This is a genomic window from Paenibacillus sp. UMB7766-LJ446, assembly GCF_030226665.1.
Lineage (GTDB): Bacteria > Bacillota > Bacilli > Paenibacillales > Paenibacillaceae > Paenibacillus > Paenibacillus vandeheii.
Genome location: NZ_JASOYM010000001.1, coordinates 173,015 through 288,357 on the forward strand (window position 1 = coordinate 173,015; position 115,343 = coordinate 288,357).

110 protein-coding genes, 2 tRNA genes and 3 pseudogenes (1 of these 115 cut by a window edge) are annotated in these 115,343 nt (G+C 45.3%); 41 read left to right on the forward strand and 74 right to left on the reverse strand.

Features of this window, described 5'->3' with window-relative positions; genetic code table 11:
- Positions 1-1,346, forward strand: partial view of an MATE family efflux transporter gene (locus tag QP794_RS00685; RefSeq protein ID WP_285075178.1) — the 3' portion only. The gene continues 16 nt to the left of window position 1, outside the view; the window shows 1,346 of its 1,362 coding nt (coding positions 17-1,362); its start codon lies off the left edge, out of view; the stop codon is at positions 1,344-1,346.
- A gap of 59 nt (positions 1,347-1,405) precedes the next feature.
- Here QP794_RS00685 and pfkA read toward each other — a convergent pair whose 3' ends face one another.
- Both pfkA and QP794_RS00695 read right to left on the reverse strand, forming a co-directional pair.
- Positions 1,406-2,377, reverse strand: a complete 972-nt coding sequence (gene pfkA / locus QP794_RS00690) for a 6-phosphofructokinase (RefSeq protein WP_169478620.1) — start codon at positions 2,375-2,377, stop codon at positions 1,406-1,408.
- Positions 2,378-2,431: 54 nt separating this feature from the next.
- Positions 2,432-3,511 carry a tetraprenyl-beta-curcumene synthase family protein gene (locus tag QP794_RS00695; RefSeq protein WP_285074502.1) on the reverse strand — a complete coding sequence of 360 codons (1,080 nt, stop codon included), beginning with the start codon at positions 3,509-3,511 and terminating at the stop codon, positions 2,432-2,434.
- 303 nt (positions 3,512-3,814) lie between these two features.
- Between QP794_RS00695 and QP794_RS00700 the strand changes: the two genes are divergently transcribed.
- The 6 genes from QP794_RS00700 (at position 3,815) to QP794_RS00725 (ending at position 10,265) form a co-directional block, all read left to right on the forward strand.
- The gene (locus tag QP794_RS00700) at positions 3,815-4,093 is read left to right on the forward strand and encodes a hypothetical protein (protein WP_024629231.1); all 279 of its coding nucleotides are present in this window, start codon (positions 3,815-3,817) and stop codon (positions 4,091-4,093) included.
- Positions 4,094-4,173: 80 nt separating this feature from the next.
- The gene (locus tag QP794_RS00705; protein ID WP_285074503.1) at positions 4,174-4,788 is read left to right on the forward strand and encodes a class F sortase; all 615 of its coding nucleotides are present in this window, start codon (positions 4,174-4,176) and stop codon (positions 4,786-4,788) included.
- Between the two features lie 19 nt (positions 4,789-4,807).
- A complete protein-coding gene (locus QP794_RS00710) occupies positions 4,808-5,914 on the forward strand; it encodes an amidase domain-containing protein (protein ID WP_285074504.1) in 1,107 nt (368 codons plus the stop codon).
- Between the two features lie 84 nt (positions 5,915-5,998).
- A complete protein-coding gene (locus tag QP794_RS00715) occupies positions 5,999-7,483 on the forward strand; it encodes an oligosaccharide flippase family protein (protein WP_285074505.1) in 1,485 nt (494 codons plus the stop codon).
- 234 nt (positions 7,484-7,717) lie between these two features.
- Positions 7,718-9,058, forward strand: a complete 1,341-nt coding sequence (locus QP794_RS00720; RefSeq protein ID WP_024629227.1) for a hypothetical protein — start codon at positions 7,718-7,720, stop codon at positions 9,056-9,058.
- A 37-nt stretch (positions 9,059-9,095) separates the two neighbouring features.
- The gene (locus tag QP794_RS00725) at positions 9,096-10,265 is read left to right on the forward strand and encodes an MFS transporter (RefSeq protein ID WP_285074506.1); all 1,170 of its coding nucleotides are present in this window, start codon (positions 9,096-9,098) and stop codon (positions 10,263-10,265) included.
- Positions 10,266-10,400: 135 nt separating this feature from the next.
- Here the strand turns inward: QP794_RS00725 and QP794_RS00730 are convergent, their stop codons facing one another.
- A complete protein-coding gene (locus QP794_RS00730; protein ID WP_017689394.1) occupies positions 10,401-10,598 on the reverse strand; it encodes a cold shock domain-containing protein in 198 nt (65 codons plus the stop codon).
- A gap of 163 nt (positions 10,599-10,761) precedes the next feature.
- Here QP794_RS00730 and QP794_RS00735 point away from each other — a divergent pair, with 163 nt between their 5' ends.
- The 5 genes from QP794_RS00735 to QP794_RS00755 all read left to right on the forward strand — a co-directional run bounded on the left by QP794_RS00735 (position 10,762) and on the right by QP794_RS00755 (position 14,864).
- Positions 10,762-10,995, forward strand: a complete 234-nt coding sequence (locus tag QP794_RS00735) for a hypothetical protein (protein ID WP_024629225.1) — start codon at positions 10,762-10,764, stop codon at positions 10,993-10,995.
- 3 nt (positions 10,996-10,998) lie between these two features.
- Positions 10,999-11,184, forward strand: a complete 186-nt coding sequence (locus QP794_RS00740) for a hypothetical protein (RefSeq protein ID WP_024629224.1) — start codon at positions 10,999-11,001, stop codon at positions 11,182-11,184.
- Between the two features lie 200 nt (positions 11,185-11,384).
- Complete coding sequence (gene pepF / locus QP794_RS00745; RefSeq protein ID WP_285075179.1) at positions 11,385-13,175, forward strand: oligoendopeptidase F; 1,791 nt, start codon at positions 11,385-11,387, stop codon at positions 13,173-13,175.
- Positions 13,176-13,311: 136 nt separating this feature from the next.
- Positions 13,312-13,701 carry a LapA family protein gene (locus tag QP794_RS00750; RefSeq protein ID WP_024629222.1) on the forward strand — a complete coding sequence of 130 codons (390 nt, stop codon included), beginning with the start codon at positions 13,312-13,314 and terminating at the stop codon, positions 13,699-13,701.
- A gap of 122 nt (positions 13,702-13,823) precedes the next feature.
- On the forward strand, positions 13,824-14,864 hold the full coding sequence (locus tag QP794_RS00755) for a M42 family metallopeptidase (protein WP_285074507.1): 1,041 nt from the start codon (positions 13,824-13,826) through the stop codon (positions 14,862-14,864).
- A gap of 174 nt (positions 14,865-15,038) precedes the next feature.
- Here QP794_RS00755 and QP794_RS00760 read toward each other — a convergent pair whose 3' ends face one another.
- The 4 genes from QP794_RS00760 to QP794_RS00775 form a co-directional block, all read right to left on the reverse strand.
- A complete protein-coding gene (locus QP794_RS00760) occupies positions 15,039-15,977 on the reverse strand; it encodes a hypothetical protein (RefSeq protein WP_285074508.1) in 939 nt (312 codons plus the stop codon).
- Positions 15,978-16,153: 176 nt separating this feature from the next.
- Positions 16,154-18,088: an ABC-F family ATP-binding cassette domain-containing protein gene (locus QP794_RS00765; RefSeq protein WP_285074509.1), complete on the reverse strand. Its 1,935-nt coding sequence runs from the start codon at positions 18,086-18,088 to the stop codon at positions 16,154-16,156.
- A 64-nt stretch (positions 18,089-18,152) separates the two neighbouring features.
- Positions 18,153-18,731 (reverse strand): TetR/AcrR family transcriptional regulator, encoded by a 579-nt coding sequence (locus QP794_RS00770; protein WP_285074510.1) that lies wholly within the window; start codon positions 18,729-18,731, stop codon positions 18,153-18,155.
- Positions 18,732-18,744: 13 nt separating this feature from the next.
- The gene (locus tag QP794_RS00775) at positions 18,745-19,554 is read right to left on the reverse strand and encodes a DUF92 domain-containing protein (protein ID WP_285074511.1); all 810 of its coding nucleotides are present in this window, start codon (positions 19,552-19,554) and stop codon (positions 18,745-18,747) included.
- A gap of 394 nt (positions 19,555-19,948) precedes the next feature.
- On the opposite strand from QP794_RS00775, the gene QP794_RS00780 reads away from it, so the two are divergent.
- On the forward strand, positions 19,949-20,356 hold the full coding sequence (locus tag QP794_RS00780; RefSeq protein WP_285074512.1) for a hypothetical protein: 408 nt from the start codon (positions 19,949-19,951) through the stop codon (positions 20,354-20,356).
- A 117-nt stretch (positions 20,357-20,473) separates the two neighbouring features.
- Here the strand turns inward: QP794_RS00780 and QP794_RS00785 are convergent, their stop codons facing one another.
- The 6 genes from QP794_RS00785 to hemE form a co-directional block, all read right to left on the reverse strand.
- Positions 20,474-21,109 (reverse strand): fumarylacetoacetate hydrolase family protein, encoded by a 636-nt coding sequence (locus QP794_RS00785; protein WP_285074513.1) that lies wholly within the window; start codon positions 21,107-21,109, stop codon positions 20,474-20,476.
- A 59-nt stretch (positions 21,110-21,168) separates the two neighbouring features.
- Positions 21,169-21,921 carry a glycerophosphodiester phosphodiesterase gene (locus QP794_RS00790; protein ID WP_079345646.1) on the reverse strand — a complete coding sequence of 251 codons (753 nt, stop codon included), beginning with the start codon at positions 21,919-21,921 and terminating at the stop codon, positions 21,169-21,171.
- Between the two features lie 25 nt (positions 21,922-21,946).
- Positions 21,947-23,356 (reverse strand): CapA family protein, encoded by a 1,410-nt coding sequence (locus QP794_RS00795; RefSeq protein ID WP_285074514.1) that lies wholly within the window; start codon positions 23,354-23,356, stop codon positions 21,947-21,949.
- A 185-nt stretch (positions 23,357-23,541) separates the two neighbouring features.
- On the reverse strand, positions 23,542-24,966 hold the full coding sequence (gene hemY, locus QP794_RS00800; protein WP_094937451.1) for a protoporphyrinogen oxidase: 1,425 nt from the start codon (positions 24,964-24,966) through the stop codon (positions 23,542-23,544).
- Complete coding sequence (hemH, locus tag QP794_RS00805; protein WP_285074515.1) at positions 24,966-25,916, reverse strand: ferrochelatase; 951 nt, start codon at positions 25,914-25,916, stop codon at positions 24,966-24,968. The genes hemY and hemH overlap by 1 nt, the downstream gene beginning before the upstream one ends.
- Entirely contained in the window at positions 25,909-26,973 is a 1,065-nt protein-coding gene (gene hemE / locus QP794_RS00810; RefSeq protein ID WP_285074516.1) for a uroporphyrinogen decarboxylase, read from the reverse strand. The genes hemH and hemE overlap by 8 nt, the downstream gene beginning before the upstream one ends.
- Before the next feature lie 204 nt (positions 26,974-27,177).
- On the opposite strand from hemE, the gene QP794_RS00815 reads away from it, so the two are divergent.
- Entirely contained in the window at positions 27,178-28,389 is a 1,212-nt protein-coding gene (locus QP794_RS00815; RefSeq protein ID WP_079345656.1) for an MFS transporter, read from the forward strand.
- A gap of 111 nt (positions 28,390-28,500) precedes the next feature.
- On the opposite strand, the gene QP794_RS00820 is transcribed toward QP794_RS00815, so the two are convergent.
- Entirely contained in the window at positions 28,501-29,706 is a 1,206-nt protein-coding gene (locus QP794_RS00820; RefSeq protein ID WP_285074517.1) for a cytochrome P450, read from the reverse strand.
- A 508-nt stretch (positions 29,707-30,214) separates the two neighbouring features.
- Here QP794_RS00820 and QP794_RS00825 point away from each other — a divergent pair.
- On the forward strand, positions 30,215-31,426 hold the full coding sequence (locus tag QP794_RS00825; protein ID WP_285074518.1) for an asparaginase: 1,212 nt from the start codon (positions 30,215-30,217) through the stop codon (positions 31,424-31,426).
- Between the two features lie 146 nt (positions 31,427-31,572).
- Here the strand turns inward: QP794_RS00825 and QP794_RS00830 are convergent, their stop codons facing one another.
- The gene (locus QP794_RS00830; protein WP_285074519.1) at positions 31,573-32,205 is read right to left on the reverse strand and encodes an O-methyltransferase; all 633 of its coding nucleotides are present in this window, start codon (positions 32,203-32,205) and stop codon (positions 31,573-31,575) included.
- Between the two features lie 241 nt (positions 32,206-32,446).
- Between QP794_RS00830 and QP794_RS00835 the strand changes: the two genes are divergently transcribed.
- The 4 genes from QP794_RS00835 (at position 32,447) to QP794_RS00850 (ending at position 37,225) form a co-directional block, all read left to right on the forward strand.
- Entirely contained in the window at positions 32,447-33,598 is a 1,152-nt protein-coding gene (locus QP794_RS00835; protein WP_285075180.1) for a THUMP domain-containing class I SAM-dependent RNA methyltransferase, read from the forward strand.
- 220 nt (positions 33,599-33,818) lie between these two features.
- The gene (locus QP794_RS00840; RefSeq protein ID WP_285074520.1) at positions 33,819-35,819 is read left to right on the forward strand and encodes an LTA synthase family protein; all 2,001 of its coding nucleotides are present in this window, start codon (positions 33,819-33,821) and stop codon (positions 35,817-35,819) included.
- A gap of 88 nt (positions 35,820-35,907) precedes the next feature.
- Positions 35,908-36,333 carry a cytidine deaminase gene (locus tag QP794_RS00845; protein ID WP_285074521.1) on the forward strand — a complete coding sequence of 142 codons (426 nt, stop codon included), beginning with the start codon at positions 35,908-35,910 and terminating at the stop codon, positions 36,331-36,333.
- A 157-nt stretch (positions 36,334-36,490) separates the two neighbouring features.
- Positions 36,491-37,225 carry a DsbA family oxidoreductase gene (locus tag QP794_RS00850; RefSeq protein ID WP_285075181.1) on the forward strand — a complete coding sequence of 245 codons (735 nt, stop codon included), beginning with the start codon at positions 36,491-36,493 and terminating at the stop codon, positions 37,223-37,225.
- Positions 37,226-37,470: 245 nt separating this feature from the next.
- Here the strand turns inward: QP794_RS00850 and QP794_RS00855 are convergent, their stop codons facing one another.
- Both QP794_RS00855 and QP794_RS00860 read right to left on the reverse strand, forming a co-directional pair.
- Positions 37,471-38,301 carry an aldo/keto reductase gene (locus tag QP794_RS00855; RefSeq protein WP_285074522.1) on the reverse strand — a complete coding sequence of 277 codons (831 nt, stop codon included), beginning with the start codon at positions 38,299-38,301 and terminating at the stop codon, positions 37,471-37,473.
- A 163-nt stretch (positions 38,302-38,464) separates the two neighbouring features.
- The gene (locus QP794_RS00860; protein WP_024629200.1) at positions 38,465-38,746 is read right to left on the reverse strand and encodes a hypothetical protein; all 282 of its coding nucleotides are present in this window, start codon (positions 38,744-38,746) and stop codon (positions 38,465-38,467) included.
- A 198-nt stretch (positions 38,747-38,944) separates the two neighbouring features.
- Between QP794_RS00860 and QP794_RS00865 the strand changes: the two genes are divergently transcribed.
- Positions 38,945-39,343: a hypothetical protein gene (locus tag QP794_RS00865; RefSeq protein WP_285074523.1), complete on the forward strand. Its 399-nt coding sequence runs from the start codon at positions 38,945-38,947 to the stop codon at positions 39,341-39,343.
- 97 nt (positions 39,344-39,440) lie between these two features.
- Here the strand turns inward: QP794_RS00865 and QP794_RS00870 are convergent, their stop codons facing one another.
- The 10 genes and pseudogenes from QP794_RS00870 to QP794_RS00915 all read right to left on the reverse strand — a co-directional run.
- Positions 39,441-39,662, reverse strand: coding sequence for a YuzB family protein (locus tag QP794_RS00870; protein WP_024629198.1), 222 nt, complete (start codon positions 39,660-39,662; stop codon positions 39,441-39,443).
- Between the two features lie 21 nt (positions 39,663-39,683).
- Positions 39,684-39,986, reverse strand: coding sequence for a heme biosynthesis protein HemY (locus QP794_RS00875; protein ID WP_053783595.1), 303 nt, complete (start codon positions 39,984-39,986; stop codon positions 39,684-39,686).
- A gap of 142 nt (positions 39,987-40,128) precedes the next feature.
- Positions 40,129-40,386, reverse strand: coding sequence for a hypothetical protein (locus QP794_RS00880; RefSeq protein WP_285074524.1), 258 nt, complete (start codon positions 40,384-40,386; stop codon positions 40,129-40,131).
- 233 nt (positions 40,387-40,619) lie between these two features.
- Positions 40,620-41,834, reverse strand: a complete 1,215-nt coding sequence (locus tag QP794_RS00885) for a M14 family metallopeptidase (RefSeq protein ID WP_483311861.1) — start codon at positions 41,832-41,834, stop codon at positions 40,620-40,622.
- Positions 41,835-42,076: 242 nt separating this feature from the next.
- Positions 42,077-42,886, reverse strand: coding sequence for a glutamate racemase (racE, locus tag QP794_RS00890; RefSeq protein WP_024629194.1), 810 nt, complete (start codon positions 42,884-42,886; stop codon positions 42,077-42,079).
- 225 nt (positions 42,887-43,111) lie between these two features.
- Positions 43,112-43,507 (reverse strand): YtxH domain-containing protein, encoded by a 396-nt coding sequence (locus QP794_RS00895; RefSeq protein WP_024629193.1) that lies wholly within the window; start codon positions 43,505-43,507, stop codon positions 43,112-43,114.
- A gap of 185 nt (positions 43,508-43,692) precedes the next feature.
- The gene (locus tag QP794_RS00900; protein WP_285074525.1) at positions 43,693-44,598 is read right to left on the reverse strand and encodes a DUF4261 domain-containing protein; all 906 of its coding nucleotides are present in this window, start codon (positions 44,596-44,598) and stop codon (positions 43,693-43,695) included.
- Positions 44,599-44,609: 11 nt separating this feature from the next.
- Positions 44,610-45,071 carry a DUF86 domain-containing protein gene (locus tag QP794_RS00905; protein ID WP_285075183.1) on the reverse strand — a complete coding sequence of 154 codons (462 nt, stop codon included), beginning with the start codon at positions 45,069-45,071 and terminating at the stop codon, positions 44,610-44,612.
- Between the two features lie 173 nt (positions 45,072-45,244).
- The gene (locus tag QP794_RS00910; protein WP_285074526.1) at positions 45,245-45,532 is read right to left on the reverse strand and encodes a Dabb family protein; all 288 of its coding nucleotides are present in this window, start codon (positions 45,530-45,532) and stop codon (positions 45,245-45,247) included.
- Between the two features lie 282 nt (positions 45,533-45,814).
- Positions 45,815-46,210 (reverse strand): annotated as a pseudogene (locus QP794_RS00915) (phage holin family protein); the annotation flags it as partial.
- A 439-nt stretch (positions 46,211-46,649) separates the two neighbouring features.
- Between QP794_RS00915 and QP794_RS00920 the strand changes: the two are divergent.
- Complete coding sequence (locus tag QP794_RS00920; protein ID WP_024629188.1) at positions 46,650-47,246, forward strand: helix-turn-helix domain-containing protein; 597 nt, start codon at positions 46,650-46,652, stop codon at positions 47,244-47,246.
- Positions 47,247-47,912: 666 nt separating this feature from the next.
- On the opposite strand, the pseudogene QP794_RS00925 reads toward QP794_RS00920, so the two are convergent.
- A pseudogene (locus QP794_RS00925) lies at positions 47,913-49,066 on the reverse strand (sn-glycerol-1-phosphate dehydrogenase).
- A 158-nt stretch (positions 49,067-49,224) separates the two neighbouring features.
- Here QP794_RS00925 and QP794_RS00935 point away from each other — a divergent pair.
- Positions 49,225-49,404, forward strand: coding sequence for a hypothetical protein (locus tag QP794_RS00935; protein WP_094937442.1), 180 nt, complete (start codon positions 49,225-49,227; stop codon positions 49,402-49,404).
- A gap of 49 nt (positions 49,405-49,453) precedes the next feature.
- On the opposite strand, the gene QP794_RS00940 is transcribed toward QP794_RS00935, so the two are convergent.
- Positions 49,454-49,537: transfer RNA gene (locus QP794_RS00940), tRNA-Leu, on the reverse strand.
- Positions 49,538-49,750: 213 nt separating this feature from the next.
- Between QP794_RS00940 and QP794_RS00945 the strand changes: the two genes are divergently transcribed.
- From QP794_RS00945 to QP794_RS00955, 3 genes are all read left to right on the forward strand, one after another.
- On the forward strand, positions 49,751-50,743 hold the full coding sequence (locus QP794_RS00945; protein ID WP_285074529.1) for a Gfo/Idh/MocA family protein: 993 nt from the start codon (positions 49,751-49,753) through the stop codon (positions 50,741-50,743).
- Between the two features lie 58 nt (positions 50,744-50,801).
- A complete protein-coding gene (locus QP794_RS00950; protein ID WP_285074530.1) occupies positions 50,802-51,197 on the forward strand; it encodes a DoxX family protein in 396 nt (131 codons plus the stop codon).
- A gap of 196 nt (positions 51,198-51,393) precedes the next feature.
- Complete coding sequence (locus QP794_RS00955) at positions 51,394-51,753, forward strand: winged helix-turn-helix transcriptional regulator (RefSeq protein WP_285074531.1); 360 nt, start codon at positions 51,394-51,396, stop codon at positions 51,751-51,753.
- Between the two features lie 76 nt (positions 51,754-51,829).
- Here QP794_RS00955 and QP794_RS00960 read toward each other — a convergent pair whose 3' ends face one another.
- The 5 genes from QP794_RS00960 to QP794_RS00980 form a co-directional block, all read right to left on the reverse strand.
- Positions 51,830-53,446, reverse strand: coding sequence for a sensor domain-containing diguanylate cyclase (locus QP794_RS00960; RefSeq protein WP_285074532.1), 1,617 nt, complete (start codon positions 53,444-53,446; stop codon positions 51,830-51,832).
- A 202-nt stretch (positions 53,447-53,648) separates the two neighbouring features.
- On the reverse strand, positions 53,649-54,386 hold the full coding sequence (locus tag QP794_RS00965) for a spermidine synthase (protein ID WP_285074533.1): 738 nt from the start codon (positions 54,384-54,386) through the stop codon (positions 53,649-53,651).
- Positions 54,387-54,533: 147 nt separating this feature from the next.
- Positions 54,534-55,436: a LysR family transcriptional regulator gene (locus QP794_RS00970; RefSeq protein WP_024629180.1), complete on the reverse strand. Its 903-nt coding sequence runs from the start codon at positions 55,434-55,436 to the stop codon at positions 54,534-54,536.
- 145 nt (positions 55,437-55,581) lie between these two features.
- On the reverse strand, positions 55,582-56,319 hold the full coding sequence (locus QP794_RS00975) for an SDR family oxidoreductase (protein ID WP_285074534.1): 738 nt from the start codon (positions 56,317-56,319) through the stop codon (positions 55,582-55,584).
- 28 nt (positions 56,320-56,347) lie between these two features.
- Positions 56,348-56,623 carry an Atu4866 domain-containing protein gene (locus QP794_RS00980; RefSeq protein ID WP_285074535.1) on the reverse strand — a complete coding sequence of 92 codons (276 nt, stop codon included), beginning with the start codon at positions 56,621-56,623 and terminating at the stop codon, positions 56,348-56,350.
- Between the two features lie 165 nt (positions 56,624-56,788).
- Between QP794_RS00980 and QP794_RS00985 the strand changes: the two genes are divergently transcribed.
- Together QP794_RS00985 and QP794_RS00990 are read left to right on the forward strand one after the other, a co-directional pair.
- Positions 56,789-57,721 (forward strand): AraC family transcriptional regulator, encoded by a 933-nt coding sequence (locus QP794_RS00985; protein ID WP_285074536.1) that lies wholly within the window; start codon positions 56,789-56,791, stop codon positions 57,719-57,721.
- 248 nt (positions 57,722-57,969) lie between these two features.
- The gene (locus QP794_RS00990) at positions 57,970-59,130 is read left to right on the forward strand and encodes an oxalate decarboxylase family bicupin (RefSeq protein ID WP_285074537.1); all 1,161 of its coding nucleotides are present in this window, start codon (positions 57,970-57,972) and stop codon (positions 59,128-59,130) included.
- A gap of 151 nt (positions 59,131-59,281) precedes the next feature.
- Here the strand turns inward: QP794_RS00990 and QP794_RS00995 are convergent, their stop codons facing one another.
- The 5 genes from QP794_RS00995 to QP794_RS01015 form a co-directional block, all read right to left on the reverse strand.
- On the reverse strand, positions 59,282-60,067 hold the full coding sequence (locus tag QP794_RS00995; RefSeq protein WP_285074538.1) for a class I SAM-dependent methyltransferase: 786 nt from the start codon (positions 60,065-60,067) through the stop codon (positions 59,282-59,284).
- Between the two features lie 190 nt (positions 60,068-60,257).
- Complete coding sequence (locus QP794_RS01000; RefSeq protein ID WP_285074539.1) at positions 60,258-62,252, reverse strand: PTS fructose transporter subunit IIABC; 1,995 nt, start codon at positions 62,250-62,252, stop codon at positions 60,258-60,260.
- A gap of 137 nt (positions 62,253-62,389) precedes the next feature.
- Positions 62,390-63,301 (reverse strand): 1-phosphofructokinase, encoded by a 912-nt coding sequence (pfkB, locus tag QP794_RS01005; RefSeq protein WP_285074540.1) that lies wholly within the window; start codon positions 63,299-63,301, stop codon positions 62,390-62,392.
- Positions 63,302-63,303: 2 nt separating this feature from the next.
- Positions 63,304-64,050, reverse strand: a complete 747-nt coding sequence (locus tag QP794_RS01010; protein ID WP_024629170.1) for a DeoR/GlpR family DNA-binding transcription regulator — start codon at positions 64,048-64,050, stop codon at positions 63,304-63,306.
- Positions 64,051-64,120: 70 nt separating this feature from the next.
- Positions 64,121-64,261, reverse strand: coding sequence for a hypothetical protein (locus tag QP794_RS01015; RefSeq protein WP_285074541.1), 141 nt, complete (start codon positions 64,259-64,261; stop codon positions 64,121-64,123).
- 59 nt (positions 64,262-64,320) lie between these two features.
- Here QP794_RS01015 and QP794_RS01020 point away from each other — a divergent pair, with 59 nt between their 5' ends.
- Positions 64,321-65,004 carry a G1 family glutamic endopeptidase gene (locus QP794_RS01020; protein ID WP_079345714.1) on the forward strand — a complete coding sequence of 228 codons (684 nt, stop codon included), beginning with the start codon at positions 64,321-64,323 and terminating at the stop codon, positions 65,002-65,004.
- 116 nt (positions 65,005-65,120) lie between these two features.
- Here the strand turns inward: QP794_RS01020 and QP794_RS01025 are convergent, their stop codons facing one another.
- The 3 genes from QP794_RS01025 to QP794_RS01035 form a co-directional block, all read right to left on the reverse strand.
- Positions 65,121-65,597: a hypothetical protein gene (locus QP794_RS01025; RefSeq protein ID WP_285074542.1), complete on the reverse strand. Its 477-nt coding sequence runs from the start codon at positions 65,595-65,597 to the stop codon at positions 65,121-65,123.
- A 140-nt stretch (positions 65,598-65,737) separates the two neighbouring features.
- Positions 65,738-67,165 carry an FAD/NAD(P)-binding protein gene (locus tag QP794_RS01030; RefSeq protein ID WP_285075184.1) on the reverse strand — a complete coding sequence of 476 codons (1,428 nt, stop codon included), beginning with the start codon at positions 67,163-67,165 and terminating at the stop codon, positions 65,738-65,740.
- A 521-nt stretch (positions 67,166-67,686) separates the two neighbouring features.
- Positions 67,687-68,640 carry an SDR family NAD(P)-dependent oxidoreductase gene (locus QP794_RS01035; protein ID WP_285074543.1) on the reverse strand — a complete coding sequence of 318 codons (954 nt, stop codon included), beginning with the start codon at positions 68,638-68,640 and terminating at the stop codon, positions 67,687-67,689.
- A 411-nt stretch (positions 68,641-69,051) separates the two neighbouring features.
- Between QP794_RS01035 and QP794_RS01040 the strand changes: the two genes are divergently transcribed.
- The 3 genes and pseudogenes from QP794_RS01040 to QP794_RS01050 all read left to right on the forward strand — a co-directional run.
- The gene (locus QP794_RS01040; RefSeq protein ID WP_079345722.1) at positions 69,052-69,471 is read left to right on the forward strand and encodes a MarR family winged helix-turn-helix transcriptional regulator; all 420 of its coding nucleotides are present in this window, start codon (positions 69,052-69,054) and stop codon (positions 69,469-69,471) included.
- A 27-nt stretch (positions 69,472-69,498) separates the two neighbouring features.
- A complete protein-coding gene (locus QP794_RS01045; protein WP_285074544.1) occupies positions 69,499-70,149 on the forward strand; it encodes a nitroreductase family protein in 651 nt (216 codons plus the stop codon).
- 86 nt (positions 70,150-70,235) lie between these two features.
- Positions 70,236-70,523: pseudogene (locus QP794_RS01050) on the forward strand (putative quinol monooxygenase); the annotation flags it as partial.
- Between the two features lie 308 nt (positions 70,524-70,831).
- On the opposite strand, the gene QP794_RS01055 reads toward QP794_RS01050, so the two are convergent.
- The 5 genes from QP794_RS01055 to QP794_RS01075 all read right to left on the reverse strand — a co-directional run bounded on the left by QP794_RS01055 (position 70,832) and on the right by QP794_RS01075 (position 79,681).
- The gene (locus QP794_RS01055; protein ID WP_285075185.1) at positions 70,832-71,641 is read right to left on the reverse strand and encodes an alpha/beta hydrolase; all 810 of its coding nucleotides are present in this window, start codon (positions 71,639-71,641) and stop codon (positions 70,832-70,834) included.
- A gap of 740 nt (positions 71,642-72,381) precedes the next feature.
- Positions 72,382-77,136, reverse strand: coding sequence for a DEAD/DEAH box helicase (locus QP794_RS01060; RefSeq protein ID WP_285074545.1), 4,755 nt, complete (start codon positions 77,134-77,136; stop codon positions 72,382-72,384).
- 123 nt (positions 77,137-77,259) lie between these two features.
- A complete protein-coding gene (locus QP794_RS01065) occupies positions 77,260-77,898 on the reverse strand; it encodes a GmrSD restriction endonuclease domain-containing protein (RefSeq protein ID WP_285074546.1) in 639 nt (212 codons plus the stop codon).
- Between the two features lie 9 nt (positions 77,899-77,907).
- On the reverse strand, positions 77,908-78,177 hold the full coding sequence (locus QP794_RS01070) for a hypothetical protein (protein ID WP_285074547.1): 270 nt from the start codon (positions 78,175-78,177) through the stop codon (positions 77,908-77,910).
- A 463-nt stretch (positions 78,178-78,640) separates the two neighbouring features.
- Entirely contained in the window at positions 78,641-79,681 is a 1,041-nt protein-coding gene (locus QP794_RS01075) for a hypothetical protein (RefSeq protein WP_285074548.1), read from the reverse strand.
- 223 nt (positions 79,682-79,904) lie between these two features.
- On the opposite strand from QP794_RS01075, the gene QP794_RS01080 reads away from it, so the two are divergent.
- The 3 genes from QP794_RS01080 to QP794_RS01090 all read left to right on the forward strand — a co-directional run bounded on the left by QP794_RS01080 (position 79,905) and on the right by QP794_RS01090 (position 82,119).
- Positions 79,905-80,159, forward strand: a complete 255-nt coding sequence (locus tag QP794_RS01080) for an MPN domain-containing protein (RefSeq protein WP_285075226.1) — start codon at positions 79,905-79,907, stop codon at positions 80,157-80,159.
- On the forward strand, positions 80,087-80,380 hold the full coding sequence (locus QP794_RS01085; RefSeq protein ID WP_285074549.1) for a JAB domain-containing protein: 294 nt from the start codon (positions 80,087-80,089) through the stop codon (positions 80,378-80,380). The genes QP794_RS01080 and QP794_RS01085 overlap by 73 nt, the downstream gene beginning before the upstream one ends.
- 491 nt (positions 80,381-80,871) lie before the next feature.
- Positions 80,872-82,119, forward strand: a complete 1,248-nt coding sequence (locus QP794_RS01090) for a site-specific integrase (RefSeq protein WP_285074550.1) — start codon at positions 80,872-80,874, stop codon at positions 82,117-82,119.
- A gap of 220 nt (positions 82,120-82,339) precedes the next feature.
- On the opposite strand, the gene QP794_RS01095 is transcribed toward QP794_RS01090, so the two are convergent.
- A complete protein-coding gene (locus QP794_RS01095; protein WP_285074551.1) occupies positions 82,340-83,386 on the reverse strand; it encodes a hypothetical protein in 1,047 nt (348 codons plus the stop codon).
- Between the two features lie 188 nt (positions 83,387-83,574).
- A complete protein-coding gene (locus tag QP794_RS01100) occupies positions 83,575-84,057 on the reverse strand; it encodes a transcriptional regulator (protein ID WP_285074552.1) in 483 nt (160 codons plus the stop codon).
- A gap of 157 nt (positions 84,058-84,214) precedes the next feature.
- On the opposite strand from QP794_RS01100, the gene QP794_RS01105 reads away from it, so the two are divergent.
- From QP794_RS01105 to QP794_RS01120, 4 genes are all read left to right on the forward strand, one after another.
- Complete coding sequence (locus tag QP794_RS01105; protein WP_285074553.1) at positions 84,215-84,424, forward strand: helix-turn-helix domain-containing protein; 210 nt, start codon at positions 84,215-84,217, stop codon at positions 84,422-84,424.
- A gap of 178 nt (positions 84,425-84,602) precedes the next feature.
- On the forward strand, positions 84,603-84,956 hold the full coding sequence (locus QP794_RS01110; RefSeq protein ID WP_285074554.1) for a hypothetical protein: 354 nt from the start codon (positions 84,603-84,605) through the stop codon (positions 84,954-84,956).
- Positions 84,957-84,988: 32 nt separating this feature from the next.
- Positions 84,989-86,179, forward strand: a complete 1,191-nt coding sequence (locus QP794_RS01115) for a tyrosine-type recombinase/integrase (RefSeq protein ID WP_285074555.1) — start codon at positions 84,989-84,991, stop codon at positions 86,177-86,179.
- A 48-nt stretch (positions 86,180-86,227) separates the two neighbouring features.
- Positions 86,228-86,866 (forward strand): hypothetical protein, encoded by a 639-nt coding sequence (locus QP794_RS01120; RefSeq protein WP_285074556.1) that lies wholly within the window; start codon positions 86,228-86,230, stop codon positions 86,864-86,866.
- 258 nt (positions 86,867-87,124) lie between these two features.
- Here the strand turns inward: QP794_RS01120 and QP794_RS01125 are convergent.
- A tRNA-Ala gene (locus tag QP794_RS01125) sits at positions 87,125-87,197 on the reverse strand.
- A 184-nt stretch (positions 87,198-87,381) separates the two neighbouring features.
- A complete protein-coding gene (gene nrdR / locus QP794_RS01130) occupies positions 87,382-87,849 on the reverse strand; it encodes a transcriptional regulator NrdR (RefSeq protein WP_024629154.1) in 468 nt (155 codons plus the stop codon).
- Positions 87,850-87,962: 113 nt separating this feature from the next.
- Here nrdR and QP794_RS01135 point away from each other — a divergent pair, with 113 nt between their 5' ends.
- Entirely contained in the window at positions 87,963-88,184 is a 222-nt protein-coding gene (locus QP794_RS01135) for an alpha/beta-type small acid-soluble spore protein (RefSeq protein WP_017689472.1), read from the forward strand.
- A 105-nt stretch (positions 88,185-88,289) separates the two neighbouring features.
- On the opposite strand, the gene QP794_RS01140 is transcribed toward QP794_RS01135, so the two are convergent.
- From QP794_RS01140 to QP794_RS01190, 11 genes are all read right to left on the reverse strand, one after another.
- The gene (locus QP794_RS01140) at positions 88,290-88,853 is read right to left on the reverse strand and encodes a lytic transglycosylase domain-containing protein (RefSeq protein WP_079345899.1); all 564 of its coding nucleotides are present in this window, start codon (positions 88,851-88,853) and stop codon (positions 88,290-88,292) included.
- The gene (gene coaE, locus QP794_RS01145) at positions 88,850-89,446 is read right to left on the reverse strand and encodes a dephospho-CoA kinase (RefSeq protein ID WP_285074557.1); all 597 of its coding nucleotides are present in this window, start codon (positions 89,444-89,446) and stop codon (positions 88,850-88,852) included. The genes QP794_RS01140 and coaE overlap by 4 nt, the downstream gene beginning before the upstream one ends.
- A 9-nt stretch (positions 89,447-89,455) precedes the next feature.
- Positions 89,456-90,223, reverse strand: a complete 768-nt coding sequence (locus tag QP794_RS01150) for a manganese efflux pump (protein ID WP_285075186.1) — start codon at positions 90,221-90,223, stop codon at positions 89,456-89,458.
- 154 nt (positions 90,224-90,377) lie between these two features.
- Positions 90,378-91,208 (reverse strand): DNA-formamidopyrimidine glycosylase, encoded by an 831-nt coding sequence (mutM, locus tag QP794_RS01155; protein ID WP_094936664.1) that lies wholly within the window; start codon positions 91,206-91,208, stop codon positions 90,378-90,380.
- Between the two features lie 116 nt (positions 91,209-91,324).
- On the reverse strand, positions 91,325-93,979 hold the full coding sequence (gene polA, locus QP794_RS01160) for a DNA polymerase I (RefSeq protein WP_285074558.1): 2,655 nt from the start codon (positions 93,977-93,979) through the stop codon (positions 91,325-91,327).
- A 216-nt stretch (positions 93,980-94,195) separates the two neighbouring features.
- Entirely contained in the window at positions 94,196-94,855 is a 660-nt protein-coding gene (gene phoU / locus QP794_RS01165; protein WP_079345909.1) for a phosphate signaling complex protein PhoU, read from the reverse strand.
- Between the two features lie 63 nt (positions 94,856-94,918).
- Positions 94,919-95,674: a phosphate ABC transporter ATP-binding protein PstB gene (gene pstB / locus QP794_RS01170; RefSeq protein WP_285074559.1), complete on the reverse strand. Its 756-nt coding sequence runs from the start codon at positions 95,672-95,674 to the stop codon at positions 94,919-94,921.
- Positions 95,675-95,904: 230 nt separating this feature from the next.
- Entirely contained in the window at positions 95,905-97,086 is a 1,182-nt protein-coding gene (locus tag QP794_RS01175; protein WP_285074560.1) for a methyl-accepting chemotaxis protein, read from the reverse strand.
- A 152-nt stretch (positions 97,087-97,238) separates the two neighbouring features.
- The gene (locus tag QP794_RS01180) at positions 97,239-97,967 is read right to left on the reverse strand and encodes a response regulator transcription factor (RefSeq protein WP_024629145.1); all 729 of its coding nucleotides are present in this window, start codon (positions 97,965-97,967) and stop codon (positions 97,239-97,241) included.
- A gap of 117 nt (positions 97,968-98,084) precedes the next feature.
- Positions 98,085-99,914, reverse strand: coding sequence for a two-component system histidine kinase PnpS (gene pnpS / locus QP794_RS01185; protein WP_285074561.1), 1,830 nt, complete (start codon positions 99,912-99,914; stop codon positions 98,085-98,087).
- Between the two features lie 399 nt (positions 99,915-100,313).
- Entirely contained in the window at positions 100,314-101,183 is an 870-nt protein-coding gene (locus QP794_RS01190) for an SDR family oxidoreductase (RefSeq protein WP_285074562.1), read from the reverse strand.
- A 436-nt stretch (positions 101,184-101,619) separates the two neighbouring features.
- Here QP794_RS01190 and QP794_RS01195 point away from each other — a divergent pair, with 436 nt between their 5' ends.
- A complete protein-coding gene (locus tag QP794_RS01195) occupies positions 101,620-103,179 on the forward strand; it encodes a histidine kinase N-terminal 7TM domain-containing diguanylate cyclase (RefSeq protein ID WP_285074563.1) in 1,560 nt (519 codons plus the stop codon).
- A 237-nt stretch (positions 103,180-103,416) separates the two neighbouring features.
- Here QP794_RS01195 and QP794_RS01200 read toward each other — a convergent pair whose 3' ends face one another.
- The 4 genes from QP794_RS01200 to citZ form a co-directional block, all read right to left on the reverse strand.
- Entirely contained in the window at positions 103,417-103,842 is a 426-nt protein-coding gene (locus QP794_RS01200) for a hypothetical protein (RefSeq protein WP_024629141.1), read from the reverse strand.
- Positions 103,843-103,981: 139 nt separating this feature from the next.
- The gene (gene mdh / locus QP794_RS01205) at positions 103,982-104,923 is read right to left on the reverse strand and encodes a malate dehydrogenase (RefSeq protein WP_024629140.1); all 942 of its coding nucleotides are present in this window, start codon (positions 104,921-104,923) and stop codon (positions 103,982-103,984) included.
- 15 nt (positions 104,924-104,938) lie between these two features.
- Positions 104,939-106,231, reverse strand: coding sequence for an NADP-dependent isocitrate dehydrogenase (icd, locus tag QP794_RS01210; RefSeq protein WP_024629139.1), 1,293 nt, complete (start codon positions 106,229-106,231; stop codon positions 104,939-104,941).
- A gap of 152 nt (positions 106,232-106,383) precedes the next feature.
- The gene (gene citZ / locus QP794_RS01215) at positions 106,384-107,496 is read right to left on the reverse strand and encodes a citrate synthase (protein WP_079345921.1); all 1,113 of its coding nucleotides are present in this window, start codon (positions 107,494-107,496) and stop codon (positions 106,384-106,386) included.
- 478 nt (positions 107,497-107,974) lie between these two features.
- Here citZ and ytvI point away from each other — a divergent pair, with 478 nt between their 5' ends.
- Entirely contained in the window at positions 107,975-109,093 is a 1,119-nt protein-coding gene (gene ytvI, locus QP794_RS01220; RefSeq protein ID WP_285074564.1) for a sporulation integral membrane protein YtvI, read from the forward strand.
- Between the two features lie 121 nt (positions 109,094-109,214).
- Here ytvI and QP794_RS01225 read toward each other — a convergent pair whose 3' ends face one another.
- The 8 genes from QP794_RS01225 to QP794_RS01260 form a co-directional block, all read right to left on the reverse strand.
- Entirely contained in the window at positions 109,215-109,616 is a 402-nt protein-coding gene (locus tag QP794_RS01225; protein WP_024629136.1) for an FxsA family protein, read from the reverse strand.
- 7 nt (positions 109,617-109,623) lie between these two features.
- A complete protein-coding gene (locus tag QP794_RS01230; RefSeq protein ID WP_285074565.1) occupies positions 109,624-110,130 on the reverse strand; it encodes an acyl-CoA thioesterase in 507 nt (168 codons plus the stop codon).
- A gap of 127 nt (positions 110,131-110,257) precedes the next feature.
- On the reverse strand, positions 110,258-111,685 hold the full coding sequence (pyk, locus tag QP794_RS01235) for a pyruvate kinase (RefSeq protein WP_024629134.1): 1,428 nt from the start codon (positions 111,683-111,685) through the stop codon (positions 110,258-110,260).
- A 106-nt stretch (positions 111,686-111,791) separates the two neighbouring features.
- Positions 111,792-112,823: an acetyl-CoA carboxylase carboxyltransferase subunit alpha gene (locus QP794_RS01240; RefSeq protein WP_285074566.1), complete on the reverse strand. Its 1,032-nt coding sequence runs from the start codon at positions 112,821-112,823 to the stop codon at positions 111,792-111,794.
- Positions 112,824-113,717, reverse strand: coding sequence for an acetyl-CoA carboxylase, carboxyltransferase subunit beta (accD, locus tag QP794_RS01245; RefSeq protein ID WP_024629132.1), 894 nt, complete (start codon positions 113,715-113,717; stop codon positions 112,824-112,826).
- Positions 113,718-113,719: 2 nt separating this feature from the next.
- Positions 113,720-113,842: a hypothetical protein gene (locus QP794_RS01250; RefSeq protein ID WP_285074567.1), complete on the reverse strand. Its 123-nt coding sequence runs from the start codon at positions 113,840-113,842 to the stop codon at positions 113,720-113,722.
- A gap of 281 nt (positions 113,843-114,123) precedes the next feature.
- Positions 114,124-114,312, reverse strand: a complete 189-nt coding sequence (locus QP794_RS01255; protein ID WP_017689496.1) for a hypothetical protein — start codon at positions 114,310-114,312, stop codon at positions 114,124-114,126.
- Positions 114,313-114,612: 300 nt separating this feature from the next.
- Positions 114,613-115,104, reverse strand: coding sequence for a phosphatidylglycerophosphatase A family protein (locus QP794_RS01260; RefSeq protein WP_024629130.1), 492 nt, complete (start codon positions 115,102-115,104; stop codon positions 114,613-114,615).
- Positions 115,105-115,343 lie beyond the last annotated feature (239 nt).

A 115,343-nucleotide genomic window follows, 5' to 3' on the forward strand; every position in this document is an offset into this window, starting at 1 on the left:
TTTCTCAGAAAGTTAAGCAATTCCTGATTATATTTTTGCCCATCTTCACTACACAAATCGCCCTCTCTGCCATGTCGTTCTTCGATACCAATATGTCAGGCAAGTTCTCCCCTGCAGATCTCGCGGGTGTGGCTATTGGTACAAGTCTGTGGCTGCCGGTACAAACTGGACTGAGTGGTATACTGATCGGGATCACACCTGTCGTCTCCCACCTGCTTGGTTCAAAGCGCAATGACAAGATTGGTCATAGCGTCGTTCAAGGCTTGTATCTCGGCGTGGCGGTCGGATCCGTCGTCCTTGCTGCAGGTGTATTGCTGCTTAAACCTATCCTGAATGGAATGCCTTTGGAGCCTCGGGTTGGCCAGGTCGCTTTCTATTTCCTGTGTGCTTTGGCTTTTGGAGTCATCCCCCTGTTCGGCTACACGGTGTTGCGCAGCTTTATGGATGCACTCGGCCAGACGCGTATTACCATGATGATTACGCTGGTCTCATTGCCTGTAAACATCCTCCTCAACTATTTACTTATCTTCGGGCGCTGGGGCTTTCCCCAACTGGGAGGTGTCGGAGCAGGTGTGGCTACAGCAAGTACATATTGGCTCATCTTCCTTATCAGTCTATTTTTTGTACATCGGATAGAGCCATTTGCCCAATACGGCATCTTTCGGCAGATGCCCAAAGTCTCACTAGCCAAATGGAAAGAGCTGCTTAAGATTGGTGTTCCAATCGGATTTGCTACTTTTTTTGAAACCTCGATCTTTGCTGCAGTCACATTACTGATGAGCCGATTCGATACCATCACAATTGCTGCCCATCAGGCAGCCCTGAATTTCGCTTCTACGCTGTATATGCTGCCTGTGAGTATATGTATGGCTCTTACGATTCTTGTGGGCTACGAGGCGGGTGCAGGGCGTGTGAGAGATGCGAAGCAATACAGTCTGCTTGGCATCGGAGGTGCCATTGCACTATCTCTCCTCACCGCTGTAGTGCTGATTGTATTCGGGGTACAGATTGCAGGCGTGTACTCTAATGATCGCGAGGTCATTGCATTGACACAGCATTTCCTGATCTACGCCATCTTCTTTCAGATCTCTGATGCCATTGCCACCCCAACGCAGGGAGCGCTTCGGGGCTACAAGGACGTGAATCCTGCATTGATCATAACGTTTGTCGCGTATTGGATCATCGGTCTGCCTGTCGGTTACATCACGGCTACGTATACTTCCCTCGGCGCCTTTGGATACTGGGTTGGACTCATTGCCGGCCTCGCGGTTGGGGCAACGGCGCTTCTCTGGAGATTGTTCCTTGTGCAGAAGAAAGCCTCGGTACATATGGCGGAAAATAAATAAAAAAACAAAGAGCACAGCCCTCGGCAAGAAGGGACAGTGCTCTTTTGGTTATGGTTTGATTATTGGGACAAACGCTGTGCCAGCTCGTACGTTTCCATATCGAAGTCTTTTTTCGTATTAACCACTTTATCGATATCGGTCAGGGTCAGTTCTCCCTTGATAATACCGCATCCTTTGTCTGTTTCACCCGCAATCAGACTGCGTACGGCGAAATCTCCCAGACGACTGGCAAGGTTACGGTCAAACGGAGTTGGCGTACCACCACGCTGAATGTGACCCAATACGGTTACACGCGGCTCATATGTTGGACAGCGCTCCATCAGTTCTTTTGCTACATCCTCACCCTTGCCTACGCCTTCAGCAACGATAATGATACTGTGACGTTTACCATGTGCGAAGTTGGCTTTCATGCGGTCTGCCACTTCATCCATGTCAAACGGAACTTCAGGCACCAGAATCGTTTCTGCGCCCGATGCAAGGCCTGCATGCAATGCGATATCGCCACAGTGACGGCCCATAACTTCAACGATGGAAGAACGTTCATGTGAAGACATCGTATCGCGCAGTTTGTTAACTGCATCTACCACTACGCTAACTGCTGTATCGAATCCGATCGTGTGATCGGTGAAAGAAACGTCATTATCAATTGTTCCGGGAAGACCCATGGTGTTGATGCCCAGCTTGCTCAGTTTGTTGGCGCCATTGTATGAACCGTCTCCACCAATAACAACCAAGCCGTCAATGCCGCGTGCACGCAGAATGTCTGCGCCTTTTTGCTGACCTTCAGCGGTATAGAATTCCTTGCAGCGCGCCGATTGCAGAACCGTTCCCCCACGCTGGATGATATCCCCTACACTCCGCAAGTCCATCGGGAAAATATCGTTATTCAAAAGACCCTGGTAGCCACGTTGAACCCCGTACACTTCGAGACCGTGAAACAGTCCGCTGCGAACAACCGCACGAACAGCCGCGTTCATCCCCTGCGAATCACCACCGCTCGTTAAAACTGCGATTTTCTTTACTGCTGTCATGATGTTTCTTCCTCCTCTAGTTTCACTTCAGGCTCCCACCACAATACGCCTGACTTACATATGCTTACGAATCCAGCGGCTAAAGATAAAGAAAAACACTCTTGTCATCGGACTATTCTTCATCAAACGTTTGGAAACGACGCGAACTTCCTGTTGTTCGCTGACTTTGGGATCAGACAGGTAAATGGCAAGCAGTCCTTCGATAATCATCCGGTGGAACGAACTTCCCGGAATCTTCTCCACATCACTGCGGGCCATCTCCACAATAAAAGCAATTCGGTCCAGCATTGTCTCCACATTCTCATAATAATTGCAGAAGTTGAGATCTCCCCCGATACGATCTTCATCCTGATCGATTAAATAATCGAGCATAATATGCAATGCGCATACATGAGGAAAATAGGCAGTGTGGATCGAAGCCGCCTGCTCTTCTGTCAGCTGATCGTCACTCGCAGCCAGAAACAGCATGAACACGCCCAGCGTAGAGCCAGTAGCAGCGGCAAATTCGTTCCATCGGAACTGAGGTGTGCGGTGGCGATGCTCTGACCACCATTCCAGCAATGCCGTTTCTCTCAGTTCCGGCTTGATGTGCTTATATACCTGCAGGTCCGTGTATAGGCCTGCCAGATCCTGAATTTGAGGCTTGGCGGATGCATAGCCTGGCAGCTGACGGGTCAGCTCCTGACATGAGGTCACTAGATTCCTTAGGTAGCCACCGTCATCCTGCTCCTCGCGGAGCGCATAATAATTGACAGGTGTTGCTTCGGGATCTACCGCATCAAGCATAGATTGATGGAGAAGCCGAAAGTCATTCGGGTCCATCGATGTACTGCGATCACACAGATTGTCCAAATAATCACTAATAGTCTGATATGAAACGATCAGTGGAATCAGAATGTGCCTGTTTGGCAGATCAGGTAAAGCATATACGGTCCCGCCTTCACAGTGGAACTGCTTGTCCCTGAGACTGGCCAGTGCCTGATTGCGCAATTCCTCATTCGGAATCTTTTCTGCCTTGGCACGCCACCCATCCAATTCCTTCCGCGTTTCCGGAATGGTGTATTTGTACACCCCTCTCATCAATGCCAACGGTCCACGCGGATATTGATGACGATTTCGATTTGATTGGCTCAAAATAAATGTGCCTCCACTTGGTTGAATACGTATTAGAGCGATTTTTAACCAATCCTATTATAATATGATCCCCCTAATTGTACAAATGATCTCCCGCATAATCACGGCAAAAAATCACATCTACGAACGACTTGTTGCAAAATACCCCTTCCATTCACATTTACACGTCATTCTATTTTACCAAATCAACCTTAAACCTGGATGACTTCCATAATCCCTGTAAATAAATACAATCAATAATCATGTAAGACCTGGGGATATTAAATTCTGCAATGCAAATTACCCACTGGGAGGAATTCAAGTATGAATAAAGCAACCATTGTTTCTCTGTCTGCTTGCCTAATGCTGGCTGTATCCGGTGCTTCTGCATCTGCATCCGCTGCAACTGAACCGATGCACAAAATGGAGAAATCCATGCACAAAGCAGAGCACAAAGCGGAGCACAAAATGCACATGAAATCGCATAAAGGCAAAGAACACAAACTGCATCAAAAATCAGTCAACAAAGAGCATAAAATCCATGCAAAAAGCGTTACACCAAAAGCCCTTCCTAAAACAGGATATGGCGGCGTAAGCGAGTAAAAAGGGATAAGAGAAAAGGGAAAAGAAAACGATTTTTCTTTTCTCTTATTCTTTAATTTATTTATAAGGATGAGAAACGTATGAAATACAACACTTCATTCGCCGCTATTGTCATTTTCTTAATCATTGCATGCCTTATCTTATCTCCGGCAAATAACATGAAGGAACAGACCGCTTTCCAAACATCCGCTCCTAAAGATCAGACGAGTACTGATCCCGAGATAAAGACAAGGATTCCGCAATCCATAGTCATGAGTAAACCTGTTCGTTTGTGCATTCCATCGGTGCATTTGAGTACTTCAATCACTCCTATTCACTTGTCAGAGAATGGACAACTGCAAGTACCCAAGTCCAGTGAGATCGCTGGATTATATGTAGATGGAGTTTTGCCTGGAGAAAACGGAAATGCAATTGTTGCCGGTCATGTAGACAACTATACAGGTCCAGCCATATTTTACCCGCTTAAACATCTGAAACCGGGTACTTTTGTTTTTTTATTTGACCAGAACAACCACTATCTTAAATATGAGGTTTTGGAGGTCCAATCCTATTACACGCAGGAAGCACCTTTGGATAAAATATTCGGCGACACCGCTGAAAAACAGTTGAATCTGATCACATGTACAGGAACGTACGATCGCAAAAAAAAGGAGCACAATAAGCGCCTTGTCGTGTATACCCGATTGGTTGAATAACATTCAAGAGGAGATAACCATGCATAAGTGGATAACCGTACTCCTAATTAGCTGTTTGTTTATAACTGTGCCACACTTGAGGCCTGCCGAGGCTTCTTCCACTACATCACAACTTGAGATTGAGATTAGTCAAAATCTTGAATCTCTCTTTGCCCAAAGATCGAAGTACTTAGCCGGACAAACTAATAATATGGTTCGCTATTATGATATACAATCTCCCTTGAGCCGTCACGCTTACACGATGGAAATCAATCGTAAAACCTATCTTCATGCATGGAGCGAACATCGTAACATGAAGATTACCGATTGCCAGTCCAAAATCCATATCTCCAAAATTCGTGTCAGAGATAACACAGCGACGATTTCTTTGGGCCATTCGCAGCAAATCACATATGCCTATAAAGACCAATTATCTTCAACCCATTCGTTTGGACTGGGAACCTGGCATGCTGTCACACTGAAAAAAATAAATGATCAATGGATCGTCTCGAAGGAATGGTACCTCGATCCGCTGGAGGAGAACCCTCGACTAATTGCAGCAGGAATGCCTTCTTCACCCCCTCATCGTCCTGAACTAAAGGACGGCAAGAACTACAAACGAAAACAAGCGGTGGACTATGCAAATAAATACGCGGGGATCGCATGGAGAACAAACGACAAGGTCAAGTATAATTCCAAATATAAAAATTACAATAATTTAGGGGGCGACTGTACCAATTTTGCTTCCCAAGCTCTTGGAGATCAGAAAGAAGGCGGCGGGTTACCGATGATGGGAGCATGGAGATACCATTTTCCCAAGGGTGGTACCAAAACCTGGGTACAAACGGATGCATTCAAAGATTTCATTCTTTACTCCGGGTATGGGAAAAAAATCGCAACTGGATCCTTTTCGAAGCTGGTCGAAAAAACGGAGGCTCACCCGTACGGTTTGATAGGCGAGCTAGCAGCTGGCGATCTGATCGCTCATGTAATGAATCATGATGTAGACCATTTTTCTGTTGTTACCGGATTCGATCAGCGCGGCTATCCCCTCGTCAATTCCCACACCGCCGATCGATTTCAGGCACCGTTTGACTTGGGCTGGGATAACAAAACGTCGTATATCCTCATTCATATTCGAGACTGATCGCTTCATAACACACATACTTGCCTCCTTTTGCTCATATTAATGGTGGACAAGAAGTGTTTTGTGTTGGATGGAGTGAAATAGATGAACATGCCTCCCGGTCTCAAGCAGACGGGTATCCGTATCGGTGCTGTCTCTCTAGTCAAAGTAATGGGTCTCACTGGACGTATCATCCTTACCCGCATGGCGGGTCCTGAAGGTATAGGATTATTCCAAATCGCTTATTCCTATTTTGGTTTCATTCTTATGCTGATAACAGGGGGGCTTCCTACCTCCTTGGGAATGTACACAGCCAAGCAGCCTGCACTTGGCTGGTTCTGGTTCAAGCGATTATCCACCTTGCTGTCAATGATTGGCGCAACTTTCTGTTTACTTACACTCGCCTACGCTTCAACCATTTCCACATGGTTGGGTAATCCTGTTCTGGAGCCGTTTATACGCTCTTTGTCCATTGCGATATTCGTCGTACCTCTTTTAAGCCTGTTGCGGGGGTACTTACAAGGTCTTGAATATTACAGCGCCATTGCCGTATCGGAGGTAATAGAGCAAGCTGTTCGTATCGGGCTGATGCTGGGTATGACTTGGCTGTGGCTTCCTCAGGGTGTAATGTATGCGGTCGGGAGAAGTTTGATCGGAACAGCAATGGGCGGAATTGCCGCTTTTGTGATGCTGCTTCTTTTTTTGCGATATACCGGTCAAAAGAATGAAATACCTCCTTATGTTTCCACAGGGAGATCAGACGGCTTTTGGTTTATTAAGAGCTCCTTGGTCATTTCCGTCACACGGCTACTTATTCCCTTCTCCGATATGCTAGATGCGGTCATTATCCCCTTAAGACTGCAAATCGCAGGCTACACCTCCGCACAAGCAACTGCAATGTACGGTCTGCTTATGGGTATGGCCATGCTGGTTGTATATATGCCAACGATTGTAACCGCGGCCATATCACATACCCTGACCATGAAGCTCGCTCTCTCCTGGCAGGAGCTTCGTTATGATTATTTTGCAAAGAAAAGCAGGCAAACGATGGAGATCGTCTGGATTTGGGGGATCACCTCCAGCTCTTTTTTGTGGATTTTCAACCGCGAGCTGGCACAGCTCTTATTCCATTCCGGACAAACTGCTGAGCTGATTCGTTGGTTAAGCATCATTCCCCTGCTGGTTGGACTTCGTGAGGTATCCACCAGTATATTGTGGGCACAGGATAACAAAAAAATCAGTCTGATCGCAACGGCTATCGGTATTACTGCAGCTACCCTCTCCCACTACTTCCTGATCCCTCTAAATGGAGTTCATCTTAAAGGTGGAGTGGCGGGTGTCATAATTATGGAATTTATCATCATGTCTGGAAATCTGATCGGATTAAGAAATTTGTTGAAAGGCATTCGCATCAGCAGTCTGACTGTACATTTCATGGTCGTGATAGTAATTTCAGCGTTAGTGGCTTGGTTGAGGGAGTGGACCACCCTGCCTGTATACTGGGGAGATTACGCGATTCTTCCAAGCATTTTTCTATTTTTCCTGCTAAACGGAAGCTATCTGTTGATCCACTATCGCCTGAGAAGCTGAAACCGTCCCTTTTGGCAAACACATACATAAACCCAGACCGAATGTCTCGTTCTAAAAGCAAACAACTGAATCCCATCTATTTACATCACATCCCTACAAGACTATAATGTCTTTAATCTTTTAAAGTATCGGAATATTATTGACCCGCTGGCATTCCATAGCTGGCGGGCATCTCTTTTCTGTAAGCCTTATCTAAATACTAGGCATATTTCATCCATCAAAGGAGTCGTTGACATGATGTCAAATGAACCACTTTCGTGGAGACGGTTATTTGCATTTTTTGTGCCGCTGGGCATATCCGCGTCTCTCGTTACCATTTCTCACGTGATCATTAACAGCACACTCGCACGTTCCGCTCATCCCGAGACGGTCATTGCCAGCTACGCCATCGCCGGTAGCCTGCTGACCCTCACCGAGCGCCCCTCAACCCTGCTGCGTCAGACCTGTTCGGCGCTGGTAAGGGATCGCCTTTCCTTTCAGGCCCTCACGTTTGTGACCAAAATATTTCTCGCTTGTGTACTTCTGATCGGATTCCTCATCGCATATTCGCCCATTGGTACAGGTGTATTCAAATATCTGTTTGGCGTAAGCCCGGATCTGTTATCCAAAGTAATCGACGTTTATGAGATTCTCATGTATGTCAGCATCTTTTCGGTCATCCGTAACATCTACCAGGGCATCATTATTACGAATAACCGTACAAAATGGCTGACGATCGGCATGTTATTCCGTCTTGCTGGCATGTACGGCCTGTCCTTGTATTTCATATATACAGACAGTATTGACAGCGGTCGTGTAGGCGCTATCATTTTTGCTGCTGGCATGATGATTGAGGCTTTGGTCAGTTTTCTCGAAGGAAACAGCATCAAGCGCAAGATGCCAGCCAAGCTGGAGGATCATCCCGTTGAAAACAAGGGCGACGTCTTTCGCTTCTACAAGCCGCTGTTATTATCCAGTTTCGTAGCTTTGTTTATCGGACCCGTCATTAATATCGTACTTGGCAAAACGACCGGGATCGCCCTGGCCATTTCTTCCTTTGCCGTTGCGAGCAGCCTGATGCAGCTGATGCTAAGTTTTTTTACATACATCCACCAGATCGTGCTGAATTTCTATCTTGTTGATGCCAAACTTGTGAAGAAGTTCGCACTCGTCACCGGATTCGTTCCTTTTGCGATGACCGTCTCCATTGCCTACACCCCACTTGGACCGTGGGTATTGGAAAATGTAATGAGTGTACAGGGTAATCTGCTACAGCAAAGTTTGTGGACGCTGCGAGCGTTTGTACTGTTTCCGCTGATTTCACCTTTTCTCGACTTCAGCAATGGTTTGATTCTGCTGCGCGGACAGACCAAAACGATGTTTCGCTCCCAGACGGCCAATGCCATATGTACGGTTATCGTCCTGCTCATTCTGGTCAGCATATTCCCGGCGTGGAACGGTATGATCGGTGCAGTGGCTCAATCCCTCGGTCTGCTTGCCGAGCTTGTCATTGTCTGGCTGGTCATCCGACGTACGCAAAAGGAACCTACGATGTCTGTTCCGTCATCCGGGAAATCTTCTTCCCTCAAAGGATAATAAAATTGAACTGTATTCAAGAATGGAGCCTTTCATCATGAAATCAAGTCATACCGCCCGGCCAGATCAAACCTGGCTGCGGGCACTCATGTTCACCATCTTCGGTTCCACCGTACTGGTGGTATCGTATTTTCAGCTTTATTTCAGCCATCTGGGATTCAGTCGAGCTGAGATTGGTTACCTGTACGGAATTGGTCCTCTCATCTCCGTATTCTCCAACATGTTCTGGAGCATGGCCAGTGACCGCTACAAAACCGTACGTAAAGTGATGATCATCTTGCTTGCCGGGCAGCTGATCACAGGTATCATGCTCGCCAATGCCACAACCTTTGGTGAGGTATTTGTACTGGTGACCCTGTTTTACTTTTTCTACTATCCCGTATATCCGCTTTCCGATACGATGGCAATTACAACCGCAAGCAAATATGGCCGGAATTTTACTTCCATTCGTGTTTTTGGCTCGATCGGATATGCATTCTTTGCGTTAAGCATCGGATACTTTCTCGGCTCTTTCGGGCCGGGATGGACGATGTGGGTATGTATTGCGCTGGCAGCCACTACCCTCCTGATCGGTTTTGGATTAAAAGATCAGCCTTCGGGCAGCAGCACTAAAATGGATCTCTCCGGACTATGGTCCATCTTGAAGCGAAGGGATGTTCTTACCTTTTTCGGCTGCGTTTTTCTGCTCGCTCTGGGTCACCGGATGAATGAAGCTTTTCTTACCATTACGCTAAAAGATTTAGGTGCCAGTGAAGGACTGATCGGCTGGTCACTGTTGATCTCTTCCGTAAGCGAGATTCCGGTGTTTCTGCTGTTAAGCAGATACGGCAATCGCTACAAGGAACTTCCCTTGCTCACGATCGCTGCGCTGATGTATACCATTCGTTTATTTCTGATGTCCATCTCGGATACACCAGCGGCAGTTGTTGCCATCCAAACGATGCACAGCGTGACCTTTGGCATCTTTTACGTGACTGGGGTCCGTTATATTACCCGCCTTGTTCCGGATGATTATCGGGCGACTGGCATGGCCTTGTTTACGATTGTATGGTCCAGTGCTTCCGGTCTGCTCAGCGGAACACTGGGTGGATTGCTGCTGGAGCATACCGGCAGAAACACTTTCTATCTCACGGCGATGGCATTCTCCCTGGCCGCACTTATTGGATTTTCCATGAAGCTTTGGTCAAGCATGACTAGCCGCGCATAGGCAATAATGAAAATTTCCCTTATGGAACTCAACATATCAAAAAAAGCACAGCCTCCCAGGGGGGACTGTGCTTGGGTTCTTATATTCAGCTAGAAGCCAATCATTTATAAGAAATCCGTTTAACCGGAAATATTCTTACAATTTGTTTACGTTAGCTGCTTGAGGACCACGGTTTCCATCAGTGATTTCGAATTCTACCGCTTGACCTTCTTCCAATGTTTTAAAGCCGTCGCCTTGGATTGCGGAGAAATGTACGAATACGTCCTCGCCGCCTTCAACTGAAATAAAGCCATAGCCTTTTTCTGCGTTAAACCATTTAACTGTACCTTTCAAATGAACAACCTCCTAAAAATATCGCCATCTATGGCGAATACCCTTATTATACTGTAGGACCTTCTACATTGCAATTTATCTTTTCCATAAAAGTCGAAAAAATTTGCTTTGAATCCAAGGGTACGGTATCATTTTACCAAAACCGTTAGTTTGGAGACTACCTATGATAAAAAAACATGAAATATACAAAACAGACAAGTGGAATATGATGACCGTAGAAGTTCAAGGCAAATATCTGGTGCTTCGTGAAATATCGGAAGAGTGGGGCGAAGAATGCCATACATTCCTCAGCCGACCTGCGTTGATGCACTGGGCTGAACGCCGCTTCCCGAAAGAAGATTTCGAGAACCGCGAGGACGAATGGCGTCAACTGATGGCTGCCTTCAAAGGGGTCTAGCCCATGCAGCTTGACTCAAGCAATGTTGTCATCTTTATTATTCTTGCTTTTTCCCTGGGAATTGTGCTGATTCTGGGACGCAACTCCATCCCGGATCGTCTAAGACGGGGCATGGCTCTGATTGCTACCCTGCTGATTTGTTTCGCATTTTTCCTGATCGTTTACTTCTTGGTCAACATGGGAGCCTAGCTTCTTCAAATATTTCAATGCCCCTCAGGTCATACTATACGGGATTATTCGTATAGTGAGGAGGAAGGCCGTTGAAATACCGCAAATCGCTGTTTATTCTGCTGGTACTTAGTCTGATTCCTTCGTCTCTCTCCGCACAAGCGAGTGGGACGAAGGCAGCTTCGTCTATATATTCATCACTTCATCAAAGGAGGATTCCCATGAGTCAACTATTGAAACGTTCCGAGGTACCTACTGAACAAACCTGGAAACTGGAAGATCTATTTGCCGATCAGAAAGCTTGGGATCAGGAATATGAAGAAGTATCGTCTTTGACTAAGAAAGCCTCCGAATTTCAGGGCAAACTGAACAAACCTGAGGCACTCAAAAACTGTTTTGAACTCGAAGATGAGATCAGTCTCAAAACCGAACGTCTCTTTGTATATGCCCGGATGCATCAAGATGAAGACACAGCTAACCCTACATATCAAAACCTCTCCCAAAAAGCACAGAAGTTAAGCGTGCAGGTTGGTGAGGCACTATCTTATGTTACACCCGAAATCTTGTCCCTTCCGGATGATCAATTGGATGCCCTCATCTCCAACGAGAAACTCTCTGCCTATAAGTTCACATTGGAAGAGATGAAACGTGAAAAGGCTCATGTACTGAGCCAGGCTGAGGAAGCACTTCTTGCACAGGTGGGCAACCTGTCCCAGGCACCACAGACCATCTTTAGCATGTTGAACAATGCCGATCTTAAGTTCCCGAAAATCAAGGATGAGCATGGAAAAGAAGTGGAACTCACCCACGGCAGCTATATTCAGTTCTTGGAAAATCCGAATCGGGAAGTTCGCGAGCGCGCCTTCAAAGCGGTGTATGAAACCTATGCCAAACAAAAGAACACGATTGCAGCAGCACTGAACGCCAACGTAACCAAAAACATGTTTTATGCCGATGTTCGGAAATATCCTTCCGTCATGGATATGTCCCTCTACGGCGACAACATTCCGAAGGATGTCTATACCAATCTTGTGGATACGATTCACGAAAGCCTTCCGTTGTTACACCGTTACATGGACCTGCGCAAAAAATTGCTCGGCGTAGATAAGCTGCATATGTATGACCTTTTCGCTCCACTGGTGGATGAATACAAAATGGATATTACCTACGAGGAAGCAAAACAAACGGTTAAAGATGGCTTGAAGCCGCTTGGTAAGGACTATGCAGACGCATTGCAGGCCGGCTATGATGACCGCTGGATTGATGTATACGAAAATGAGAATAAACGTTCAGGCGCCTACAGTTGGGGAGCCTACGGTACTCACCCTTACGTGTTGTTGAATCACAAAGATAATCTGAATAGCATGTTTACACTGGCACATGAAATGGGTCACGCTCTGCATTCCCACTATTCGGACACTACGCTTCCGTATCGGGATGCACAGTACACCATTTTCCTGGCTGAAGTTGCATCCACAACGAATGAAGCCTTGCTGATGGATTATTTACTTAATAAATCGACCGATCCAAAGGAAAAGCTTTACTTGCTGACGTACTATGCAGATCAGTTCCGTACCACTGTATTCCGTCAAACCATGTTTGCAGAATTCGAAAAAATTATTCACGAGCGCGCTGAACAGGGTGAGGCTCTCACACCTCAGCTGCTTTCCGAAATCTATTATGACCTTAATGTCAAATACCATGGAGACAGCATGGTTGTGGACAAAGAGATTGAAATGGAATGGGCGCGTATTCCCCACTTCTATAACAGCTTCTATGTGTACAAATATGCGACCGGCTTCTCAGCAGCGACCAGTTTCTCCAAGCAAATTCTGGAAGAGGGTCAACCTGCTGTGGACCGTTATCTTGGATTCCTCAAGAGCGGTGGCAGTGACTATTCCATCAACATCCTGAAAAAAGCTGGGGTGGATATGTCTACGCCAGAACCGATTCGTGAAGCTATGAGCGTGTTTAAGGAACTGATTGAGCAAATGGAACAACTAACCAAATAAGGTTGCTTTCTCGTCCATGTGACCTGTATCCCTTGCCCATTGGGGCAAGGGATTTTATAATCAAGCAAGATGCAAGACTCATGAATTAGGGTAATTGCGTACATAGTCCTGAATTGTTCAACAAGGAGGCACCACCATGAAAATGCAATGGGCGCTCATCGCAGGTCTCGTTTTTGCACTGCTTACCGGAATTTTTGCGGTCATTAATGTGGATTCCGTACAAGTCAACCTGCTATTTAACACGGTTCAAATCCCGCTGATTCTGCTCATTCTTGGCTGTACCCTAATCGGTGGAATCATTGTAGGGTCTTATGGCATCTTCCGCCAATATCGACTGCAACGCGAGAACAAGCAATTGAAGTTGCGTGTATCCGAATTGGAGAGCTCCGCAGCAAGCAGCTCTTCCTCCTCTCTGGACTCGTTTAAAACGATGGATACCTTCGGAACGAACGATTCGGACAACGCTTCTGCGGAGTCCGATTCCATTCAGAGCCAACGAAAAGGAAATCCTTCGGGTAAGCTGTAACACATCACATCAGAGGCAGCCTGCTGGCCATCAAGAATGGGATTGTACATTCTGCCAGACAGGCTGTATTCTGTTTGAAGAACAACTTTCTGCATATTCATTAACGAGGAGGAAATTCCCATATGAGTTTTACTATTGACGAATCCTATGTTCTGTCTTTTCTGAAAAAATTACTGGATACTCCCAGCCCGAGCGGCTATACCCACGATATTATCGAGATGATCCGCAAGGAAGCGGAATCACTCGATGTCGCTTTTGAATTGAACAACAAGGGCGGAGCTGTGCTCACTTTACCCGGGCAAGATTCTTCCAGAACGATTGGACTGAGTGCACATGTGGATACATTGGGAGCGATGGTGCGTTCCATCACTTCATACGGTACACTAAAGCTCACCTCGGTCGGCGGATTTACCATGAACAGTATTGAGAACGAGTATTGCACCATTCACACACGCGAAGGGAAGATCTATACGGGTACCATTCTCTCGCTTCACCCTTCTGTACACGTCTATCCAGATGCACGTACGTTTGAGCGAAGCGAGAGCCATATGGAAGTGCGTATTGATGAAGTGGTCTCCTCCAAGGAAGATGTTTTGGCACTGGGTATCTCTGTGGGAGACTTTATTTCCTTCGATGCTCGTGCGGTCATCACGCCAAGCGGATATATTAAATCACGTCACCTTGATGATAAAGCCAGCGTAGCTGCCTTGTTTGGTATCCTGGAATCAGCACATCGCGAAAACTGGAAACCACTACATAACGTTTCGCTGCTCATTTCGAACTATGAAGAAGTTGGACACGGCGCATCTTATATTCCTGCAGAAATCAGCGAATTGATTGCTGTAGATATGGGCGCAATGGGCGACGACCTTAGCTGTAAGGAGACGGATGTATCTATCTGTGCCAAAGATTCGTCCGGCCCATATGATTATGACATGACGACCCGTTTGATCGAATTAGCCAAGCAGGCGAACCTTGACTATGTGGTCGATATTTATCCTCACTACGGCTCCGATGGCAGCGCTGCATTACGGGGAGGAAATAACATCCGCGCTGCGTTGATTGGTCCGGGAGTTCATGCTTCCCATTCCATGGAGCGTACGCATAAAGACGCCGTCCTGAATACAGCGAGACTGCTCGCCGCATATATTACGACCAAGTAAATTGAATTATGTACGGGTGGTAAACAGGACATCGTTTAAATGAATGCTCAGAGTCGTGATGTCGATCTTGTCAGGCACGACAACTTGATCATCTATGATCCCCTTTATCATGTAAAAGGACACGTAAGCGATGCCGTTTAGGCGCGCTGAACGTGTCCTTCTTCTTTGGCATGTCTAATCCGCTTGTTCAACATGCTCGCGATATCTGCGTTCCAGAACCTCCAGCTTCTCCCTGTGCTCCCGAATCTCACTGTTCAGCAGAAGCAACGTGCTCCGCACCGCACGTAGTCCATCCTTCACCTGGGTTTCAGCATTGCGGATTTTGTCCTGTACCATCCAGTCCACAAAGAGATTGTCGAAGAAATAGTCTGCAAATGAAAGCAGGCCTCCAAGATGTAATTCCGTGTTTACGGCCATCCTCACATCCTCCAGCTCCTTCTGAAAACGGCGAAGACGTCTTCCGGCATCCATAATGGCATCCTGGGCATCATCCATTCGACTGCGCTTGATATGGGTGGAGATTACACCACCACCCATCATGTCATATACTCCCCAATTTCCCGCAGAGGACAACGCCTTTTCAGCACGTTCAAGTGCAAGGAGCAGATACTGCCCCTCTCTGTCCGCCTCATTCAGCTCCTGAAGCTCACCTGAGAGGTGTTCCCGATCCTCAGCCATTTGCTGCAATTCTGCATCTTTCTCCAGCAGATCGTTTTCCTTCTGGCCCCATAACACCTTGTAATCACTCTGCCAAAATTGATATTCCCGCTGTCTGTCCAGCTCCTGCTGCACTTGCGAGCGTTGCTCCTGGATATCCGTTAACATCTGGCAAGCCGTATCATACGCTGCCTTACTTTCCATCAACTCTAATTCTTCTTTCTCCAGTCGATCCTCTTTTTTGCCAATTAAATGATAAAAAAATGCAGATAACGTCATGCTGTTCAACCGATCCACATCGTTTTGTTCCTTCTGCAGGTGTTCCAGACGCTGCTGTACTTTCGTCTTCCACTCTGCTTCCTCCTGATTCAGCTTTTCCAGCCGATCATTCCATTTCTCATACATTCTTCCCTTTTCCTTGAGGACTGCCAATTGTTCATTCAGATCTCTGGACATGGATGTGGTGTTCTCCCCCTTCTATGGAATTCTTTATTTAATTAACGGTTTGAATATGGCTAACGTTTCATATAAATTCATTTACAGTCCAAAAAAATCGCCCTCCCTTCAAAGGCGACTGCAAGTCACTTTTTTGAAGAGAGGACGATTCATTAAAATATAGCTTTGGAATATGCTTAAGATTTGCTGTTTTCAATCTGTTCTGCAAGCTCATTCAGGACCGTCCATCGTTCCATCAGTTCATCCAGATGACGCTCCGCCTCAGCCTGCTCTGCCATCAACTCCTGCAGCCGGGCTGAATCGCTGAATGATTCTTCCATCTCTTTATTAATACGGGCGAGATTAACTTCAGCTTTCTCAATATTCTCATCGATCTGGTCATATTCACGCTGTTCTTTGAAGCTGAACTTCAGCCTAGGTTTAACCGCCGAGGCAGCAGATTTACTTTCCTCCGTTGCCGGTTTCACTTTAGCTGCTGTTCCCGTCGTACTTGCCTGAGAAGATGCAGGAGCATTTTTCAGCATCCATTCCGCATACTCACTGTAGTCCCCAACATGCACGCGTACAACACCGCCACCTTCAAAAGACAGCACTTTATCCACTGTCCGATCCAGAAAGTACCGGTCATGGGATACGACAAATACAACCCCCGGGAAATCATCCAGGTAATCTTCAAGTACAGCGAGTGTCTGAATATCCAAGTCGTTCGTCGGCTCATCCAGCAGCAGGACATTCGGTGCAGCCATCAGCACACGCAGCAGGTACAGACGACGCTTTTCTCCACCCGACAAACGGGAGATAGGTGTCCACTGTGATGCAGGAGTGAACAGGAAACGTTCCAGCATCTGAGCTGCTGTAATGATAGATCCATCAGCCGTTTTTACATTCTCGGCCACTTCCTTGATGTACTCAATCACCCGAAGAGATTCATTCATCTCCTGATGCTCCTGTGTGAAGTAGCCCAAATTAACTGTAGGGCCTACAACAACCTCCCCGGCATCAGGTTCCAGCTTGCCGGAGATCATTTGCAGCAAGGTTGATTTACCGCTACCATTCGGGCCCACGATGCCTACCCGGTCACCAGGCACCGCAATATAACTCAGATCGTCAATCAATTTGCGGCCATCTGCCGATTTGGACAGATGCTCGATCTCCAGTATTTTTTTACCCAAACGAGTGGAGCCCACGGATACTTCCAATGAGCCTGACCGATTAGGTCCTTGTTGATCCTTCAACTGTTCGAAGCGGTCAATTCTCGCTTTTTGTTTCGTGGTTCTGGCCTTCGCACCACGACGAATCCAGGCAAGCTCCGTCCGCAGCAGGTTTTGCCGCTTCTGTTCCGAGGCCGATTCACGCTCTTCGCGCTCTGCCTTCAGTTCCAGGAAGCGGGTATAGTTGGCCTCATACCGGAATAAACGTCCATGATCCAGTTCCAGCATTACATTCGCTACACGATCCAGGAAATAACGATCATGCGTGATCATAAGCAGTGCCCCGCGCCGTTTTTGCAAATACTGCTCCAGCCAAACTACAGAATCATTATCAATATGGTTGGTAGGCTCATCCAGAATGAGCAATTCACAGGGATGAATCAGCGCAGAGGCAAGCGCTACCCGTTTGCGTTGTCCACCAGACAATGTGCCCATCAGCGCATCGAATTGACGAATTCCCAGTTTGGACAGAATGCTCTTCGCTTCACTTTCCATCTGCCAGACCTGAAGCTGCTCCATCTGCTGGTTCAAGCGCAACAAACGCTCTTGCAGTGCCGGATCAGAAGGATTAAGCTCCAGCAGCTCCATCGTTTCCGTATACTCACGTACCGTTTTCATCTCCGGGCTGTCGCCCTCAAATACTTGTTGCAGTACCGTATTATCCGGGTTAAACTGTGGATTCTGTGCAAGGAACTGTATACGCACGTCGTTCCCCATTGAGATCTGCCCTTCATCTGCAGGCTCCATGCCTGCAATGACACGCAAAAATGTGGACTTCCCGGTTCCATTGACACCAACAACACCAATCTTGTCCTGGTCGCCCATACCAAATGAGGCGTCTTTAAACAAAATTTTCTCGCCATAACTTTTTGCAACTTGCTCTACCGTCATTATGTTCATTGCACGTTACCTACTTCTCTGTAAATTAATATTCAATATCTAATAGCCATCCCGTACACTCTCTTTATACTTGCAAAAAAGAACGACATCCATCCAGAAACAGAGCTGCTGCAAAGGCAATTCGTTTGTTCAGATGTTCCTCGTTAAACTCCGGATTGAGCATGATGTCCATCTTTAGCCGATCGAGAATCCCGATATAAGCTTCAGCGAGCAGAGCAGGCTCAGGTACGCCAGCATTCTCTAATACCTCACGGACCATGCTCATATATTCATTCATAAAAGCCTTCATAAATTTCATCAGGTCCGGATCATTATTGGGTGCCATAAAAAACAGCTTGGTATGATTGCGACGCTCATAATAATACGTAAGATGAGTCTTGGCGATCGCACCAAGCTTATCCCCAGTACCCTGATGTAAGTTCAACGCCTGATCAAGGCGACTGATAAAGCCGTTGCAGTCCCGCTTGGATACGGCAATAAATAATTGTTCCTTGTTTTTGAAATATAAATAAATGGTGCCTTTCGCGATGCCCGCTTCGTCCGCAATATCGGACATTTTCGTCTCATAGAATCCTTTTGAACCGAAAATACCGTAAGCTGCATCCAGAATTGCCTCCGATTTGTCTCCCTGCACAGTGCTCAAATGCACTCCCTCCCTACAACGCCAAAATGATACCCAAAGCGATCGCCAAACCTCCGCCGATCACCGAGCTGAGCACGTTCACGAAATCATTACTCATCCAGGACCAGCCACGCGCTCGAACCGTTTTGTGTCCACAATGTTCATTTACCTCGACCTCCCGGCCGCACACGGTACAACGATACATATACTGAACCGTTGCGCCCAGATAGGAATCAGCAAAAGCTCCTGCCAATCCACCTACAAGGCCGACAAACGTCCAGCTGAGCAAACTCAAGCCTTCAATCCCGGCAATCCAGGAAAAGAAGAACGCCCCCGCGCCGATCAAAGCTCCGCCTATGGCAGCAGCGAGTGTGCCAAGTAATGAAACACCTCCAGAGGTACCTGGGGTCAGCACCTTCCACGTCACGACAGAGCGTGGCGGCTTACGGCTAAGACTTCCCCACTCGGTTGCCCATGTATCTGAAGTAACGGTAGCCATGACACCAATAAAAGCATACATCCAGGCCGGGTGTGGAAGGATCCAGTTCCCCAGAACCAGAAACATGCCAATTCCACCATTAGCCATGACTTGCCCCGCGTCACGATTGCCTGTCTTGGCATACGATTTCTCAAGCTCCTGTTTGCGATCCTTGCGAAATTTGGAGAACAGCGTTGAGGTAATGAAAAACAACAGCAGTGTTCCAAACCAGAACAGGTTGCCCGCTCCATAATATATCGTACCCATCATCACAGCCGCAAGGCAGCCGGACAGGGTTAGCGACTTCTTCGCGTAGGCAGCACCCGCCACAACAAAAGCGCATACGGCGCCAATAATCCAGTCCATAAGTTCTCCTGCATGTGGCAACATATATGGCCCACATGACGTTTTATATTTTTGAAATTCAATTATACCACGGTTTGATGCCAATGCCGAAACTGCCTATGCCAGTATACAAAAAACCTGATTCGGCAACTTTGAAAGCTACCAAACCAGGTGTACTAATACTGCGATAAAACGGATATGCGTGATCCTAGTTCCAGTCGCACCCCCGAGAAACCCAACCTGTCAAATGTGAATTTAAATCACTTTTCGCTATCCTCTTATCTATCACATTTGGATTAACTTATCTGGTTTTAAGTTTCACTTCAGCTTTCCCGGTTACACTATCATCAGAACGTTACATCAAGACCAGCTACGATTCAACTCGTACTTAACTATTGAAATGAGGATGACACACATGAACATGAAGCGTGTAATGATTGTAGGAACAATGGTTGTCACTATGTCCTTCGCCGGAACAGCCTGGGGCAGATCAGCTATATCCCCTATCCCCTTGGCGAAATGGTCCATTGTTAATATAGATACCAAAGACGAGAGCAGAGATGAATTGCTAAGCGCTCTGAATCTAAAGTCAGAAGATGATTTGGTTCAGGATCTGTACGCAGGTAAATCGCTGAGAATGATTGCAGATGAAAATGATGGTGACTTCGATGAGGTTATCGTATTGCAAATAAGGCAGCTTAAGGAGCAATTAGATCAACGACTCGTAAGTGGAAGTATCAGCTCGGAGCAACACGCTGTGCAAAGCGGTGAACTTGAAGAGTTGGTAACGGAGAGTGCCAATACCGCCTACAACTTGGCGTAAATGAAAAGCCCCTTAGGCTAAGGCAGAGAATGAGGGCATGACAAAAAAGGAGCGTCGAGACGCCCCTCACCTATTTCATATTCACTCTAAGTAGGCAGAATCTATGATGTACGGTGCTTACTGAATTACTGCTGAAATCGTGCATTTGCCCAAGGACTCGCCGTCCCAGGCCAGTTCAAGCACATCTCCTGCTGCCGTTGGTCCAACACCTTCTGGTGTGCCTGTAAAGATGACATCTCCAGGCCCCAAGCCGTAATGATGGCCTACATAATCCACAATATCCTGAAGGCCGAAGATCATGTTACGAATATTGCCCCGTTGGACTTCGGCACCGTTCTTGGTAAGTGTAAAGTCTTTCTCAAGAAGTGCCTGAGCGCCCGGAAATGCCTGGAATGCTGTAACCGGAGCGGAGTTCTTGAACCCTTTGGCCGCTGTCCACGGATGCCCCTTTTTCTTAATAACCGTCTGTACGTCACGTAACGTAAAATCAATGCCAAACGCATACGCATCAATCAATTCATCCACAGCCATACCCGGCTCAAAGTCCCGGCCAATATGAACGACAAGTTCAGCCTCATAATGTACTTCACCCTTTGTAGCAGGCAATTGAAGCGTATCACCATTCAAAGGCACGACCGCATGGGAAGGCTTCATAAAGATCATCGGTTCATCCGGAACCGCGTTGCCCAATTCTTCTGCATGAAGTTTATAATTTCGTCCTACACAGTATACATTGCGAATGTTTGTCAGCATGGATTTACGACCACCTTTATCGGATTCATTAGCGTAGTTGGAGCATGTTCATCTTTTTATTACGGTCTGAAGAATCGGCTGCTCGTTTCCTGAAAAGCCTGTTCCCATACATCAGGTCGGTTCGTACATAACATTAGATCCGAGTCAATTGCCGCGAGCCGCTTCATGATAGTTTTGTCATCCACCGTCCATGCCATCACCTGAATACCCTCATTACGCATTTCCCGCATCAGCGATTTGTCTACATTTGTGTACCCGATCGAAAGAAAACTACAATTCATTTGTCGCAGCACTGCTGCCAGATCACCTGGCCGTGCATCAATAATCAACCCTGTTTTGAATTCCGGGGCCAGTTTCTTAACTTCAACCAGAGCCGTAGGTTCAAACGAAGTGATGACCACGTCATGCTGCATATGTCTCTTCCTTACCTCATGAATAACCGCTGCCGGCAGACCAGGATACATGTTTCCTTGCGTTTTCAGTTCGATATTCAAGCGAACTTTGCCACAGCAACGATCCAGCACTTCAGTAAGAGCGGGAACCCGTTCCCCTTTATAGGCTTTTCCTTTCCATGATCCCGCATCCAGCTGTTGTATATCTGACCAGTCCGTCTCTCGAACGAGTCCTTTACCGTTAGTCGTCCGATTCAACGTAAAGTCATGAATAACGACCGGAACACCATCACGCGACAACTGTACATCCAGCTCCATCCACTGAACTTCAGGTTGTTCCATGGCAAGCAGAAATGCAGCCATCGTATTTTCCGGTGCAGTGAACGAAAATCCACGGTGTGCAACACAAAGGTTGTTCATTCCATCCCTCCTCCAAAAATAGACTTCAACTTGGTGATGCAACTCCATTCGCATCAAAACGAATACCTGGCGAAAGCTGCGTCATCTGCTCCAGCAGCAGTTTGTTAGCTTCATCCAACATCGGAATTGCCTGACCCAGCCCAGCCTCATAAGGAATAACCTTCATGCTGCATTTAGCTTCCTTACTACAGTTCGCCTGAAAAACCGCTGTTTTCCACGTTTCCTCTGTCGTTGATTTCGAGAAAATAAAGTTGCCTGTACTATATGCAATCCACTTGCCTTTGTAATACTCCACCCCTTGCAAGACATGGGGATGCCCGCCTATAACCAGATCAGCTCCGGCATCTACAAATTCATGCGCCAGTCGAGTCTGATCATTATTCGGTGTGCTGACCCGTTCCTCTCCCCAATGTGCAACAACGATGACCAGGTCAGCCTTTTTACGGGCCTCCTGAATCGCCTTGACTGCACCTGTAGAATCGTAGGTTTCGGCAACACCTGCTCGATTACCTTCCGCTTTCCAACTCTCTTTCGGTACTACCCGGCTAAAACCCAGAAATGCAATTTTTATGCCCTTGCGTTCCAGATAAGCAGGTGTATAAGCTTCATCCTGGTTCATTCCCGCACCAGCATGTGCAATACCATATTCCTTCAGATACGCCAGCGTATCGACCAGACCCTCAACGCCCTGATCAAGGATATGATTATTGGCCAGATTCACCGCATCAAAACCAGCTGAAGCCATGGCAGCGAGTGCTTTTGGCGAAGATTTGTATACATAGGTTTTATCCAATGCATCAGTCCCATTAAGGGTTACAGGCGTTTCAAGGTTGCCGATCGTCAGATCATCGTTCTTGAACAGGTTACCAAGCTTCGCGAAGGGATAATCATACCCGTTCTTATCCAGCAGTTCAGCAACTTTTCCCGAGAACTGGATGTCCCCAACAAAGTTGATGGTTACATCGTTCGCCGAATTAGATGGCTGAGTCGCCCCAGTTCCTGTACCTTCACTCTCCTTTGAGCCGGAAGAAGCGGGAGTATCCTTCGGTTTAGTCGTTCCTGTATTTGTCTTTCCATTTGCCTCGGAGCCTGTAGCATCCGTTTTTTCCTCACCCGACTTATCGTCGGAATTTTCAGCTACCTGTTCATCAGAACCATTCGGTCCTTCAGTCGAAGTATTACCTGCCTGCGAATCCGTATCAGGTGAACTTACCTGATCACCGCCCTTAGCACCCTCTTCATTCACAGGCTCCTGATTCACAACCGTTTCTTTCCCTTCCGGGTCAACTTGCTGTTCCTTCATGCCTACTGCGTAATAGAGGCAGACGAGTCCAATGGCCACGATCAATACCAGATTAATGATCCAGACCAACCGTTTGCGGGCACGTTTTACTTTTTTCTTCTGTACACTTCGTTTTGATCTTGGGGGATACATAGGCAGCTCCTCTTCTTCACAGCAATCCTTATCATATTATATCAGGCATATTCTGGATTTCCATAATTCCTTGGAACTGTAAGCATAGAAAGAATTCACTTCTCTCTGCTTTTCACGTTTTGGCGTAAAAAAAGGCTGTCTCCGCTGTAGAATATCTCTACGTTTGAGACAGCCATGTACGTTAATTATTGTGCAGCAAGTAATTGCGTAGCTTGAACTGACATTTCTTTCGCCTGTCTAATACAGTCAGGCAACCCTACACCTTCATAACCAGCACCCGCAATGTACACCCCCGGCAATTTGCTGCCAAGCTCCTCCCGGAGTGCTGCAATCTGCTGCAGATGACCTACCGGATACTGCGGCATGGATTTGCGAAGCCGAGTAATTTCCGAGAAGATCGGAACAGCCTCTACGCCCATCGTTTCACGCAAATCCTTGAGTACCAGATCCGTCAGCGCATCATCCGGGAGTTCCACGTTCTGCTCGTCTCCCGAACGGCCAACATAGCAACGAAGCAGTACTTTATCATCCGGGCTGGTATGCAGCCACTTGGTTGATGTCCAAGTACACGCTGTAATATTGCGGCCTTCCTTGCGCGGAACGAGGAAACCGGACCCATCAAATACGTGTTCGATATCTTTTTTCTCAAAAGCCAGCACCACATTCGCCACCGATACGTAGTTAATCGCATCCAGAGCCGTTGTATCCACGTGAGGCTGTAGCAGTTCGGATGCAACATACGTAGGCACGGTAATGACTACATCATCCGCTTCAAGACGCTCGCCGTTACCCAGTTGAATGCTATATCTGGCCGCATCTCCAGTCTGAACCTCCAGGGATTGCACTGAAGTGTTCAGACGTTGATCCACGTCCTGCAATTCATGTACAAGCGCGTGAACGAGGCTCTGCAAGCCCTGCCGGAAGTTCAGAAAAGCACTTCTCTTCGTTCCCGTATGAGTCTCTGCCGGTTTGCGGCCAGTCATCATCCCCCGGATCAAACTACCATAATCCCGCTCCACCTCGCCGAATTGCGGAAAGGTTGCCTGAAGACTCAATCGTCGCATATCACCTGCATAAATGCCTGCAAGCAACGGCTCAGTGAGGTTTTCCAGCACTTCCGCTCCAAGGCGGCGCTCAATCATATAACCGAGCGATTCATCCTCCGTTGTGCGACGGGGAGGGATGACAAAATCCATTAATGCCCGCAGCTTGCCTGCCGGAGATACAAGACCGCTTCTCAGAAACGGTCTCAACTCCGTCGGAATACCGAGTACGAGTCCTGCCGGCATGGGATGTAACTTGCCACGCTGCATGATGTACGTTTTTTTGGATTCCGGGTTTTGACTGACCAGCTCATGATCCATCTCCAGCTCTTTAGCCAAGTCAATCATCGCCGTTTTGCGGGCAAGGAAAGAATCCGGCCCCTTCTCAATGACAAAACCATCCCGGTGCAGCGTCTCAATCATGCCACCCATGGAGGAACTTTTCTCAACCAAGGTAATTACAGGTTCAACCCCTGCTTCCCGGTAATGCTTCCGGATATAAAATGCCGCGCTTAGGCCGGTCAGACCTCCGCCGACAACAACGACACGACGTTTATGGTCTTCCATTACATATCCGTTCCTTGCTGCCATTGGTTAATAATGACGTCACTTAATGTTTCCATATAAAGCGGGTCGCTATTGAGAGAATCGATACGCATGAGGCGCATGTCGATCTCTTTGGCAATCGCTTTGGCCTCAATATCAAGATCATAGAGCACTTCCAGATGATCCGATACGAATCCAATTGGTGCTACAAGCACATCTTCTACCTGTTCACGAGCAAGATCCTGAAGCGTGTCCAGAATATCAGGGCCCAGCCATGGCTCCGCCGTCCGCCCGGCACTTTGCCACGTAAACTGCCAGTTGGTAATTCCTAAACGCGAAGCAATAACTTCCGAAGTCTCCAGCAGTTGCTGCGGATATGGATCACCGATATCCACAATTCGCGCAGGCAGACTGTGTGCGCTGAACAACACTCGTACATCCCCACGTTTGGCTCCCGCTTCCTCGAAAGCATCCAATTTAGCGCTAACACGTGTGGAAAGAGCTTGAATTAATTTCGGATGCAGGTGGTAACTCTCAATAAAGGACATTTGGATTCCCAGTTCTTCCGCTTTCTCACGAGCGCGCTTGATGTAGCTCCCTACACTCATCGTGGAGAAATGCGGTGCCAGTACGATGCCTATTGCGGTCTGAATTCCATCCTTCGCCATCTGTTCCACGCCATCCTCAATGAACGGATACGCATGCTTTAACCCTTGATAACAACGGAATTCAACCTCATTGGAACGATCATCCTTGTTTAACGTCTCCTGAAGGGCCTTAACCTGATTATCCGTGTTTTCTCGAAGAGGGAATACGCCCCCAACGATCGCTTCATAACGGTCGGTCAGTTCTTTCAGTTGTTCCGGTTCAGGCGGACGTCCTCTCCGGATATGTGTGTAATACGCTTCAATACTTTCCATATTCTCAGGTGTGCCATACGACATCACCAGTACACCTACCGTATTAGTCATTAGTAACCGTCACTCCAGTCTTCAATGCTTCAGCAGAATATTCATGAATATACGCCGTGAGTTCTTTTAATTTATCCAAAGATGCTTCAGGAAATAGTCCATGCCCCAGGTTGAAAATATACCCCGGCTCTTTGATGCCTTCGTCAATAATCAATTTGGCATGCTGCTTGATCAGATCCATCGGTGCAGTCAGCACATAAGGGTCCAAATTGCCTTGCACAGCAAATTTTCCACCCAGTCGTTTACGTCCTTCCGAGATCGATACTCTCCAATCCAACCCAATCACATCAGCTTGCAGATCATGAAGGGCTGGCAGCAATTCACCAGAAGCGACACCCGGGAAATAAATTTTCGGTACATTCAAATCCGATAATTCGGTAAAGATACGAGTAATCGTCGGTAACACATACGTTCTAAAGTCGTTTGGCGAAAGCGCGCCTACCCAGCTGTCGAACAATTGGAATGCCTTGCCGCCGTTCGCAATGTGTGCACGGACATATGTAATCACCATATCGCCCAGTTTTTGCATCAATTTATGCCATACTTCCGGTTCACTGTACATCATCGTTTTCGTCCGTATGTACCCTTTGGAAGGTCGGCCTTCTATCAAATAGCTGGCGATGGTAAAAGGTGCACCGGCAAACGTAATCAAGGGTACATCCAGTTCCTTGTCCAGAATTCGAATCGTCTCCAGTATATGAGACAGGTCTCCCTCAACATCAATGGGACGCAAACGATCCACATCTGCCGCCGTGCGGATTGGATTGTCTATAACAGGTCCAATATTTTTAACAATATCAAAATCTATACCGAGCGAAGCAACCGGATTCATAATATCGGAATACAAAATAGCCGCATCCACACCGAGTTTGCGTACCGGCATGAGTGTAACTTCAGCTGCTAGCTCAGGTTGACGGCAAATTTCGAGCAAAGAATACTTTTCCTTAATCTTGCGATATTCGGGATCATAACGCCCAGCCTGACGCATGTACCACACCGGAACACGGTCCACTTGCTGTTTGAAGCTGGCCTGAATCAGACGATCATTATAGCTCATGTAAGAAGCCTCCAATAGTTTTTGGACTCATAAATAACATTATGCCCTTTTTGAAGAGCGGTAACAACCACGTGTCGATCTGTTCCGATGACAATACTATGACATTCCTTACATCCCCTCATCCATATGCCAATTATGTTATAATGAAAGAATCGTGTTTTTTTGAAACGTTGCAGAAACGATCGGAAAGGAAGTGAAAGCACTTTGAAAACGTGGAAAGTAAACCTCATTGTGCTTTGGTTCGGACAATTTCTGGTCAACTCGGGCATGACCATGATCACCCCGTTTTTGTCCCTTTATCTCGCCAAGGATCTTGGCGTGGTTGGTGAGCATGAAATTGGCATATGGGCGGGATTTATATTTGCTGCCAACTTCCTCACCTCATTTTTGTTTCAGCCCTTGTGGGGCAAATTGTCTGACAAATACGGCCGAAAAATTATGTTGCTGCGTTCAGGTTTCGGGATGGCGATCGTTATCGCCCTGATGGGTTTTGCACAGAGCCCATGGCAGCTCCTTTTATTAAGACTGCTCAACGGTACGATCTCCGGTTTCAATCCAGCAGCGGTTTCGTTAATCTCGGGTACAACACCGAAGGATCGAATGGGTTTCGCCATGGGTATCAGCCAGTCCGGTCAGGTGGCTGGTACAATTCTGGGTCCGCTGATCGGTGGTTTACTGGCTGATGCAGTGGGCTTCCGCCCTATCTTCTATATTACAGGCGGACTGATCTTCGTGGCTTCAATGCTTGCCATGTTCCTGGTCCGAGAGAAATTTGACCGCAAGGAAGCGGCCAAACTGCCGGAACAATCCGTATTGTCCGGTTTGAAGGAACTCAACAAGTCACCCCAGTTACCTGCGTTGTTCGCTGTAACGTTCCTGTTGCAATTTGCCATGATCAGCCCGATGTCACTCTTGCCGCTGTATGTACAGAAATTACACGGTTCGGATGTGAACGTCGCCTTCTGGGCTGGAGTTGTCGGCGCAGTCACGGGACTATCCAACATGGCCATGTCCCCGATTCTTGGGAAGCTCAGTGACAGGGTAGGTTCACACAAAATACTTACGTTCTCTCTTATAGGGACCGGGCTTATGCTTATACCTCAGGCTTTCGTGCAGACGGTATGGCAGCTCATCATCGTCCGGTTCATGATGGGTGTGTTCATGGGTGGACTGCTTCCAAGTGTCAACGCGCTCATTCGCTCCTATACACCAGATAGCATGATTAGCCGGGCGTTCAGCTTTAATACGAGCACACTTGCGCTGGGGAACATGCTTGGAGCCGTAATCGGCGGTTTTATGGCCGGGTTTATTGGCATCGAAGGACTGTTCATCGTTTCCGGTGGACTGTTGTTACTCAACATGGTGTGGGTGAGACTCAAACTGTACAATAAACCTCCTCTGATCAGAGAATCCTAAAGCTTGAATCTAAAAGATATTTGTTCTTAAAAAGCCGCTTTCAGCGCCCATTGGGCAATGAAAGCGGCTTTTGGCATTTTTTGTTCAATTGGACCAAACCTCAACGTTTATTCATTGATTCTGATGGCTTGCGAATTGAATCGGGTATTCTTTCACACCAAATACAAAGGCACTTTGTATCGGCTGCAAAACGGTTCCCGGCTCCAACTGTATATCTTCCATTTGCCGAAGCATCGTCTCAAGAACAACCCTAGCTTCAAGTCGTGCAAGCGGCGCACCAAGACAAAAGTGAATACCAAACCCAAAACCCATATGTCTGTTCGGCTTGCGGTCAGGCACAAACTCCTCTGCCTGTTCAAATTTAGCGCTGTCCCGGTTGGCCGATCCCACCCAGGATATCACCTGTTCTCCTGCCTGGATTGGTTGTCCGTTCAATTCCACGTTTTCTTTGGCAATACGCCCAATAGCCACAATCGGCGGATAATAGCGTAATGTTTCCTCTACCGCAGAGGGAATAAGTTCAGGGTGCTCTCGCAGCTGCTGTTGAAGCTCAGGCTTTTCTGACAGAATACGTACGGCATTGGTAATCAGATTGGTCGTCGTTTCATTGCCAGCAGCAAGTAATAATATGCAAAACCCGACCACTTCCTCTGCGGTCAGCTTCTCCCCTTCAATCTCCGCAACCAGCAGCAAAGAGATCAGATCATCCTTTGGCTGCTGACGTCTTTCTTCCATGATGGCCGTGAAGTAGCTCGCCAGTTCCTGTTGATTCCGTCTCTTTTCTTCCATCAACTCCTGGAAAGCTTCATCACTATCATCCCGCGCACCCTTCACCAGTGCATCAGACCAGTCTTTGAACTTCTGGCGATCTGCGGCAGGGACTCCAATCAATTCGGCGATCACAATGACCGGAAGCGGAGTGGCAAGATCGTCGATAAGCCGCATACGACCTCCTGAAAAATGTGGAGTCAGTAACTCATCCGCAATTTCCTGAATACGCGGAGCCAATGCTTCGATTGCTTTTGGTGTAAACGCCTGATTAACCAGATCCCGCAGTTGCTTGTGCTTCGGCGGATCGGTAGTGAGCATACTGGCGTTAGCACGATCACGTTCAGAAGAAAACAGTTTGGGGTTTTTCAACACATATTGCACATCATCATAACCGAAAACATCCCAGCATTCTCGATGGTTGTCATAGCGGACTGGAGTGTTGTCACGAAGCTCAGCGTACACCTGGAAGGGAGATAATTGTTGTTCCACCCCTTCCAGTTCCCGGATCGGAATGTAATTGGCATACTTTCTCGGTGCTCGGTTCATCGTTTCTCCTCCAATCATTAATATATATTTATTTACATATTGAAATCACCCTATATTATAGACTCAACGCTAAGTCCATACAAATATTTGGCAATAATTGAGCCTCTTTTCCTAGAACGCATTACAAAAATCGCCAAGTTTTGCTAACTTATTCGGTCCGAGATCCGTTTTGTATAAGATCACTTCTGCTATGCACGCTCCGGCAACACTTTCCCCAAAAACCTTTCTAAATTCTATCAGGACAAAAGACTCATATGTAATGAAATATGACACAAAACTATTTTGAATATGCTTTTATATAGCTCTTCCTCTTTATACCTCTTCTTATATTTATCCATAAAACCTTATAAATAAGCTATATACTCTACATATCTATCAATGTAACCGATTACTCTACCTATATCTACTATTGTCATATTATTTAACATGAAATACAATCGTTTTAATTCATATACATATTACCCTCAAAAAACATCACACGAAACTAACATGAAGGAGAGTGCTATTCATGAAAAAAACTTCAAATCTTCGTCCTTGGGCTGTATGGAGCACAGCTGCTTTGACAGCTCTAACCATCTCCCTGTCCCCAATCGGAACCTATGCTGCTCAGGCAGCTACGGTAGAAGTGAGCGGTACAACCAGTGCAGTTCAGACCACATCATCCACTCCGGCTCGCAATACAACCATCCCTGCTCTATCGGATTCGTTCAAACAATCCGCTCTGCCTAATGTTCTGGTCATTGGAACGGGTGGTACGATCGCAGGTCAATCCGAGGATGCGACCAGCTTCCAGAACTATAAGGCGGGTACACTCCCGATCGAGGAAATGGTCGACGCCTTACCGGACAAACAGAAGATTGCAGATGTTAGCACACTCCAATTCGGAAATTCAGGTTCAGGATCTTATACTATGGCTGATCTCTATGACCTGTCACAGACAGTAGACAAGGCTCTGGCTCAATATGACAGCGTTGTAGTTACCACCGGTACAGATACCATGGAGGAGATCGCCTACTTCCTTGACATGACCGTTCAAAGTGATAAACCCGTTGTCATTACAGGGTCTATGCGCCCTTGGACGGTTATCGGCTCGGATGCACAAGCCAATCTGTACAACGCCATCAAGCTCGCAGGCAGCGGACGCACCACTTCATTTGGGACCGTGCTGATGTTGAACGATACCATTCAACTGGCACGCGGGGTGACCAAAACGAATGATTATCGAACTGATACGTTCGAAACTCCGATGCTTGGTGCAGTAGGTTATATTGATGAAGAAAATATTCGAATTTACCGTGCTCCCGCACGCGCTTTGAAGCCTGAAGGTACATTGAAGCCGGCATTTGACCTGAGCAAAATCACGAAGGCAGATCTCGCCAAAGTGGAAATTGCGGTTTCCTATCAGGAAGCTGGTGGAGAAGCCATTGAAGGATTTGTTCGTGGTGGAGCCAAAGGAATCGTAACGTCCGGTACCGGAGCAGGCGGGATTTCGAAAGCCATGGGACAAGCACGTACTAAAGCAGTGGAGGATGGCGTAATCTTCGTAATGACCACTCGGACAGGTTCAGGCAGTGTATATGGCGGAGGGAAAGGCGTTATCGCTGGTGACAACCTCAGTCCTCAACAAGCACGCATTTTGCTCATGCTCGGGTTATCCTTCAGCGATGATTTCGATACAATCAAAAAATGGTTCGAGACTTACGGTACGCCGGAAGTTTAAGAAGATCTCATCCTTTATATTCTGGAAAATAAAACAAGAGACGACACATCCCCTGTTGATCAGGGAATGATCGTCTCTTATTTTTTCAACCCGTAATGATGCAATATGGCGACCTTCCATTCAACGAAAGGCCATCGGTAGCTTTCTTACTTCACCCAGGCCAGAGCCAGACCATCATAATCCGGCAGCATGGTCGTTACAAGGCGCGGATCACTTGCCATCTGCTCATTGAAGCGACGAACGGCAAGCACAGCCGGTCCTTGCTTATCCGGATTCAGCGTACGACCGCGCAGGAAACAGTTATCTCCCACAATGACCGCCCCTGGCCGCGCGAGCTTAATGGCATAATCCAGATAAACAGGATAATTCTCCTTATCCGCATCAATGAAGAAGAAATCGAAGGTACGTCCTTCCTGCACCAGTTGCTCCAGACTGTCGGCTGCGGGTCCAATTCGATATTCGACCTTATCCCCAAAGCCACCTTCCTCCAGATGGCCCCGAGCCATCGCTGCGTATTCCTCTTTCAATTCCAGCGAAGTCAGGGTTCCTCCATCACTTAAACCGCGAGCAAGACAGATACCGCTGTATCCGCCCAGGACACCGATTTCGAGTACGGCTTCCGCTTTCGAAGTTTTCGCGAGAAAAGTGAGTAAACGCCCGTAGGCCGCTGCCACCGAAACTTCCGGCATGCCGTTCGATCGGATGACTTCTTTTACCTTTAACAAGAGATCATCCTCTTGAAATAATTGATTTACATATTCGTCAGGGGTCAGATTCACCGCTAAAATCCTCCTTGGACACTTGGTCTGCTTTCCATATGGATGCCAATGTTCTATAATAAATGTTTGTTGTCAAACACAGGCGGTTGACTGCCGCATCACCTCTAAGAGATGAATGCATAAGCTCATCGCATTTCTCATTGTAAGTTTTTTCACGGAAAGCGGCAAGGCCGCACCGTTACTATACAGCGGAGAGAAGGAGTTCCCTTCTCCGGCTTGAAATGGAGTTGAAATGAATCACATGGCTCAATTGCAATTGATCGCGACCTCGGCGATGGGACTCGAGGCTGTTGTCGCCCGGGAACTGAAACAACTGGGGTATGAGGATGCTACGATCGACAATGGACGGGTTTACTTCACTGGAGATTATATTGATATTTGCCGGTGTAATCTGTGGCTAAGAAGTTCGGATCGCGTTTTGGTCAAAATGGGTGAATTCCCTGCTACAACATTCGATGAATTGTTTGAAGGTACCAAAGCATTACCTTGGGAGGATTGGATTCCAGCCGATGGCGAATTTCCGGTTGAAGGTCGCTCCCACAAATCTCAGCTAAGCAGCGTGCCGGCTTCACAGGGAATCGTGAAAAAAGCCATCGTAGAAAAACTGAAGCTGACTTATGACACGGAGTGGTTCCCCGAGGACGGGTCTCGTTATGTGATTGAGGTCATTCTGTTGAACGATCGCGCCCTGCTTACTTTAGATACAACCGGACCCGGGCTGCACAAACGGGGTTATCGTAAACTGGTAACCGAAGCTCCGCTTAAAGAAACACTTGCTGCGGCGCTTATTCAGCTCAGTCGCTGGAATGTATCCCGCCCCTTCTATGATCCATGCTGCGGATCAGGTACCATGCTGATTGAAGCCGCCATGATTGGCTGGAACATTGCACCAGGACTGCGTCGCACCTTTAACTCCGAGAACTGGGCTGTCATTCCTGAAGAGCTTTGGGAGAAAGCGCGCGAAGAAGCATTTGACGCGGTTCGCGACGATATTCCATTGCAAATCTCGGGCAGCGACATCGATCCGGAAGCGATTGAGGTAGCAAAGGCAGCAATCAAGAGTGCCGGCTTCGCCAAAGACATTGAAGTCAGCGTCCTGCCTGCTCATCGAGCAAGACCGCAGGGTGAATATGGTGTCATTATTACCAACCCTCCGTATGGTGAACGCTTGAGTGAAGAGAAAGAAGTGCAGAAGCTACTGCGTTCTTTAGGGCGCAGTTACCTCGATATGCCGACATGGTCCTTTTTTGCCATCACGTCGACCAAATCGTTCGAGGAAGACTTCGGCCACAAGGCAGACAAGCGCCGTAAGTTGTTCAATGGACGTATTGAAACCCAATATTATCAGTATTTGGGCCCACTGCCTCCACGAAATAAAACACCAGAACAATAACATCATTGTCATGATAGAGTGCCCTTGCCTTCCACGGCCGGGGCGCTTTTTTTGTATGTATTCCAGGAGACATAGAATTGATCTTGGTGATGCTGCTTCCGTATGAAGTATTTCTCCCCAGGGCATAGTTGAAAAGCCATGACACCACGCTATAATGGATGGAGCCCTATTTTTACATTCCGTTAACAAAACAAAACCATTCATCTGGGAGGAGACATATATGTTTGTCACTAAGCCAACACGCAGCCTTACGCCGCGCGGGCTTCTGAATCATCCACTTACGTTATATCTTATTTTTCTTGTCCTCATGCTACTCAAATTAATGTGGCTCCATCACAATCTGCATGCCTACAACATCACGATGGGGCTTCTGGACAAAGTAATTGCCATCGGTTCGCTGCTGCTTCTGTCCTTCTGGACCTGGTGGCTGCCTCGCCGGGGCATGATCCTATCGCTCGTTGTAATCCATCTGCTGCTTACTGCACTGATCTATGCCGATATGGTTTATTATCGCTACTTTCAGGATTTTCTGACGATTCCTGTGTTGATGCAAGCCAGACAGGTCGATGCTCTGGGTGATAGTATTGCCACGCTCATCCACGCCAGTGATCTGTGGTTCTTTGTTGATTGGCTTGTGATCACCCCATACGCAGCGATCCTGCTATTCAGTAAACATCACCGCCGTGGTGGACGCCCCAGCGCATATACGAGTGGATTGAACTCTTACTCGTCAAGCTCTGTCAAACCAAGCTTACGTCGTCGACTCACTGCGGGCAGCATTGCTCTAATATTGGGTCTTGGGCTCGCGGTAGGTCCGATTTATTATTATAGTAAAACTTGGGCGAAAGGCTTGTTTGATAACAACTGGTGGAACGTGTCCATGTATAATGTTACTGGACTTCTTGCTTTTCATGGCTATGATCTATACAACTACGCCAAAGACCATCTGGGCTCTGGGCCCCAGGTCGATCCTACAGATCTGGAGCAGGCGAAAGCTTTTTTTGCCAACAGACAACAGGCTGAGCCTCTGAAGGATGCGATGTTCGGCAAGTACAAAGACAGCAATGTCATCATTGTTCAAGGCGAAGCCTTCATGAATTTCATGATTGGTCAGAGCATTGGCGGTCAGGAAATCACGCCTCATTTTAACGAGCTGATGAAGGAAAGCCAGTACTACAGTCATTTTTATCACCAGACAGGTCAGGGCCGTACATCAGATGCTGACTTTGGGGCGAATATTTCGATGCACCCACTGTCGGTTGGGTCCGCTTTTGTCCGTTACGCAGACCACAGCTATGATTCCCTGCCTTCTATATTGAAGGATCACGGTTACAGTACCAATGTATTTCATGCCTATGAGAGTGGATTCTGGAATCGCTATACGATGTATCAGAATATGAAGTATGACAAGTTTTACAGTAAAAATGATTATGAACAGGATGACCCGCTTGGCTGGTCCCTGTCGGACGAGTCCTTTTTCCGCCAATCGGTTGAGAAAATGAGCAATGAGGTTACCGAGCCGTTCTATTCATTCCTGATTACACTGACCAGTCATCATCCATACGCATTACCCCAAGATAAACAACAGCTGGATGTCGGGGAATTCCAAGGAACGATGTTTGGAGACTATCTGCAATCCGTACATTACGTCGATTCTGCACTCGGCAGCATGGTGGAAGACCTGAAAAATCGGGGGTTGTGGGACAAAACGATCTTCATGTTCTATGGGGATCACGATAATTCCATTAAGGAACAACCACAATATGAGAAATTTTTCGGACGCTCGCTGAACGATCTGGATATGGAGCAAATTATGAACGAAGTGCCTTTGCTGGTGCATCTGCCCGACGGAGCCGGAGCCGGAACGATTGACGAGCCAGCAGGACAGCTGGATATTACACCTTCCGTTCTGCATCTGCTCGGTATATCAGATCAATCCTACTACCATATGGGCAACGATGTGTACGACGGTTCCTCCCGCATGGTGGTATTGCGCACTGGTGCGTTCACTGATAGCTCCTTGTTCTATATCCCTTCAGATGATTACCTGTATGACAGGGGCTCCTGTTACGATCTGTCTACGGGCGCCAAAACGGATATTAATGCTTGCCGATCTGGTTATGATGAAGCGTCAATGCGACTGCATGTGTCAGATACAGTCAACACGTTTGACCTGATCTCACGTTTTCGCAAGGGGCAAACGTCTGAATCCGCACCCTAACAGATACGGAAAGGCACGCTGACGTAACTGTATACTTCATATTAAAATTTAACCCGACACTATAATGAAATGGAGCTAATTCATGACCATGACAGCACAACCAGTCCCATACAATATTGAACAAAAGCTGTTCGAAGAAGCTGCTAACTTTGTCAAACTTCGCTACCCTCAAGGGTGGGGCGGCGCGGCGGCTGTATATACCGAAGCAGGTTCGCTCTTAATCAGCGTAGCTCCAGAAGTAATTAATGACGCCACGCACCTGTGTATGGAAACAGGGGCCTATCTGGAAGCCCACAAATTAAACGAGCGGGTCACCCACTCAATCTGTGTGGCACGCGACGATGAGCACTCGCAATTCAAGGTTCTCACCCCTTGTGGTGTGTGCCAGGAACGATTGTTTTTCTGGGGAGAAGATGTGAAGGCTGCCGTGTACGATCCGGATGGAGCTATAATATACAAGAGATTGGACGAAATCCAGCCTTATCATTGGACCAAGGCATACCGGGAAAAGTAGCAAGTTTAACGATAAGTGTTGAGGCTGCAATCCGTTGCACGCTTCAGCACTTTCTTTTTTTGGTAGCTGGCTGTAACCACGACCTTGCGAATGTTAGAAAGTCGCTATATAATTGTAACTGTATTGGTTTCATTTATAAATGATGGAGGTTTTAATGATGAATATTGAAATATGGTCCGACTTTATGTGTCCTTTCTGTTATATTGGCAAACGTCGCCTGGAGAATGTACTGGCACAATTCCCACACCGTGATGAAGTGAAATTACAGTTCAAAAGTTTTGAACTCGATCCAAATGCTGAATTGAACAGCGGCAAGACCAACGCAGAATATCTGGCTGCCAAATACAATATGAGTGTGGAGCAGGCACGTGGAATGAATGCCCAGATGAATGCCAATGCTCGCACGGCTGGACTGGAATACAACATTGATGAGATGATCCCTACCAACTCCTTCTCTGCTCACCGCCTGACCCATTGGGCAGAAACACAAGGGAAAATGCTTGAGCTGAGCGAACGACTGTTTCAAGCAATCTTCATCGAAGGTAAACATGTCGGCAATACCGATGTCCTGATCGAGTTGGCTGAAGAAGTGGGTCTGGATCGCAATGCAGCAGCAGAAGTATTGTCGAGCAATCAATTCGCAGAACAGGTTCGTGCCGACCAAGCCGAAGGTGAGCAGTTGGGCATTCGGGGTGTTCCTTTCTTCGTATTTGACCGCAAGTTCGCTGTATCTGGCGCTCAACCGGATGAGGTGTTCCTTGACGCTATCCAGAAAGCATGGGACGAACTCTCCCCTTTCACCATGGTGGAGTCCAGCACCACTGACACTGATGGCAGCGGAGTATGCACAGAAGACGGCTGCGAGGTTCCGCAACCTGATCAATCCAAATAACACAAAAGCAGCAGGATCAAGGGTTATCCCTGAACCTGCTGCTTTTTTACACTCTACAATTCAAGCTCATTATAAAGTTTTAGTGGTTGATAAACAGTTGCAGTGGAGGGGACGGAATCGATTCTGAAGAAGCGCAGCGTTCGCCTTTGTCTCCAAATTTTCACCTTTTGAATATTGAAACAAAAAATTTGGAGACAACAGCGATCGGAAGAACGATCCGTAACCGGAACAATCGAGCTGCATGCTCAATCCCAAAACAGCTGATCCGGGTGCGGTCCCGTCCGTTTGTCCGAATCCAGCGCATCGATCAGTTTCAGCTCATCCGGAGTCAATTCAAAATCAAAGATGTCCGCATTCTCGCGAATTCGCTCAGGCGTAACCGACTTCGGAATCGTCACAATCTGGTTCTGAATATCCCAGCGCAGAATAACCTGTGCCGGTGTTTTCCCATATTTCTGGGCCAGACTTTTCAAAGCCGATTCCTTGTTCAGCTTGCCTCTCATAATCGGGCTCCATGCCTCCAGTTGAATGCCCTGTTCCCCACAGAAATCCTGCAGCTCCTGTTGAATCAGACCTGGATGCAGTTCCACCTGATTCACTGCAGGCACCGTTCCACCTTCATCTATGATATCGCGCAGATGGTGTACTTCGAAATTACTTACACCAATGGCACGTACGCTTCCTTCGCTATATAGACGTTCGAATGCTCTCCACGTCTCCTTATACTGGTCTCTGCCAGGCCAGTGAATTAAGTATAGATCAATGACATTCAATCCAAGCGCCTTCTGACTGGCCTCAAATGCTCTCAAGGTCGAATCAAACCCTTGATCCTCATTCCACAGCTTGGTTGTCACAAATAGCTCATTCCGGGCGATACCGCTGCTCGCAATAGCTTGTCCAACTTCCTCTTCATTTCCATAAACGGACGCCGTATCAATGCTCCGATATCCGACTTCCAATGCAGTCTCCACCGCTTGCTGTACTTCTTCGCCTTTTGCTCGATAGGTCCCAAATCCCAGCCATGGCATCGTCACGCCGTTGTTCAGAATCGTACAATCCGTAATATGTTTTGTCATTCTGTACCTCCTGTGTGAAATTTGCCTGCTCTTGGTCTATTAACCTTCTCGTAAAATTTTAAGCGGCATGTTACATACAGTTTGGCTGAGATCCCTTTTCAAAAAAGACATGAATAACCCGCAAAGCACTTCTGCTCTGCGGGTTCTGGTGTGACAGGAACGCCTATAGATCCCCTTGCCCATTCTGACTCTGGATCGAGTTTAACCTTCTCTTCTCCTCAATGAACATCTCTTCTGCCAGCTCAACGCCCTGACCTCCAAGCGAAAGTTCGGCTTGACGCATGGCCTGCTCGGTATGCGCCAAACGGCGTTCTGCCTGTTCAATGGTCTGTTCAGTTGGATGTGACATTGCCTGGGAAACGGCAAAATGAAGTTTGTTCACTGCATTCTGCGCCTGGGATACGGTTGTATCGGCTTGCAAACTGGAATCATAACGCTTCGGCATGAGTATTCCTCCTTGGGATCATGTTCCTGTTACCCCTTTAAGATGGTTTACATCGGCCTTCCTTATTCTTGTTTTGCTGAAACAATGACGGATTGCTTCGCTTTTCCCCAAATTAAATATGAATATCAATTATGTATAACCTTTTCCGGGTTTGCTGCGTTTATTTGATAAGTACCTTTTTTACAAGGAGGTTTGGTTTTGAAAAACTTTTGGTTTCTTTTCATTCTGGTACCTTTATTGCTACTGATCAGCGGCTGTACAGCTTCGACGTATGAAATAACGGGATATACAGGCTCCTCCATTAATAACGAAATTCCGGTTCCCGTGAATGCAAAGCAGCTCAGCCTAACGGCATATTCAGACAATCCAAACTATAAAGAAGGCATTAAATATGAATTGAAACATATCGGAGGAGAACAGGGGTTATATGTACCATCCGATTATTTTGAGAAGTTATCCGAAGCGGGATGGGTTGAGTTGGAGGAAGAGCGCCTGGGTCATGTTCATTTTTTGAAAAAAAGCGATACGATCATCGCCATTGAATTTCAAGAGGATACCTTTGAGATTGTTGAAATGATGCCCGGCTTCACCTTTTAATCTTGGGCCTTGTCCAATCACAACTAAAAAAAGAGAGGCCACGGCCTCTCTTTACCCTCGTGGAAAAGTTTGCTCTGCCCACTGCATTCCCATACAATTACTTCACGAATTTCGCTACTTTCGCAAGCACTTCTTCTTCTGACGGAGCACTGATATACCGACCGTTGATGAAGACAAAAGCACGCTTCGCGCAAGGACCGCAATACGATTTGCAACCAATCTTGATCTCCGTATCCGGAGCCATTTTCTCCAACTTGGCTACAATCGATTTTAGTCTGATATGATTACATTTTTCGCATACGCGGATATCGTTAGCCATGATTTCCCCTTCTTCGCTCCCTTAGTGGTCGCCGTGGTTGCCCTTGGATGGGTTCGTAATAACGAAGCCTTCTTCAGGGAAGTAGAGGTAATCAATTTTAACGCCATCCAGCAAAGGTTGGTCATTCTCAAGAATGACGTCAATCTCTTTATCCGTAGATACGACCGTATCATTTTCTTTTGGCGTATCAATATCAAGTCCGTAGTGGGCATGATCTCCATGCGCATGTGTGATTACAACGCGCAGCAATTTACCTTCGTTCTCAGGCTTGTCCAGTTCAAGTTTTAATACTTTTGCGGCATTACGTGTAATTTTGCAATTCATTCCATTCATCTCCTATATCGTAATTGCTGGTTCCAACAATTTCAGCATTTCTAAACTCCAGCATCTATTGTAAAGAAAGTTACTGCGTTCCGCAATAACATTGATGCAAAATCGATGGGAATACCAACCATTTCGTCACTAGTTAAGACGACGTATCCGCTGTAAGCACCGGATATTTGCGCTCCGCACGACTTACAAACCAGTTCATCAGCAGCAGCGTGACACCAATATCATCTATAGGCATAAACGGCATCACGTCTGGAAGAACCCAGTAGAGCAGCGCCGGGATGATAAACAGCAGCTTCTCTCCCAAAGGGATTTGCGGAGCCCGCAACAGACGCGGCAGCCGTTTGAATACTTGTGTCCATCGTTTGAACGACAGCAGTCTTCTCCACTTCATATGAACCCCTCCGTATGGTTATTACACCAAAAAATAAAACGAATACACGTAATCGTCACACTCATTATTACCCGCTCCAGAACGATTCGGAACGAATGATGCAACTTACAGATAAAAAAACGAACGCCGGTAACAGCGCCCGTTCCTGTTATACGAGTGGACAACCCGTAAGTTTCATGTCTTCCCATCCAAATTATGTGAAGTCAGGTTATATGGATTCTCACTCTTCCCTGTTAGTGCTCTCGATCTGTTAATAATTCAGCCAACAGCATACCAACCTCCACGCAGATATCATCAAATTGATCCATGGGGAGCGGGTTGACCCCCAGACCCACTTCTACCGTGAACCCAGGCTTCCGAAACCTCTGAATGAACCAGTCTTTGTATCCTGCATCGCTCCCACCCAGCTTGACTGCCTTGTATCCTGAAGCCCTTGCCAGTCTGCGTGACAGTGGAGCACTCTCCTTCGGCTCCAAATCTCGGTAGTTCCAATAAATTTCCTGCCCCTGACTGTGCAGTGAAACGACAGCATCGAATGGATGCTGCTCGGTCCACTGTGCGAGTGCCAACGCCTCCGGTTCCGATAAGGGAGCGACTCCCGCATAATCTCTTGGCCCTGGTGACGTTATCCCTCTTCTAGCTGCCTCTTCCTCCCAATAAGCCGGGAATTGATCGTTAAGGTCTACTCCCCTGATATTGGACTTCCAATGCGTAAAATGGGAGCGCCCGGCATTCCATTCCAGCAATTCTTCTGCATGGGGATGGTCATTAACTACGCCCTCTTGTACCAATTCAACTCCATCCGGATTGACCATAGGTACAGCCCACAGCGTGGTTTCCTGCATCCATCGCTCCGTCTGAAATTGATTCCATGGCGTATTCGTGCTGTAGGCTTTCGCATATTCTTCAATGAACCGCATCAGAACCGCCGTTGTCAGCCACTCATTCGCATGAACAGAGGCGTTGACATGAATATGTCTGGGTCCTTGACCCAAACGCAGATAAGGCAAAGCCTTGCCCATAACACTGCTGCCAATCGAGCCACTTTCGATAAATGGATACTTCTTTTCCAACAAACCGATATCACGGTTCATTTCACGGTAACCATACTCTCCCTGCAACTTTACGATAGTTTTTCCATTTGAATCGGGAATATGAATACATCGTCCGCACCAGTCCGGAATGTTCGCTATTTCTGGATTGGCCTTTCGCAATTCTTCTTCATTCACTCCAAAACGTAATGCAATCACGCCTACCTTCTCCCCCGGCTGCACTGCATATCTGCGTCCCGTTCCCGGCGTAATGCGCAGCATCTGTCCTGTCAGCAAATAGGGCTGGGACGCTGCTTCCGGGTTAAGAGCGGCCAGCAGCTCCTTGGTCATATGATTTGCTGCCGCAATACGCGATAAGGTATCTCCCTGATGAACAATGATCCATTGCAGCTCCATGTTGATCTCCTTCCCCTTAGGAAACGTTGTAATCTCCTGTTCTTTTCTCGCCTGTGTCCATACTGTATGTAATATGTATGCGGAGCTGGTTGTCCGTCATGTGACATGAATCGTGCAAATCCCGCCAACATAACAAAAACATATTGATCTTCCGAAGCTCCTCTACTTTTCTATCCGAACATAAAAATCCCGGAACGCTTAGGTTCCGGGATTCTTATAAGCTATAGAAATCAAAAAATTCGCTATGATAATTGCGTAACCTGCCATACAACTGGTGTTTTGGAGATTTGTTCTCCCAACCATTGGCGGGTAATATTCTGGAACATGCGTGGGTCCCCTGTGCAAAAAAACTGATGTACCGGCGTCTCATCCCCACTGGCCAGCTTTCGTTTATCATACAAAATCGTACTGATTTCCCTCGCCGTTTCATCTGCCGAACTGATCAGCTTCACTTCCTGTCCCATAACCTCCTGAATGGTTTCCATGAGAAAAGGATAGTGCGTACAACCCAGAATAAGACAATCAATTGGCTGTTGTTTAATCTGGCCCAAAGATTGCTTCACCGTACTTGTCGTTTGCTCGGAACGGAATTCGCCTTGCTCCACCAGCGGCACAAGTGCCGGACAAGCCTGACTGACCACATCAATGTATGGAGATAATTGTTTGAGTGCAGAGGTATATGCACCACTTCCAATCGTTCCTACAGTGCCAATGACACCAATGCGTCCTGTGCGTGTGGCTGTGATGGCTGCTCGTGCTCCTGGATGAATGACACCGATGACAGGCACATTCACCTTGGCTCGAATATAGTCGAGCGCTGCTGCCGTAGCCGTATTGCAGGCGATAACGATAACCTTCGGATCGAACTGGATCAAGAAATCAACGATTTGTTCCGTGAATTGTTTAACTTGTTCGGACGAACGGGGTCCGTACGGTGTTCGGGCGGTATCTCCAAAATATATGATCTTTTCCCGTGGGAGCTGACGCATCACTTCCTTGGCGACAGTCAATCCCCCTACACCGGAGTCTAATATAGCGATTGCTTGCTGCACGAACACACCGCTTCCTTCTTTATTGAATTGGTTCTGTTAACAAATTGGTTCCCAGAGCTTTCTTCCTACCGTATGAATTTTCAGGCAAAAAGGTACCTACATCTTACCCGATTTCATCGCAGGGTTCAAACAAAATGCCGTATTGTACAGGTCCTGTACGACCACGCACAACAAAACAGGCCCTCCTCCAGATGGAGGAAAGCCTGCTCACGTTCAAGCTTAGCTTTAGATGTTGTCTTTCGAATCATCAGCAGGAAGCTTCGCGATGACTTCAATACCCGACTCATTTCCTGCATTGTCCCCAGCTGAATCAATGGAAGAATCGGAATCCGTAATAACTGCGGATACGCGCACTTCTTTACCTTCAGCGCAATTGCCCCAGGATTGAATATCCTGGATAACGACATCCGCCGTCTCTTTTACTTTGGATACGATCAGTGCGCTTTGTTCGCCTACCTTGCTAGCCAATTCCTGACCCTTCTCACTCACCTGACGTGCACCTTCCGAAATATCTTGACGCAGTTCGCGTCCTGATTTTGGCGCCAGCAGCAAAGCTGTCACTGAACCTACAACCGAGCCGATTAATGCTCCCCACAACAAACTTTTGTTAGAATCCTTCACGTCGCATCTCTCCCTTTACCTTAAATGAAGTACCGAATAACCAAGCAACGGACTGTTGCTCGTCAATCCGGGCGAATGCCTACTCTGTTGATGCAGTATAAGCAGCAAGGGCTTGACCTGACACTCGGATACCAAAAAAATTTTGGATACCGTTCCCGCACCTGCTGACGTTATAGTGATACGCCTCAGGTCTGCCGGGCCGGCTCAAGCGGAGCAGCCGCATGTTCATCCCCCGGGTCCAGATCAATTACATATCGTCCCGGTGCAATCATCGCCGCCTGATGCTCACAACGCCAGCGTCGTCCGCCGGAAGATCCCAGCGTCTGTCCATCTTGCAGAACATCTCCCTGATCAAATATGTAATAGGCGGCACCCAGTAATGTCTGGGCTACCGTATCCGGATCTAGTCCAATGAAATGACACTGTACATCAGGCACACCAAGTGCTGACAATCCTACCGTGTCCATTACCAGCTGACGCTGTTCCTCCGTACCTCCAGCCTGATACATGCGCACATTCATCGCAGCGTATAGATGTTCTTCACGCTCCTGTGACAGCATATAGGCTTCCGGTTCAACCAATTTGTCACTGCCGTACCAGTACAACGCGTCGCAAGGCAACACTTCCATGACTGCCTGAATCGTCTTTTGGAACAATTCAAGTCGCTGTTTGCGCGGCATGGCAGCAGTGAACATATCGTGAAGACGGATGGAATATTGGATCGTTTCCATAGCTTGTCCTGCTTCTGGCCAGTGCCAGGCTTGCTGTAAAGCCCCTCCAAAGCGGGCACGATCTACAATTTCAGTAACAGGGAGCACACAAGTCTGTGCCGGAATGTTACCTTCCTGAAAAGAAACCTTATGGTCCAGATGGTAGAAAACCAGCATCTCGGGATTATGCTCTCCATTGCCCTGCTTCACGTCAAGCCGGACTTGTCCGGTATGACGGCTCATGGCATCCTGCAAACGCCCCTGATCTATAACAGGACGTTCCTGAAATAACAGCTCAATCATATATACCGGATGAAATCCGGATGGTATATCATTCGTTTCATGATTTCCTTCTTGATCATCTTTCCATTCGTTCGTCATGCTGCTTCCCCTCATTCCTTGCTCTGTCCCTCGGCCTGTACAGTCTGGAAAGGTCCAAGTTCTTTTTCCACATAGGTATGGACCTGATGGGAAAAATGTTCAAGCACGCCCGGCAAGTCACTGCTCAGCGGATGCAGTTCAGACCGCTCCCAGCTGTAATAGTCCTGAACGAGCGGCTTGCGCAACGATACGAGGCGACTAAGCACCTCATAGGTTGCATGATCAAAAACCTTCTCTTCGTGGTTAATCTGAATAATGTCGTCATAGCTGCTCGCATCACGCATGATGAAGCCGTCAATGAGGTAACTCCCCACATCCGTAACGATCTCAATGGCCAGATGAAGACAACGTTCCTGTACCAAACCCAGCATTAGACTTCCATCCCAAGCCTGTGATGCGCGGCGGAGACCTTCAGCCACCTCCGGTACGGCAGCAAGTCTGCGCGCAATCTGTTCCCTGTTGACATAATACAATATGTTCACTTCCCGTTCAGTGAATTATCGGTTCCTTTTTCCTCTTCGCTTCAGCCAAAATAACATCACAGGACAAGCGATCAGAAACACGACAAAAATATATAAAAATTCCATAACGTCTCTTAAATCGCTCATGCAGAGTCCCCTTTATCCAAAGTAGAATGAATTACTGATTAGATTTCGTAGTCTACTGCAATCGACTGCTCTCTGACCTCGTTCATATACTTGATGACTTCCTGATGCAATGGATGCACCTGATATGCCTGAAGATCTTCCAGTGATGCAAACTCTGCTGTAAGTGAGATGTCAAAAGATCTGTCCGAACGAAGCACGTCAACACCTACTTCAAGCGAAACCAGAACATCAATTTTCCCTTGCAGATTGCGGAGAACAGTAGCAGCCGCTTCAATACTTTCAGAAGAACGATCCTTCATTTTAAACAGAACAATATGTTTAATCATCAGACAAGCACCTCATTTGAGTATAATAATTGGTATGAATGAATTTTCTTGTATCCAAAATATATCATAACGTCCTCTATTACGAAAGGATACTTGGAAACGTTCTCTTCAAAGACAATCTAATCGGGGCTGCTTTCATTCGCCTTTTGATTTCTCCTGAGGTGTATTATCTGTCTGTTCACTCGGGTTTGTCTGTTTGTCCTTGACAACTTCCGTCGCTTGATCATTTGTCTCCTGATCCTCCAAGTTCGGCTGTGGTTGAGGCCATTCCCGGTCAGCCAAACTCTCCTGCTTTTTGAGCACTGCTATAGCTTGTCTGAGCTTGTCAGGCAGCGGAAGCCCGATGCGGGCATAATTTTCGGTAATGGATATCAGCTCATTCACGAGATAAAAGTAAATGGCTCCCCCTTTAATAATGTCAGTTCCCATGAGCATGTCAATTCGGTGGGCTAGCAGAATAACCGTCAACATAAGGCCTTTGCGCGCGAGCCCCCAAAATCCAACATTACTATTCAATCCCTTACCCGTTCTGACTGCAGCAGCGAGACCCGTAATATAATCCACAGCCATTGCAACCGCCAGCAAGCTAAGCAACTGATCCCATCCACCAAAAGCAAACGTCATGAACGCCCCTGAAATGGCAGCAAAGGTACTTACGGATGGATTCACGTTTCTCACCTCTCCCTCTCATTTGATCTATATACAAGATATGTAAGAGTAAGAGATTTTGACAGGCCACATGCCTGGCTGAACAAGCGGATTTCTAATTTCAGATTTGTGCACATTGGAAATTGGTTCCTTTAACGAAAATCGAATATTTATGGGTAAATCAGGGAAATAAACCGCATCATATCAACAAAAAATAGATAAAAGTACTATAGTCACACTAATAGGTAATTAGACTCATTTTATTTTTATTGATTATCTATTTGATCCCTTAAATTTAGTGAAACATTGTAATCTAGGAATATACTAGGATGTGAATTACGTCTGTTCTAGTTCATAATTCCTCCTTTGGAGCGGATTCACGCATCGGCTCATTTGAAACAGGTGCACCCGGCACTTGAAAGTACCCCCATACTTATTGTAGTATTTGGTTAAAAAAATCGGAGGAAATATGCCTAATCAACCAGAACAACATTCCATCCAGGCGTGGTCTCTGATCAACCGTAAATATTTGGGAAAAGGCGTCCGTGTTAAACGATTCCGAAAACCGACACGCTGTCAAATCCGCAACCGTGTTCTTCTTGCCGTGCTGATGGCCAATGATATCAAGTTGTCCCAGCTCGCCGAAGATCTATCCATCTCTTCACGCAGCGTCAGCGCGTGGGTGTATGAAGGACGGATACCCGGCAGTACCAATTTGGACAAGGCATGTCAATTGCTCGGCTACCCGCGTCACATTCTTTTTAACGAAGAAGTGGTACGCAAAAGCCCTGTCATTTGTCAGCCCGAGCCTTCCCGTTTCATGAAGCGTACGGTGACCCGTTCTCCGGTTAGCAACCGTATTCTGACAGGCTTGTGTATGGTCCATGATTTGTCGGTGACAGATGTCAGCCACTGGATCGGGGTTCACCCCGGCACTTTCCGCAAATGGCTGCATCAGGGAACGCTGCCTTCTGCTGCGTTTCAGGAACAAGCGGAACAGTTTTTCCGCATCCCGAAAACTATTTTGTTCGCAGATGTCATCTTGAAAGATCGCCACAATAACTAAATTAGCGAACAACCAAAAGGCTCTGTCCTCCCTCATGGGAAAGACAGAGCCTTTTTAAAGGTTAAGTTTCATCGTACAGGTGATATTAGGTTACCATTTCTCTAGTCATGTGCATTAAGCATCATCTCTCCAGGACGATAAGCGGTCCTCCTGCCCTCTAACCACCTTTGGTTGCATCATCCTCCGCCCCCTCGTCACTCCCTTCCCTGCGCCCATACAGCTCACTCTCTGAACGAGGCGAAACTCTATTCTTCAAGAACGGCTCCATCTCTCCATATATACTTTAAAGACACTTACAAACCACTCATTAAAACATGGCGTATTTAAAAGAATAGAACTTCATGGCCGGCTTTACGTTCACGTTATATTTGTACGAACAAATTAATTTTAAACTTGTTATAAAAAGTGAAAAAAAGCCTGTTCCCCAAAGGAGATAGGCTATAATTCATACATGAATCCGGCTTGTATAACGTTTGTTCTACCTCCTTAATCCCTTGACTGACCAAGCTTTCTCAGTAACTCATTAGGAGATATTGCTTTCGAATCAAACATAATTACCTTTATTATAAACAACAACACGATTTTGTCTCATACTTTACACAATTCATTCTATATTTGTACGTACAACTAATAATGCAAAACAACACTGGTTATATCTCTCCAACCTTATTTCGTACCCACGTTAAGAATCTCGTTGATATATTTCAGGCCTGTATACCGATCCCGAAGCAAATGAGCTGTGGTGAACGCATGTTCCACCATCTCCATGGATATCCCCAGTTGTTCAGTTGTTGTAGGGCCACCAACCTGCTCTAGCCAAGCTGTAAGCTGGGATGAATCAGGCAGATTATTGTATATACGGAAAACCGGCTCGTCGGATTGTTGTGCAAGATCTTTGTATTTTACCGCAAGCAGTGCACAGGCAACACCCACCTTGGCACCATGCAAAACAGGCCTGTGCCCTGCCTCCATCAGATCCATCTCCCACCGATGGGACACATGATGTTCACCACCAGATGCAGGACGGGAATGATCAATGATCAGCATGGAAATGCCGGAAGCAATCAGCGCATCCATTAATACAGTCACACCATCGGCCCGCCCTTCGGCGATACCTTGTACATGCTCCACACAGGTCATTAGTGCTTCTTCTGTCATGCGATACGCTACTGAACAGAATGGCTCCCCACCCAGATCCCTGGAAACCACCCAGTCCGCCAGTGATGTATATTTCCCAAGCATATCCCCGAATCCGGCGGCATTCATCTCTTGCGGAGCCTGCTCCAAAATATCGATGTCCGCGAATATAGCTTCAGGCGGCACCGCCTGGAAAGTCTGTTTGACGCCGCTTACAATAAGAGGTGCGCCTGCCGAGGTAAATCCGTCAACCGAAGCTGCTGTCGGTACGGACAGAAAGGGCTTGTTCATTTTGGAACAAACAATCGCACCAGATCATGAATGGTCCCTGAGCCAACAGCAATGATCGCCTGACTTCCCTTTTTTACACCCAGCAATACCTGCACAATTCCCGCCTCGTCGGCGATCACATCCCCCGATTTGTTCTCTGGCATGCATATCTCATCCACATGAACGCCCGCTTCTTGAATGTTCTTTATCACTTGGTATCCTGCTGCCGGTCCCGTATATCGATCATAAACAACGGTCACATGTCTGTACACTTGCTCGGACAAATAGCCAGGTAACCGCCGGATTGCTCCATGCTCCAAATAAACCTGCATTTGCACCAGACGGTGATGATGCCCACAAGTACAATTCTGCGCTTCTTCGTTCCATGCTGCAATTCGCTCGTTCATATTCATTCGTTCTTACCTCCCTTAAGAAATATCATGCATAAATGCACGGATAAAACCACAAAATGAAAAAAGGAAATAAAATGTGAGTATTTTCCTGATCACACTTTACTTCCTGTTTTAAAAATTTGCAAATCCTAAACTTACATTACCAAGCAGGTGAACCTATGAAATTAACCAAAGAAATAGGGATTTCTCTCGGATTTCTCGCCGGAACGACATTTGGCAGCGGCATCGCTTTTTTGTTTCGCTTTCAAGCGTATGAAGTCATGGCCAGTGTTGCGCTCTTCGGTATTGCTGGAGCCATCGCAGGACTGTGTGTGCAACAATTGAAATTCAATAAATAAAAAAACTCGCGAAATTGCCCTAGAGCAATTTCGCGAGTTTTTACTTTGATGCGGTCGAGAGGACTCGAACCTCCACGGGGGTTAGCCCACACGGACCTGAACCGTGCGCGTCTGCCAATTCCGCCACGACCGCATAATATGTATCTTCTCATCATGGATGAAAAGCATTCCGGTCAAGCAATAGCTTGTTTTACCGTAATTATGAGTATACATGCTCCAAAATAAGTTTGCAACATCTTTTTTACAAGCTTCAACAAAAAGGACATATGTCCTTTTTTATCATATCCAAACTCCCTATCGTAGACATTAGGTGAATGGTGATATGAATTTAAAGGAGAGATCCCACATGAAAAAAGCAAAGCTTTGTTTTATCGGTGCAGGTTTTCATGCATCCACAAATATATATCCTTCTGCGGTTGAAGCAGGAGCAGAAATTCAGGCCATTGCTACCCGCAGTATTGAACGTTCCAAGGCGGCCCTCCTTCGTTTTGGGAGCAACGGGAAAGCCTATAACAATACTCAGCTGATGTTGCAGAATGAAGACTGTGATGGCGTTGTTGTTGTGGCGCAACCAGAGGATCAGACTGCCCTTGCCCTTGAATGCATCCGGGCTGGCAAAAATGTATATGTGGATAAGCCCCTCGGATGGAACGCTGCGGAGGCCGCTGCTGTGGCTGAGGCTGCCCAAAAGGCAGGTGTGGTTGTCATGGTTGGATTTATGAAACGGTATGCTCCAGTCTACATAAAACTCAAGGAACTGATTGATGGCGGATCAATGGGCAGAACACGTTCTTTCCAAATGAAATTCGCTGTAGACAGCACTCCATTCTGCAAGAATGAGGAGCAATTTATGAAGCTCGCTGCCATTCATATGGTTGATCTGATGCGTTTTCTGTTCGGGGAGGCCGTACAGGTTACAGGCACGACGGTTAAGGACGGAGAACATATCAACCAGAGCATTTCCCTTAAATTTGATCAGGGTGTGGTGGGCAGTGTCTACTTTGCAGGCATGAGTGCATGGTCACGTGAGAGCGAAAGTGTACTCGTCACCTTTGACGATGGATTTGCGTTAGCAGATGAGATTAACACACTCACGGTTCATCCATCTCGTACAGAAAATAACCTTCCCTGGAAATCCCTTGAGGAGCAGGATACTGTTTTCACCCCTTCCGGCTCACCCATGTCAGGGGCTTATCGCGACCTCTACTTACGAGGATTTGTAGGTGAGATGGCTCATTTCATGGAATGCTGTCAGAACAAGTCTGTTCCACATTCCAGTGGCAAGGATAATATTGAAACCATGGCGTTATGTGATACCATTCTGGCCTCACTTATCTGACGTTTATACGATACCAGACGAATCCGTTTTATATGACCAGAGAAGAGGAAAAGAGTACATGTTAGACACCGGATTACTTATTATTCGACTTGTTATTGGTTTCATTATGCTGGGTCATGCATGCAAGAAACTGTTTGGCTGGTTTGGTGGAGAGGGCATATCAGGAACTGCCGAATTTTTTGGTGCGGTTGGTCTGAAGCCTGCGAGAGTTATGGCGGTCTTTGGAGGGCTCATTGAATTAATCGGTGGATTTCTGTTTGGAGCAGGTCTCTGGACTGGTGTTGCTGCCATTTTGCTCATGATTCCTATGGTTGTTGCCATAGCGAAAGTTCATGCAGGTAAGGGACTTTGGAATCTGAACGGAGGATTCGAATACAATCTGGTTATACTCGGATCGTTGATCGGTGTTGCACTTGCGGGTGCAGGGGCATACTCTCTGGACCATTTGATATAATCAGCATTTCATTCCCTAACCCTGGTTTCGCTAGCACGAAGCCAGGGTTCTTTGGTGTCTGAACATCATGCTGAGCCATGGGGTTTATAATCCAAGAGAGAAGTGATATGCTCATAGATGAATGATACGTACATTTATGTGATGTAGTACTCCAATAGATACCATAAATAACCACCACGATGGAGGTGCAATTATAATGAAAAAGAAAACCATTGATGAGTGTCCCACTCCTTATGGCTGTTCCGTCGAAGTCACGCTTAGTGTCATCGGAGGCAAATGGAAAGGTGCGATTCTATATCACCTATTCTCTGGTTCGTTAAGATTCAACGAGATCCGAAAATTATTTCCAGATATCACCCAAAGGATGCTAACTCTCCAGTTAAGAGAGTTGGAAAGCAGCGGAATTGTTCACAGGGAAATCTATCCTCAAGTTCCGCCCAAAGTGGAATATTCGCTTACACCGTTTGGAGAAACGCTCCAGCCGATTATTTACAGCATGCGAGACTGGGGAGAACAGTATACGAATGAAGTCCTGGCCAGATCTCAAGAAGTCTAAACAAAAGACAAAAGAAGCTAATCCCTTTCTCAGATAGGATTAGCTTCTTTTATTTCGATATGAGGCCCGTAACATCTTATTTGATGACCGTTTGGATTGTAATGGTACGATTACGCCCCTCTTCTTTGGCTTGATATAACGCATTGTCCGCCAAATGGAATAATTCTGTGGCTGTTGTAGAATGCAACGGATATTCGGCAATACCTGCCGAAATCGTTACAGAACGATCAATAGGCAGTACGCTCTGTTCCACAGATACTCGAATATTCTCGGCAATCTGATACGCTGTTTTGGATTCCGTATGTCGTAATAACACAACAAACTCCTCGCCGCCAAACCGGGAACATACATCCTGCGTCCGAACCGACAATTTAATAATATTCGCAATATGCTTCAGAACCTGATCCCCCGCATGATGCCCATACGTATCGTTTATGGATTTGAAGCGGTCAATATCCAGGACTACAATGGAGAAAGGAACTTCTTCATCAATCCAGTGCTGAATAACTTCTTCAAATGTTCTGCGATTGGTCATTCCAGTTAATACATCCGTTCTGGCATCATACGTAAGCTGATCCTTCTGCTTGCGAAAATTCGCCAATGTACTCAGCACGGTGCGCGTTAACAGGTCAGCTTCTCTGTTCCAATGCGGCTTCATTACAGGCAAATCTACTTTGCCCTGATCCACTTGGTTAACCAGGTCGGCAAGGTATACAAATGGACTGGCCAGCTTGCGTGCTACACGAATAACGATAAGCGTCAGAATGATGAATGGCACTGAGGTGTACAAGAGCAGCATGCGGATATGTTGATTCAGCTGATCGTAAACCATCTGGGTTGGAGATACAACAACAACTCCCCAATCGGTTGTCGGCACCTTATAATAACCTGCGAGTGAGTCCACACCAGCCAGATTTTTGTATTGTTCTTTACCCGTCTGTCCGTTTAGCAATTTCTGCACAACTTGATTTTTGCTTAGATTTTCACCGATTCTTTCTGTATCGGGGTGAAATAGCAATGTTCCTTTGGCATCAACAATAAAAAAATAAGAACCATTACTGGTCTTGAGCTGGCTGCCAAATGACAGGTTCAAGATATTGTTTTCCTGCAGATAGATGCTCCCGCTAATCAAACCTTTGAATTCACCTGATGGACTGAAGATCGGCTCACTCACAAAAACGTTTCTTCGTTCCGAATACGGCGCGCGGTACGCTTCTGAGATATAGGAAGCTCTGGATTTGAACGCTTTTTTGGCTGCATCCGAAGTGATAGGCTGTCCGAGGCTTTTTTCCAAATAGGGAGATGAACCCCGAATGATTCCCGATTCATCTACCAGAGAAACCGAATTGAAATAATTACTGCTGTTTCGAATCAAATCCAGTGTGGAATCCAGTTTATTGGCGTCTGCATAATCCATTTCCGGAAAATAATTGGCTGAATACTTCAAACTGCCCTGCATGGATTGAAACAACGAGTCCAGTGTTTGGCTCATTTGCACGGCACTTGAATAATTCAGTGAGAGTGTATTATTAATCAGCGACTGCTTCTGGGATGTATAAGATGAAATAAACATAATGGTCAATGTCATCAAAACGGCAATGGTGACCAACCCACTCAACAGAGCGGTGAGGCTGATTTTTTTGAACTCCCTTACTTTTCTTCTTAATCTGGGTGTTTTATTCTCTGCGATCATTATTGCTTCCCCCGGTTTTTCATGAAAAGGCATATTCCTTCTATTTTATACGAAAGTTGTTAAGAAGACATAAATAGTTTATGAAATTCGAATAAATACATAGGAAGATTGACAATTTAATGACAATTGAGTACATAAAATGGATAGCATGATCGTACTTTCTTCGCAATCATACTGGACTGTATACGAGATTAAGATTATATCAATCTACAATAACATAGCCCTCTCCAGGCTGTTGTTCTACAAACCCAGCCATATGACGCGATTGAAATGAGATGGGTTCGTCACAACCCACCAAAATGCGGTTTTGGACTTCATCAGTTGTTTCAGCTGGCAATGCAAATGAGCGCGTATAAGCGAAGTGTTCCTGTAACGTGGTATGAATTGCATTCACCAATCTGTCATTGCCCGCACGTCCGAATACATTCAGCAGTACGATACCACCCGAATGCAATTTGTCTTTTAACATCGTGAAAAATGAGCTTGAAGTGAACTGTGCAGGAGTTCCCGTAGCCGTAAACGCATCCACAATAATATAATTGTAGGAGCCCGAGGCTTCCCGCTCCAATAGTTCACGACCGTCACCAACCAGCACATCAACTCCACTATATCCAAAGAAGGTTTTGCTGAGTTCAACGACTTCCGCATCGAGTTCGGCAACTTTAACCTGACGCTTAGACAGGTAGGTTGATAAGGTTCCAATGCCGTGTCCCACCACAAAAACCGATTCATAATCAGGATTATTTCGTTCCATCAGGTGAGCCATCGCTCTCGGATACTCCAGCACCATTCGGGATGGTTCGTCCAGATCCATGGCGCCCTGAACAGCTGCGTTTGAGAACTCCAGCACACGAAACCGGCCCTTTTCCCCATAAAGCCTGGAAGTATCATATATCGTCAACTCATGCTGTTCACTCTTATTTCGGTATAAAACTCGCACTAACCGTTCTCCCTTCGTACGTTACGCAATGATTATAAGTATGTCCCTATATTATACGGGAAGATAATACTGTACCCTAGACCTGAATGATATAAAAACAATAAAAAAACCGATTCCGATGGAACGGAAACGGTTTGCTCCTGGCATTCAGGGTTGAATCGCCTCATGCAGAGCCTGAACATACTCCATACCCAGATTGGAAAGCGAAGCATTTTTGTGACTGATCCAACCGACATTAATGGTCTCTTCACACTCCAGCGGGACGGGTATGATCTCGTTCCCATTCAGGTCGGCACTAAGCACACCTGTCGAGATGGTATATCCATTCAAACCAATCAGCAGATTAAACAGCGTGGCCCGGTCGTTAACCTGTATACTTTTGGGATGAGAAAGTGTGCTCAGGATCTCCTCTGAAAAATGAAAGGAGTTATACTCCCCCTGGTCAAAGGACAGGTATGGATAATCCTGAAGCTGTTCAATCGCAACTGACTCCTGCTTCGCGAGCGGATTTTGCACACTGATAAAGATATGCGGCTTGGCAACAAACAGACTGTTGAATACCAGACCCGCATCCTTGAGCAGCTTGTTAATAACCTTTGAATTGAATTCATTCAGATAAAGAATGCCGATCTCGCTGCGCAAACTCTTGACATCCTGGATGATCTCATACGTTTTCGTCTCCCGCAGAGCCAGTTCATATTCATCCTGCCCATATTGCTGTACCAGCTTCACGAATGCATTCACCGCAAAAGCATAGTGCTGTGTGGAGACGGAGAAATGCTGCGGAGACGGCTTAGCATTCAAATAACGATTCTCCAGCAATTCGGCCTGCTCTACCACCTGACGTGCATAGCTTAGAAATTCCACGCCTTCTTTGGACAAGGTAATCCCTTTATTTGTACGTTCAAAAATAGTAATTCGCAGCTCCTGCTCCAGATCCCGAATGGCATTCGACAGGCTGGGCTGGGAAATAAACAGCCGCTTGGCGGCTTCATTCATCGAGCCACGCGTGGCGACTTCAATCACATATTTTAGCTGTTGCAGCGTCAATGCATTATTCCCCTCTCTCTGGTGCGTTACTTTGATCATTACTATACCATATTGCAATCCAGACGAGCTCTCTTTCAGAGCACAAAAAGACGTCCCCAAATCCGTTTACACGGTTGGGAACATCTCTTAAGTTGGTCAGCAACGTTTAAGCCATGCTTGCTGTGGGTCTCACCACAATTTCATTCACATCCACCTCAGCTGGCTGGCTAATCGCATACAGTATGCTCTGAGCAATAGCCGTGGCCGGGATGGAAATGCGCCGATATTCCTTCATAAACTCGCGTGCTTCATCATCAGAGATCGATTCGGCAAGTTCGGATTCAGTCACACCCGGCGATACAAGGGTCACACGGATATGCCCGCCTACTTCCTGTCGCAGACCCTCCGAGATCGCACGGACAGCGTATTTTGTTGCACAATATACCGCAGCCGTTGGAGTCACAGCATAGGCTCCGATAGAGGCGATATTAATAAACTGACCGGAGCCCTGTTTTCTCATAACTGGCAGACCAGCTGCAATGCCGTGCAGAACACCGCGAATGTTAACATCAATCATCCGGTTCCACTCGTCCACTTTTAAGGCTTCAAGAGGCGATAGCGGCATGACTCCGGCGTTATTTACAATCACATCTAAGCGTCCATAACAAGTAAGTGCGAACTCAACGATCGTTTGCATTTCTTCCAACTGTGTAACATCAAGTGTATGATACTCAACCGATCCACCTTCTGATCGAATGGACGACGCCAGCGCCTTTAGCCGATCCTCCCGTCTTGCACCAATGACAACATGAGCCCCCTGCTCTGCCAACACACGCGCCGTTGCCTCCCCAATTCCGCTGCTTGCACCGGTAATCACAACCACTTTCCCTTTTACATTGGACATATTGATTTCTCTCCCTTTTGATAATATTTTATTGTCCCTTTTCTCTGTACAAAACCATGCCCGCATGGTAAAGCACGCCGTCCTTAAAGTCCCCATCCGCAGTAAAGCCAGTATCATCCACATATTCAATATGATCTTCATCGACTACATAGCGACCTTGATATGCACTTTGCCTATTTCCCCGTGCTTCATCATAGCGACCGTCAGGAAGAAGCTCATGCCTGATGTATCCATCCTTCGTCACCCACATCCCAACATACGGGTGTTCCACTTCTTGTTTGCTTCCTGATGTATTGTCTACCATATTTCCACGACACTCCTTTCTGTTGTCCAACAGATTCAATTGCTTATTTTCATTATGTAAGGAATCCGTCTCAGTACGATAGAAGAATCCCACAGTATTCTTGCCTATTCGTCCAGCACATTCTAAAATAGTTATACAAGTACGAGAAAAGGAGGCCTGTAATTCATGCTTTCAAAAACGGAACCAGACACAGCTATTATTCAGCAGCAGCAGGAATTGGCCCGCTTGATCGGACGTTTTACCCACGAAGACGGGGTTCATCTAACAGACATTCCTTCCCTTGCTTTGATCCGTGCTTCCCAGGTTTCTGAGCCCATCCATACCGTGCATGAACCCGCCCTTTGCATTGTGGCCCAAGGGTCCAAGCTGGTTATTCTCGGACGGGAGAGCTACACCTATGACCATTCACAGTATTTGGTCGCTTCCATAAACTTGCCTATTTCAGGGCAGGTTGTACAGGCTGCACCAGATCATCCTTATCTCTGTCTGCGACTTGATTTTAATTCAGGGCAGATTTTCGATCTTATCCAGGACTCTCCCGCCTCACAAACCAAACCCGACAATTCATCAAGCCGGGGACTGTTTGTAAGCTCAACCAAGCCTCCACTTCTGGAATCCGTAATCCGATTGGTTCGACTGCTGGATACACCCGAAGACATTCCCGTACTTGCACCGCTTATGATCCGCGAGATTCTATATCGCCTGATACAGGACGAACACGGACATTCCATCAGGCAGTTTGCAGTTCAGAACAGTCATGCCCAGCACATCGCCCAGGTTATTGAAATGATCCAATCCGAATATGCGCTTCCACTGCGAATCGAGCAGTTGGCCTCCATGATCAACATGAGTACGTCCTCATTGCATTATCATTTCAAAGCCATTACTGCCATGAGCCCACTGCAATATCAAAAACAGATTCGATTGCAGGAGGCCCGGCGAATGCTGCTTGCAGGGTCAACCGATGCAGCCGATGCTGCATTCCAGGTTGGTTACGAGAGTCCTTCCCAATTCAGTCGGGAGTATGCCCGTATGTATGGCCTTCCTCCCAAAAGTGATATCAAACGCCTTCGTCATACACTTCATATTGATTGCTAAATCTAAGCAAAAAAACCACGTCATGATGACATGGTTTTTTTGTTAGGCTGAGCTTGCAGCGCTCAGGAGAAGATATTCTTTTTTTCAAATACAGACATTTGGTTTCCCCCGGTAATTACCTCATTATTTTCCATTCCGTCAACGCCGATTATTCCCGTCCCTCATATTAGCCAAGCTCTGATTCATACTCTTCACTATACCGACAACAACTGTCCTGGATGAAGTGATTGAACTGGAGGAGTCTGCATATGAACAATGAAAACAACAATAGCAAGCCGTTAATTATACCGCAGCCGATACGAAAAGACGGTGCAGGAGGTCCCGATCTGGGACCTCGGGATGTAATGAGAGATCTACAAAATCCGGATATGCTGGTTCCTCCGGTGACCGACAACGGATTATTACCCAATCTGAAAATGTCTTTTTCCGATACACATATGCAGTTGAACCATGGCGGTTGGTCCCGTGAAATTACAGTACGGGATCTGCCCATCGCCACGACACTGGCTGGTGTGAATATGAGTCTTACACCTGGAGGCGTGCGGGAGCTGCACTGGCATCAGCAGTCTGAATGGGCATATATGATCTGGGGCACAGCACGGATTACGTCCGTGGATCAGAATGGTCATAACTTTATCGCGGATGTTGGACCGGGAGATCTGTGGTTTTTCCCGAAAGGTCTGCCCCATTCCATTCAGGGACTGGCTGATGGTTGTGAGTTCTTGCTTGTATTTGATGACGGCTCCTTCTCTGATCTGAACACGTTATCCATCTCCGATTGGTTTGCGCATACGCCACCGGACGTATTGTCCGTTAATTTTGGCGTGCCTGAATCTGCTTTCCAATCCATGCCAACAGAGCAGGTTTACATTTTTCAGGATCAGGTTCCTGGTTCCCTCGAAAGTCAGGAAGTGCAGTCCCCATATGGTACGGTCCCTCTCTCCTTTAAGTACCGACTGTTAGCCCAGAAACCGATCATCACACCAGGAGGAAGTGTGCGCATTGTGGATTCCACCAACTTCCCGATCTCTACTACGGTTGCCGCAGCACTGGTTGAAATCAAGCCTGGAGGCATGCGCGAACTTCACTGGCATCCCAATGCAGATGAATGGCAGTACTATCTGACCGGACAAGGTAGAATGACGGTGTTTGGAGGAAATGGTATTGCACGCACGTTTGATTATCGGGCTGGGGATGTCGGATATGTTCCTGTAGCCATGGGCCATTATATTCAGAATACGGGTACGGACACGTTATGGTTTTTGGAAATGTTCAGAAGTGATCACTTTGAGGATATCTCTCTAAATCAATGGATGGCATTAACCCCGGAAGAGCTTGTACGGGATAACCTGAACGCCTCCCCCGAGCTGCTTCATGCATTGCGTAAAGAAAAATGGCCTGTCGTTTAATGCAAATTTGAAGACGAATGTACCAAAGTTATATTGAAACCTTGATTGTCGAAATGTGTACCGAATTAAAAAAGGCAGTTGCCCCTTTAACGGGTACTTCTGCCTTTTTTTAATCTCTTAACTCCGACGAAAATTCAACCATAGTGAATCATTATTTTGCTTTTATCGCCTGAATATATACACTTTCTCCCTCAAAACTGACGAGTCTGCCCTGTTGTGTTTCTTCAAACTTGAAATACTTCTTAATCACAGATGGCGCGCTCAGCATGCTTGCTTCAAGCTCTCTGCTCTCCGCCTCGGGAAGTCCAGCCCGGTTACACCAGTCTTCAAAAATGAAGCGCTTCTCAAAGGTAACCATCGTTGCCAATCGGAATCCGGCAAGCTCCAGCATCCGAACCCATTCCGTCTTACGCCATGCCCGAACATGGCTTGCATCACGCCACTTCTCGATTTCATTGTAAAATTGGTCGTTCTCATCACGTTCAGGTGCCACATTATCAATCAATAACAACTTGCCACCCGGTTTCATGACTCGAAGCGCCTCTGATACAAAGGAAGATACGTCTGGAAAATGGTGTGCCGCTATGCGACAGGTCACAAGGTCAAAGAAATCATCCTCGAAAGGAATATGTTCAGCATCCCCTGCTACAAAATCCACATTCTGGTGTCCATTCCCTCGGATAAAGCGTTCAGCCACCTGCAACATCTCTTCCGTCAAATCCAATGCAATAACCTGCTTCACAAGTGGAGCTAATGCATTAGCAACATGTCCTCCTCCAGTAGCAATATCCAGCACTTTCATATCAGAACTCGCTTGAGATGATGCTACAAGTAATGACAGATCGTCCCCTTTGGCATGGCCGACACTGGTCACATATTTATCTGCATTTTTAGCAAATTGCTTGCGTACCTGACCTTTAATCTGATCATTGGACATTCTGGACCCTCCTTTTGTTTCATTAGATGAAACTTCGTTTCATTAATTGATATGGTTTATTTTATCACAAAATGACCCGCAGCGAAATAAAAAAGCATCTTCCCAGTGAATTTCACTCAGAAGATGCCATTTTACAAAGTTATAGGATGGAGCTTGTTTATAGCCTTTGGATAAAACTTTACCCTTTGATTTATTTCAGAACAGTCGGCGATTTCTTCCACAATCCGAGAATCAGACCGGAGATCACTGAACCGATTGCTACAGCAAGCAGGAAGAGTAAAGCGTGATTCGCCAGTGCCGCAACGAAAATTCCGCCATGCGGAGCAGGTACGTTAATGCTCCACAGTTGAGTCAGTCCACCTGCAACAGCAGAACCGAGAATACAGGATGTCAGGACACGGAGCGGGTCAGCTGCAGCAAATGGAATGGCACCTTCCGTGATGAAGGAAAATCCGAGCACGTAGTTCGTCAAACCTGATTTGCGTTCTTGCTCCGTAAATTTGGATTTGAAGAAGGTTGTAGCTAATGCAATCGCCAGCGGTGGCACCATACCCCCTGCCATAACAGCTGCCATCCAGGCACCATCTGTATTGCCGCTTGATGTGAATACACCGATAGCAAACGTATAAGCCGCTTTGTTAAACGGTCCACCCATATCGATGGACATCATGCCGCCTAGCAGCAGGCCAAGCAATACGGCATTTCCGGTACCCAAATTGCCAAGTGCATCGACAAGCCATGTGTTAAGGGAACCAAAAATTGGATCAAAGACATAGAAACTTATGGCACCTACGATAAGCAATCCGAACACCGGATACAGCAGGATCGGCTTCAAACCATCAATGGCTTTAGGCAATCCTTTAAATAGTTTGCGCAGACTGATAACTACGTAACCTGCCAGGAAACCGGCAGCCAGACCACCAAGGAAACCGGCGTTTGAATTAACAGCCATCAATCCGCCCACCATACCAGGCATGAGGGCCGGACGATCACCGATACTCATCGCGATAAATCCGGCAAGGACAGGAATCAGGAAATGGAACGCACCGGTTCCGCCCCCAATCGTCTGCAACAGCTGCACGATAGGATTTTCCGGACTTGCAATTTGTTCAAACAAGAAGGATATGGCGAGCAGAATACCGCCACCCACGACAAATGGAAGCATATGCGAGATTCCGTTCATCAAATCTTTATAAATCTTGCTGCCCACGCTCACTTTGCCTTGGCTTTCTCCTTCAGCCTTGCCAGCACTGCCGCCCTGGCTTCTGTAGATCGGAGCGTCTCCGTTAACAGCCTTACGGATCAGCTCTTCGGATTTGCGAATACCATCACTCACTGGTCTTTGCAATACCGGTTTGCCATCAAAACGGGCCATTTCTACATTTTTATCCGCCGCAATGATCACCCCTTTAGCACGAGCGATTTCATCAGCTGTCAGTACATTCTGTGCTCCTTCGGAACCATTAGTCTCCACTCGAATATTAATGCCCATTTCCTGCGCTTTCTTTTTGAGAGCGTCTTCAGCCATGAACGTGTGAGCAATACCTGTTGGGCAAGCGGTAACTGCTACGACAAAATCTTCAGATGCCGAATTGCCAACAATAACACCAGATGCGCTCTGCTTCTGCCCCTTTGTATGGCCCGAGCCGGATACAACGTTTGTTCCATTTGCAGTATTTGCTGCTTTCTCCGCTTCGGCTTTTTCTTTGGCAGCCTTCTTCTCCGCCTCCTCCGCCTGTTTGGCATCGAATAATGCAGTAACTTCTGCTGGCGTATCCGTGCTCATTAGCTGCGAGATGAAATCGCTATCAATCAACAGCCTGGAAAGAGCCGCGAGCGTACGAAGATGGGTATTGGCCGCTCCTTCTGGAGCTGCAATCATGAAGAATATATGAGCCGGCTCGTCATCAAGCGCTTCAAAATCAAGTCCTTTTCGGCTCTTCGAGAATACAACTGTAGGTTCATTCACTGCTGTTGTCTTAGCATGAGGCATGGCAATACCGCCACCAATCCCCGTGCTGGATTCAGCTTCACGTTTATAAATCATTTCCTTGAAAAGTACCGGGTCATTAATACGTCCGCTCCGGTTTAAACTTGCAATGAGTTCATCGATAGCCTCTTCTTTCGTCGTGGCTTGCAGGTCCATGATCATCGTTTCCTGGATCATCAGGTCTGTTATTCTCATTTTGGTACACTCCCTTAAGTTCAGTCGGCCTGCGTGATGCAGACCGGATTATATTTGCACTTGTTACGCTGTTATCTGCTATCCAATGAATCCCCTCATTCGAAAAAGGGGCATTCATTCGATTTATTTTGTACTGACTATACTTGGGTTATAGTGACTTGAGTACGCAGCTCTTCGATGAGTTCCCGAGTTGCCAGGTCATCCGAGAAAGCCGTTGCACTACCTGAAGCAACACCTGTTCGGAAAGCTTCAAGCAGATCTTCGTTTAATCCAAATGTCCCTACAAATCCGCCAATCATTGAATCTCCAGCACCAACCGAGTTCTTCACGACACCTTTGGGCACGCTCGCGTGGTAGACATCTGTTTTGGTAATCAACAACGCGCCTTCTCCTGCCATGGAGATCAACACATGCTTGGCACCTGCTTCCAAAAGCTTGCGACCATACGTTACCAGTTCCTCCTGGGTGTCGATGGTTACTCCGAAGAGTTCAGCAAGCTCATGGTGATTCGGTTTCACCAGCAACGGTTCATGTACCAAAGCATCCATTAATGCAGGTCCCGTTGTATCGATCACAAATTCGGCACTCGTTTGCTTGCATACGTTGATAAGACGATTATAGAAATCAGCTCCCAGAGAAGGCGGTATACTTCCGGAAAGAATGACGATATCTCCTTTTTGCAATGCAGACAGCTTGTTAAGTAAATGCTCTGCTTCCTCTGGACGAATGGCTGGTCCCTGTCCGTTAATCTCTGTCTCGTCTCCATGCTTCAGCTTGATATTAATCCGGGTATCATCTTCAATGGTAACAAAGTCCGTCCGGATCTTATCATCCTGCAATTTGTCATTAATGAAACGACCCGTGAACCCTCCCAGAAATCCCAGTGCAGTGTTTTCGGCTCCCAGTTGATTAAGCACTCGCGATACGTTAATGCCTTTACCCCCTGGAAGTTTCAGGTCACGGTTCATACGATTTAATTCACCAAGCTTCAGATCATCCACTTCCACGATGTAATCGATGGAAGGATTAAGTGTTACGGTATATATCATGGTTATCCCTCAATTATTTTAGTTTTCTGGGCGATTACAGAACGCCAGTGTTCCGGCATCCGTTCAGTAATCAAGTCTGCCTCCTCCAGGTCAAACAGTTTGGCAAATGTAATTTCCCCAATTTTGCTGGAATCAGCCAGCACGTAAGATTTCCCGGACAATTGATGTGCGCGTCTTTTAATCAAGGCTTCCTCCGGATCAGGAGTTGTATACCCCATTTCGGCATCTACTCCGTTGGTTCCAATAAAACATTTATCAAAACGGAAATTGTCCATGTTCTGTAATGCGATACTGCCAATCACGGCTTTGGTATGAATCTTCATCATACCGCCAAGCAGATAGCTGCGAATTCGTTTACTTACCAGCGCCTCTACGTGAGAAAGTCCGTTCGTTACCACCGTAACGTCCTTCGCTTCAATATAGGGAATCATGGCTAATGTCGTCGTCCCCGCATCCAGATAGATGCATTCGCCATTGTTGATCTCCTGTGCAGCTAAACGAGCAATGGTCGTTTTTTGTTGAATGTTTTTGAACGTTTTTTCTTCCATACCTGGTTCTGGCGTCTTTTCATTCACCAGAGCAGCACCACCATGTATGCGTTTCAGCATCTGTCGGCTCTCCAGGTCGATCAAATCGCGCCGTATCGTTGATTCAGAAGCACCGAGTACATCGACGAGCTCTTGCAGTTTCACAATTCCTCTTTCTTGTAAGCGCTCTATAATTGCAGCATATCGTTCTTCAGTTAGCATATTCATTCCTCCAACTGCTTTTATAGTAACATAAAATTCGTAAAAAACAATCATTTTCGTTCATAATAATTTATAAACATTCAAAAACCATCAAAATTCGACTTTTCAATTTCCAAATATCCGTATTCAATGCATCTAAAACATATAAACGTTCAAATTCATTCAATACATATTTCTTTTCAGATTGTCCATGTCCTCTTTCTTCTTCCATGCATTTGATAATATCGGACGAATCATTTCGTATCTGTATATCACATGGGAGGTGGCCTTATGGCGAATAATCGCAACAAACGCCGTAAACCGTGTATTCCTCATACAGGCAAAACAAATTCTTCACTAAGCTTCGGGTGGATTTCCTCCAATTGGAGCGGTTATGCACGGGCGGGTTACAAAGGTGAATTCAAACGTATCTCGGCCGAATGGAACGTGCCCTTTGTTTTACCCTCATCCAAGTCCTCATACTCCTCAGCCTGGATCGGAATCGATGGATACGAGAATTCCAATCTCATTCAGACTGGAACAGGCCATGATTGGGTTAACGGCAAAGCCAGTTATTATGCCTGGTGGGAAATTCTTCCGGACGTTGAGACGGTCATCCCTTTTCCTGTTTCTCCAGGAGATCGGATCAGGGCTACCATTTATAGAATTAATCGTACTCGATGGTGTATCACGCTTCATAACCTGACTCAAAGCTGGACTTTCCGTACCGTCCAGCAATATACAGGCCAGCAATCTTCAGCGGAGTGGATTGTCGAAGCACCATCTGTGGGAAGCTCCATCTCCCGGTTGGCAAGGATTTCACCTATCACCTTCACATGTTGTCGCCTGAACGGTCGCTCCCCCAGCCTAGTCGCCAAAGAGAAAGGCATCATGATTCAGCAAAAACAGATTGTTTCCATTCCAGGAGCACCAGGGCCACGAGGAGACTCTTTCGTCGTGAAACGAAACGACTGAACCTTCATCGTTGACAGAGTCGTTAATGAAAAAAACTGCAATGTGCCTTATTCGGCGTACCATTGCAGAATGGATATTCGGTCATTATGGAATGGACACGAGATTCTCTTTTTCATTTAGAGGAATAGCTCGGCCCTGTCCGGTTTGGGTTTGATCCAATTTCCCTCTTCATTAATAAATGCACCCTTGAAACGCCCCATCTCCAATTTCTCTATTAGCTTCGTCTCATCCAGCACCAAAATTTCGGACAACTGCTGCAAACTATAATAATCACCCGGATCGTAATCGAGCAGGATTGGAACAGCCATGTCGTATAGTTCTTTGATTAGATTCTCCAATGAATGACGCCCGAGATTGTCCATGGTTTGGAAAAATTTCAGGTTATGGGACACCAGATTGTGGAAAGATTTATCTTTCAAGTTCATCCACAGCGTATTACATGCCTGGACACTCATATAGTTCTGCTCTACATCATAATATTGGATCTCATCAATCTTCATATACTTTTCCTGAAAAGCCACAATTTTGATCAATGGTTCGTTCCGTTTGCGTGACACTTTCTTCAAATGGGTTTTGAACCCCTCATAATCCATGATTCTCACAATAATCTATCGCCTGCCTTAACGCTGTATAATTCGATATTTTACAGCATTATATAAGCACCCGTAAATGTAACTTTAGAAAAACAAAAACCGTACAGCCTCTTATCCTGCTGTACGGTCACTTTGTATAGTCAGATCCCAATTTCACTTTTCACCCAACTAGCAGTAAATTCCTGTTCATTATACTTGAAAAATTGCTCCATAATCTGTTCACGGTCATCCAGAAAAAGCTGGTCTGCTACAGCTGAAACCAATTTCGGCACAGCATTACGAGTCCCCGATATGGCCGAAGCAGAAAGGCCGCAACTTGCTAGTGCAGAATAGTTAAAAACAAACAGGCCACGCAGCTTATCCTCGCCCTCCTCATCTCTGCTGGTCATTGCAAAACCCGGACTAAGGTAGGGATGTGCGTCAAGCAGCGCATTCCTTTGTGCATTCGGGGCTTGAAAACGGTCTGCCCAGCGTGCAATGTGTGCCTCCACCAGTCCGAGCTCGGGACGCAGTGCCGGATCGCTGACCAACCCCGTACTTATGACCAGAAAATCAAAGCTCTGCAGGCCCTGTGGTGTAGTCACTAGCGCTTTCCCATCCTTCATTTGTACATCCAGCCAAGGCGCATGAAGATGTAATTGAAAGCCTGGCCATGAAGCAGCCCGGTTGAAGGTATCGTTGGTTGGTGGCTGATTATAGTTAAAAAAATGGGAAATAGCCGCATACTTTTCCTTGTCCGACAGAGCATGGAACCGTTCGATCATCCCGGATTGTTCCATCTGACGTATCGGGTTAATGCTCGGTAATTGTTCCCGCCGCACAAAAACATGTGCCTCTGCCACGCCTGCGGCTAGTGCAAAGTTGGCATTATCAAAGGCAGAAGCCCCGCCGCCAAGTATGCCGATCCTTTTTCCTTGTAACCGTTCAAAATCAATCGTTTCCGACGTATGAGCGTACAGATGTTTAGGTACTTGCTCAGCGATCTGGGGTGGTACATGCCATTCCCCACCTCCCTGGATGCCAGTAGCCAAAACAACCTTTCGTGCCAGCAATATATTGGCTGGAGCCCCTGCGCCTGCGATGTGCAGTCTGTGAACACCTCCATCTATAGGTTCAATCAGCGTCAGCTTCACTTCATTCACGACCGGCAGATGAAGCACTTGTCTGTACCAGCGCAGATAATTCATCCATTCGCTGCGCGGAATTTTATCCAACTCTTCCCATCCGGAGGGGCCTGCTTGCGCCTCCCACCATGCTCGAAAAGTCAGTGAAGGGATACCGAGATCTATGGAGGTCAGATGTTTTGGTGTACGTAAAGTGACCATACGGGCGTAAGTTTCCCAAGGTCCCTCCAGCCCTGCGACATTTTCGTCTATAACCAGAATGTTGGATATACGCTCACGCAGGAATCCAAAAGCAGCACCTAAGCCGCTCTGTCCACCACCTACGATAACAACATCATAGATATGACCTTCATCATGTTCTCGCGGGCGAATCCAATCCGAACCTCCATACGCAAGATAAGCCAAATCATCAAGTACGCGTTGGTTTAATGCTTCAAGGCTCATCATCCCTCAATCCTTTCAATGTCTACTATATATATGAATACGGAATCTTTAATTCAATGTCAGTTTTATGTGAGAATCAATTTAATAGATCGATAATCAGTAATCCTATTTAGCCTAATTCCGTTACCATATAGATATAGATGGCGACTTCACCTCTATTCCTTACATCTATCCCTATATGGATTAGCGTTATTATAAGAGTTCGGATCATTTTTTTGAATATGACGGCAGCTTTATTGTCATTACATATAAAAATAGCTAACATGCTTGTTAAAGATAACGAAATCAAAATTTTAATAACTTTGTCCGTATGTAAAAAGGACAGATCAGGTTGGATATTAACAGTCGATCCAACCCGGATCTGTTTTCGTGTTGTTTTATTTGAATAAGTGGAGTACTGAAGTATTAATACCTCATGCCAATTCATGTAGCGACCATACAATACCGTTCGTTGTTCCGATCCCCAGGTTCAATGTAATGGTTAGTTATTGATTAATCAATTACAAATCTACATAACATACTTACTTCTTTTGCAGCTCTCTAATCGTCCGTGTAATACCTTCTTCAAAAGAAGTGATCTCCACAGGCCCAATGTTAGTCTCGTATTTCTTATTGCTCAAAAGCAGCGGTTCTTCTGTCAGATATAACATTTCAACAATTTCTTTCATTACCGGGACACCCAATCCAAGTAACGAGAGTCCTGTTTTGCCAAGTGCTATCACCGGTTTCGCAGTACCTGCTGCCTGTTGTGCAATACGTACAATTTCCTTGCCCGATATTACGCCAGCACCAGGGATATTCCAGTTTTGCCGATACGCATTATCCCGACTCGCCAGCTCCACAATCATGACCGCTGCATCAGGCAAATAGATATATTCTCGCGGCGTTTTCATATTCCCGATAAAAAAAGCCATTTTCCCTTCTGCAATTGCTTTAAGCGTTGATCCAAGGTAAGAAGCCTGATTGGCAGAAGGGCCATAATAATCAGGTAAGCGAACAATCATCACTTGAGCAGTGCGCCATTTGCTGCTAAACAACATATGTTCATAAGCAAGTCGAGTCTTTCCTTTTCGCGTATGCGGCTGCTTCGGATGTTCTTCAGTTACTTCTTTCATTTGTCTTCTTCCATATGGATAAATTCCATCTATGACAACCACCTTCAAGCCCAAATGTTCCGCCGCCTCCATAACGGATTCCCCCAATGGAATCAATCTGCTTTCCATCTCGTTATACGGGACATTCGCGCAATGAAACATTACGTCTACATCTTGGGAAGCAGCTATAATATCCTCAGATTGAAACGCATCGCCGACAGCAATCTTCAGGTGATGTGGAGATCCCAGCCTCACAGCAAGCTGCTCCAGTTTTTGACGTGAGCGGCCAAATATAATTGTAGGAATGCCACGTTGAATCAATTCCTCTGTAATTGCTGCACCTGTTCCGCCTGTTGCTCCAACCACGATTGCTCTTTTCATTTCTTATCAACCTCTTTCATTTAGTTATTGATCAATTACTTATTAAGATCACTATAACGCATAATTAGTGATTGATCAATAACTAAAATAAAAAAGGGCAATCCCTCTTATTAAAATTTCTTTTACACCAAATCTCAATCACAATAAGACTCGATATTCTCACCCACCTCCGGGCATATTAACTTATCTAGAGTTCCATATAATTCTGAATTCAAACGCATGATTTTACATATAACTTCGGGTTGCAAAATCAAAAAAGGCATGATATATTATTTGAGCCATCAATGATTGAGGCATCAATGATTGAGGTGTCCAACAATTTTATGCAGCAATGGCATTATACAAAGGCAACATTCTAATGGTATTACCTAAGCCGTTGTTCATGTCCAGATTCACCCGGGAGGTCTAGTCATGACACGTATTGTTTCCAAGGAAGAGCAAATTATCAACCTGTTGAATGCACTCGGCAACAAAATCAGCCCCAAGTTCGAACGCTGTACGGGCATCAGCTCATCACGCTTTGAGATTTTGCATGAGTTGGATCAGGTTGACGAGATTAATCAATCCATGTTGCAAAAAATCATTAATATCGACAGTGCGGCGATTACTCGCCATCTGAAGCAGCTTGAAGCCGATTCGATGGTCACCAGACGTAAAAATCCGGAAGACAACCGAGTTACCTTTGTTCGCCTTACGGACGAAGGAAGGAAGCAAATCGAAGGTTATAAAATTGAGAAAACCAATTTTATTCATCAGATTTTACAGGATTTTAGTGAAGAAGAAGTTCATCTTCTTGCTGATTTCCTGGAACGTATGCAAAACAATTTCTAAACCCATATATAGAGGAGAGAACCATACATGAGTACATTCCAAAACACTTTTCAAAAGACTAATGATTATAACGAAATTACTTACGGCCGTCGGTCTGTAAAACTATACGATCCTGAAGTCAAAATCAGCCGTGAAGAAATGACCGAAATTTTGGCTGAAGCTTCGCGCGCACCTTCTTCGGTTAATATGCAACCATGGCGTTTTCTGGTCGTAGATACGGCTGAAGGGAAAGAAAAGCTTGCTCCTCTTGCCAAATTCAATCAGAATCAAGTACTGACTTCTGCCGCTGTTATTGGTGTGTTCATTGACATGAACAATGCAGAACACATGGACGAAATCTTCAGCAAAGCGGTTGAGCTTGGTTACATGCCACAAGAAGTCAAAGATATGCAAATGCAAGCTGTTAAACCTTACTACGATAATATGCCCGCTTCCGCTCTTCGCGATGTCAATCTGGTTGACGCAGGTCTGGCTTCCATGCAATTGATGCTCGCTGCACGGGCTCATGGATATGATACTAACCCGATCGGTGGTTATGAGAAAGATCAAATCGCTGAGACTTTCGGGATGGATAAAGATCGTTACCAACCAGTAATGCTAATCTCGATCGGTAAATCGGCCAAAGAAGGTCACCCTTCCTACCGTCTGCCTGTTGAGAAAATTACGACTTGGGCATAATATCAGGCAATGTTTTACATGTTAAAGCACCTTTTGCGTCAGAAACAATAACAACATTCTAACTACACTTATGGAGGTTGAATATTATGATTATCATTCACGCTCACTTGCAAGTTAAACCAGACCAGGAACAAGCTTTTTTGGAAGCAACAAAAGTGCTGATCTCTGCAACACGCAATGAAGAAGGCAACATCAGCTATGATCTCGCCAAAAGCACTGAACGTGAACATCATTACACCATGATTGAGCTGTGGAAGGACGAAGCCGCTACAGCTTCCCATAATGCAAGCGCCCATTTCCAGGCTTTCGTTCAACAAGCAGCAGCATTCATGGCCGCTCCAATGAACGTTTTATTGCCAAATGGATATCCGGTAACATATGGGGGGCGGACTGGCCCTTCATATGGGCCTTGCTCGGCTCACGCCAAGTCGTGCTGCCATTTCCGACATTTTTTCTTCCTTGTCCTCCGCTTCCAGAATGTACTCCAGCGTCTGAATCTGCGAAGCGGAGAACGTCATATTCGTACCATAACTTCGCTGCAACTTGTAGGTGTTCGAATATGCATTACCATACTTGATGATCTTCTCAATAAGTTCCCGATGGTCGCCCATCCAGTCTAATTTCATGAATAATCCCTTTCACCTTCAAAGTGTCTCTATCTCTCTATTCCAATGTACTGAATTTAGATATGTTTTTCAATCCATATGATCGCTTCCTCAATGACTTCATCGCGACTGGGTTCATTAAATATTTCATGCATGAGATGTGCATATATTTTCAGCGTTTTATCGGTTGAGGCAATATCACCGTAAAAGTCGCGCGAATCCCGTTCGCTCACCAGCCCGTCGTTTGCTCCATGCAGAACAAGTACAGGATCGACAAACTGCTTCGCATGTGTTTTTAACCAGGCCACTCCATTCCCCAGGCTATTAAACAAATCCACGGAAATCTGTTTTTCTACGAGCGGATCATTCACGTAAGCGGATACCACCTCCGGATCACTGCATACGCCGCTACCAAGCTCATTGGGAAAATACGTGCCCGGGGGAAGATCAAGTGGTAATTCTCCAGCAACCTTCGTGTTGTAACGAGTTAACGCTCCGGATAGAACAATTCCTTTTACTTTGCCTGGATATTTCGTTCCAAATGAAGAGGTTGCGAAGCCACCCATACTATGCCCAATGACAAAAAGCGGAGTGTCCCCGTTCTCTTGCAAGGCTGCTTCAACAACCACATTTACATCATCAATGATCTGATGAAAATCACTGTAGAACGTACGCTTCCCTTCTGATCTTGCATGACCACGATGGTCAAAACGATATACGTTAAAACCACGTTTGTTTAGTTTATCAGTCAAATAATCATAGCGTCCGGCATGCTCACACAAGCCATGAACAATGACCACGGCTGCCTTGGCACCGCTTACAATATTTTTGCTGAAATAAAGCTGAGTTCCGTCAAAAGATTCAATTGTTGTCTCGATATGTCTCATCATTGATTCCATCCCTTCATTGTGCTCAAGCATTAACAAGTATCTAACGGTCTTGAGCCATTTTTTAGATATCCACTATTCATGGAGATTCCATCTAAAATAATTGTCTTTACGAATTATATTGTTTCTTATAGAAACAATATAACATCAGTGTTATGCGCTGTCCAGATTAATAGGACCAGATCGAGAATAAAATGCCGTATCCGGCCAATTAGAACGTAAGCTGCAGGCTTGTTTCCGATGAAATGACCGTGCATAGAAAAAAGCCTTTAAACACACAGAAATCTTTGTGTTTAAAGGCTTTTAATTATGGAGCCTAGGGGGATCGAACCCCTGACCTCATCGCTGCCAGCGTTCATCAATCCGTTATCGCTGGTTATCGAAATATCTCGGAAGCCTTGTCCTGTATGGATTTATGGCATCTTGTGTTATCTCTGGTTATCGGTAAATTTGGGTCATTATTGGTTGTTTGTTACCGGATTGTTACCGCGTTTTTCACAATAAGATACGGCTTTAAAATTGCCACTTGCTCAAAAAGATTACTACCTATGTTTTCTCGGAGCCCTAGCCCTGATCAACTTGTTCCCCGATTAATATCCAAGCCATCGGACAAGATAGTTTGATCTTTTCAATGAACACCTTAGTCAAAGCTAACTTACAAAGTTCGCGAAAAAACGCAATCAGTAATTACTAAAAATGAAATACCTCGCAGCAAGCTGCGAGGCATTTTCATTACTATATTACACCTCGTACTTCTCTTTCTCTTCGGCAGCAACTAGATAATTGCTGCGATCTTCTGGCGTGGTGTCGTACCCTTGTTTCATTTGCGAATCGCAAATTTCCAGTGGAGGTAAACTATTAACTAAATCAACTGTTTGAATTGAAACATTGATGATTCGAAGCAATAAATTGAAAATGTACTTCTCATCATCCGAATAATCATTCGGGTCATCTGTGATTCCAGATTTATCATCTCTTTTTACTTGATACTGATCAATAATCCATTCGATTGCTGGGCGACCATTCACAACGTACTCGTACGCTTTTTCAGGAATGTTTGAGATCGTTATATCTGAATTAAACACAATAATATCTAGTACATCTTTCTTGGGATGCCTCATCTTCGTAACCTTGTATGAACAGTTTGTCTTACCCTCAATAACAACATCTGAATAAGGTTCAACAGTTTCATAGTTTAGATGTAAATTAATCAGTTTCTTTCCGATTTCAGAAATTTTATTAGCGTGCTTAACTATTGGAATGTTGGGTAAATCTTTAATCAAATTGTTTTGATACTTTTCGCGATATTCATGAATATGCAAAACTCCATAAACGTAAGCAAACGCATCAAATCCAAATAACCCCAATGCAGCTTCAAAGCTCTCATTTAGATTTGATTTTTCGTCAAATAAAACATTTCCATCCTTAAATTTATAAAGTTCAAAATGTCTTCCTTTATCCAACATATTGTAATTTGGTGGAGTATTTGTGACGAATGCCGAAAACCCTTTTTTTGTCCCAGCTCCCGAGACACTGATCATTATGTTTCCATCTAATAATGATTCATCAAATTTCCTAGGATATTCAAGGATATCACGATAGTAATATAGATGTTTTTTTACAAATGGATAATACATGCTTTTAACAACAAAACCATTACCCATTTTCTTGAGTTCTTTGTTTTTATATAATTTATTCTTAAGAGATCTGCTCCAACTAATATATTTCTCATCCGTGTTTAGCAAGACATCTTTTTCTTCTTCAGATTTAGAAGATAATCTTTGAACCTCCAGATTATAATTATCGATCATTCTTTCAGCGTTATTTTTAACTGTCGAAGAAGAAAAATTGTATACCCATCCGTCTCTGTTTGACTGTATTCCATCTTGTTTGTTATAAAATACATCACCTAAAATACTTGGGTACTCTTCATAATGGCTTTCTCTTTGATTTATCCAGTCATTATTTTTGTCCGGAGTTACAGAAGTCCACTCAATCCCTTCAATAGAACCTTTTTGCTCGAGTATTGAAAGTTTCGTTTCACGACTTAAATAATCTCCAATGTCATGATAATAAATTGAGTGACTCTCTGAGCCATCTTTAACAAGCAAGGTTATTGCAATTGGGGTGCGGCTCCCTGACCCGAAAATCTTTCCACCTTCTCTTCTTGATGTTTCTCCTTGAGTTCGTTGATCTCCCCGTAAATTTAATACATAAATATAATTGAATTCTTCAAACCAACTTTTTCTTAATCCATCAGCACTTTGACTATCAATAAATTGACCATTAGTAACAAACGCAATTACACCTTTTTTCCCTATCCTATCTGTAGACCATCTAAAAGCCTTTATATAAGTATCATATATTCCTCTTATTGATTTAGATTTTGAAAATTTGGCATAAGTATGTGCTATCGAATTATCCAAAATTGGGTAATTCTGATTTTTCACACTCTCATTTTCGTTCTTCGCACCGACTGAATATGGCGGATTTCCAATAATTGCGAAAATGGGATCTTTGCGTTGTTTTTCAAGACGTTCATTGTTCTCCCCGAACAACTCATCCTCAAACAATCCCTCTTTTTCGGTACTTTCAAATGTATCCGTCAAAACTATACCTTCAAACGGCTTGTAATTTCCATTCATAATTGAATGGAAAGTTTCTTCAATATTAATTGCTGCAATATAGTAGCTTAATAGAACGATTTCATTTGCATGAAGTTCATGCGTGTACTTACGCAATAAATCTTCTTTTGAAATCAAACCACTTTGCAACAATCGAACTATAAAAGTACCCGTGCCTGTAAATGGATCAAGGATATGAACTCCTTTATCACTTACTGACTTACCGAAGTGTTTCTTCAATACAGTTTCAACAGAATGAATGATGAAATCTACTACCTCTACAGGTGTAAACACGATTCCTAATCGTTCAGTCGTTTCCTTGAATCCTACCTTAAAAAACTTATCATAAAGTTGAATAATAATGTCTTGTTTAGCTTTAAGATTATCGATTCCCTCGGCACGTACACGCACACTTTCATAGAAATCTTCAAGTCGTCTTTGTTCCTTAACAAGCCCCTGTTCATCCATTACCTTTAATACAACATCCATTGCCCGTGAGACAGGGTTATCGTTCGCAAAACTATAAGAATCAAACAACGCTTCAAATACTGGTTTAGTAATTAAATGCTGCGCCAACATTTCAATGGCTTGTTGATCTGAAATTGCCCCGTTGATATTATACCGAAGCCCTGAAACAAATTTTTGAAAAGCCTTATGAGCCTCACTATTCGCATCCTCTACCATAACATGAATACGCATCATGTGTTGCTGTGCAATTTCAGCAACATCCTTTGACCAATCTTCCCAATAACGGACATTCCCTACTTTATTAACAATTTTCCCGTATAGCGCACGTTCCAGTTCAGTCCAACTTTCATCAAAGAATAACGTCAATTGTTCCGGTTTTGGCTCAGTAACGGTCAACCCATCTTCTGGCACATCGCCAACACCAATGATTTGAATTTGGTCTGGTTTATTCTTGTTCAACTCTAACTTGTTTATGGTTGCATCAAAACGCTCATCCAATGAACGTAAAGCATTTAAGACTTCCCAAATGACACGATATTTATCGTTATTATCTAAAGCTGTATTCGGATCAACTCCTGCAGGAATACCAATTGGTAAAATTACGTAGCCATAGTCTTTACCCTCAGTTTTACGCATCACACGTCCAACCGCCTGTGCGATATCAATTTTCGATTTGCGCGGTTTTAGGAACATAACCGCATCCAGGTCGGGTACATCTACGCCCTCTGTTAGAAATCTTGCGTTAGACAAAATACGGCATGTGCGATTCGGTACTTCACCTTTTAACCATGAAATCTTTTCATTCTTTTGAAGTGCATTCATTGAACCATCTGCATGATCGATTTGCACTTGAAATAAGTCTGAAAAATTGCCACTTTGATAAATGTACTGATCTACAACTTCAGAGAACATTTTAGTAATCAGCTGTGATTCCCTAATCGTTCCAGCAAAAGCAATTGCACGCTTCATAGGCTCACCGAGTATTTCATTGGAATTACTCTTTCGTTTAACAAGACCATTCCAACAACCTATGATTTTCGTAACATCGTCAAACTCCAATTCGGATTCACGAGCTAACATTTTTTGGAATCTCCGCGCAATAACCTCTTCGTCTACAGCAAGAACCATTACTTTATAGTCTGTTAGAATACCTTTACGAATGGCATCGCCAAATCCAATACGATAAAACTCTTCTCCATAAATTTCTGGATCATTCATATCTGCAATAACGACTGACATATTTTCTGCTTTACGCTTAGCATCTTCTCCATACACACGAGGTGTGGCGGTTTGATATAGACGTTTCGCAGTTTTAATGTTGCTATCGCTATGAACTTTCGTAAAAGCACTTGCTTCACTACCACTTTCAGTTGCACCTGTAGTGCGATGAGCTTCATCGCAGATAACTAAATCGAAATCATAGAATCCATTTTGTTGAGCCTCAGTGATCACGTCAATAGATTGATAGGTCGAAAAAACTGTTAAAACCTCACGAGGTAACTTTCTACTCTCAATGCGAGCTTGATAGTCTAGTAACTTCATGTAATTTGTGGTTGCAGGATAACCTAAATCAGCCGCCGCAATATCCTCCAACTCATTTTCACCTTTAGTTTTTGTTACTTTTCTATCTGAACATACTGCTATTGAATCCATATTGAAGTTTATGTCTGCCGACCAACCACGCAAGGTCTGAGATAACAACTGAATACTTGGAACTAAGTACAGTACACGGAATACACCTTTCTTCTCCATTGCCATTTTCTCAGCAATAGCCATTGAGGTATAAGTTTTTCCAGTTCCAGGCGCCATGATCAACTTACCGCGGTTTGCAGTTTTAAAACCCTCCAAAACTTTCTTAATAGCCGGAATCTGATGAGGACGTGGAGATTTCTTATCTTGAAGCTTAATCACAGCTGGACTATTAAATGAATAAGAAGACCAGTCAATTTTACTTTCTTGTAGATCAGATAAAGATATACGTACGATCGGCTTATCACGGAATCTTAATGCATCATTCGCATTATCACTCCACTTGTCCGTGGATGTAACAATAATTCCTTCAGTATAAAATTGCTTTCCTATCTCGTTAAGAAATGAGTCAATATGTTCTTTACGAATTGTAGTATCTTTGGAATAGAACTTACACTGGATCGCAATCAGTTCACCAGTTTCACGTTTTCTAGCTACTAAATCAACACCAGTATCCTTTTTCGGAACATTATACTCAGTAGGAACTTCACTTAACTTCCAGACCTTATCGAATAAACGGGCGTACATCGGTTCTTTTTCTAAGTAAGCAACAACTAATAACTCAAATAATGTCCCTCTATCACGTTGCTCATGTTTCTTTGCATCGATTTCATTCATTAATGTCACAAAGCTTTTATGATTTTTTGACTCCATTTATTGTTAACCTCCGCATAATGACAGTAGTTGATTAAATTCCACTATCTCCGTTCAAATCCCTGCTTGCATAGAAAAAATCCCCACACAAGCGGAGTAGGGGATAGTCAATAGCATCTTGTCCTAGATCTTCCATCTCTCAACACAGAAATCTACAAGCTCAACTGATCCTTTCTCATCTTGCTTTTCGAAGTTATTACCATTGTTCTGTATTTTTTGAATTAAGTTTTTGAATTGTTTCAAACTTGCTACCGCTTTAAATCTGATCGATAACTTTTTGTTTGGTGTTTTGTTCATGCCCCGGCTATTTAATGACTTTTCCAGCAAGGTCAAGATACCGAGCCTATGCACATTTGAATAGTGTTCACCTTCTGTGTTGAAGCCTCTACCGGGAAAATTAAAGCGAACCTCTTGAGCGAATATATGCTCAATCGTAGGCAATTTCTTGTTTAACTTTATTATATCTTGCATTGAGTAAGGATTACCGCCTTTATTCTTCAGAATATCCTCATCGTATTCAAAGAACACATATTTTAGCGCGACATTACAGTAAATATCGCCTTCAAGCCTACTTTTAAATTCTGTTAGACTCATAAAGTTTTTAATAAAGCTGACAAGCCCTTTTTTGATATCTGCCTCACTGAAGTATCTAGCATTACAAGCAAGATAAGAAATATCTTTGGTAGGATCAGTGCCTCGTGTTTTATATACCCTTACATCAGCGATTTCAATAAGGTCAAGAAATGAATGCTTGTTATCCAAACAACTTTCTCAAGGAGCCCCTGCATTTGCAACCGTATTTTCACTTTTCTTTACTTTTCTAACTATATCTAACATACTTGCAAAAAACTCTGACAAATCAGTTAAATCATAATAGCCGGAGTTTCCGTTTTGTTCTGACAAGATGAATGTGCCAATATATTGCGATACTTTGGTGTCCATTGCTTCAAGTATATCATCAAAAAGCTCATCTATATTTGGAATCTCCCACGATTTGATAATTTGGTATTTTGAAGTGCTTACTATTGAAGAATATCTCAAGTGTTTTTTGTGCCAATGAACTTTACCTTCGAGTTGTACGTTAGTTTCGTGAACGAAGTATCTCTACATATTCGAGCAAAGCCTTTGAACCCCCTGCCTGCATAGGACAAAAGACCCTTATGATACGGAGCGAATAACATGCTTTGGCTAGTATAGCCCTGTAAAGACTCTATTACTAAAATACTCCATATAAAGTTTCCTATTTGATTATGCAATTTTGAGTCCATGTAAGATTCTCCATGCCGAAGTAAATTGGTAATAAGTATTACTGATTATAATTGTGACAACTCGTTGTCAGGAATCGAATGCTCCACTGAAGAAAAGAGCCTGCATGCGGGCTCTTATTAAATTAAGACTAATATGATCCAATCTATCTTGCGAGAAAAAATAAATGCTTCATACACACGTACTATTGTATCATAAACGTTCTTTACTTGAAGAATAATTAAATTCCAAGAGCTGATCAATTCACAAAGTAAACCGGATAATCAGTCAGCTTTTCAACAGCCTCTTTACCTTGTATTTCAAATGCCTTTTTCGCCTTCTCAATTATATTATGCTGCTTCTCGCGTAGTGTCTCAGCACTATTGTATACTCTGCTCAATTGAACACGATCATAAACCTGTCCGATATTAGGGTATAGCTTCTCTTTCAACGGATCAACAAAGTAGCCTGGCTTAAACAGAAACTCGATGTGCTTGAACAGCTTCTCTACCGTCTTACCATTCACGGCATCGTGTTTTTTGCTGAAATGATCTTGCAACTCCTGTTGGTATAGATATCTCCGGCATCGCTCAATACGCTGCTCTAATGAGTCCACCATTTGAACGGTTATTTGATATGCATTTTCTTCTAACTCACTGAATATGCGAAGCAGCAGCATGTATGCCTTCACGTTCTCTAGCTGACAATCAAGATAATATATATAGTCCATATAATCCAAATGGCTGGGTTGATTGCCTAGGTTGTATTTTTTTTTACTTTGCACACGATTGATCCAGAAATCATTATAAAAATCATAAAACAACCAAATTAGATTGGTTACAGCTTCGCTTTCTTTGAGTACGATTATCTCGCTCAAACGTTGCTGCCACTTCTCTTCATTGTTCTCCTGCTTATAGCGTCCCTCTTCTCTGTCGTAATAAAATCGATAGCATCGCATTTTCGCATCTGCTGTCGGCTTCGTATACCTCGTATCCTGCGGATTCACTTCTTGTCTTCCATACTCCTGAATGATTTCACAAGCATCACCGTAGTTGATAGCTCGATAACTACAATATTTAGCACCGTAACCGAGCGGCAGGATGCGATCATCTTTATAAACCGGAAATATTACGAAGCCTTGTTCCATCAACTCCTTCGCAAAGTCAGGACGAACGTCTGTCTCATCCAGCTTTAGCTTCCTACGAATTGCGCTGTCAGCAGCCAAATCACGTTCATGAATAAGTAGCGGAGGACATTTGATTTTTTCTAAATCCTTTATAAATTGATACAAATTTATCACCTTCTTTTCTGTGCTTAAATGATAAAACCAAACAGTCAGTTGTCAATCTTTTTTGTTGACAATCCTCTGTTTGGTTTTATAATGCTGGCGCAATACCGCTTAAATTATCTTGATCATTATAGCCAAGATACGCTCTGACTGTTTCGTAGCAGCGGAGTGCACCGCAGATTTTGGAATCTGCGTACTTACTAAGAAAAAAATAAATATTGGAGGCTGCATAAAGATGCAACTTGTTAAAGAAACAGATCCAACACAACGAATGAAACGGCTAAGTATCGTCAGTTTGAAAATGGTCAAGGAATCTACATTACCATATCCTTCAAACGTCATACGGAAGCCGCAGGATGCTTATGATATCGCTAGACGGTTTATTGGCGACGAGGATCGTGAACATTGTATTCTCATTTGCCTAGATACCAAGAACAAAGTGAATGCGATTCAGAGACGATTGGGATTGGCACCCTTAACTCCGCTTTAGTACATCCGCGCGAGGTATTCAAGGTTGCCATACTTGCCAACTCTGCTGGTATCGTATTCGCACATAACCATCCGTCATCAGATTGCAATCCATCGCCTGAGGACCTAAAGATCACAGAGCGCATCAAGCAATCTTCAGATATTTTAGGGATAGAACTGATCGATTCGATCATCGTATCAAATTGCAATTATTACAGTATGAAGGAGCATGGCTTCCTGTAAAAAATAAAATATGAAGGAACGCATTCGTTCCTTCTCCTTATGAATGAACCCTGGTCACCACGCCACGATAGCCTTGCATCTGCAAGGTTTGTAACAATGGGAGGCATCGCCTCTTGCTTTAGATATTCATTCAAAGGGTTTAAGAGCAGCGTGTAGCCTAATGGCTAGATGCTTTTTGTCGTTGCATCGAAGCTGAATCGTGCAGATCATTATTTTGTCGTGCAGCGACAAAACCGCATTTCACGCCCCCTTTATCTGACGTTGACGAAGTATCGCGTGAGCGATATTTCATCATTAGGCAGGTAGAGGGGATATCTTTGCTGTATTCTCGCATCAGATCTTGCGTTATGATGATTGAATTAGTCGGCGATCTTTAATACATTACGAGACGTCGAGGCTTCATGTCACATCGCTCACCACAGAATCTTAGTATGTAAATCAACACATACGATTTATTTATGTTATAATGCCAGCGAAAAGAGGTGATTGAAGTGAATCAAGATATGTTAATGCGAGCGTTATCTGAACAGCCTAAGTATGAAGGAAAGTCTTTTACCGGACGAAAAAAACAATCCAAATCTAAACGCCATAGACAAATATCAGATAAACAGCGTCGAATCGACCATCCGAGTAAACGCCGCCACGCGCTACTTCGGCTACATGCCGATCTGGATAGGCTCTTTATCGCAACCTCAAAAGTTACGCGCCATTCAAAAGGTAAACAAACTAAACATCATGCGAGAAAAGGAAATAACGGCAATCTCGGAGTTGAAGGTGTTTGGTCATCTGTCACATACGAACGATATAAAAGATCGTGTAGAACTTTTTTGAAATTCTGCTTTGAAAACTTCGAAAACGTTAAACAGGTGCGAGATATCAAGCCGCGCATGGTCGGTCAATTTATTAACTCGTTACTTGAAAAAGATAGATCGGCTAAAACCATATCAGCATACGTTAGCGCTATTCAAAAGTTAGCTGAATCAGCTGTCAAAGCCGGTATCAAGGGTCATGTGCATTTAGTGAATGAAAAGCATCGACAGATGGTACCAATCGCTCATAAGGCAGAAAGACGACGCGGCAGCGCCGGAGGCGTAGGTTATTCGTTGCGTGAAGCCCAAGTAATCATCAAGCAATGCGGTAAACATTACAGTATTTACGAGCAAGTATTGCTGGAGCTCTTGTTATATTCATGCCCTCGAATCAGCGAAATGCTCAAAATATCATATGAGCAGATTGATTTCGATAATAAATGCATCGTCATGAATAAGAAAAATCAAAACAAGAATAATCGCCCTCGCTTAATCCCCGTACCGGAACCCACACTTCAAAAGCTCAAAATGCTAGAACCCTTCCTAGCTAGCCTACAAACTAACATTTGGGGTCATCGAATGAAGGAAAAGCACGTTCGCCAACTCGTTAAAAGCTGCGCAAGCTACGGCAAAGTTAAATATTCTGGCGTTCACGATTTCAGAAAGGCTGGGCTCCAATGGCATACTCGGCGGTTAAATTCTTGGAGCAAAGGGCAATTGGTTACGGAAATTATGCGATTCGTTAGTGTAGATTTGAGACTGAATCCAATATTTAAAAAAAATGGCGATCAACACTTTAAATATGAATCATCCACCTTATTAAAACGGCAAAAAAGATGGTTGATTAATCAGTATTTAACGCAATTACTGGGTCACTCACGAAATGATGCAACGAGTCCGTATAAACAAGGCTCAAAGATAATTATTTAACCTGCACACAATTAACTACAAATAACCAACAGTATTCTTTCCCCCGTCTCATCTAGGATTACGAAGAAAGTGGTGTAAATGATTCTGCGGGTTTTTGTTGATCATTGTAAAAATGGCAGCGGATTTTTGTTGATTTATTTCTGTAAGATTTAATAAAAAATGAACCGCACGCCTCTTATTCAAGGAACGATTCATTTTTTCGATTAGCCGTTATTTCGAATTACACAAGATTGAATAAGCTGTAAATGAAATTATACCAATCATCATCGCATTTCATATTAGGCGATGCATATACGAGCGAAGGATTCATGATGTAATATTCACTTTTCCCTGTTTCCCACCTACCCAACGCTTTGATTCTCTTTAGCACTAACATGCATGCTTCGAGTTCCAACTTTCGTTCTGATGACAATTTTTTTGTTTTTGTTTTGGAATACAAATTCCACATTTGATACTTCTTTAAAAATTTGAATCGGCGTTTTTTATGTGATGACTTTAAAACCTCAATAACCGTTTCCTCATCTTTCACGATTTCATCATCAAAGGTATTATTCACGAGAAAAAACGACTTGTAATGCGTTTTTATCATTAACCCTCCAAGAAATGCAATAGGATAGAAATCGGTTAACTTTTCAGCAAAGAGCCTTTCTTCCCGTGTGTTTGGATGTTTTAATATGCGTGTCTTCTCCCGATCAGCCTGTTCAATTATGGCTTTTAGATTTTCCAGAACTATTTTTTTACTGAAATAATTTTTGTCAGTTTTTTTACCCTTTAAGAAAACATCCTTTTTAAAACGGTAAGCATTTCCGTTGAAGCCCTCAGGAAATTTCCTTTCCCAGACATGATCTGCAACAAACTGATTTATGTATTTGATTGCTGTCGGTCTCGAAACGCCCCATAAATTAGATAAAGCAGTATCATTTGCAATCAATCCGTTTATTTTGATTAAATCATCAGAATTGGTAATGTCGTCGCCATTGTAGTTCATATACGGAAGAGTCCGTAGAAGGCATTCAAGCATCTTAGATGGATATTTACCTACAATACTATCCTCAAATGCTGGCATCGTTTGTGCAAAATGCTTTTTTCGTCTTCCTTTTTCGCGATATTCAAATTTTTTTAAGTGTTTTATTTTTTCAAGTCGAGCCTTACGGCTTTCAACACGTACTTCAGTATCGGAATCCAACTTTATCCGTATATATTCTACCAATTCTCCAGTTTCATCATCAAAGCCCGGTTCATAACTTATTTTCTTTCTAGTGAACATGATAAATTACCTCCCATTTATGTTGGAGGAAAGATTATCATCCTTATTTACATACTAAATCTTCATCGCCGCCAAATCTCTCCAGTGGGTGTCGCAAAATTTTACAACCTCCCATCCACTAATTTACGTTTTAATTTCTTTTTCCTTTTTATTTCTATTTCGTTTTAAAAAAGCCTAAGCGTATTTGCCTAGGCTTCATCACTCATTTCAAATAAACGCTTTAATCGATTAACAACGTACTTGTGATGTAAAAAGTCAATATACTCACTTAATACCTTAATTGATGTATGCTTTTCAACTTTGCTTATTTTCATAAACATATCTTGATATTTATAAAATAAATTAATGGCTTCCAGTTGTTCAAAATCCATACGCTGTATTTCTCTTGTGAGGTGTTCAATTAATTGATTTCTTTTTGTTTCATAATCATTAATTTCGATAAATGTATCGTCCGCTTCAATGAACCCATATTGCTTTAATATTTGTTCTGCATTTTCAATTTGTAATGCCGCCATAATCTTCCTTGCTACTTCAAGACTCGGTTTTTGAATATGTCCGCGCTCAACTTGACTGATATACGAAGGTGATACTTCACAAACTGATGCTAACTGTCGTGTTGAAATACCTAGTTTATTTCGGCTGTTTCTTAACCAAAGCCCAAATTCAATCAATTAAATCAACTCCATCACATGTTTATAGTTTCATTATCCCCACATCTGTATGCACTATTCACAAATCACCTATTGCAATTGTAGCAGAAGGTGAATATAATGAAAACATAAAGTTTGTAAGCACTATACACTGAACATATAAAAAGGGGCGTTCTCAATGGCAAAGAACATGAAAAAGTACATGAATGTAGAAGCGTTGCCCGAGGTGATGACCGTTAATGATATGAAGGTTTTTCTCGGTATCGGCAGGGTACAGGCATATGACCAAATAAAACGCCATGAATTTCATTCCGTTAAAATAGGTCGCAGCATTCGATTCAGTAAGAAAAATTTCCTGAGCTGGTTTGAGGGCTGGGAAGCATCGTAAATGACTCAATTGACAAGAGAGTAGAGAAATTAGTTGACACTTCCCTACTCTCAGTTATCATAATCAAAATCTTAAATTGTTCGCTGTTTATACGGCAAAACAAGCTTTGAACACTTAGCAGTGGGCAAAGTGAAGCGGTTCGCAAAGAACCAATATCAAACCAATGGGAGGAATATGAATGTACTTTGTCAATGAAACTCATGAACAAAACTATAACTATCTACTCAATCAATATCCCTTTGCTCGAACAGACTCAGAATATAAATCTGGCTTCTACATCGTCGCTCACCCAGATATATTCAGTTATTGCAATGGTAATCCGGTATCTCATGGGCGCGGTCCATATGATTGGTTTTTTGAGCAAAGAAGCGGACCCGACCTATCGGGAGGTTTTGTTCATTTGGTTAAAGCCGGATTAAATCTCTATAACAACTTTCAAGGTTTTTCCCTCTATTTGGCTCTAGCAACATGGGGACACGAACTATATAACGTTTTTGTTCAGGCTTGTAAGATTCGTCGCAGTTACCCATAAACCAATTTACTAAGAAATGGAGTGTGAAAAAAATGGCACGCAATAAAAAATATCCTGGTGTGTATGAGCGAAGCGACACAAACGATAAATCCTACTATTTTCTTGTTACAACCCTTGATCCAAAAACGGGGAAGAGAAAACAAAAAAGGTACGGCGGATACAATGATCCAGCAGTGGCTTACAAAGAACTCATTGATTTTAAAAACAAGCAACATAAAGGTACGTATATTGAAGCTTCAAAAATGACATTAAAGGACTGGTTAGAGCAATGGCTTAATGAAAAAGAGCTTTCAATTAAGAAGGTTACGCTTCGCTCTTACAAGCACCGAATCGAGTCCATTAATGAGGAATTTGGAATGGTACCACTTTTTACAATCTCAAAAGATATCTTCAATGATGTCCACCGTACCCTTCGGCAAAAAAATAAAGTGATTTTCAATGGCAGAACGAAAATTAAAACGAAGGAAAAGCTCTCTAGTCGAACGATTCATGACACCCTAAAAGTGTTGAAAATGGCACTTCTACAGGCATATAGAGATGAAAAAATACCTAAGAATGTCACTGCATCTTACAAGTTACCACCCGTAAATTCAAAGGCTCATAACGTTTTGAAACCAAACGAAGTTTATCAATTATTGGAAGCTGCAAACGGAGACCCCCAGTTTTGTGCAATATACTTGGCTCTGACCACAGGAATGCGCGAATCCGAAATTTTGGGATTGACCTGGGATGCCGTTGATTTTGATAACCGAACAATTATGATTCTTCGAACGCTTGATCATGAAGATGAAGATAATGCCGTAAGTGACGGTACCAAAACTCATTCAAGCAGACGCCCCATTGAATTTGATGACGAAATCATTGAAGTTCTTCAAGCACAAAAAAGATTCATTTCAAGCAACAAGAAGCTAGCTGGTGAACTTTATCGGGACAATAACTTGGTATGCCCTACTAGCATCGGGACACCAATGAATCCAAGTAATTTGAGGCGCACGTTGGATCGTTTGACAAAAAAAGCAGGTGTTACTCGTGTTACTGTTCATGAATTACGACATAGTCACGCAACACATCTGTTAATGGCTGGAGTAGATGCCAAAATTACAGCGAGCAGATTAGGTCATAGCTCAACACGTGTCACGAATGATATTTATCAACACGTTATTAAGGGTATGCAGCAGGAGGCGCTTAAAAAGTACCGAGAAAAGATTACACCAAAGAAATAAGCAGTTGCCTTATAATGCAATTAATATTTGTTTAGTGGGGGAGAGTTTATGGGGAATAAGTTTACGTATGATATTTACCAAAATTATATAAAAGGAACGGAGTTGGATAATCCAAAACATGTAGAGTATCTAAAAAACAGAAAGCTCAGCTTTGTACCTGAGCAACTGTATGAAGTGGTTTCTGAACAGGAAGATAAAATCAACGGGATTCCGATTCCCGTTGATAAGATTGCAGGGTCACATCTAACAAATGAGGAAGGGCGAGAATTTAGTCTCTACGAATTGTTGGTGGGAGATAATCCATTTCGTTTCAGTTCGTTGGATATCTTCTTTAAAATTCTACAGGGTACATCAGTTGAAGAAAGTATAAAATGGCTCGACAGTCCAGAATGTGCTAACTCCGATGTTGAAAAAGATCATGGGCAACTTCCTAATTTACCTGTAGCACGCTACTACCGAGATATAGACAAATATTTTATTGATGAGGGAAAGAACCGTTCAGTAGCCGCGATGTTAATTAAGGCAGATTATTATCGCGTAGCTATTCTAAGAGAGTATGAGAGGGAAGAGTCTGTAAAAACTACTCATTTTGATAACCAGCCTCTCCAAGTTCCAAAACGAATCCAACGGAGCTGGTTCCAGAAGATTATTCAAAAAATTTTTTGGATAAATTCAGGGAGTGTATAAAATTGTAAGATTTTGAACTTTGTAAGTCGATGATCATGCTTGAACTTGGTTGGAATCGGTAAAAAATTCACCTTAAAACAAATCGCTGTCAGGGACTCACTCCTTGATAGCTTTTTTTGTTACTGCTTGTTATTTTGGTTACTTTAGAGTATCAATTTTACCGGATGTTACCGGATTGTTACCGCGGTGTCTTTTCTTTGTTTGGAGACTCCTCGGCAAAAAAAGAAAAACCCTTGATATACAAGGGTTTTCTAACTATGGAGCCTAGGGGGATCGAACCCCTGACCTCATCGCTGCCAGCGATGCGCTCTCCCAGCTGAGCTAAGGCCCCAAATATGAATGTAACAGGTTGTCCATCTCTGCTTCATTCCGCAGGCGACTCCTATATCATATAAAATACAGCTTTGGCTGTCAACAACTTTTTGTTGAATTTAAAGTGATTGGAGAAGAACATCCTTTTTACTGGAACACACGTTACGGTAACCCCAGATTGCTCTTCTCCCTTACCCGCTTCATTAATCCTCGATGTCTTCTTTGGACAACAGAGATTTTAATTCTTTCATGAACATATTGATGTCTTTGAATTGGCGATACACCGAAGCAAAACGTACATAGGCTACTTCGTCAACGGGAAACAGCTGTTCCATCAGCAGCTCACCAATCTGGCGGCTCTCCACTTCAGCGTCAGCTGTATTTCGCAGCGCCTTTTCTGTCTCGGATACCATCATCTCCAGCGTTTCTACCGAGACCGGACGTTTCTCACAAGCCCGAATCAGGCCACGTAGAATCTTGTCCCGGCTAAATTCCTCGCGACTACCATCTTTCTTGATGACGATCAGCGGCGTTTCTTCTACCATTTCAAAAGTTGTAAATCGACGGCTACATTGCTCACACTCACGACGACGACGAATCGATTTCGATTCATTGGCCGGCCTTGAATCAAGCACCTTGGTGCCCAGATAGGCGCAATAAGGACATTTCAATTCAGATCACTTCCCATGTTTTACTTTTACCACAAATTCCCTGTAATCATTAGTTATGAAAATCGTATTGACGACACATAATACTTTTACCAACCGCGAGGAGGTGAACAGCAATGGCACAAAGCAATGGTAACTCCAACAACCTGGTGGTAACTAAAGCTTCCGCAGCTCTCGAGCAAATGAAATATGAAGTTGCTCAAGAACTTGGAATCAGCATTCCACAAGACGGATACCAAGGTAACATGACTTCTTACGAGAACGGTTCGATCGGTGGATACATCACGAAGCGTCTGGTAACAATTGCAGAACAGCAATTGGCAGGTCAATACCAATAATATCTGCATCGTAATACGGTAACACAGAGGAGCATGGAGCGGCCGGTGAATAACCGGTCTGCTCGGTGCTTCTACTTATTTTAGACCATGTCCAGAATGTCTTTCTTAGAATGTATTATAGATCTTTACATATTGATTATAATAATAAATGACGCGTTGTACATAGTGCCGGGTCTCACCAAACGGAATATCCTTGACCGTCTCAAACGAGCCGTCCCAAACACCATCCCTCAGCCATGAGTTTACTTTGCCCGGACCAGCATTGTATGCAGCAATCATAGCTGTTTCATTCCCGTCAAATTGATCTGACAGATTGCGTAGATACCAGGTACCCAACTGGATATTTCTTTCAGGCTCGTGCTTTAATTCTTCCAATGAGGTGCCCGGAATTTTGGCTTGCTCCATAATCCAGTTCGCGGTGTCGGGCATAAGCTGCATCAGCCCAATAGCCCCTCTCCTTGATTCTTTGCTTGTCTTAAAATTGGTTTCCACCTTGATGATGGAGGCTATAAGAAACGGATCGACCTCATAACTCTGAGACTGTGCACGAATCTCTTCCTTATAATGAATCGGATAGAACCATGACATCCAGTTCGTATTCAGGAAAAGCACCAATACAAAAGACACAAACATCAACAACAATACCCGTTTTTTACGCAGCAATCTCATAATAGACCTTTACGATGCAAAAATGAAATAATTTGCCGCTCCGTCTCTGACCACAAGCCGCTGTTATCAATAACCACGTCAGCACGCTGCTTCTTGTCTTCAATGTCCATCTGTACGTCAATACGGGCATCTGCTTGTTCTACTGTCATTGCGTCTCGGCTCATCAGTCGTTCCCGCTGCACGGACCTAGGGACATATACAACCATCACTTCTTCAAAGCCTTCTTCCAGCCCTGACTCGTACAATAACGGAATATCCGATACGACAAGCTTGTCCGGATGTTCAAGCTCGTATATCGCAGCACGTTCGCGCATCTCCTTGCGGATTGCAGGATGTGTAATAGCCTCCAGCGCTTTGCGTTCCTCTGGATCCTGAAACACAATACTGCCCAGCTTTTTCCGATCCAGTGTTCCGTCCTCATTCAATATGGCTTGTCCGAACCGCTGAACGGCCGCAGCCAGAACGGGATGCCCGGGCATCATGACTTCCCGGGCAATAACATCTGCATCAATGAGCAACGCTCCCTTACTGGCGAGAAAGGCGGAAACACTACTTTTGCCTGTCGCGATCCCGCCGGTTAAGCCAATATTCATTATTTCACCTCACAACAACTTCATTATTCCCATAATCATTAATAAAAGCGCAGGTAGCACGGATAATCTTCGCATCCAACTCAGTGCAGCAAATCGCAGCCCAACCCTCATGCCCAATGACAGAAATACCCCGCTAAACAACGCAATAACTAGTGCAGTCCACAAGGTCGGGAATCCCAATAAGGCGGCCCCCAATCCTGCGCCGAAAGCATCCAGAGAAAGAGCAATGCCCAGCCACATCGCTTCTTGAACGGATATACTTCCCGAATTGTCCATATCCGCCTTTGAGGGGCTGCGCAGAATCTGAATGACTACCCCCAGCTTCCGCAGCTCAAGTGTAAAGACCATTCGTTCCAGAGATCCTCCAGAAGCCGATTGCTCAAGCTCAAGCGCGAGCACCTGATTTCTGCCTTTCGACTGAGCTTCTTGTGAGGATTGTGCTCCACTTCGAATTGTTCCTGCTCCTTCACGCACTCCGTTGTCCGTTTCCAGCTGTTCCTTGCCTCGTTTTCGAATCAGTTGCAGCAACGACCATGCGCCAATACCAATCAGAATAACCGCTCCAACAATCGAAGCCGCATCCGGAGATACCACATGGGACAGAAGTACACCTACTTGCATGGATAACGCAATAACTAGACCCGAACAGATGGAAATGACGACAATGGATAACAGCGGAATTTTAGTCCTCCGCAGTCCATATGTAATCCCGACTCCAAAACCATCTAAACTAAGCGCCAAAGCAAGCGCCAGTAATGAAATAAAATGATGCAGCACCCCGGATTCCTCCCCTGTGCGGAACTCGTTCCAACCGACGGCTGCCAGTATGGGTATACGCCCGCTTATTTCTGCCATATCAGTATATGGAGGGAGGAGTCCAAGGGTGCTACAATTTAACGATTTCGTTCATGCTGCCAAACTCATAACCGATTTAGAGCAGCGGCTGACACTTCGGACAATAATGCGTGCCCCTGCCGCCTACTACGCTCTTCTCGATTAATGTGCCACAAGTTGCACAAGGTTCAGATTTGCGTCCATATATTTTCAACTGATGCTGGAACATTCCCATCTCGCCCTGTCCATTCACATAGGACTTAATGGAGGACCCACCTGCATTCACCGCATCCTGCAGCGTAGCTACGATCGCTTCATGCAGCACGGTTAACTGCGCTTCTGTCAATGTCTTGGCAATGGTCTCTGGATGAATGCCTGCGCGGAACAAAGCCTCGTCCACATAGATATTCCCGATGCCGACCACATATGCCTGATTTAACAACACGGCCTTAATTTTGGTTGTCCGTTTGCCAACAGCATCACGGAATGCAGCCACAGTAAACGCGGGATCAAGCGGCTCCAGCCCCAATTTTAACAAAGGTTTGGATACCAATTCCTCCCCTGCATTGAAGAGATGCATTGTACCGAATTGACGCACATCCTTGTACCGTAGTTCTGTTCCATCGGTAAAGTGGAAGATGACATGGGTATGCTTCTCCACGTCCTCATGCTGTTGGTATACCCCGTACCTTCCTTCCATCCGCAGATGGGAGACGAGCACCAGCCCGTCCAGCAAAATACGCAAAAACTTGCCTCTGCGCTCCACACCGATCACGGTATGTCCCGCAAGTTCCATTGCAAATGCATCTATGTCGTCCGGCCGCTGAATAATCCGCGGCAAGCTAACGGTAACTGAGTCAATGGTCTTGCCAACAATAAGTTGATTCAATGTTCTTCTGACTGTTTCGACTTCCGGTAATTCCGGCATGATGTTCTCACCTCCCCTATATTATAACGGAAGATAGCGCTCAGCGGGACCCCTTCTTATATCGAAAACAGTTGAAAAACAGATTGTAAAATAACGGAAAACCCGCTGAGGATCCATTATTTAGCCTCGTACCAGTTTTCCCCGTAGCTGACTTCCGCTTTCAGCGGCACAGACAGCTCCAATGCTTTTTCCATCACTGAAGGAACCAATTCTTTCATCAGTTCCAGCTCATCCGCAGGCACTTCGAATACAAGCTCATCGTGCACCTGAAGCAGCATACGGCTCTTCAGCTTGCGTTCACGCAGCGCTTCATCCATCTGTACCATGGCAAGCTTGATGATATCTGCCGCAGTTCCCTGAATCGGCGTATTCATCGCTGTCCGTTCCGCAAAGGAACGCAGGTTAAAGTTGCTTGCATTGATTTCTGGCAGATAACGACGACGTTCCAGCAGCGTTTTGACATAACCATCCTGACGCGCTTCCTTCACAATATCGTCCATGTATCGGCGCACACCCTGAAACACTTCAAAGTATTGATCAATGAACTGTGCCGCCTCCTTACGCGTGATGTGCAGGTTCTGCGAGAGGCCGTAATCACTGATGCCGTATACAATCCCGAAGTTAACCGCCTTTGCAGAACGTCGCATGTCTCCATCTACCTCTTCTGGCTTCACACCAAACACATCGGAGGCCGTCTTCGTATGGATATCCATGTCCTGGACAAAAGCTTCCTTCAGCCGCTCATCATCTGAAATATGGGCGAGTACGCGCAGTTCAATCTGCGAATAGTCTGCTGCCAGGATAGACCAGCCCGGTTCAGAAGGAACAAACACCTTCCTGATTTTACGTCCTTCCTCCATACGAATTGGAATGTTCTGCAAGTTCGGGAACTGGCTGCTCAGACGTCCGGTAGCTGCAATCGTCTGCCGGTAGTACGTATGCACTTTGCCATCCTTCTCTGAAATCTCTTTGAGCAGTCCTTCTACATATGTGGATTGCAGCTTGGCAAGTTGACGATATTGCAGAATGTGCTTGACCACATCGTTATAAGGAGCCAGCTTCTCCAATACTTCGGCATCTGTAGAGTATCCTGTCTTTGTTTTCTTCACCACAGGCAGACCGAGTTTATCGAATAAAATTTCACCCAGTTGCTTCGGTGAATTCAGATTGAATTCCGTACCGGAAAGCTTGTAGATTTCCGCCATCAACCTGCTTATATTTTCTTCGAACTCACTGCCCAAAGCCTGCAAATCTGCCGTATTAGCCTTAATGCCCTGTTTCTCCATATCAGCAAGAATACGTGACAAAGGCATCTCCAGGTCATGGAAGAGTGCGTTCATCTCATTGCTCTCCAGCGCCTGCTCCTGGAGTGGAATAATCGCTGCTACCGCGGCTGCTTTGCGACACAGAAAATCTCCGAGTATATCTGCCTCAGGCACCCTGTATTTTGCACCTTTGCCCATAACCGTATCATCCTCAACAAGCGAAGGCAGACCATACTTCGTAGTCAGGCCGCTAATTGTCTGATTCGATTCGGTTGGATCAAGCAAATAGGCAGCCAGCTGCACATCAAAGGACGCTCCTGCAAACTCAATCCCATGCGCATGCAGCGCCAGGTCAACACGATGCAGATCATATCCTCGCTTGGGTTGTTCTGCATTACCGAGCCATTCTCGTACTGGAGCTGCTGCTTCAGACTGAAGCAACTCGGGAGACAGGAATGTATAGGTTCCGGCTGAACCTACAGCAAGTCCAATCAGTTTTGCCTGATGCGGGTTATCGCCATGTGTCTCCACATGCAGCACATCAATGGATCCAAGTGAGCCGAACAGCTCACTAATCGTTTCTTCTGTTGCAATGGACGATTCCACCGCAGCAGCTGGTACGGCTTCCTGTTCAGAAGCTACACTTCCACGGAAAGACAGACGTTCAAGCAAAGACTTGAATTCGAGCTTGGCCAAAGCCGGGCCTGCCAGTTCCTCTTTTAATCCGGCGAACTGCATATCTTCCCACGTTTGCTCCAATGGAACTTCACGGTGAATCGTGGCAAGCTGCTTGCTCATACGGGCATCTTCGGCATGAGCCTCAATCTTTTCTTTCATTTTACCCTTCAGCTCACCTGTGCCGTTAAGCACTTCCTCGACCGAGCCGAACTGGTGCAGCAGTTTCAAAGCCGTCTTCTCTCCAACACCAGGAATGCCCGGAATATTGTCAGACGTATCGCCCATCAGGCCTTTGAGATCAATAATTTGAAGTGGAGTCAGACCATAGCGCTCCTTAATCTGAGCAGGATCGTACAGCTCAATCTCGGTGACCCCTTTACGTGTAAGCCCGATATGCACATGTTCAGACGCGAGCTGCAACATATCTTTGTCACCCGACACAACGAGAACCTGTCTTCCCGCTTCATCTGCCCGTTTTGTTAATGTTCCGATAATGTCATCCGCTTCAAATCCTGCAAGCTCGAACTGGGCAATACCCATGCCTTGAAGCAGCTCTTTCAGGAGTGGAAATTGCTCTGACAACTCCGGTGGTGTTTTCTCCCGGCCACCCTTATATTCCTGGTAACCTTCATGTCGGAACGTGACTTTACCTGCATCAAATGCCACCATCACATGTGTCGGTTTATGTTCTTCCAGTAACCGCAGTAACATCGTGGTAAAACCGTATACCGCATTGGTGTGCAAACCTTTCGAGTTAGTTAGCGGCGGCATTGCAAAAAACGCCCTGTAAATAATGCTATTACCATCTATGAGAATAAACTTGTCCATTCCAGCACCTCGCGTATCGTATCGTCAATCCTTCAATTACATCTACTCTCATGATACCATACACACCAGTTACAACAAAAAAATCAGCCGATTTTTATGTCATCATCTGACCTGCAGAAAAAAGGAACCCCCTCCACAGACAGCCTGTATTCAGGCCACCCAAGAGAAAGTCCCTTTATTCCGTACGAATTACCCCAATTTCACTAATACAGTTACCTATTGATTCAAATCAGGGCGTTTTCCTGTTACCAGATACACCGTGCTCTCACCAATGTTTGTTGCGTGGTCACCAATCCGTTCGATGTAACGCCCTACCATCATCAAGAGCATCGCTTGGGAAGCCTTGTTCGGATGGTCTGACATGAACGAGTAAAGGTCACTGATCATATGACTGTACAATTGATCAACCTGATCGTCAGTTTGAGCCATTTTGTAAGCCAGATCCGTATTTTCTTTCAGGAAGGATTCAATAGATTCATCAACCATGGCTTTTACGATTTCCGCCATTCTTGGAATATCCACTAGCGGTTTAATCAACTGCTGCCCATCCATGCGAAGGGTCACTTTCGCTACATCGAGTGCAAGGTCACCCATACGCTCCAGGTCACTTGAGATTTTGAATGCAACAATAATACGTCGCAGATCCTTCGCTACCGGCTGTTGTGTAATGATGAGTTTGGAACCCAGTTCCATAATCTTGTCTTCCAGGGCATTCAGATTCGCATCGTTCTTGATGATGACCTGAGCTTTCTCGGCATCCATCGTCTGCAAACTTTCAATGGCACCATCCAGCGCCGTTCCTACATGCTCACCCATTTGCCGAAGCAGTGTGCGCAGTTCCTCAAGCTCTTGATCAAATTCTTTTCTGCGAATCATAGATTCCATGTCCTCCTTATCCATCATCTCCGGACACACCGGGATCGTTCGAACTCAGCTTGCTTAGCCGAACCGTCCGGATATATAATCCTCGGTTCTGGAATCCTGCGGTGTGGAGAACAATGTTTCTGTTTCAGCAGCCTCCACCACTTCCCCATTCAGGAAAAATACAGTACGACCCGATACCCGCGCAGCCTGATGCATGTTATGGGTTACCATCACAATTGTGTATTTATGATGCAATTCCTTCACCAGTTCCTCGATTTTGAGTGTCGAGATCGGATCAAGTGCAGACGTTGCTTCATCCATCAACAGGACGTCAGGCTGGACAGCCAGGGCACGTGCAATACAGAGCCGCTGCTGTTGTCCGCCAGAAAGACTGAGTGCCGATTTTTTGAGCACATCCTTTACTTCGTCCCACAGTGCAGCATGGACCAGACTCTGCTCTACCAACCGATCCAGTTCCGCTTTTTGTGTCACCCCATGAAGTCGCGGCCCATAGGCTACGTTATCGTAGATGGATTTTGGAAAAGGGTTAGGCTGCTGAAACACCATTCCGACCCGCTTGCGCAGCGTCTCAACTTCAATCTCATTGCCATAAATGTCGGAACCGTCCAGCATAACTTGTCCTTCCACACGTACGCCTGGAATCATGTCATTCATCCGATTCAAAGTACGAAGCAAGGTGGATTTGCCGCAACCCGATGGACCGATAAACGCGGTAACCGTCTTCTCCGGCAGGTCCATTGATATATTTTTAAGCGCATGATGCGTATCATAGTATAAATTAAGTCCTTCAATGTGAATGAGGTCTTTCATGGATGTTCACTTCTCCTTCGCGGCAGGGACAACCAGATTCCCTTTACGTAAACCGATGCCAATAATTGAACTTGGCTCCGGCCATCTATAATATCCTACCCTTTCATTGTAAAAACAGTATCACTTTCATGTTAACGGAATGTAAAAAGAGACATCTTTCACACTCATGACCCCCTTATCTGATCATTGCGTATGAACGATGCCTATCCTACCTTCATTTAATCATCCGCTTAGACCATATCTTCCAGTCTCTCCCGAATATGCTCTGCCAATTCCCCAGCCGTCTTGCCTTCCATGGCAATATTTTCTGCAATATGAGACATGCCTGCTACAGCCGTGTTCAGCTGTTTGAATGCAGCCCCTCCATCGTTTACATGAACGGAGCTGCTGTTAATCTCTGCCGCGCTTGCTCTCACCAATTCTACAGTCTGTCTGGTTAGCCCGCCGATATCCTCCAGCAAAGATGACATATTTCCCGCAACCTCACGGGTTTGCTTGGCAAGTGCGCGAATCTCCCCAGCGACGACCTGAAACCCCCGTCCGTACTCCCCAGCATGTGCTGCTTCAATGGAAGCATTCATGGCAAGCAGCCCACTCTGGTCTGCTAATGAACGAATGGAACTTGCCATCCCGGAACCCATATCGATGGAACGCAGCATGTCATCAGCGTGCTTCTGCTGACCATCAATATGCTGATATACACGGTTATAGGAAGCATCGACCTGACTAAGACTGCTGGCCCCCTGCCGGGACAACTGCATGATCTGTTCTGCTTCTTCCCCCGCTTTTCGAGCCGCTTGAACCAGTCTGGAAACGGAATCGTTGATTCTTGTTATTTCCTGTCTGCTCTGTGTAATAATATGTACACGTTCTTCCGAGGCCACATGCTGCAGCTTACGGGAAAGGGACATGACATCCCTCATCGTCAGCACACCCAGCAATTGGTTTTCTTCCGTAACGATCAAACAATCATAGAAATTTTGCTCGCTGCGGGTCAAAGCAATGTCAATTATCGCGGTGGCTTCTGCATGCACATCGACAATGACAGGAGAAGAGTTCGCTGCATTCACAACCGGCTTCCGGTAGAAAAGATCTGCCGCAAAGCGTCCATTCAGCATCCGGTATAACGTCTCTCGCATCAACAATCCTAATGGCTGCATTTGATCATCACATAATACAATACAAGGGTACTCCTGGTCCTGATTCAACAGGCTTGCCGCTTCCCCACAGGTCGTATGAACGCCAACTACCGGAACTTGGCGGCAATAGTCCCGTAATGAAATGACAATGTCTTTGGTATCCATAACTCCATCTTCATCTTTTTGTTCAATAATGTGCGTTATGGCTTGTTCTTGTTGCGAATATAACATTTCTTTGGGCTGGTCGGGCTTCACTTCGAGCAACATGGGCATAAATGCGCAATCTCCTTTACGTATGAGCTCCGTCCTGAGATGGAATATATAGGTACAAAGTATCACTCAGACAGCTTCATCCTACTCCCTATACGTAAAGGAAAATAATTCTTTATGTTAACGGAATGTAAAATAAAACTCCCCAATCATTGTTAACTCGAATGATGGGGAGTTTTTCTTTTTACAACCAATTTATAACCTACACCGCGAATCGAATCAATGTGAACCGACTCCGGATCCAGCTCCAGCTTTTTCCGTAATGAACTGACGTGAACGTCCACCGTGCGCTGTCCTCCGATATAATCGAAGCCCCAGACCGCATTCATCAGATCATCCCGTGTAAGCACAACACCTGGTTTCTTGGCCAGATAAAGCAGAACCTCGAACTCCTTGGGACGCAAACTGATGGATTGTCCACCCAGCGTAACCTCGTACTTCAAAGGATAAATCTCAAGCTCTCCCAGAATAATGCGTGAACCGTCTTTATCCTCTGGTTGAGGCAAATCCTCACCATTCGAATAACGTCTTAACACCGCATCTACTCGAGCCAGCAATTCGGATACGCCAAAAGGCTTGGTAATATAATCATCGGCACCTGATTTTAAGCCTTGCACCACTTCGGCTTCACCGTTCTTGGCTGTGAGAATAATGACCGGTGTACTGACACCCTGAATTCGTAGCTTGTTCAGGATATCCAGACCATTCATTCCAGGAAGCATCAGATCCAGCAGAATCAGATCAAAATCCTGGGACAAGGCCCGATCATAACCTGAAGATCCGTGATCCTCAGCAATAACATCATAGCCCTCTTGTGTCAGGTTGTACGTAAGCAATCTTGATAATGTTGGTTCATCTTCAATAACGAGCAAACGCTGCGCCATGGTACCCCTTCTCTCCTTGTAGGTTGTCTGTTGCCACAACACTTTCTTTATCATAGCACCTAATTGTTAACTGTGTGTAAAACAGTATATTCCTTTTTACATTCCGCTCCCAACCGGCTATATTTCTTCATCCTGAATTAATGGAAGGATAACACGAAACGTCGTTCCCATGCCAAGTTCACTCTCTACAGCCAGTTGGCCATGGTGTAATTCAACCAGATGCTTCACAATCGAAAGTCCAAGTCCAGTTCCTCCCGAATTACGGGATCTGCCCTTGTCCACCCGATAGAAGCGTTCAAAAATCCGTGGCAAATCTTTTTTCGGGATACCGATTCCTGTGTCAGACACTGCAAAGACAACTTGTTCTTCGTCCTCCTTATGTTCAACCGACACTTGCAATTTTACCCTTCCACCCTCTGGTGTATAGTTAATGCCGTTGGATAACAAATTAATAAAGATCTGCTTCATTTTATCCTCATCAGCTTCAATATACAATTCTTCAGGAACATTCATCTCCAGACGAATATCTTTCTTCTCCGCCACCTTAGACAGGGTACCTAGGACCATCTCGAAGAACGAATGCACATGCACAGGCGAACACTGCAGCGGAGCCCGTTTGGATTCAATTTTGGATAACTCCAGTATATCACCGATTAATCGGTTCAGTCTGTCACCTTCATCATATATGATCTGCAGGAATGAACGTTCCGTCTCTTTGTCCTGTACCCCGCCGCTAAGAAGCGTTTCGGCAAAACCTTTGACCGCAGCCACAGGCGTCTTGAGTTCATGAGATACGTTCGCTACAAACTCACTGCGCATTGATTCAAGCCTGCGGATCGCCGTTACATCCTGCAGGAGGAAGAGCATCCCCCGATAAGCACCATCATCTTCAGACATCGGTACCCCATCAATGCGAATCAATTTTTCAACCGGATTGAACACACTCACTTCTTCATGCATCGGTTCTCGCAGTGCAACACTCTCTTCAACGGTTCGCGTCAGCTCATAATGCCGCTTTAATTCAACATATGGCTTGCCAGTAACGCGCTCTGCCTGAATGCCAAGCATACGCTCCGCTTCCCGATTGACCAGGGCAATAGATTGACCTGCATCAATCATGATAATGCCCCCTGTCATGTTGGCAAGGACACTTTCCAGCAGCGCTTCATTATCCCTGATCGTCTTCAACTGCATCTGAAGGCTGTCTGCCATTCCATTAATGGCAAGCCCCAGTTGACCAATCTCATCATTGCGGGTTACGTTCACCCTCGCATCATAGTCCAGCTTGGTAATTCGGTGAGCCACCTTCGTAATATGCTCAATCGGTGATGTCAGCCCCCGCGCAACCCGGTAACTGACCAGAGCTACAATCAGGAACAGAAGTCCCAGGGTGAAAAACATTAAAATCCAGCCCTGCTGAAGTCCTTGATCTACAGCTTCAAGACTCATGGATAAACGAATATATCCGTCAAATTTCCCGCTAGGTAACTCAATCATGTCACTTTGATCTGAATTCACAGGAAGCGCCACATACAGCATATCCTGCCCCAATGTTTCGCTGAAACGAATCGATTGACCATAGCTTTGCCCAACCGCTTCTTTAATCTCCTGACGGTCCAAGTGGTTGTCCATGGACTTCGGATCGCTCTCCGAGTCGCCAATGACCGTTCCGTCTTTATTAATAAAGGTTACCCGTGAATCCGTCAGTCGATCCAGTTCCACAGCACGTTCAGAGTAATATTTCTGTGTCTCTGCATTTGTCGGATCGGTTGCATCATGGAACGGGAACGTTGCTTTCAGCAAATTGATCTCACGCACCATCGTTTTCTCCAGTGCAGTGATGTGAGTAGTTTTAAAAACTCTGCCCATCGTATAACCAGCCACAATGACGGAAATACCGATCAGCACCATCATGATGATGGCAAGGCGAATTCGGAAAGGTCTCATCTATCTCTTCCTTTGTTGTAAAATTAATAATTAACATATCCTAACGCTTATTGTTTCATTTTGGACGCGATGCCAACCACGCACTGCCCACCCATTTATAGTGTGCCGCATTGTTTGCTAATCTTCATATGAGCGCCTCCGAAGCTTACTTGTTCGGTCTATATCATATCACAGATAGCATGAAGATCCTGCCATTTTTGATAAGGAGCTAATCGGCGAATTGTTATAGGACTATCTCCACGTATGACTATAGATAAAATATCATGGTTGTATCAACGCCGATACCGACTTTTGTAAATATGATCAAAATCATCTCATTCCAATATATGCGCATAAAAAAGACGTACCGACCAGTCTTCCTGGACGATACGCCTTCATTTCGACCATTTCGTTGATCGATTATCCATTCACCACTTCGCCGCCATTGACGTGCATAACCTGACCGCTCACGTAGGAAGAATCATCAGAAGCGAGATACACGTAAGCTGGAGCTAGTTCATCCGGTTGTCCGGGACGTTTCATTGGCTGAGTAGCACCGAATTCGCTCACCTTTTTCTCATCAAAGGTGGATGGAATGAGCGGGGTCCAAATAGGTCCTGGAGCAACGGCATTCACACGGATTCCCTTCTCCACAACGTTCATCGACAAGGAGCGCGTAAATGATGTAATTGCTCCTTTGGTAGATGAATAATCAATCAACGTCGGATTTCCGCGATATGCGGTAATAGAAGTCGTATTAATGATGGTGCTGCCTTTTTTGAGATGTGGCAGGGCAGCTTGTGTAATGTAAAACATACCGAAGATATTGGTACGGAACGTGCGCTCCAACTGTTCTGGTGTAATATCCTCCAACTGCTGCTGTGGATGCTGCTCGGCTGCATTATTCACCACAATATCCAGCTTGCCCAGTTGATCCACCGTCTGCTGCACTGTGCTCTTGGCAAAAGTATTGTCACCAATGTCCCCGGCAATGAGTATACATTTGCGTCCTTCCTGTTCGACCTGACGCTTTGTTTCCTCAGCATCCTCATGCTCACTCAGGTACACGATCGCTACATCCGCGCCTTCCTTCGCATATGTAACGGCAACAGCACGTCCAATTCCACTGTCTCCACCCGTGATCAATGCAACCTTATCCAACAGCTTTCCGGCTGCTTTATATTGAGGTTTCTCAAACTCTGGTTTGGGTTGCATCTCCGATTCGATACCGGGGCGCTGATCCTGATGTTGAGCAGGCATCGTCTTTTGGTTTTGTGTTTCGGTTGACATTTGGTATTTCTCCTCTCAAAATGGAATGTCTAAATCTAGTCTCATTCTGTAGGATGGCATGAACAGTACAGATTATTCCTTCTTCCAACGGTTCATCCTCCAAAGTAGCTGTATTTCGTCTTCGATATTTACTTACCACACCCTTTTGGAGGTCAAACAGAAAAATCCCATGATGATCTGATCGCTTATTTCATCCTCTTGCAGACATCCTGCCATTGAGGAAAGCCGTAATGGATTGACCCTATCTTGCCAAACATTCGAAATTTTTTCGAAATTGAGACTGTTTCAGCATCCAAATTGGTTTCCTATGCCGTATAGGCTGATGTACAATGTACAAGTATACAGATAAGCTTTCAACTACATTTATCAAGGTTAACTGAGGCTGTTCTATATCCCCACGGAGCAAACATTCTGATCTAATATGGAGACCTAACCCATGGAATCGCACATTAATTCTTATATAACACTTGTAGCAACATCAGCAGTGCTGAATGTTTTTCTGTGTTTATATACTTATGTTAGAAGAGCAGAGATCCCGAGTTCGAAAATATTCATACTCTATACAGCAGCTCTGTCTGTGTACACCTTCGGATACGCGATTGAACTCACCAGCAATACTCTGGAGCAGATGAAGTTCTGGACGACCGTAGAGTATATCGGCATGCCTTTCTCCGCCTCGCTTGGGCTGCTGCTCATGATACAATACACTGGTAGAACAGTATCCAAAAAAGGGACTGCGGCACTGTTTGTAATTCCTTCCATTACCTTGTTCATGGTGGCAACCAATGATTATCATCATTTATTCTATAAAAAAGTGTGGCTAAGAGAAGACAGCTCTGTCCCCCTAATGGAAATTGCCATAGGTCAATGGTACGTAGTTCATGGTGCATTTACCTTTTCCTGTCTATTATGCGCCTGCCTTATTCTCATCAAACAATGGAGACATACCAAAAAGATCTACCGTCGTCAGCTACTCACACTAATCACCTCACAAGTTATTCCCATGGTAGCGGCCTTCGTATATTTGCTTGGTTTGACACCAGGTGGAATGGACCCCGTTCCGGTTCTAATGTGCATAACATCTGCAATGTATATATGGGCTATTCTATCCTCACGTCTTCTAACCATCGTACCTATTGCCAAGGATAGTATCTTTGAAAGCATGCGTGAAGGTGTTATCGTGCTGGATAGCTCCAATCGTCTCGTCGATTACAACAAATCTCTACGTGATATGCTGCCTGAGCTTGATTTGAGTATGGTGGGTCAATATTTGAACGATATTTGGTTATCTCTTGCGGGAGAGACTTTTCCGGTGGAATATGGCCGGGAAGGCCTGCAAACCGATTTGTACTGGCAGTTAAATGGGGAGACCGTCTGTTACCAGGTCAGAACATCATATGTGTATAACAAAGAGGGACAAGCCGTTGGTACTCTGATTATGCTGATTGATATTACAGAACAGCGTTTCCTGCAAGAACAGCTGAAGCAGCTGGCTTACTTCGATGGCCTCACCAAAATATATAACCGTACACAGTTCCTGCTTCGAGGACGAGAGATACTGAGTGAAGCCCAGCTTAATCTGCGGCCTGCGGCCTTTATTTTATTTGACATTGATCATTTCAAACGAATTAATGACACCTTTGGACATGACGTTGGCGATCAGGCCATCATTCACGTAGTCTCTGTATGTAATCGTTATCTGAACCCGGAGATGCTGTTTGCACGTTATGGAGGAGAAGAGTTTGTCCTCGCTGTTCCCCATGCATCCCTTCAAGATGGTGAGCAGCTCGCCGAGAAGTTACGCGCGGCCTTGTTGAATAACCCGCTGGAGGTACAGGGAACTCGTATTCCACTGACTTCAAGCTTCGGGGTGGCCCAATATAATGGAGGGTCCGATTCTCTGGAATCCCTGCTGCGCGATGCCGATACGGCCCTGTATGAGTCCAAGCGTAACGGGCGAAATACCGTATTTGCCCACGCTGTGAGCCAGGGGTGAAAAATGTAGAACTTAACTGAGTGAGTCATATATACCGTAGATTCATCACTATCACTTTGCTGATTGTGAGACATTTCTCCAGCCGAGCGAACAAAAATAGACAGCCTCATAGGCTGTCTATTTCAATAGGTTTCAATACCTTACTTTCTAATTCGGCTTGTCCAGCGTTATGAAGTGCAAACGCTTTAAGTTCAGCAAGAAGTTCAGCAAGCAATTAAAATTCGTTCGCAGCTGTTCTTAGATAACCTGATTGTTAACCATCAGATACACCATAATAAGCAGGAAGATGGCAAGTAATGTGCTGAACGTACGAATCTTGCTTTGCTCTGCACTAACGTCACGCTTGCTTTTCACAGCCTCTGCTGCCAAACGAAGCGGTTTGCCCATAATCCCACCAATGGCTGCAATCGCGAGCAGCAGAACGACAACTACGCCCATCCAGAGATAGGAATATTCACCTTTGGTCATCAAGTAACCACCCGTAAGAAGTTGAATCACCAGTCCATACTGCGCAATACGATTCAATGAACGGAGTGATGCAAATGCCCCTTCCTGGGCCGCTGTACTCAGGGTACGGATTTTGCCAACCACGAAAGGCAAGACCAGATAGAATCCCATCGCCAGTGCTCCAATAATATGAAGCAAATACATAATCATAGTCAAAATGTCCATCCTCCTCAAAAATTTCAGTTCAGTGTGTTATACATCACATCTCATTATACTGGGGAACTTATCCAAAGAAAAGAAAACCTCCGGATAATCCGAAGGTTTTCTGTGTATTTCTGTCAAAAAGTATTCAAACTTACAGGTTTACTACTGAAATGACGTTACGAACGGAATCAGCAGATTTGTCGAGTCCCGCTTTTTCTTCAGCAGTCAGTTCCAGTTCAAAGATTTTTTCAATTCCGTTACCACCCAGAATGGTTGGCACGCCAAGGAACAAATCATTGTAGCCATATTCCCCTTCGAGGTAAGCAATAACCGGAATAATTCGTTTTTTGTCTTTCAAAATGGCTTCGGTCATTTGCACCAAAGAAGCTGCCGGTGCATAATATGCGCTGCCGTTTCCAAGCAGGTTTACGATCTCACCGCCGCCAACACGTGTGCGTTGTACGATGGATTCGATGCGATCTGCCGGGATGAGAGTGTCGATTGGAATACCACCAACGCTGGAATAACGAACGAGTGGTACCATATCGTCTCCGTGGCCGCCAAGAACGAATCCGCGGACATCTTCAACCGATACATTCAGCTCTTGTGCAATGAATGTGCAATAACGTGCAGTATCCAGAACACCCGACTGACCGATTACACGGTTTTTAGGGAAACCAAGCGTCTGATAAGCCGCATATGTCATTGCATCCACCGGGTTGCTTAGAATAATGACGATGGAATCAGGGCAATATTTTTTCACATTTTCACAAACAGACTTCACGATTCCTGCATTCGTGTTGACCAGATCATCACGGCTCATACCCGGTTTACGGGCAATACCTGCCGTAATAATAACAATCTCCGAACCTGCAGTATCCTCGTAGTTGGAAGTACCAACGATATTGCTGTCGAAGCCCTGAACAGGACTCGCTTCCATCATATCGAGCGCTTTACCTTTCGTCGGGTTTTCCAATTGAGGAATATCAACCAGAACAACATCCCCGAGTTCTTTTTGGGCAAGCATCAAAGCCGTTGTAGCTCCGGTAAATCCGGCGCCGACTACTGTGATTTTTTTGCGCTGAATAGTCACGATTCACATCTCCCCTTACAGGTTTTTAATGATTTGATCAGCAAATTCAGAACATTTCACTTCAGTAGCGCCGTCCATCAGACGTGCAAAGTCATAAGTAACTGTTTTGTTGTTGATGGATGTTTCCATACCTTTGTAGATCAGGTTAGCTGCTTCTTGCCATCCCAAGTGCTCAAGCAACATAACGCCGGACAGGATAACGGAACCTGGGTTCACGACATCTTTGTCAGCATACTTAGGTGCAGTACCGTGAGTAGCTTCGAAGATAGCATGTCCTGTTACATAGTTGATGTTCGCTCCTGGAGCGATACCAATTCCGCCAACTTGTGCAGCCAGTGCATCGGACAGATAGTCACCGTTCAGGTTCAACGTTGCGATAACATCGAATTCGCCTGGACGAGTCAATACTTGTTGCAGAGCGATATCGGCAATCGCATCTTTCACGATGATTTTGCCAGCATCTTCAGCTGCTTTTTGAGCAGCATTTGCTGCATCTGTGCCGTCTTTTTCCTTGATGACATCGTATTGTGCCCAAGTGAACACTTTGTCAGCGAACTCTTCTTCAGCAACTTCATAACCCCAGTTTTTGAAGGCACCTTCAGTAAATTTCATGATATTGCCTTTGTGTACCAATGTAACGCTCTTACGGTTGTGATCGATGGCATACTGCACTGCTGCACGTACCAAACGTTTGGAACCTTCAGAGGAAACTGGCTTGATACCAATACCGGAAGTTTCAGGGAAACGGATTTTGTTTGCACCCATCTCCTGCTGCAGGAACTGGATCACTTTTTTCACTTCTTCGGAACCTTCTGCATATTCAATACCAGCGTAGATATCTTCTGTATTTTCACGGAAAATGACCATGTCTACCAGTTCAGGACGTTTAACCGGAGAAGGTACACCATCGAAGTAACGGACAGGACGCAGGCATGTGTACAGATCCAGTTCTTGACGAAGTGCGACATTCAGGGAACGAATTCCGCCACCGATTGGCGTAGTCAGTGGTCCTTTGATGGCTACGATATACTCGCGAATGGCTTCAAGCGTGTCGTTTGGCAGCCACTCCCCGTATGTATCGAATGCTTTCTCGCCAGCAAACACTTCATACCATGCGATCTTCTTGCTGCCGTCATATGCTTTTTCAACAGCTGCATCCAATACGCGCTTGGAAGCTTTCCAGATGTCACGGCCTGTACCGTCACCTTCGATGAATGGAATGATTGGGTTATTAGGTACTTGCAGTGTACCGTTATCAATTTGAATTTTTTCGCCTTCAGTTGGATGAGCAAATTTTTCTAATTTCATTCGTATAATTCCTCCTTGAGATTCGTATGTGCAGTATGATAACACACCGCTTGTCTTAATTGGAGGAAGGGTTATGAACATGCGGCCCGTTTTTAGCCGACAGGTTTCAACCCTTCACCCCATCCTTGTTTATTATACTGGTTTTGACAGCATTAGCGAAGTTCAATCGAAACGTACTTCTGATCTGTTGGACCTGTGTACTCGGCACGCGGGCGAATAATACGGTTATCTGCGAGTTGCTCCAGAATATGAGCAGTCCAGCCTGATACCCGGCTAATCGCAAAGATCGGTGTGAACAGTACCTCTTCAATACCCAATTGGGTATATACGGAAGCTGAATAGAAATCTACATTTGGCTTCAAGCCTTTTTGTCCTGTCACCAGCTCTTCGATCTTCACTGACATATCATACAAGCGTGTATCGTTGTTCATTTCTCCCAGTTCCTTGGACATCTTTTGCAGATGTTTGGCACGTGGGTCTCCATTTTTGTATACACGGTGTCCGAATCCCATGATCTTCTCACGGTTGTTCAGTTTTTCCTGAATTGCCGCTTCGAGACGTTCAGGCGTACCAATCTCAATCAGCATTTTCATAACGGCTTCGTTAGCACCGCCATGCAATGGCCCCTTCAATGCACCAATCGCTGAAGTTACACCTGAATAGATGTCAGAAAGCGTAGCTACAGTTACACGCGCAGCAAATGTAGATGCATTCAATTCGTGATCAGCATGTAGAACAAGCGCCTGATCAAGAGCTTTAACAGCGGTCTCGGTCGGTTGTTCTCCAGTCATCATATATAAAAAGTTTTCTGCGATGGAAGCGCCTTCTTTTGGAGCCACAGGTTCCTTGCCCTGACGGATACGAGCTATGGCTGCCACAATAGTTGGCAATTGCGCTTGCAGCTTAACCGCTTTGTTCTCATTCGCTTCCGCTGTCATCTCGTCAGCCTGCTCATCATAGAGAGCCAATGCGGATACTGCGGAACGCAGTGCTGCCATGGTACTCATGTTTTTCGGATACAATTGGATTTGTGCAATCAACTCGCTCGGAATCGGCGCGTAATCGCTCAGGCTTTTGCGAAGGGATTTCAGTTCATCCGTAGTTGGCAATTTACCAAACCACAGCAAATAGGCAACTTCTTCAAAGCTTGCATGTTCAGCCAGATCGTCAATATCGTAACCACGGTATGTTAGCACACCGTCTACAATGGAGCTGATCGAAGAGGTTGTTGCAACGATGCCTTCCAGACCTTTGGTAGCTGTCATATTACATCTCTCCTTTAATAAACGAAATCAAGAACCCATCCAGAGTGTCATCTACGTGCCTCAAACGCACTCGTCCTTCTTTTGTAACCATTTACATTTTAAAATTAATAAATACCTCAATACCGGTTTTCATATCTGTCAATCGGTATTTCCTTCTCTCATCATACTGGATTTTGTCGTTTATGTGAACATGATGCGGGGTCATCCGCACATCAAACTTCTTTATCAGACCGATAAAGCATTTTTGAAAACCTTTACAAAAACAAGGTTGACATTTTATTCTTTTTATATAAATCCATGCTATTAATCAAGTTTCTATTGCTATATTTTGTGAATATCAGGCATACTCTAGGCAAAAGAAAAGAACTAAACCGACGACATCCTGGCGTTTCAAGTCACTGGTTTTGCTCTATATTAACTAGATAGCTTCCTGTGCTTCCTTCATGGGTGCTTGAAATGGAATAAGGAGAGTTGATGCTTGGATAGAATCATAATGAAACGCCTGCTGCGCGGCATATGGGTGATTATCGCGGCCATTCTCATTGCCGTGGCCATATATTTGCTGTTCCCGCTGTTATACCCTTTTGCCATTGCCTGGATTATTGCTTATGCGATGAACCCTTTGGTGAAGTTGCTTCAATACAAGGCCCGATTCCCTCGCTGGTTGGCGGTGACCTTGTCACTAATCATTTATTTCGGGGCCATTGTAGTCGTATTGTCCGCAGCTGTAACCCGTATGGTGAAAGAAGTCATTTCACTAACGACGAGCTTCGACCTTCATGTCGATGAGATTAAGGCTACGTTTGTCCGCTGGACCCAGAATGACACGATTCAGAGTTTAATCGGGCAGATCAATGAATTTTACAAGGAAAATCCCAACTATCAGGAGACCATTAACAGCAATATTAGCAAAACAACCGAAACGGTAGGTACAGCTGTAACGGATCTGGTCACCGGATTCTTCAACATGATCCTGAGCCTGCTCACTTCCCTTCCCAATATGGGAGCAGTACTTATTGTTGTTCTATTGTCAGCTTTCTTTATCAGCAAAAGTTGGAACAGACATAGTATTACCGTATCGGGCTGGGTGCCCTCTTCCGTTCGCAAGCCGATTAGCGACATATGGAATGATCTGAAAAAAGCACTGTTTGGTTATGCACGGGCCCAGTTGATCATGATCTCCATCACCGCATTATTTGTCATGATCGGATTGCTTGTGCTACAAGTTAAGTCTGCCTTCACGATCGCTTTGCTTATCGGTCTGGTGGATCTGCTTCCTTATCTCGGTGTTGGCCTGGTGATGGTTCCTTGGGCGGCATATCTGCTTATGAATGGTGACTTGTATCTAGGGATAGGCATCAGCATTGTATATCTCATTGTGCTGATTGCCCGCCAAATCATTGAACCCAAAGTTCTTGCCAGCAGCGTCGGCCTGGACCCTCTCGCCACATTGGTTGGCATGTTTGTCGGACTGAAGCTGTTCGGTGTACTCGGTTTGATCATTGGCCCTGTCAGTCTTGTCATCCTTGATGCATTCAATCGAGCGAATGTATTCCGGGATCTCCGAACATACATTATTAATGGACGTGTCCGATGAATTCATGATTTCTGTTTTCTGACATCGGCATCCGCATATAATCACGATACAAAAAGGCACCTCTCATCAGACTGAATCTGGTGGTGGGTGCCTTTCTTTAACTGTTTTTTTCTGGTATAGCCTATTGTTTCGGACCGCGATAAAACTTAATACTTCCGTTTCTCATTTTTTTCTCCAGCCATCCCAGGAAGAACAGACGATACACTGAACGTGTTATGGGAAACAACAGCGTAAATCCGATCAGATCTGTGATAAATCCGGGAATCAGCAGCAGGAAACCACCGACAAATATAAAAAGGCCATCTACCATTTTTCGTCCGGGCACCTTACCGCGCTCCATCTCGGATTTGGCATCGATAAGTACTTTTCGTCCTTCAAACTGCAACATTGCTATACCGATCAAGGACGTGAGAATCATAAGAAGCAATGTCTTTCCGGCTCCAATCCAGTCACTCATAAGAATGAAACCAAACAGTTCAATCACCGGAATGATTAAGAGCAAGGCCCACATCCATCTTCGCATTTACGTATTACCCCTTTCCTGAAAGCCACACTTTCTCAAGTGCGCTGTAGAGCTCAGAAGCTGCCTTATCCAGCCGGACTGGCTTCCAGTCCCCATTGACCCATACATGCTGGGTAGAGCCTGTAACCAATCGTTCACCAGGAAGGGACTCATCCGATGACCATACTCGTTGCCCGATGCCTATCTGCTCATTAAGGTCTGCAGTTGTGCGCCTTATGTCATACTCATAGTTCAGTCGCAGACCGCTAAATGCAGCAATACGGGTGAAAATGATGATTTCATCATCATACCGGGCAGGTTTATGATATTTCACATCCAGTCCGGTTACCGGAAGCAGTAACCCCCGTTCCTCCATTTTACGATATGTATACCCCATTTGGCGAATCATCTCGGTTCGACCGATTTCAAACCAATTCAAATAATTGGCGTGATAGACCACACCCATCTGATCACTTTCTTGATAACGCACGCGAAGGCGTGCCGTGTACCAATCGCCATTGCTTTGTTGTTGCATGTTATCGGCCTCCTTCGATATACCAATCCTTACGTATTCAGCGGCAATAAAGTGTCATAAAGATGGAAAAAAAGCAACGGGACGCAAACGCCCCATTGCTTTATCCTGTTGCCTCTCTTCCGAACAATTATGCGTTGTTTGGAATTTGGCTTACTTTGATCAGGTTGGTGGAACCGGAACGACCCAAAGGTACACCCGCTGTAATGACAACCAGGTCTCCTTCTTTTACAAGTCCGGACTTCACGCCGCCTTCAATTGCATTTTCAAACAAAGCGTCAGTGGAATCAACAAGTCTTCCTTTGACTGGTGTTACACCCCAAGCCAAGCAAAGGCGACGGGAAGTTCTGTCTTCCGTTGTCACCGCGATGATTGGAGATTCTGGACGATATTTAGAAATCATGCGTGCTGTATGACCGGATTCAGTCGAAGTAATGATCGCTTTAGCGTTCAGATCTTGAGCTGACAGGGCAACAGATTGGCTGATTGCTTCAGTAACTGTTGTTTGTTGAGCAACACGTTGTTTCAGATACAGCTCTTGGTAAGGAAGAGCGGATTCTGCTTTTTCGGCAATACGGGACATCGTCAGAACGGATTCAACTGGGTATTTACCCGCAGCTGTCTCACCAGACAACATGATCGCATCTGTACCGTCGAAGATCGCATTGGCTACGTCACTTGCTTCTGCACGTGTTGGACGTGGGTTGCGCTGCATGGAATCCAGCATTTGTGTAGCTGTGATAACCGGTTTGCCTGCAACGTTACATTTTTCGATCATGCGTTTTTGTACCAATGGTACTTCTTCCGCAGGAATCTCTACACCCAGGTCTCCACGAGCAACCATCAGGCCATCGGACACTTCAAGGATTTCATCCAGATTGTCCACACCTTGTTGGTTCTCAATTTTGGAGATGATTTGGATATGTCCGGCATTGTGTTTCTCAAGCAATTCACGAATCTCAAGAACGTCACTTGCTTTACGAACAAAAGAAGCCGCGATGAAATCGACACCTTGCTCGATACCGAAGACGATATCGTTGGCATCTTTTTCGGTAATACCCGGCAGAGAAATGGCAACGCCTGGAACGTTAACACCTTTTTTGCTTTTGATTGTACCGCCGTTAACGATACGGCATTTGATCTCGGTGCCTTGCACTTCCACCACAGTCAGTCCGATCAGACCGTCGTCGATCAGAATTGTAGATCCCGGTTCAACATCACTCGGAAGATCTGTATACGTAATGGAGAGACGTTCTTTGGTGCCCAGAATTTCTTCTGTTGTCAAAGTGATGTACTCGTCTTGAACCAGTTCAATTGGCTCCACTTCGAGTTTACCTGTCCGAATTTCCGGTCCTTTGGTGTCCAGCAAGATCGCTACTGTCTTGTTCAGCTCTTCGCATGCTTGGCGAATTGCTGTGATCCGTCCGCCGTGCTCATCGAAATCACCGTGGGAGAAGTTCAAACGGGCCACATTCATACCGGCCATAATCAATTTTTTGGTGTTCTCCAATGATTCACTGGATGGACCAATCGTACATACAATCTTTGTTTTGCGCATTTTGGGTTTCCTCCGATTTTAAAGGTCTATCTTTTTTATCTCTTTTTCTTTTTCCAACTATTAAATTTACTATACTTTTGCTCGTTTGTATAGGAAATTCGTCATATCATTCAGCATTTCCCGACAAATTACCCGCTGTATCGACTTCAACAGGCACTTGAGTGGCTTCAATCTGCACTTCAGGTTCAAACGTGACTGATCCAATTTTACGGAATTTCTCATACCGATCCTGCTTCAATTGGTCACCGCTCCAGCCTTTCATCTCATCCAGATGGCGAATCAAAGCCTCGCTGATCGCAGCCGCAGATTCTTCATAATCCTTATGAGCACCACCGCGTGGCTCGGGAATTATTTCTTCAATGACCTCCATCTCCAGAAGGTCTTTGGCCGTTATTTTCATCGCTTCGGCCGCCTGATCTGCCTTGGATGCATCTTTCCAAAGAATGGATGCAGCACCATTCGGAGAGATCGCAGAGTAAATCGCATGCTCCAGCATCAACACACGATTACCTACAGCCATAGCAAGGGCCCCGCCGCTTCCGCCTTCGCCGATGACCACCACAATAACAGGCACCGAGAGCTTCGCCATTTCCAGCAGGTTACGGGCAATAGCTTCCGATTGACCTCTCTCTTCAGCAGTATTACCCGGATAAGCCCCTTTAGTATCAACGAATGTAATAATTGGACGACCAAATTTGTTTGCTTGCTTCATCAGACGCAGCCCTTTTCGGAATCCTTCCGGATGTGCGCTCCCAAAAAAGCGGGCGATATTATCCTTCGTATCTTTCCCCCGCTGTTGGCCGATGACCGTTACGGTTTGTCCGTTCAGCTTCGCGAGTCCGCCAATAACCGCCAGATCGTCTCCAAACATGCGGTCGCCGTGCAACTCAATGAAATCCGTAAAGATCAGCTGGATCAGATCCAGTGCCGTCGGACGCTGCTGATGCCGCGCCAGATGCATTTTCTGTGCGGCCGTTATACCAGAATAAATCTCTTCTTCAAGTCTATGATAACGTTCTTCCAGGCGGGCAATTTCGTCGGTGAAGTCAATGCCTTTTTCCTGTCCAAACTGTACGAGCTCTTCGATCTTTTTGCGCATCTCAACCAGAGGCGCTTCATATGGCAACTCACCCGCCATTCAGACCCCTCCTTTTTCACTATGCATATCTAGAAGCTTGCCAAGGGTGGCTCGAAGTTCCTTCCGATGGACCACCAAGTCCAGCTGACCGTGCTGCATATTAAATTCTGCCGTCTGGAAATCGTCAGGCAGTTTCTGACGGATCGTCTGCTCAATGACGATTCTGCCGGCAAAGCCAAATACAGCTCCCGGCTCGGCAATATTGATATCACCAAGGCTCGCAAAACTGGCTGAAACTCCGCCTGTCGTCGGATCCGTAATGACCGAAATATACAAGCCGCCCTGTTCATCCAAACGGGACAAAGCCGCACTTGTTTTGGCCATTTGCATAAGGCTAAGAATACTTTCCTGCATCCGGGCTCCCCCGGAAGTTGAGAAAATGATCAGAGGCAAACGTTTTTCTGTTGCAAGCTCAATCGCACGGGTAATTTTCTCCCCTACAACCGAGCCCATACTGCCTGTAAAGAAGTCGAAGCTCATAACAGCAACAACTACAGGCAAACCTTCTATGGTTCCCTCACCTGTAATGACAGCTTCCTTCAAGCCTGACTTCAGGCGCTGTTGCTCCAGTTTGTTACTATATCCAGGGAAGTCAAGCGGATTAACCGATATCATATCAGCGTCATGCTCCACAAACCCTTGCTCATCTAGAACCATGGCAATACGTTCCATTGCGTTCAAACGCATATGATAACCGCAAGCCGGACATACTTTCAGGTTTTTCTCCAATTCCTTGCTATATTGAATCGTGCCGCATTTGCTGCACTTGTTCATAAGCCCTTCAGGTATTTCACGTTTTGGACGTTCTCCAGCTTCCTGACCTTCGCCACGAAGCGCACGCTCGGAAGGTATGGTAGCGTACTTCCGTTTTTTCTGGAATATATCTTTGAACACAACTACACCTCTCCAGCCGTTGATTTGATGGCCGCAACCTGCAGTCCGTTGCATGTAGCAACTTCATCCGCGCGCTGCGGTAAACCGCTTACGACCCATACGCTGCCATGGGCCTTGTCCAGCATTCACAACAAAAAAATCCGCCGGTATAAGGCAAGGATCAGCGGCTTCTGTCAGCACGATTGATGTTACCTGCAATAACCGAAAGATTGTTGCGCTGATGTTTGAATCTGTCTTGGTAGGGTCTCTGTAAGCAATCTGGTCGGTCCTTGTCCTAACAAAAAAAGAAGGAAGGACAGCAGCATACAATACATGCAAGTCGATTCCTCTTTCCGCTTGCGCGGTCAGTCCCTTATGTACCATTGGTACTTCTACATCTGCCAAGGCACGTCTGATATCGAATGAATCAGGAATGCAGAATCGAATTCAGCACTTCCTGAACCTCTTCCAATTCCCCTGAAGGGACGCGAATCTCAAATTGCTGCTTGGATAAACTGATGGGACGGGTCTGTACCAGAAAACCTTCTTCCGAAAGCTTGGTCTTAATCTTGTCCGCAACCTTTGCTGTCGGTGCAATGTAAATCACCGTCCACATGCCATGTCCGCCCCCTAAGCTAATGTTCAGAGCCCGTATATTGGACTAATGATAACATACCTCACTTTTTTTCTGCAAGGAAGGGTTCGGGACCTTTGGGGAGAAAACGAGAACTAGAGGGACATTTGTCCCGCGAGGATAACCGATATGGTTGATGCGATGTTCCTAGGACTTTCCTTCTCAAAAAAGGAATTTCAGGCCTCTCAGGGCAGCATTAGCCGCCCCCGGAAGACCTTCAAGTCAACGAACAAAAGAAAAGAAAGCAAATACTAAAATAAATGAAAACACAAATGAAGGGAATCAGATATCCGATGGATATTTCTTGGCTTTAATATTTTTGTGAGCAATTCGGGCAGAAGCTGCTGCGGCTAACCCGGCAACCAGGTCGTCCAGAAAAACATGTATAGCAGGTCCTGCTTCGTTCAGGTCATGAATGACACCAATCTTTTCTTTATCCAGATAACCAAAACTGGTTAAACCGATCATACCATACACATGGGTAATGCCAAGAGCAAGAGTCTCGTCCACTCCATACAGGGATTCATCCGCCTCCATAATTGCCTGCAAAGGTTGCGGCAAAAGGCGTTTCTCAGCAAGCTCGTCGAGGGCTATACCTGTGTACAACGTATATTGCACCTCACGTTTCTGCAGTACTGATTTTACACTGGTGACACAGTCATCCATAGTCAGTTCCGGGTGGTACCCTTTTTGCAGACGATATACAATTTCCGCGATTGCATCAATCTGTACACCCCGCCGGGCCAGCATGGCTTCTACGATTTCATATGACATATCTCGACCTCCCGCATCGCTCCCCCGAGAACCCCCAGGTCCTTCGGTGTTCTCAAGTGTATGCGGCAAACTCGCAAAATGTTCATAAAAAATGCGGAATGCGCATTCACTATTACAGTCTAATTATCCTATAAATTATGTAAAAATATTTATATATTACATTCTTTCGTTCATTATCTTATTCGCCTGCATACCTGATGTAATTGGTAAAATAAACACAAAAAAACCTGCTCGGCAGT

Bases quoted from the DNA above. Each gene is read 5' to 3' on its own strand.
- QP794_RS00780 (WP_285074512.1), top strand. From the start codon at position 19,949: ATGAACATGAAGCGTGTAATGATTGTAGGAACAATGGTTGTCACTATG.
- QP794_RS00835 (WP_285075180.1), top strand. From the start codon at position 32,447: ATGGCTCAATTGCAATTGATCGCGACCTCGGCGATGGGACTCGAGGCT.
- QP794_RS01030 (WP_285075184.1), bottom strand. From the start codon at position 67,165: ATGAGCCTTGAAGCATTAAACCAACGCGTACTTGATGATTTGGCTTAT.
- QP794_RS00840 (WP_285074520.1), top strand. From the start codon at position 33,819: ATGTTTGTCACTAAGCCAACACGCAGCCTTACGCCGCGCGGGCTTCTG.
- QP794_RS01080 (WP_285075226.1), top strand. From the start codon at position 79,905: ATGCAACTTGTTAAAGAAACAGATCCAACACAACGAATGAAACGGCTA.
- QP794_RS00950 (WP_285074530.1), top strand. From the start codon at position 50,802: ATGTTAGACACCGGATTACTTATTATTCGACTTGTTATTGGTTTCATT.
- QP794_RS01095 (WP_285074551.1), bottom strand. From the start codon at position 83,386: ATGTTCACTAGAAAGAAAATAAGTTATGAACCGGGCTTTGATGATGAA.
- QP794_RS00880 (WP_285074524.1), bottom strand. From the start codon at position 40,386: ATGAAGTGGAGAAGACTGCTGTCGTTCAAACGATGGACACAAGTATTC.
- QP794_RS00755 (WP_285074507.1), top strand. From the start codon at position 13,824: ATGAGTTTTACTATTGACGAATCCTATGTTCTGTCTTTTCTGAAAAAA.
- QP794_RS00960 (WP_285074532.1), bottom strand. From the start codon at position 53,446: ATGATCGCAGAGAATAAAACACCCAGATTAAGAAGAAAAGTAAGGGAG.
- pfkB (WP_285074540.1), bottom strand. From the start codon at position 63,301: ATGATATATACCGTAACACTTAATCCTTCCATCGATTACATCGTGGAA.
- QP794_RS01010 (WP_024629170.1), bottom strand. From the start codon at position 64,050: ATGCTAACTGAAGAACGATATGCTGCAATTATAGAGCGCTTACAAGAA.
- QP794_RS01045 (WP_285074544.1), top strand. From the start codon at position 69,499: ATGAGTACATTCCAAAACACTTTTCAAAAGACTAATGATTATAACGAA.
- QP794_RS00920 (WP_024629188.1), top strand. From the start codon at position 46,650: ATGCCTAATCAACCAGAACAACATTCCATCCAGGCGTGGTCTCTGATC.
- QP794_RS01240 (WP_285074566.1), bottom strand. From the start codon at position 112,823: ATGGCGGGTGAGTTGCCATATGAAGCGCCTCTGGTTGAGATGCGCAAA.
- QP794_RS00760 (WP_285074508.1), bottom strand. From the start codon at position 15,977: ATGTCCAGAGATCTGAATGAACAATTGGCAGTCCTCAAGGAAAAGGGA.
- QP794_RS01135 (WP_017689472.1), top strand. From the start codon at position 87,963: ATGGCACAAAGCAATGGTAACTCCAACAACCTGGTGGTAACTAAAGCT.
- QP794_RS01105 (WP_285074553.1), top strand. From the start codon at position 84,215: ATGGCAAAGAACATGAAAAAGTACATGAATGTAGAAGCGTTGCCCGAG.
- QP794_RS01020 (WP_079345714.1), top strand. From the start codon at position 64,321: ATGGCGAATAATCGCAACAAACGCCGTAAACCGTGTATTCCTCATACA.
- QP794_RS00870 (WP_024629198.1), bottom strand. From the start codon at position 39,662: ATGGCTAACGATATCCGCGTATGCGAAAAATGTAATCATATCAGACTA.
- QP794_RS01230 (WP_285074565.1), bottom strand. From the start codon at position 110,130: ATGCAACAACAAAGCAATGGCGATTGGTACACGGCACGCCTTCGCGTG.
- QP794_RS00910 (WP_285074526.1), bottom strand. From the start codon at position 45,532: ATGATTAAACATATTGTTCTGTTTAAAATGAAGGATCGTTCTTCTGAA.
- QP794_RS01190 (WP_285074562.1), bottom strand. From the start codon at position 101,183: ATGTCAACCGAAACACAAAACCAAAAGACGATGCCTGCTCAACATCAG.
- QP794_RS00785 (WP_285074513.1), bottom strand. From the start codon at position 21,109: ATGCTGACAAACATTCGCAATGTATACTGTGTAGGACGAAATTATAAA.
- QP794_RS00720 (WP_024629227.1), top strand. From the start codon at position 7,718: ATGATGTCAAATGAACCACTTTCGTGGAGACGGTTATTTGCATTTTTT.
- QP794_RS01025 (WP_285074542.1), bottom strand. From the start codon at position 65,597: ATGGATTATGAGGGGTTCAAAACCCATTTGAAGAAAGTGTCACGCAAA.
- hemY (WP_094937451.1), bottom strand. From the start codon at position 24,966: ATGGAAGACCATAAACGTCGTGTCGTTGTTGTCGGCGGAGGTCTGACC.
- citZ (WP_079345921.1), bottom strand. From the start codon at position 107,496: ATGACAGCTACCAAAGGTCTGGAAGGCATCGTTGCAACAACCTCTTCG.
- QP794_RS00740 (WP_024629224.1), top strand. From the start codon at position 10,999: ATGCAGCTTGACTCAAGCAATGTTGTCATCTTTATTATTCTTGCTTTT.
- QP794_RS01060 (WP_285074545.1), bottom strand. From the start codon at position 77,136: ATGGAGTCAAAAAATCATAAAAGCTTTGTGACATTAATGAATGAAATC.
- QP794_RS00750 (WP_024629222.1), top strand. From the start codon at position 13,312: ATGAAAATGCAATGGGCGCTCATCGCAGGTCTCGTTTTTGCACTGCTT.
- QP794_RS01000 (WP_285074539.1), bottom strand. From the start codon at position 62,252: ATGAGAATAACAGACCTGATGATCCAGGAAACGATGATCATGGACCTG.
- pyk (WP_024629134.1), bottom strand. From the start codon at position 111,685: ATGCGCAAAACAAAGATTGTATGTACGATTGGTCCATCCAGTGAATCA.
- QP794_RS00790 (WP_079345646.1), bottom strand. From the start codon at position 21,921: ATGAACAACCTTTGTGTTGCACACCGTGGATTTTCGTTCACTGCACCG.
- QP794_RS00820 (WP_285074517.1), bottom strand. From the start codon at position 29,706: ATGAACCGAGCACCGAGAAAGTATGCCAATTACATTCCGATCCGGGAA.
- QP794_RS01225 (WP_024629136.1), bottom strand. From the start codon at position 109,616: ATGCGAAGATGGATGTGGGCCTTGCTCTTAATCATTCCGGTGATTGAA.
- QP794_RS00885 (WP_483311861.1), bottom strand. From the start codon at position 41,834: ATGGAGCTGCAATGGATCATTGTTCATCAGGGAGATACCTTATCGCGT.
- pfkA (WP_169478620.1), bottom strand. From the start codon at position 2,377: ATGACAGCAGTAAAGAAAATCGCAGTTTTAACGAGCGGTGGTGATTCG.
- QP794_RS00900 (WP_285074525.1), bottom strand. From the start codon at position 44,598: ATGACGAACGAATGGAAAGATGATCAAGAAGGAAATCATGAAACGAAT.
- QP794_RS00765 (WP_285074509.1), bottom strand. From the start codon at position 18,088: ATGAACATAATGACGGTAGAGCAAGTTGCAAAAAGTTATGGCGAGAAA.
- QP794_RS01250 (WP_285074567.1), bottom strand. From the start codon at position 113,842: ATGCTGGACAAGGCCCATGGCAGCGTATGGGTCGTAAGCGGTTTACCG.
- QP794_RS00860 (WP_024629200.1), bottom strand. From the start codon at position 38,746: ATGCCGAAGCGTTATGATTCCAGTTTGCAAGCCGATACAACCGTATCC.
- QP794_RS01035 (WP_285074543.1), bottom strand. From the start codon at position 68,640: ATGAAAAGAGCAATCGTGGTTGGAGCAACAGGCGGAACAGGTGCAGCA.
- QP794_RS00980 (WP_285074535.1), bottom strand. From the start codon at position 56,623: ATGGTAGACAATACATCAGGAAGCAAACAAGAAGTGGAACACCCGTAT.
- pnpS (WP_285074561.1), bottom strand. From the start codon at position 99,914: ATGAGACCTTTCCGAATTCGCCTTGCCATCATCATGATGGTGCTGATC.
- QP794_RS01140 (WP_079345899.1), bottom strand. From the start codon at position 88,853: ATGAGATTGCTGCGTAAAAAACGGGTATTGTTGTTGATGTTTGTGTCT.
- QP794_RS01110 (WP_285074554.1), top strand. From the start codon at position 84,603: ATGTACTTTGTCAATGAAACTCATGAACAAAACTATAACTATCTACTC.
- QP794_RS01180 (WP_024629145.1), bottom strand. From the start codon at position 97,967: ATGGCGCAGCGTTTGCTCGTTATTGAAGATGAACCAACATTATCAAGA.
- QP794_RS00825 (WP_285074518.1), top strand. From the start codon at position 30,215: ATGAAAAAAACTTCAAATCTTCGTCCTTGGGCTGTATGGAGCACAGCT.
- QP794_RS00875 (WP_053783595.1), bottom strand. From the start codon at position 39,986: ATGAATTGCAAAATTACACGTAATGCCGCAAAAGTATTAAAACTTGAA.
- hemH (WP_285074515.1), bottom strand. From the start codon at position 25,916: ATGACTAATACGGTAGGTGTACTGGTGATGTCGTATGGCACACCTGAG.
- polA (WP_285074558.1), bottom strand. From the start codon at position 93,979: ATGGACAAGTTTATTCTCATAGATGGTAATAGCATTATTTACAGGGCG.
- QP794_RS01175 (WP_285074560.1), bottom strand. From the start codon at position 97,086: ATGCCCATGTTGCTCGAAGTGAAGCCCGACCAGCCCAAAGAAATGTTA.
- QP794_RS00935 (WP_094937442.1), top strand. From the start codon at position 49,225: ATGAAATTAACCAAAGAAATAGGGATTTCTCTCGGATTTCTCGCCGGA.
- QP794_RS01255 (WP_017689496.1), bottom strand. From the start codon at position 114,312: ATGTGGACGGTGATTTACATTGCACCGACAGCAAAGGTTGCGGACAAG.
- QP794_RS01195 (WP_285074563.1), top strand. From the start codon at position 101,620: ATGGAATCGCACATTAATTCTTATATAACACTTGTAGCAACATCAGCA.
- QP794_RS00975 (WP_285074534.1), bottom strand. From the start codon at position 56,319: ATGTCCAATGTAAAAGGGAAAGTGGTTGTGATTACCGGTGCAAGCAGC.
- QP794_RS00845 (WP_285074521.1), top strand. From the start codon at position 35,908: ATGACAGCACAACCAGTCCCATACAATATTGAACAAAAGCTGTTCGAA.
- QP794_RS00850 (WP_285075181.1), top strand. From the start codon at position 36,491: ATGAATATTGAAATATGGTCCGACTTTATGTGTCCTTTCTGTTATATT.
- QP794_RS00715 (WP_285074505.1), top strand. From the start codon at position 5,999: ATGAACATGCCTCCCGGTCTCAAGCAGACGGGTATCCGTATCGGTGCT.
- QP794_RS01040 (WP_079345722.1), top strand. From the start codon at position 69,052: ATGACACGTATTGTTTCCAAGGAAGAGCAAATTATCAACCTGTTGAAT.
- QP794_RS00990 (WP_285074537.1), top strand. From the start codon at position 57,970: ATGAACAATGAAAACAACAATAGCAAGCCGTTAATTATACCGCAGCCG.
- QP794_RS00795 (WP_285074514.1), bottom strand. From the start codon at position 23,356: ATGTATCCCCCAAGATCAAAACGAAGTGTACAGAAGAAAAAAGTAAAA.
- pepF (WP_285075179.1), top strand. From the start codon at position 11,385: ATGAGTCAACTATTGAAACGTTCCGAGGTACCTACTGAACAAACCTGG.
- QP794_RS01260 (WP_024629130.1), bottom strand. From the start codon at position 115,104: ATGTCATATGAAATCGTAGAAGCCATGCTGGCCCGGCGGGGTGTACAG.
- phoU (WP_079345909.1), bottom strand. From the start codon at position 94,855: ATGATTCGCAGAAAAGAATTTGATCAAGAGCTTGAGGAACTGCGCACA.
- QP794_RS00945 (WP_285074529.1), top strand. From the start codon at position 49,751: ATGAAAAAAGCAAAGCTTTGTTTTATCGGTGCAGGTTTTCATGCATCC.
- QP794_RS00700 (WP_024629231.1), top strand. From the start codon at position 3,815: ATGAATAAAGCAACCATTGTTTCTCTGTCTGCTTGCCTAATGCTGGCT.
- QP794_RS00995 (WP_285074538.1), bottom strand. From the start codon at position 60,067: ATGTCCAATGATCAGATTAAAGGTCAGGTACGCAAGCAATTTGCTAAA.
- coaE (WP_285074557.1), bottom strand. From the start codon at position 89,446: ATGAATATTGGCTTAACCGGCGGGATCGCGACAGGCAAAAGTAGTGTT.
- QP794_RS00710 (WP_285074504.1), top strand. From the start codon at position 4,808: ATGCATAAGTGGATAACCGTACTCCTAATTAGCTGTTTGTTTATAACT.
- QP794_RS00735 (WP_024629225.1), top strand. From the start codon at position 10,762: ATGATAAAAAAACATGAAATATACAAAACAGACAAGTGGAATATGATG.
- icd (WP_024629139.1), bottom strand. From the start codon at position 106,231: ATGAAATTAGAAAAATTTGCTCATCCAACTGAAGGCGAAAAAATTCAA.
- mutM (WP_094936664.1), bottom strand. From the start codon at position 91,208: ATGCCGGAATTACCGGAAGTCGAAACAGTCAGAAGAACATTGAATCAA.
- QP794_RS01055 (WP_285075185.1), bottom strand. From the start codon at position 71,641: ATGAGACATATCGAGACAACAATTGAATCTTTTGACGGAACTCAGCTT.
- pstB (WP_285074559.1), bottom strand. From the start codon at position 95,674: ATGAAAGACCTCATTCACATTGAAGGACTTAATTTATACTATGATACG.
- QP794_RS00985 (WP_285074536.1), top strand. From the start codon at position 56,789: ATGCTTTCAAAAACGGAACCAGACACAGCTATTATTCAGCAGCAGCAG.
- QP794_RS00955 (WP_285074531.1), top strand. From the start codon at position 51,394: ATGAAAAAGAAAACCATTGATGAGTGTCCCACTCCTTATGGCTGTTCC.
- hemE (WP_285074516.1), bottom strand. From the start codon at position 26,973: ATGAGCTATAATGATCGTCTGATTCAGGCCAGCTTCAAACAGCAAGTG.
- QP794_RS00725 (WP_285074506.1), top strand. From the start codon at position 9,096: ATGAAATCAAGTCATACCGCCCGGCCAGATCAAACCTGGCTGCGGGCA.
- QP794_RS00775 (WP_285074511.1), bottom strand. From the start codon at position 19,554: ATGGACTGGATTATTGGCGCCGTATGCGCTTTTGTTGTGGCGGGTGCT.
- QP794_RS01015 (WP_285074541.1), bottom strand. From the start codon at position 64,261: ATGGAAGAAGAAAGAGGACATGGACAATCTGAAAAGAAATATGTATTG.
- QP794_RS01120 (WP_285074556.1), top strand. From the start codon at position 86,228: ATGGGGAATAAGTTTACGTATGATATTTACCAAAATTATATAAAAGGA.
- QP794_RS00855 (WP_285074522.1), bottom strand. From the start codon at position 38,301: ATGACAAAACATATTACGGATTGTACGATTCTGAACAACGGCGTGACG.
- QP794_RS00705 (WP_285074503.1), top strand. From the start codon at position 4,174: ATGAAATACAACACTTCATTCGCCGCTATTGTCATTTTCTTAATCATT.
- QP794_RS01115 (WP_285074555.1), top strand. From the start codon at position 84,989: ATGGCACGCAATAAAAAATATCCTGGTGTGTATGAGCGAAGCGACACA.